Below are 114419 nucleotides of genomic sequence, written 5' to 3'. Positions count from 1 at the left end.
ATAAAGTCCAATATCCAAAAATAGCAAGCAAAATTCCATCAAAATTTTGTTCTTTTAATAAAGGAATACAAGCCACCAAAACCAAAGAAGAATGCACTACAGAACTATAAGCAAACATTTTTTTGATATTGTTTTGACTTAGAGCCGCAAAAGCACCTATAAGCATAGAAAAAATCGCTAGAACTATTATGATATATTCAAAACCTGTATTATTTAAAAAATCAAACAAACGAATAACCACAACCAACATGGCAACTTTTGGCACAACTGAAATAAAAGCAACCAAATTTGTATGTGCTGCATAATACACGTCTTTAAGCCAAAAATGAAAAGGCGCCAAAGAAAGCTTAATTGCACAAAGAACGAAAATCATCACTCCAGCACCCAAAAGCATGGGATCTTTTTGAAACTCATTTTTTAACGCTAAATTAGCAGATAAATCTAAAGTTCCTGTTTTTAAATAAATAAAAGCTACAGCCATAACAAAAAACCCAGCTCCTACAGCCGCTAAACTAAAGTATTTTATTGCACTTGAAATAGCATTATTACTTCCACGCATTGCTATTAAAGTATAAAGTGCTAAAGAAGAACTTTCAAGTCCTATAAAAATAAGTACTAAATTTGAGCTTGAAACCATCAAAAGCAAAGATGCAATCATAAATAAAAATAAAGCATAAAATTCACCTTGATTTTCTTCTTTTTGCATTAAAAGATATAAAAATGAAAAACACAAAATCACCAAAGAAGCATAAAATGAAACAATATCATTATTTAAAGTAGCCAAAAAAGCTTTTGCTTCTAAACCTTGAGCATTTGCATTATTTAAAATCAAAAAAGCACTTACAATTAAAGATAAAGAACTTATGCCAATATAAAACGATCGATGAAATTTCCAAAAACCAGAGCAAAGCAAAAGAACTATTGCAGTTGTAATTAAAAATAAAAATGGATAAGATAAGCTTATATTTAAAAGTTCTAAATTTAAAAAATTATTTAACATTTGCCTCTCCTATTTTAGATAAAAAATCTAAAGTATTTTGCTCCACAGCTCTAATATTCATTGTTTTTATAAGATTATCCACATCTTTTTGTATCGGCTTTAAAAGTATATTTGGCATAAGCCCTAGTCCAAAAATCATTACTACAATACACACAAGTGCTACTATTTCTCTAAAGCGTAAAGAAAAACTCTCTATAAAGCTTTGTTTTTGCATGAAAAATATTTTTCTAAATACTGCGAACATATAAATCGCTCCCAAAATAATCACCAAACCTGCCAACAAAGCGTAAAATAAATTAATCTTTGCTATACCTAAAAGAATTAAAAACTCTCCCACAAAAGAAACAGTTAAAGGCAAAGAAACGCTTGCGAGTAAAATTAACATAAAGAAAATTGAAAATAAAGGTGCTTTTTTGGCCAAAGAATGGTAAAAAGAAATATCATAAGTATGATATCTTTGGTATAAAAGTTCAACCATTAAAAATAAAGCTCCCGTTACAATACCGTGTGCAAACATATAAAAAACCGCACCACTAATACCCAAAGCATTTAAAGAAAAAATTCCCAAAATCATCACACCAAGATGTGAAATAGAACTATAAGCGATCAATTCTTTAATATTTTCTGCTCTATAAGCAATTAAAGCATTATAAACGATACTCATTATGCATAAAGCTACAATTAAAGGCATAAAATACACACTCGCATCTGGAAAAAGTGGTAAACAAAAAAGTAAAAATCCAAAAGGAGCCATTTTAAAAACTACAAGTATTACAGAAACAAGCACAGGCGAATTTGCATAAACCTTAGGTGCCCAAGTATGAAGTGGAAATAAAGGAGCTTTGATAGCAAAAGCGATAAAAAATGCTCCAAAAAGTAAAAGTTGCTCTGTGAAATTTACTGCTGAGGCATTATTTTTCCAAATTTCCAAGTCAAAAGTGAAGATATTTAAAAGTTGATAATTTAAATAAGCTTGATAAATCAATGCTACAAGCATTAAAATTGAACCCGCAAAAGCATAGATAAAAAATTTCACCCCCGCTCTAAAATCTTTACCATAAACTCCCATAATATAAAGCAAAGGCAAAAGAGAAAATTCCCAAAAAACATAAAATAACAAACCATCTTTTGCGCTAAAAAGTCCCATAATGGCAAATTCTAAAAAGAATATACAAGATACAAGTGCTTTTTGTTCCAGCTTTAAAAATAAAAAGCTTAAAAATATCATCAAAGAACTTAAAAGCATCAATATAAGTGCAATACTGTCTACTCCTACATGAAAGCTAAAAAATTTCAAAATTTTAAAAGAGAGATTATAATCAAAGCTTACCCCTTGTAAAAAATCCGCAAAAATATCCAAATTTAAAGCCAAAATCATAAAACTTACAACAACGCTAAAAACCTTAACGCCTCCACGATTTAAAAGCAAAACCACAAAAGCAGAAATTAAAGGAAAAAATATCAAATAATTTAGCATTTTACACCATCCATACCAAAATCAACAAAATCACAAAAGCTGCCACCAAAAATCTAAGCATTAAGTTTAAGCTGTTTGGCATAATCATTTTTTGTGAAATAATTTGGGAATACAAAGCAATTTTTTCAACTATTCTATCAAAAATATAAAGATCACAATGCTTTAAAATCGCACATAAACTTTCATATTTTGAAACAATAAATTGATGATAGAATCTAGGAATAAAATAATCATTACTTAAAAGTTTGTGAATTTTATTTTCTTCAATACTTTCTTTAAACCAAGAATTTTTATAAGCAAAAATAGCCAAAATTACACCCAAAATAGCTACTACACTCGCACTAATCATTACAATTTGATTTTGTGCATCAATAAAAACTAATTTTGTGCTTAAATATTCAAAAAAACTATGTTCAAAAAATCCTGCAACAATAGCTAAAACCATCAAAGGACTCATAGCTAAAAGTGCGATTTTACTTGCTTCATGTGGATGTTCATCATGTCTTGCAGGGGTAAAAAATACCAACATTAAAAGTCTAAAGCTATAAAATGCTGTTAAAAAAGCTGCGATTAAAAGCACCAAAAAAATACCATGGTGAAAAGAAATGAAAGAATATCCTAAAATCAAATCTTTAGAGAAAAATCCTGCAAAAGGATAAATTCCTGCTAAAGCTAAAGATCCTATACACATCAAAATAGCTGTAAATTTTAAAGGTTTAAAAAGTCCACCCATTTTTTTAATGTCTAATTTATCATTCATAGCATGCATTACATTTCCAGCACCTAAAAAAAGTAAAGATTTAAAAAAAGCATGTGTAGCTAAGTGAAATAAAGCTATACCATAAGCCCCAAGTCCTGCAGCTACAAACATATATCCAAGTTGCGATAAGGTAGAATAAGCAATAATGCGTTTTAAATCCCTAGCCACCAAAGCCATAGAGGCTGCAAAAATCGCTACAAAAGCTCCAAGTAAGGCAATAATATAAGAAACCTCAGGAACTAAATCATAAAGCGTGCTAGCACGAATTACCAAATAAACCCCCGCTGTTACCATGGTTGCTGCATGGATTAATGCAGAAACAGGAGTTGGTCCTGCCATAGCATCAGCAAGCCAAGTGTGAAAAGGAAATTGTGCAGATTTTCCCATAGCCCCTATAAATAAACAAGTTGCGATTAAGATCAAAGCGTTGTGATCTAGGCTTTGTGCCATGGAAAAAACTTCATCATATTTTAAAGTTCCTGCTTGTAAATAAAGCCAAAAAATTCCTAAAAGCATACCCAAATCCGCAATACGGTTCATAATAAAGGCTTCATTAGCCGCAAAAGAATAAGTATTGTTTTTATACCAAAAACCTATGAGCAACCAAGAGCAAAGCCCAACACCTTCCCAACCTACGAAAAGTCCTAAGAAATTATCACTCATAACTAAAAAAAGCATAGAAAAGACAAAAAGTCCCAAATAAGCAAAAAATTTATTAAAACCTTCATCATGAGCCATATAAAAAATACTATAAAAATGCACACAAGTAGCTACAATACCTACAACACTCATCATAGTAAGCGAAATAGCATCTATATCAAAGCCAAAATTTACTCCAGCAAACCATTCAAACAAACTCACATTAAAAGCTTCATTGCAAAAAAGCAAATACAAAGAACAAAAAGCACTCAAAGCTATTAGAAGTAAGCAAATTATCCCTACAAATTGTTTTTTCTCACTCAAAGCAAAACAACTTGCAAACAAAAAAGCTATAAAAGGACTAAAAAGAGAAATCAAAGCCAAATTTTGCATACTAAGCCTCCACTTCTTTTAAACTTTTTAACTCTAAAGTGCCTTTTCTTCTATACCAAAGCACACACAAAGCTACACCAACAGCTACTTCACAAGCCGCTACACCCATGATAAAAAGTGCAAAAACCTGTCCATTTAAATCATTGTGCATTTTAGAAGCTGCTGCTAAGGCTAAATTAGCACTATTTAATAAAATTTCACTCGAAATAAAAAGCATAATGAGATTTTGTCTTTTTAAAATCCCTACAAGCCCTATAACAAACATTAAAATAGCGACAAAAAAATACTTTTCTATCATTGTTTTTCCTTTGTAAGCTCTTTATGAGTAAGAGTGATAGCACAAACTAAAGCAATCAAAAGCAAAATAGCTATAAATTCAAAAGCCAAAAGATATTTTGAAAAAATCGCTAAAGCCAGTTGTTTATTAAAATCAAACAAAGCAGGATCATTTAAAGGCAAATCCGTGCTGATATTTTGGTATTTAAAACCTATAAGCATGGCCAAAAGTAAAATTGCACTTAAAACTACCAAAGTAAAAAAACTTTTTTTAGCTTTAAGTTGTTCTTTAAATTCTTTAGAAGCATCAAAAAACATCATCGCGAAACTATAAAGTCCAAGCACAGCTCCACTATAAACAATAATTTGTATCACGCCTAAAAACTCTGCATCAAGTAAAAAATAAAATCCCGATAAAAACACCATTCCACCCGCTAAAGCCGAAAGAGAATAAAGCATATTTTTACTTAAAACCGCAATGCCAAAAAAGCCTAAAACCACTACACTAAAAAATACAAAAGCCAAATTTTCTATCATTTATTTTCTCCTTGCTCTTGTGTATTTTGATTTTCTAAGGCTCTTTCTTGCATCACATCGTAATAATTTGGTGTTTTTACCACCAATAAATCAGCATCTTTTCTAAGGCTTCCCGCTCCTTCAAATTCAACTTGATTTTTAAGCTTATCAATAGGAGTTAAAAAATCTTGCTTATAGCCAAAATAAGACCTTTGCTCAGCTGCATTTTCATACTCTATTCCATGCACTATAGCAAGTTCAGGGCAAACCTCAGCACAAAAACCACAATAAATGCAACGCCCTAAATTAATACTATAATTTCCTACTTTTTTACGCCCATTTTCATCTAAAGAAGTTTCCATTCTAATACAATTGCTAATGCAAATTTTTTCGCAAAGCCCACAACCTATACATCTTTCGTTTTCGCTTTCTATAAAACGCATCAAACGATGAACAGCACGGTAACGATTGTCAAGTTTTACCTTTTCAAAAGGATATTTAATCGTAGCGCTATTATTTCTCTTAAGCAATTCTCTCATCATCACAAAAAGCCCTATAAAAAGCTCTAGTTTAACGCTTCTACGCAAAGCTTGTGAAATTTTCTCCCAAGCGCTAACAGGAGTTTTTCTTTTCTCATCCACTAAATAATAATTTTTCATATTAAACTCCTATAAAAGAACTGCCAAAGCAGTGATTAAAAGGTTTAAAACCGCTAAAGGGATTAAGATCAAATAGCACATTTTCATCACTTGATCTGGACGCAATTGCGGAAAAGCAGCTCTTGCCCAAAAATACCAAAAGAAAATAAAACTTGATTTTACTATCATCATAATCCAACCAGGAATAATCCAAAAGCTATTAAAACCCCCTAAAAACAAAAGAGTTACCAAAATAGCTCCAGCTATCATAGAAGCATATTCACCTATGAAAAACATACCCCATCTTAAACCCGAATACTCCGTTCCATAACCCGCTACAATTTCAGCATCATTTTCCGTCAAACAAAGCGGAGTTCTATTGGTCTCTATAAATAAAGCAATTATAAAAAGCACAAAAGCCAAGGGCTGTTTAAAAATAAGCCAAGAAAAAAATCCATCACTTTGATAATTGTTAATATCCACCAAAGAAAAAGAACCTACAAGCATTACAATAGCAATCAAAGCCAAAACTCCTACGCTTTCATAGGAAATAATCGCTACAAGCCCTCTTGCAGCCCCTAAAATCGACCATTTATTATTACTTGCAAGTCCACCCAAAAACACCGCATAAAAGCAAAGCCCTGAAGTACCGATGACAAAAAGCAAAGCTACATTGATATCTGCCACTATAGGCTGAATCACCCTTCCAAATAAAGTAAATTCAGGTAGCATAGGAATAGCTGCTAAAGAAACAAAAGCACAAATAGCAGAAATCAAAGGTGCTATAGCAAAAATAAATTTTTGCGAATTTGAAGGGATTATATCTTCTTTAGTAAAAAGTTTTATCATATCAGCTACAAGTTGAATAAGCCCAAAAGGCCCTACCATATCAGGCCCTATGCGTCTTTGAAAATAAGCTAAAACCTTTCTTTCAGCATAAGTTGCAAGACCTGCTAAACTCGCAAATATTGCAATGATAATAATACATTTAATCAAAGTCTCTAAAGCAAAAAAAGCAAAATCACTCATGGCTTGCTCCTAATTTTTCTAAATTCGCCACAACAAATCTTTCATCAAAAAAGCTTAGCGTGTCAAGCTTTTCATCAAAATACGGCAAGAAAGCTCCATTTTTTATATCCTTATCCACACGCACACTAAGGCTTAATTCTTTATCTTTTATTTTAAGTTTTACAAGATCTTTATCTTTTAAATTTTTCTCTTTAGCTAAATTTTCACTTACACCTAAAAAAATCACCTCATTAATCGCACTAGCACGATTTGAAAATCTACCAAATTGATAGCTAGGATTAGCACTATAAAGCAAAATTTCATCTTCTTTTAGGTTTAAATTTTCAAAATTTGGAGAGACAAATTCTTTTTTAGCAACTTGTTTAAAACATTCTAAATTAAGCTCATATCCCCTTTTACAATCGCCTGCATTGGTATAAAAATTGTCTAAATGATCAAAATCAATCGGAGAAAAACCTTTATTTATAGGGAGTCTCTTAGTATAATTTATGGTATATTCCTCATCAAAACCTAAAGCATTAGCTAAATCATTTAAAAAATATCCCTTAAATTCTAAAGCAGCGTTAGTTGGCACCACTCTTTTATCGTAATTTAAAAAAGTTCCTTCTTGCTGATTTAAACTCGCACTAGCTAAATTTGCATGCTCTTCATAAGAAAAACTAAAATCACCTTTTTCATTATAACCTAAAGTCTTGCCTTCTTGTGTGTTTTTATCCAAATCACAAATCATGGCCACACCTAAGGTATTGGTATGCGTAGGATTTAAAAAGACTTTAAAAGGAGTGGTATTTTGGATCAAAGCAAGTAATTTAGCAAGTTTTTTCGCATTTTTATGAAAATAAAAATCACTCCCTATAACAAGAGTAAAATTTGCTTTTTTAAGCAATAAATCTTCTAATTTATCTTCATCTATGCCTAAATTTTTAGCAAAAATAGAGCGTTGCACTTCTATGATTTTTTTCACTTTCTTAGGCACGACTTTTTTTACTTCTTTTTGGATTTCATTGCCTTCTTCATCTTTTTCTATGACTTGCTCTACAACTTCTTCGTTGATACTTTCTTCTATTTCTTTATTTTCACTAACAAAAAACTCTGCTAAATGAGTTTTAATACCTTCATCTTGGCTAAATTTTTGAAGTAAAAAATATAAAATTTGCTCTTCATCGCCACTTTTATGAATGTGTGAAATAAAATTTTTAGAATATTTTGCTATACTCATATCTTCCATAGGATGAAAATAAAGCCCTGAGCCTTTATTCATCACTAAAGCATTATTGATTTTATAGCTAAGTGTTGGAGCATCATATCTTAAAAGCATTCCAGCTACAACCAAAAAATCACTTTTTGTTATATCTTGAGTATTAGCACTATAAAACTCGCCAGAATTAGCGATAAATTCTTGTAAAAATTCTTTAAATTTCAAAGCTTCTTCATTGATCAAAGAAAGATTAAATTTCTTTTTTAAATTTTGTAAAATCAAAGCTTCTTCATTGGTAATAAAACTATTAAATTTAATGTTTTTAATTTCATTTTTCTCAAAAAGGTCCACAAGTTCTTTAAAGGCTTTTTCATCTTTATCTGATTCATTTTGCGTATCAAAAGCAAATCTTGCAGCCTTATTTAAACTCGCGAAGGCAAAATCATTACTCACACGATAAATTTTTTCTTTTTGATTGCTAATACCACTTTGCTTAATATCATAATACATCAACTCACAATCGCTTGAATGCGGATTTGAAGCAGGAATTCTCTTAAGTTCCCAAATATTTGAAGTATATTGAAATTTCGAACCTATCAAAGCTCCTGTTGGACACACGCTTGTACATTCTCCACAAAATGAACAATCAAGCGTATCGCCATTTGCAGGGCCTATCAAACTTTTTTGAAATTTAGTCCAAATCGCATAAGCATCTTTTCCCATACTCTCTTTAAAGCTATTATCCACACTATCTCCGCCACGAGGAACAGTCTTTAAAGCACTTTCGCCGATTTTATCCTTACAAACTGTAATGCAGCGCTCACATACTATGCAAAGCGCGGGATCATAATTAATCATTCCCCAATGTTTATGTGGTTTATGCGTGTCTTTAATCCAATGTTTTTGAACATTTACACGACTTTTATGAGTGAAATTTTGCAATTCACACTCGCCTGATTTATCGCAAACCCCACATTCTAAAGGATGATTAATACAATAAGCTTGCATGATCTCATTTCTTTCATCCCAAAGATTTTGCAAATCACTTTCTACAACCATACCATCTTTTGCTTTAGTATTGCAAGAATATACCTTTTTACCATCAGCTTCAACCATACACATACGACAAGCCAAAGTAGGACTACAGCCCGAAAGATAGCAAATCGCTGGGATAAAAATATCATTTCTTCTTGCTATATTTAAAATATATTCGCCTTCTTCAAAGGCGCAATCGATACCATTAATCTTAACTGTCATTTTGCTTCCTTTATGCGAATTGGAGTAAAATCAAAACCATTGTTTTCATAATTTAAAAAAGCTATGGTGCCTTGTAAATTTTCATCTAAACAAAGCTTGGCTTTAAGACTAAAATCTTTAGCCAAAATTTCAACTTCACTTTGATCTTTACATTTTGCAATTTGTAAAAATTGCCTTGAACAATGTAAATTTTTATCTTGCAAATTTGCTCTAAAAAGCACTAAACCATCATAATTATCTAGTTCTTTTAAGGTGTTTAATTTTGCCTTTTTAAAATCGCATTCTTCTTCATCGCTATCTAAAATCTTTAATTCATATTTTACGCTTAAGAAATTCAAAAAATATTTGATATTTTCGCTATCTTTATAAAAATGGATATTTTTATCTATAATTAAATACTTAGCCTCTTTTAAAAAAGCAAGCACTTCACCTGCTTCTTCCTCTCCAAAACAAGATTCAGCACTTAAATATCCCTCATCTAAATCGCAAAAATGCCCTTCATCGCTTAATTTACAAAGCAAGGCTAAAACAAAACTCAAACTTGCAATTTCGCATTTGTAAAATTTAGCTTTTAAGTTTTTATCTTCCAAACAAGAAATATTAATGCTATTTACACCTATTTTTTCACATAAATTTTTGTTTTTAAGGCTTGGCATATCTAAAAAACAAAGAGCATTATCATAAATCATACCCTCTCCTTTTTTATAACAATAGTCCAATCCACTTGATTAAATTTCAAAGAATTTAAAAGCTCACAGCCTTGTTCTTTTACAAAAGAAAAACTTTTTTCAACAGGAGAAAAATCGCCGATTTCAAAAAGCACCACTAAAACCTCGCCTTGTTTTGCTTCTTTTATGATTTGTGCTAAATCTTCAAAAAGCTCTTTGCTTTTTCTTAAATCTACTCTTCTCATCGATCTATCTCACCTAAAACTATATTTACATTACCCATAATGGCTACAACATCAGCCAAATAAGTACCTACAAGCATTTCTTCAAAAAACGCACAATGCCAATAACTAGGCGTTCTAGCCTTTAAACGATAAGGTCTTCCTGTACCATCACTATGGATAAAAAAGCCAAGCTCACCTTTTGGACTTTCAGTAGGCACATAAACTTCGCCTTTAGGAGGTTTTAAACCTTGAGTAATTAAAACAAAATGCTGCATTAAGGAATAATTCTGCGTTAAAATTTGCTCCTTTGAAGCACTTACATACTCAGGATGCGTAGCTAAAATTTCAGGCGGAGTATCTTTATAAAGCGTGGCACATTGTCTAAGGATTTTCAAACTTTCACGAAATTCTTGCATATAAACTTTATATCTTGCATAAGAATCCCCTTGCGTAGCATAAGGCACACCAAATTCAACTTCATTATAAAGCAAATAAGGCTCTTCTTTGCGTATATCGTATTTTATACCGCTTCCTCTTAACATCACACCTGTACAACCCCAATTTAAGGCTTGTTCTTTGGTAACCACACCTACATTTTCAGTTCTTAAACGCCAAATTCTATTATCATCTAAAAGATCTTCATAATCTTTTAAATCATTTGGAAATTTATCGCAAAATGCAAGCATTTCTTCTAAATAATTCTCAGGTAAATCAAGCATAACCCCACCTATTCTCATAGAAGAATGCGTAAGCCTTGCGCCACAATACTTTTCTATCAAATCCAAAACATATTCACGTTCTCTAAAGCAGTATAAAAACACACTCATCGCACCAATATCAAGCGCATGAGTGGCAAGCCAAAGTAAATGCGATGCGATACGGTTTAATTCTAAAAGTATCATGCGTATGACTGCTGCACGGCGTGGAATCTCTAAACCACAAAGCTTTTCAACCGCTGCACAATAAGCATAATTATTCGCTGAAGCAGCGATATAATCCATTCTATCAGTAGTAGGAATAAATTCTTGATAAATCATATTTTCAGCCATTTTTTCCATACCACGATGCATATAACCTATACAAGGACGCGCTTTTACAACTTGCTCTCCATCAAGTTCTAAAATAAGGCGTAAATTTCCGTGTGCTGAAGGGTGTTGAGGGCCTAAGTTGATAATCATTTTTGAGTCTTCTTGCTCAAAAGCTATATTTTCATAATAAGGTTTTAACTTGCTAGGAATTTGCATTTTAACGCCTTTTCTCTAAAATTTTTGCTTCATCACGTTTTACTTTTTTTACAAAAGCTACGCCTTCATCTTCTTGATATTCTTGTTTAAAGGAAACTTCCTTCTTTTGACCACCTTTTGGCACTTCATGATAAAGTCTTGCAAAATTTAGCGTATCTTTATCATCAACAAAACCAGAATCTCTTTGTTCTTCACCCACTACTTCACGATATTCTTTACCAAAAATTTTATCAATCTCATACCATCTTGCAAACTCATCACCCTTTAAAGGATAAGTTTTTAAAAGCGGATGTCCAAACCAATCATCAGGCATTAAAATGCGTTTTAAATTGGGATGATTTATGATGAAAATTCCAAACATATCATAAATTTCTCTCTCACTCCAATTTGCCCCTTTAAAAACATGAGCCACACTTTGCAAACGCTCTTTTACGCCTACAAAAGTTTTTATTCTCACTCTTAATTTTTTTTCTAAATTTAAAAGCTGATAAAACACTTCAAAACCATTTTTATCTGCTACAAAATCAATAGCACTTGCCTCTGTAAAACTTAAATACCCTAAAGTTTTAAGCATTTGCAAAGTTTTAACATTGTCTTCTTTTTTAATTTCTATTACCCAAAAATCAAGCTCTACAAAGGAATTTAAAATTTCTACTTGAGTTTTTAAAACTTCAAAATCATCTTTAAAAACACTTTCATTAACATCAGATTTTACAGTGTGTGGCGCGTGATAAAATCTATCTTTGTAATAATTTTGAGTTTGAGCATTTTTTTTATCGCTATACTTTCTCATCATATCAACCTTTTAGGTGCGATCTTACGACTTGCTTTTTCTTTGCGGATCTTTTTTTGCAAAATCATCAAAGCAAACTGAAAACTTTCTGGGCGTGGAGCACAGCCTGGTACATAAATATCTACAGGTATAATTCTATCCACTCCTTGAACCGTAGAATAAGTATTAAACATACCGCCTGTATTGGCACAACTTCCCATAGAAATCACCCATTTAGGATCAGGCATTTGATCGTAAAGTCTTCTTGTAAATTCAGCGTGTTTTTTACATAAAGTTCCTGCGATAATCATCACTTCACTATGGCGTGGTGAAGCTCTAAAAATCGTTCCAAATCTATCAAAATCATATCTTGAACCCCCGGCCGCCATCATCTCAATCGCACAACAGGCAAGTCCATAAGATAAAGCCCATAAAGAATTACTCCTACCCCATTGAACTAGTTTATCAACGCTAGTTAAAACGACGGGCAAGCCACTTGCATAATTTACTTGATGCTCTGCCATGCAAACGCTCCTTTTTTATAAGCATATAAAAATCCAACTCCTAAAAGTACGATAAAAACAAAAACTTCTAAAAGCCCAAACCAACCTAAATCTTTAAAAATCAAAGCCCAAGGAAATAAAAACACAACTTCTATATCCAAAAGTATGAAGATTAAGGCGATGATGAAAAATTGAGAGTTAATCTTGTTAGCTTGTTTAACAGGAATAGGACCACATTCATAAATTCCAAGTCCTAATTTTTTGCGATTTTTTGCGGCAAAATTATTACCAATTTTTGAAGCTAAAAAAACCAGTCCAAAAAAAATAACACTAGCAAGTACTAGCATTAAAAAAATACCAAAATAAGGATGCGAAGCATCTATATGAGACATTTATTCTCCTTTTTTAAAGCACTTTAATCACTCCACAACAAAAATTAAATTTACACTTTTCTTTATTTTACTCTAAACTTTCTATATTGAAACTTATATTAAAAAATATTTTTTAAAGTTTTAATTTTTTATGATTAAATTTATAAAAAAGATCACTTTGATGGGTTATAAATATATAAGAAATATTATTTTTTTGCTGATAGTCATATAAAAAAGTTAAAATTTCTTTAGAAGTTTTAATATCAAGCGCTGAAGTAATTTCATCTAAAATCAACAATTTAGGATTTAAAACCAAAGCACGGATAAGACCTACGCGTGTGGCTTCTCCTCCGCTTAACTCATAGGGTTTTTGTTCTAAAATTTGTTTTTTTAGACTAAAAAAATCAAAAAATTCTAAAATCAAATCATCATTCTTTTGTAAATTAAAATTTTCCAAACCATCTTGTATGAGATTTTTGATTTTTTTATAAGGGTTTAAAGCCATTTTTTGATCTTGAAAGCAATACTGAATTTGCTTTCTTAAAAGTCTCTGTTTGTTTTTATCAAGCTTGTGTAAGTTAAGATTTTCATACCATACCTCACCCTCGCTTGGATCTTCTAAAAAACAAAGAATTCTAGCTAATGTACTTTTACCTGCACCACTTTTACCTAAAATTATTAAATTGTCATTTTCATTTAAAGAAAAATTGATATTATCAAAAATAATATGTCTTTCTTTTTTTAAATACCAATGCTTTTTAAGCTCATAAAACTTACTTAAATTACAAACTTTAAGCATTATAATACCTTAAAAACTCATCTAAGCTATATAAATTTGAACTATTTTTTTCTAGCATAAGAATTTCATCTGCTAAAGAATTTACCAAATTTAAATCATGAGTGATGCAAACTAAGGCTGTGTTATTTTTTAATTCTTCTAAAATCGATATAATCTTAGAAGCGTTTTCTTTATCCAAAGAAGCTGTGATTTCATCACAAATTAAAATTTGGGGTTGATTTAATAATGCTAAAGCTAGGCTCACCCTTCTTGCCATACCCAAACTTAATTCATTAGCATAAGAATGCCATAAACGATCAAGATTTTCAAATCCTAATTTTTTAAAATAAGAAAAAGCGTAATCTTTTCTTTCTTTTTGTTTTAATTTTGTATAAGTTTTTAAAACAAGATGACATAAATTTCCAATATCCAAATAAGGATAAAGACTAAGCTCTGCATCTTGCAAAACAAGTGCCACCTTAGAACGAAAATCTCTAAGCTCTTCTTTGTTAAAATTAAAAATACAAGAATTATGAAAACTTAATTCATCAAAACTTATTGTGAAGTTAGAATCTAAAAGTCTTACCAAAGCTTTTCCTAACAAGCTTTTACCCACTCCACTTTGTCCTAGTATCATTAAAGTTTTGCCTGTTTTTATATCTAAATTAATATCCTTAAGCAATAAATTATTCTTCAAACTGATATTTAAATTTCTTACCTTCAAGATCTTATACCCCAAATTTTTTGTAAAAAATTACCCAACCATAAAAGAGGTAAAAACAACAAAAGCAAGCTTAAAAGTGGAAAAAGTATCATCCACCAAGCACCTATAAAAACTGCTTTTGAAGACTCACTCAAAAGAGTACCTAAAGTTGGAATTTCAAATCCTAAGCCCAGTCCAAAAAAACTCAAAGTAGCTTCTGTGGCTATAGCATGAACAATATTAAATATAAAAAGTGTAAAAATCAGTGTTTTTAAAGCGAGTATTAAATCTTTAAAAAAAGCTCTAAATTTAGTTCTTCCAAGCACTATATTTGCTTTGTAAAAATCTAAATTTTCAAGTCTTTTTAATTCACTTTCTATAATTCTTGCTATGAAACACCAATGAATTAAAGCGATTAAAAAAATCATCAAAAACACATCAGAAGTTATCATGCTTTGAAAAAACATCATAAATAAAAAAGCAGGCAAGGCTAAAAAAAACTCTAAAATACGCATCCAAAAAATATAAAAAAAACATCGTGCTAAAAACAAATAACACAAAGCAAAAATAATAGACAATAAAGATCCACCAACACCTATAAGCAAAGAATTTCTCAAAGCAAAAAGCAAACAAGAAAACAAATCCCTGCCTAAAAAATCAGTCCCTAAAATATAAGTAAAATTAGGAGCTTGATGCAAATTTTCTAAATGAGTACTTAAAATATCAAAAGGAGCCAAAAAAGGTGCAAACAAGGCGCATAAAAACAAAAAAATTAAAGGCGCAAGAATGATAAGAAATTTAAACAAAATCAAGCCTTCTTAATCTAGGATTTAAAATCCTAGCTACAATATCACTTAAAAATGTAAAAAATGCTGCAAGTAAAACACTAAAAATTATAAGTGCAAGTACAACAGGATAATCTTTAAAAATAATACTTTTAAAAAGTAAAGACCCAAGCCCCTCGTAAGCAAAGACACTTTCTACCACATAAGTTCCCATCATAAAACTTAAAGCACTTCCCCCAAAATAAGCTACAATAGGACTTAAAGAATATTTCAAAACTAAAAAATAAATATCTTTCTCCCTTAAAGCTCTAGCGTATAAATTTTGAATAAAAATTTGAGAAAAACTTTCATTGATAAAATTTCTAGCAATCCTTAAAAATAACGCCAAATGTGATAAAACGAGCACCAAAACAGGCAAAATTAAATGTTCTAAACGATTTAAAAAATCAACTTCAAAGCCTATATCACTACTTCCCATAACAGGCAAAATTTTCCAAAAAATTCCAAAAATCAAAACAAACAATAAAGCCAAAACAAAAGGAGGTAAAGCAAAAAAATTAAAAGCTAAAAAAGTGATGATTTTATCTATAAAACTTTCTTTATAATAATATCCTAAAAGTGCCAAAAAAACACTAAGTAAAAATAAAAGCATTAAGGCACTAAAACCCAAAATAAAAGTATTAAAAATTCTTTCTTTTATAAGCTTTAAAACACTTTCTCCACTTAAAAAAGAAACTCCTAAATCTCCTCTTAAAGCCTTAAAAAGCCAAATTTTATACTGCTCTAGCAAAGGCTTATCAAGCCCTAAATTTTGTTCTATTCTTTGAACAAATTCTTTGCTTTGTGAATTAACTCCATTAGCATAAGCTATACTGCCTTTACTAAAATGAAGTAAAACAAAACATAAAAAAGTGCTAAAAAATGCTACGACAAGACTAAAAACTAAGCGTTTTAGCACTATTTACTCCACTCATAAACATTCCAAGTAAAACCCACTCCATGATGACCTAAAGTCCTTGCTTTGATACCTTTTAAATCTTTATTATAAACTAAAGCAAAATCAAGATAGGCTAAAAAGATAAAAGGAGGATTTTCATACAAAGCATCTATAAAATCTTTATAATATTTTTTTCTCTCTTCCAAATTTGAAGTATTTCTTGCTTTTTGCAAGGCTATATCCACTTTTTTATCATGATAATGTCCAAAATTCCAACCCTCATCATTTAAAGCACTATCTTGCGAACTTTCAAATACCCTAAAAGTGTGAAAATCAGGATCTAAAGGACTTCCCCAGCCTATTAAAAAGCTATCTACTTTAGAATAATCAAAACTTCCAGCAGGTTTAGCCACCACCTTGCTTACAACTCCTATTTTTTTAAATTCGCTTTGCAAAATTCCAGCCAAACTTACCCTTAAAGGATCATTACTCATCGCCCAAATTTCAAATTCTAAAATTTTTCCATCTTTTTCAAAATTTCCATCTTTATTTTTCTTAAAACCTGCACTTACAAGTAAATCCTCGGCTTTTTTAGGATCATATTTATAAATTTTAAAATTCTTAGGATTTGCCCAAGAACGCTCTAAAGGATGATTGGCTACAAAAGCATAATCATGTAAAAGATTTTTTACTATACTTTCTTTATCAACTGCGTAATTTAAGGCTTGTCTTACTTTTAAATCTTTCAAAAATTCATTATCAAAATTAAACATTAAAGCCCGATAATCAGCCGATTTTTCACGTAAAATTCCAAAATTTTCATCATTTTTAAAAAGATTTAGCAAAGAAACATCGATTAAAGCCGCATCTATCTTACCATTTTTAAGCTCAGCACTAGCTATAGAAGGATCAAAAATGTGTTTTATAATAAGTCTTGGAGTTTTTACCTTATCAAGATAAAAATGTTCATTGGCTTTAAATTCAACATATTCACCTTTTTTCCATTTTACAAATTTATAAGGACCTGTGCCTATAGGATTTTGATTAAAAGAGCTTGTGTTTAAATTCTCATTTTCAAGCAAATGTTTAGGAAGCATTCCTATGCTTAAAGCATCTAAAAATGCGGGATAAGGTTTAAAAAGTGTGATTTTTACATGAGAAGGATTTAAAATTTCCACACTTTTAATGTCTTCAAAATTGACATAAACAGAAGAATTGTTTTTAGGATTTTTAAAGGTTTCTATACTAAATTTCACATCATCAGCACTAAATTTGACTCCATCATGCCATAAAACATCGTCTCTTAAAAAAATATCATAAATAAGCCCATCTTTACTAACATCCCAAGACTTAGCCAAATCAGGTTTTAAACTCATATTTTCATCAAAACGCGTAAGCCCTGAAAATACAAGATTAATCACTGCATCATGATCCTCACTATAAGCAGGATTTATCCTTGTGATTTCATTTTCAACTGCTATAATAAGCATATCTTTTGGAATTTTTGCTTCTAAATTTATAAACAATAACAATACAAAAATTAAAAATCTCAACATAAATAAACCTTTTCATTTAATAATTTGTAAAATTATAAAACAAAAAAACTCAACTCGCAAGCCTATACGGGGGATAAAGTTATATTTTAGTTATAAATTTCTATTTAAATACTATTTTAATAAATTTCTATCACTATATTATTCAAATTTTTATTTTTTGAAGTTAAATTCATAAACGAAAAATCCATTATAAAGCCTATATTTAGGAGTTTTAAAGTCTTAATTTTAATTGAATAAAATTATTATTTGTATTATAATCGCAATAATTTTTATCACATAAATGTAAGGAGATAACATGGAACAAAATCGTAGAGATTTTTTAAAATGGAGTTCTTTGTTTGGCGGCTTAACCTTAAGCCCTATAAATCTAAGTGCAAATTTATTAAAAACTCCACCATTGATCAGCAAATGGGCTGGATGTAATGTAAATTGTGGAACAAAATGTCCTGTAAAAGTGCATACTCAAGATGGAATTATTAAATATGTCAGTACTGATAATGAAGGTGATGATAGCTTTGATAATCGTCAAGCAAGAGCCTGTATTAGAGGGCGTAGTTCAAGATATAAAGTTTACAATGCAAATCGCTTAAAAAGACCACTAAAAAGAGTGGGGAAAAGAGGCGAAGGTAAATTTATGCCTATTTCTTGGGAACAAGCTTTTGATGAAATTTCTGCCAAAATGCAAGAAATTAAAGAAAAATACGGCAATGAAGCCTTTTATATAACTTATTCTACTGGTACTTATGGTTCCGTTTTAGGAAATTGCTATGGCTCTTTATCTCCATTTGCTAGACTACTGAGTTTGTATGGTGGGTATTTAAATTATCACAACTCCTATTCTACGGCTCAAATTTCAAACGCAATGAATTTTTTCTATGGAGGATCTCCTGCTAGCGATATATACACCTTACGCTCTGCAAAATTAGCTATATTTTTTGGAGCAAACCATGTTGAAACTAGAATGGGTGGTGGTGGAGTAGGCTATGCTTATCAAAAAGCCTTAGAAGAAAGTGGATGTAAAATAATTCACATTGACCCAAGATATAATGATTCTATGGTAGGGCATTGTGATGAGTGGATACCTATAGCACCAGGAACCGATGCAGCTTTGATTGCTGCGCTAACTTATGTGATGATAAAAGAAGATTTACTTGATAGAACTTTTCTTGATAAATACACCATAGGCTTTAGTGAAAATACTCTGCCACAAGATGCAGCTAAAAACTCAAGCTATGAAAGCTATGTTTTAGGACTAAACGATGGAGTAGAAAAAACTCCTGATTGGGCTAGCAAAATCACAAAAATTCCAGCACGCCGCATAGTTCAACTTGCAAGAGAAATTGCCACCATAAAGCCTTGTTTTATAGAACAAGGTTGGGGAGTGCAAAGACATTCAAATGGAGAACAAAATGCAAGGGCGATTGCAACTCTAGCTTGTATTACAGGAAATATTGGCATAGAAGGTGCAAATACAGGATGTCGTACTGGAACTAGCGTATATTATGATATACCGACTATTCCTTGCAACAATCCTATAAAAGATTCTATTCCTTGTTTTTTATTTACAGACGCCATTTATCGTGGAAAAGAAATGACAGATATTAGCGATGGAGTACGTGGTACAACACAATTAAAACAAAATATCAAATTTATTTTTAATATAAGTGGAAATTGCCTTACAAATCAGCACAGCACCATTAAAGAAGTGCATGATATTTTAAGCGATGAGAATTTGTGTGAGTGTATAGTAGATGTTAATGTAACAAGAACTCCATCAAATAACTACGCAGATTATATCTTACCTGATGCTACAACATTAGAACAAGAAGATTTTTTACTACCTAGTTCAGGATATTATAGCAATAGACCTTATATTATATATTGCCAAAAAGCCATTGAACCCGTAGGTGAGTCAAAACCTATTTATAAAATGTGTCTTGAATTTGCTAAAAGACTTGGCATAGAAAAAGAATTTAGCGAAGGAAGAACACAAAAAGATTGGCTAAAATACCTTTATGAAGAAAGTATGAAAAAAAATCCACTTTTGCCTAGTTTTGAAGAAATGTGCGAAAAAGGACTTGTAAAATTTGAGCCTGTAAAACCTGTAGTGGCATTACAAAGTTTTATAAAAGATCCTATCAATAATCCTTTAAAAACTCCTAGCGGAAAGATAGAAATTTATAGCACAAAACTCGCACAAATGCAAAAAACTTGGAAATTAAAAGAAGGACAACAAATAGTGCCTATTCCTGTTTTTGAAAGCCAAAGAGAAGGGATTTTGGATCCATTAAAACAAAAGTATCCTTTGCAATTTTTTGGCTATCACTACAAAGGTAGAACGCATTCTAGCTTTTGGGAAATTCCACAAATTAGAGAAGTTAATCCGCAAGAAATTTGGATAAATACCATAGATGCAGAGCAAAGAAGTATCAAAACTGGCGATGTGGTGCAAGTAAGAAATGACTTAGGAATCATACAAGGCATAGCAAAAGTTACTCCAAAAATCATACCAGGTTGTGCAGTAACCCCACAAGGTGCATGGGCAAAATATGAAAATGGTATCGATGTAGGAACTTGTGTGAATTCTTTGGCAAGTATAGTGCCAACTGCTATTTCTAAAGGAAATGGACAACATTCTATTTTAGTTGAAATTGCAAAAGTTTAAGGAGAAAAAGATGAAATTAGAAGAAAATTCACAATTTGGTTTTATGCTAGATCAAAGCAAATGCGTAGGCTGTAGGACTTGCTCACTTTCTTGCAAGGATTATAAAAACATGCCTGTGGGGGTTAATTTTCGCCGTGTGTTTGAGACTGAAGGGGGAAATTGGACCTGTAAAGAAGATGGAAGTTTTGAGCAAAGTGTTTTTGCTTACTACACTTCTATTTCTTGCAATCATTGTTCTAATCCATCTTGTCTTAAAGCTTGTCCAACTGGTGCAACAATGAAAATAAAATGGGGAATAGTAGCAATCGATGATAGTATGTGTATAGGCTGCAAAGCTTGTGCTATGGCATGTCCTTATGGCGCACCTCAATTTAATCATGAAAGTGGTCATATGAGCAAATGCGATGGGTGTTATGAGAGATTAAAAGAAGGTAAAAATCCAATTTGCGTGGACTCTTGTCCTTTTAGAGCATTAAAAGCAGGCGATATAACAAAACTGAGAGAAGAACATGGAAATTTAGCCTCTATCACACCTTTACCTGATGTTTCTATCACGCATCCAAATTTATGTATAGTGCCTGAAAAACATAGTTTGCCTTCAGGTAATAAAAGTGCAATTTTTCATCTACCTCAAAACTACCAAGGAGTTAAAAATGACATCATTTAATCACATTTTAAGCGAAATACCTTTGGTATTATTTACTATTTTAGCACAAGCTGTAATTGGACTTAGTTTGGTTTATGCACCTGCATTTATAAATGGTTACAAAAATTATGCAAATTTAAAGTCTTTTGGATTAGCCTTAGGAATTGCAATGATAGCTGCTTTTATCCCTTCATTTTTTCATTTAAATGATATTACACACATTTTTAATGTATTAAATAGAATGGGTGTTTTTTATGCAAACAATGAATGGCACATAGGCTGGATGAATAATGAAATTTTATTTGTATCTCTTGTGTGTGCTTTGGGCTTTTTGCTTTATCTAAAAACTTCAAATTGGGTGTTTTATCTTACGCTAATATGTGGAATTCTAGGACTTTTCTTTATGAGTGGAGCTTATGGCTCCATGCAAGAAAGTGTACCTACTTGGGATTTTAAGATCACTTTGCTTTATTTTTTTGCTAGTGCTATATTTTTAGGTGCTATTGTTTATTATTGTTTTTTTGAAAATAGCGAACATGAAAGAAAAATGTCATTTTTTACAGGACTTATAGGCATAGGGCTTTTAAGTACTGCTATAGTTTTACAAACCCTACATGTAGGACAAACTTGGATTATGGGGCTTGTAAATCCTTTTGAACTTTTAGGTGGAACCTATGATTGGTTTATATCGCTTTCTTTTGCATTCTTAGGACTTGGGATTGTTACTTGGTATTTGCATAATTATTTACATGAAAAATTTAAAAGTAAATTTTTTGCTTATTTTGCCCTACTTTGTGCATTTTTAGGGGTGTTTACCACTAGAATGCTATTTTATGGACTTATAAGTACTCAAATCATGTTGGGACATTCTTAATGCAAAAATTGGCAATAGATATATTTATCAATTTTTTGCAAAATCCACCTAATCATTTTTTGCTAGAAAAACTTAAAAAAGAAGAACTCTGGCAAAATTGGTTTTTAAAAAATAATAGCAAATTACAATGCACCGCTTTAAAGCTTTTATCATCTTCAAACGAAGATGATAAATTAATAGCAAATGATTTTACATCTTTGTTTTTAAGCGATGTTGATTATGTAAAAGCACCGCCTTTTGCTTCTTTTTATCTTGATGAAAATAAAGAAATTTATTCACATAATTCTGATAAAATTAAGCAAATTTTTGTGCAAAATAACTTTTTTTCTTTTTTTAATGAAGAGCCTGCAGATAGCTTGATAAATGAATTATTATTTATTAGTTTTTTAATCAAAAAACAAGATGATATAACTTTGCAAAAATTCTTAAAAGAAGAATTTTTTACTTGGTTTAACATGTGGAGTTTTGATGTTTATAATAAATCAAAATCTGATTTTTACAAAGCTTTGATAATGCTAATGAAAGATTTTTTTAAAAGACTGAATAAACCTTGCTTATTCTAGTAAGGTTTTATATTTTAAGCATTTTCTACAATATCATTTATGATATTTTATAATTTTAAAAAATTTCTTTATATTTATACAATGTTTTTAAAAATTATCAAAATCAAATTTTCTAGCTTCGTATAATTCTTGCGCCACTTCAAGACTCATTTCCCAAAAAACAGCACCCATAGATTTTGGAATATGATTTTCATCTTCGTATTTACTATTTATGGCTTGATAAACCTCATCTCCTTCTTCGCAATCGACTGCAATACTTCCTAAATAAGGATATACTAAAACCCCAATTGGAGCAGTATCAAATACCCTATATAAGTCAACTTTAGGAAAATTTTCTTTCATAAAAGCTAAAAATTCATTTCTAGCTTTATAATCTGTCTTATTTTTATCAAAATAATTATCATATTTTGTTTTATTGATACAAAAATCATTATTTGGAATATTAAAACACATCCAAAAAGATTTTTTACCTCTTTTAATAGTATATTCTTGTATACTATCAAGTGCTAAAGCCATTTTAATCCTTTATTTTGGCGTTTTAATAATTCTTTGTCTTTACAATTTAAGTTTTACTTAATATATGTTTATTTATAATCAAAGTGTTAAAAATTATATACAATGTATATTAAAATTTAAATTAAGGAGAATATCTATGGAAATAAAAGCCAATATAAGTAGCTTGGAAGATATATTAGCAGATAATCGCAAATTCTATCAAGTACCAGACTATCAAAGACCATATTCTTGGGATAAAGAAAATTTATCAGATTTAATTGATGATTTATTTAATGCATACACAAATAATAAAAATGAAAATTATTTCTGTGGTTCTTTGGTTTTAGTGAATAATGAAAAAGATCAAAGGTTTGATATTATAGATGGTCAGCAAAGAATGACTACCTTCATAATTTTATCTTGTGTTTTTAAAGCCTTATATTGGGAACAAATAAATGATAAAGCAAAAGATTTTATATTAAAATCCATTCAAGACAGATACGAAGAAACGAAAAGGAAATTAAGATTTTTAACAAATGAATACAATCAAAATGGTTTTGAACAAAATATTTTACAAGGTATAAAATTTGAAGAATTTAAAAATATTAATAAAATAGAAAATGACTTAAAAAATGATAAATATATTATAAATGCTTATTATTTTAAAAGCCTTTTACAAAATAAACTAAATGAATATAAAGAAATAAAGATAAATGATTTTATAATTTGGATATATGAAAAAGTAGTATTAACAGTTATAATTTGTCCATCTCAAGATAGCGCTATTAAAATATTTAATGTTTTAAATGATAGAGGTATGCCACTAAGCCCTGTTGATATATTAAAATCATCATTAATGTATGAGTTAGATAATGAAGATAGAAAAATATTTAAAACAACTTGGAATTCTATATATGACAATATTAAAAATAATGAGCTAGAGCTATTTTCGTTATTAAATACATATTTATATTACACCATAACTTCAAATCCTAAAACTAGATTGGATAAAGAATTATTAGATAATTTTAAAAAAAATAATAAAAATTCATTAGAAATAATTAATGATATACAAAAATTTTCAAAATCATATATAGATTTATTGAAAATGGAAGATAAGTATATCTACCTATTAAGATATTTAAGACATGAAATATATTGGACTAGTATTTTAACAACAGCTTTATTTAATAATTATGAGTATTTTGATGAGCTTAAAAAATTATTACTATCTTATTATTATAAAAATTGGATTGCTGGAAATACCATTGCCACAATAAAACAAACAAGTTTTAGAATTTTAAAGCTAGTAAAAGAAAAATCTAATATTCAAGAAATAAAAAATGAAATATTGGAAAATATAAAAAATAATAACATGGAAGAAAATTATATAGAAAATTTAGAATATTATTATGTTTATGGCAACAAATGGGATAAACCTATTTTATTAATGCTAGAATATTTTGCTACAGATAATAATCATCATAGTTTTATACCTTTGGATGCAAATATACAAATAGAACATATATTGCCTATAAAATATAAAGAATATAATTGGGATAAAATATTTACAGAAGACGAAAGAGAAGAATGGACTAATTCTTTAGCAAATTTAACATTATTATCTATGAAAAAAAATGTACAAGCATTAAATTATGATTTTGCTAGAAAAAAAGAAATTTATGCAAACAAAGATAAAGTTAAAACTTGCTACACAATAACCCAAGATGTAATACATAACTATAACGAGTGGGATGTAAATTCTCTTGAAAGAAGAAAAAAAGAGCTAATAGAAAAAATTACAAATATTTTATCTTTTTAAGCTATGATTTTCATAGCTTAAAATTAGATACTTTTACTCTATAAATTTTTATATAATTTCCAAAAAATTTCCAAAAGGCAAATAATGTTTTTATCAAAATCAAAATATACAAAAGGCATACAATGTGCTAAATCTTTATGGCTAAACACTTATAAAAACGAAGTATTAAGTACTCCGAATGAGAATGCTTTGGCTAAATTTAGCACGGGTAATAAAATAGGTGAATTAGCCTACAAACTTTTTCCAAGTGGCATAAAGATAAAATTTGAAAACAGTTCTTTTGATGAGAAATGTGAGCAAACTAGGCAATTATTAAAGAACAATCAAGAAGTTATTTATGAAGCTACTTTTTGCTATAACGATATTTTGGTTATGATAGATATTTTGCAAAATACCAAAGAGGGTTTAATTATAAATGAGGTTAAAAGCTCTACTTCTTTAAAAAATATTTATACAGATGATTGTTCTTTGCAATATTATGTTTTATCAAATTTAAATTATAAAATCAAACAAGTAAATTTAATCTACTTAAACAATGAATACATTAGAGAAGATTTTCTTGATATAAATAAACTTTTCATAATCAATGATATCACAAAAGAAGTTTTATTATATCAAGAACAAGTCAAAGAAAATTTAAAATATTTTGAAGAAATTTTAAACAAAAAAGAAGAACCAAATATTGACATAGGAACACATTGTTTTAATCCTTATGAGTGCGAAGGCTATGAATACTGCTGGAATAAACAAAGAAATTTATGTGAAAATGAAAATATTTTTAATATTTCAAGACTTAATACAAATAAAAAATTTGAATTTTATTATAAAAATATAATCGATTTAAAAGATATCAAAGATCTATCGAACTTTAATGAAAATCAGCAAATTCAAATCAAAGCTTCGCTAAATAAAGAAATTTATATAAACAAAGACAATATTAAAAAATTTTTAGATACTCTAAATTATCCTATATATCATTTAGATTTTGAAACTTTTATGCAAGCTGTACCTGAATTTAAAGGTATAAAACCTTATATGCAGATTCCCTTTCAATACTCTTTACATATAGATCATAAAGACAAACTAGAACATAAAGAATTTTTAAGTGAGTGTGGAGTTGATCCAAGATATGAACTTGCAAAAAAAATAATCAATGATATTCCAAAAGATGTTTGCGTGCTTGCTTATAATGCTAGCTTTGAAAAAGGTGTGATAAGAAATTTAGCAATTACTTATCCTGAATTGAGCGAGTATTTGCTAAATATAGAAAAAAATATCAAAGATCTTATGCTTCCTTTTCAAAACAAAGATTATTATCATTATAAAATGCAAGGGAGTTATTCCATAAAAAAAGTTCTACCCGCTTTAATTCCTGATATGGAGAAAGCTTACAAAGACTTAGAATTGATCCACAATGGAAACGAAGCCATGCAAAGCTTTGAACTTATGCAAAATATGGATCAAAACACACAAGTTAAGTATCGTAAAGCCTTGCTTGAATATTGCAAATTAGATACCTTAGCAATGGTAAAAATTTTAAAACATTTAGAAGAAATTACAAAATTTTAAAAATATTTAAATTAAAATTTCTTATAAATATCTCAATTTTAACACAAGTCAATTTTTTTCTCCTTTTTAAGATATAAAATATCTCTTTTACAATAAAAAGGAGAAATTATGACAAAAGAACAAATTCAAATCATCAAAGATTGTGTGCCTATTTTGCAAAAAAATGGAGAGGATTTAACCAATGAGTTTTATAAAATAATGTTTAATGATTATCCTGAGGTAAAACCTATGTTTAATATGGAAAAACAAATTTCAGGAGAACAACCAAAAGCTTTAGCGATGGCGATTTTAATGGCAGCCAAAAATATAGAAAATTTAGAAAATATGAGAAGCTTTGTTGATAAAGTTGCCATAACTCATGTTAATTTAGGGGTTAAAGAAGAGCATTATCCTATAGTTGGAGCTTGCCTTTTAAAGGCTATTAAAAATCTTTTAAATCCTGACGAAGCTACTCTTAAAGCTTGGGAAGTTGCTTATGGAAAAATTGCTGAATTTTATATCGATATAGAAAAAAAGCTCTATGATAAATAATACAAGCCCATTTTGGGCTTTAATCAAATTTTTCTACTAAATTTTTAGCCAATTCCTTTATATTCTCACCCTTTAATTCGCTGATTTCACCATTTTGAGCCAAGAAAATTCTATCAGCACTATCAAAATATGCATCATCATGTGTGATAGCAAAAATTGTTTTACCTTGCTCTTTTAACAAAGGTAAAAGTTTTTTATAAAAAAATCTTCTAAAAACAGGATCTTGATCAGCCGCCCATTCATCAAGCACTAAAATATCCCTTTCTTCAAGCAAGGCTATAAGCATAGCTAAACGCTTTTTTTGCCCTGTAGAAAGTTTGGTTAAGGTCAGTTCATTATCTTTGACACTTGTTTTATCTTTAAGTTCTAAAAACTCCAACCAAAAAGCAATTTTTTCTTCGCTTGCAAAATTTTCTTTATTTAAGGTTTTAGTAAAAAGATGAAAATCGCTAAAAACAGCAGAAATAAGAGATCTATACTCATCTAACTTTTTATCATCTATAAGCGTATCATCAACATAAATTCCGCCTTTGCTTGGCTTAAAAAGTCCTGTCAAAAGCATACAAAAAGTGGATTTACCACTTCCATTTTTACCTATTAAAAATACCAATTCACCTTTTTTAAGTTCTATATTTACAGGATTTAAGTGAAAATTTTCTTCATAAGCAAATTGAGTATTTCTAAAAGAAATTTTTTTCCATTCGCTAATATAATGTGTTTTTTTAAAACCTTCTATATAATCATCTAATTCCAATTTTGCGATCTTATCCAAAGCGATTTTTGCCAAAAGCAAAGTAGGAAAAGATCCTATCATAGATACTAAAGGGGTTCGTAAAAACAAAATAGAAAGAGCTATAGTTGTAGCATCTGCAACACTTGCCCATTCAAATTTTAAAGCTAAGTAAAACTCTACACCCACTAAAGCCAAAAGAGTTACATTTGTCCAGTTGTTTGAGAGATTGTTAAAAAGATTGCCTAAAGTACTATTTTTCTTTTTCAATCTTGCATTATTTTCAAATTCATCTTCATAGTAAAGCTTGGCTCTATCACGATTGATCAAAAGTTCTTTATGTCCATCTAGTATATTTTGGTAATTATTTTGCAAAGCATCGTCATTTTCCCTTGCCTTTCGAAAATACTGATATACTTTCATCATCAAAAAATTATTAGTAATAAAAATAACCATAATCCATACCACACACAAAGCAAAAATTTGTGGTGAAAGATAACATAAATAAACACTAGTGCATAAAATCAATATACTTGATTGTAAAAAATCAGGCAATCTTAAAAGCCCAAAAGATATATTTCTCACATCACTTCCCAAAGAAGCTAAAATTCTAGCCTTACCTACTTTAGCTACTCTTAATAAAGGGGTGTCTAAGATCTGCTTTACTACGCGTCTTTGCATTTTAAAAATAAAATTTTGTCCAAAAATACTAAGTCCAAGTTCAACTATGGTAGAACTTATAAAAAATATCAAAAGCAAAACAATAAAATAAAAAATAGGAATATTTTGTGCATTTTTAAGCAAATAATCATTGATAAAAACAAGAGTTAAAACTCCAACAGCACTTGTAATAAAAGAAAAAAGCAAAAAAGAAATCAACTTTAATTTATTTTGCTTAAGTAATTCGATAATAAAAGGCATTTATAAACTCCAAAATATAATTTTAATTATAACATTTTAAGAGTGATTATCAAAATTTTATTTTATCTTTTACTATAAAAACAGCACAAATAGCCAATAACGCTAAAAAAATCATATATACACTCATACCATATAAAAATGGATTTTCATTTTTACTCGCGAGTGTATTAAGCCAAAAAACGAGTTGCGGAGTAATACCGCCTGAAATTGCATAAGCAATATTATAAGAAAAAGAAATTCCTGAAAATCTTATTTTAGCTCTAAAAACTTCACTCATTAAAATAGGTGCAAACACATTAATCCCACCTAAAAAACAAACAATCGAATACAAAATACACACCAAAACCAAATTTTTAAGCTCGTATAAAGCATAAAAATATAAAAAAGAAAAAAATACAAAAGTTAAAGAAAAGAAAATGCAAATTTTAAATAAACCAAATTTATCTACAAGATAACCCATAAAAGCCCCGCCTAAAGCTATTCCCAAAATTCCTAATACCTGTAAATAACTTCCTTCAACCCCACTTAAATTTAAAATACTAGGCATAAATTTAGGCATCAATAAAACAAGCACAATAACACAACCTGTTAAAACCCAAGTCATCATCATTGATGAAAATAAATTTTTTACAATATCCTTTTCTTTAAATAAATCTTTAAGTGGAAAAGAGCTAAGCGATGATTCTTTTTTCATTTGTTTAAAAACAGGAGTTTCTTGCAAAAATCTACGCAAATAAATAGAAATAATCCCAAAAATTCCACCTACAAAAAAAGCAATACGCCATGCATAAGCAGCAATTTCTTCTATACTAAAAAAAGCATTAATGATTAAAAATACTATACTTCCTAACAAAATTCCTAAAGCCATAGCTGAATTTAAACAGCTTAAAAAGAAAGCTTTTTGTTTTTCTTGACAATGTTCTCTTACAAAAACCCAAGCTCCAGGTAACTCTCCACCTATAGCTATACCTTGAAAAATTCTTATAAGTATCAATAAAACAGGAGCTAAAAACCCAAGAGTTTCATAACCTGGAATAAAAGCTAAGACAAAGGTAGGAAGAACCATTAGTAAAATACTTAGCATAAACATATTTTTACGCCCAAATTTATCTCCAAAATGTGCCATAACTATACCACCTAAAGGACGTGCTAAATATCCAGCTGCAAATGCTCCATAAGTATTCAATAAAGCCCAAAATTCACTCATATCTTTAGGAAAAAACATTAGCTATATATTCAGCAAAAAAGACAAAAATAATAAAATCATAAAATTCTAAAGTTCCTCCTAGTGAAGAAAGTCCTAAGATCTTAATTTCCTTTGTTCCAAATTTTGATTTTCTCATTGATTAATTACCTTAATTTTTAAAAACATTGTTTTTATTATACTATAATCATTTTCAAAATATTATCTAAAAAATTTAAGGATAAATATGTTTAATTTTATAATCACTCTTTTAAAAACCAATCTTTATTTTTTAGAAGAAAAAATCACAAGCAAAAGTTCAAATCAAACCCATATAATCTCACTTAAACAATCTGATGATGAATTTTTAAATTTATTATTTTCTTTTTTAGTGCCACAAAGCGATGAAGATAAGAATTTTATAGAAAAAACTCGCACAAAAATCAAAAGAAATGAGCATAATATTGCTCTGATAAAAAATCCAAATTTTAATGCTTTAATAGACACAGGGTTTTTAGATACTATTGATACATTAAAAGAAAAATTGCATATCCACAAAACCGATTTAAAGATATCACTCATATTATCTTAACACACGCACATCCTGATCATATAGGAGCTTTAATGAGCGAAGAAAATCTTTTTCCAAAAGCTCAAATTTTAATCGATAAAAAAGAATATGATTTTTGGATCAAAAGCGATAGACAAGAAATTAAAAACACCTTGCTTAAACTTAAAAATATAGAATTTATTAACCACTCTAAAGATTTGATCTTTCAAAATTCAGGCATTAAAGCCATACCTGCTTACGGGCATACCCCAGGTCAAAATGTTATCATAATTGATGATAAAATAGTCTTTTGGGAGATTTACTTCATCTTTATGATATACAAATCCCAAAACCTAAAATCGCTATAAAATTTGATATAGATCAAAATGAGGCTATACAAACAAGGGAAAAACTACTTAAAGAATTTAAAGAAAGAAAACTCAAAGTTATAGGGACTCATGCATCTTTTATCGAACCTGAATTTTTAGATTAATTACTTAAAAATTACTAAAAATTAAGTAAAAATTTTAATAATTTTTGCTAAAATTATAGCCTTTTTATTTCATGAAAGGAGAAAATTTTGGCAAAAGATGATGTAATTGAAATTGATGGCACCGTACTTGAAGCATTGCCTAATGCAAATTTCAAGGTTGAACTTGACAACAAACATGTAATTTTATGTCATATTGCAGGAAAAATGCGTATGCATTATATAAGAATAATGCCAGGTGATAAAGTAAAAGTAGAACTTACACCTTATAGCCTTGATAAAGGGCGTATAACTTTTAGATATAAATAATCTAAGTTATTTAAAAGCTAATTTTAGATAAAATTAGAGTTTTTGCGACAAATTACATCGAACTATATGAAGAAGTATTTTTAAAATCCACCACTTATTTTGAAAATAGTTGGTTATTCATAAAACCTGATGTAGTCGTAAATCAAGTGGAATTCATTCAAGGAGACGCTCATGAAAGTGAGACCATCGGTTAAAAAGATGTGCGACAAGTGCAAAGTAGTTCGCCGTAAAGGCGTGGTTCGCATTATTTGCGAAAATCCAAAACATAAACAAAGACAAGGATAAACATGGCTCGTATTGCAGGTGTGGATTTACCAAAGAAAAAAAGAATTGAGTATGGACTAACCTATATTTATGGTATAGGACTTTTCACTTCAAGAAAAATTCTAGATAAAGTAGGAATTTCTTATGATAAAAGAGTTCATGAGTTAAGTGAAGATGAAGCAGCAGCTATCCGTAAAGAAATTCAAGAAAACTATATGGTTGAAGGGGACTTGAGAAAACAAGTTGCTATGGATATTAAAGCACTTATGGATTTAGGAAGCTTTAGAGGCTTAAGACACAGAAAAGGCTTACCAGTTCGCGGACAAAAAACAAAAACAAACGCAAGAACTAGAAAAGGTAAGAGAAAAACTGTTGGTGCAAAATCATAAGGATAAATCATGGCAAAAAGAAAAATCGTAAAGAAAAAAGTAGTTAAAAAAAATATAGCAAAAGGTATTGTTTATATCAGTGCGACTTTTAACAATACTATGGTTACAGTGACTGATGAAATGGGAAATGCTATCGCTTGGAGTAGTGCAGGTGGTTTAGGATTTAAAGGTTCTAAAAAATCAACTCCTTATGCAGCACAACAAGCAGTAGAAGACGCTTTAAATAAAGCAAAAGAACACGGAATTAAAGAAGTAGGCATTAAAGTACAAGGACCAGGAAGCGGTAGAGAAACTGCTGTTAAGAGTGTAGGTGCTATGGAAGGAATCAAAGTAACTTTCTTAAAAGATATCACTCCATTAGCTCACAATGGTTGCAGACCGCCTAAGCGTCGTCGTGTCTAAGATATAAGAAAAATTTAGGAGAATATTATGGCAAGATATAGAGGACCAGTAGAAAAATTAGAAAGACGCTTTGGTGTTAGCTTAGCATTAAAAGGAGAAAGAAGACTAGCTGGCAAAAGTGCACTAGACAAACGCCCTTATGCGCCAGGACAACACGGAGCAAGAAAAGGTAAAATTAGTGAGTATGGACTTCAATTAAGAGAAAAACAAAAAGCTAAATTTATGTATGGAGTAAGCGAAAAGCAATTCCGTCGTTTATTTGCTGAAGCAGCAAGAAGAGAAGGAAATACAGGGGTATTACTTATCCAACTTTTAGAACAAAGATTAGACAATGTGGTATATAGAATGGGTTTTGCTACAACACGTCGTTTTGCAAGACAACTTGTAACACATGGACATATTTTAGTAAATGGTAAAAGAGTGGATATTCCTAGCTTTAGAGTAGAAGCAGGTGCTAAAATCGAAATCATCGAAAAAAGCAAAAACAATCCTCAAATAACAAGAGCTATCGAACTTACAGCACAAACTGGAATCGTTGCTTGGGTTGATGTTGAAAAAGATAAGAGATTTGGAATTTTCACAAGAAAACCTGAGAGAGAAGAAGTTGTCATTCCGGTTGAGGAAAGATTTATCGTTGAGCTTTACTCTAAGTAATAGGGGCTAAATATGAAAAATATTACAACATCTGCTTATACGCCAACAGAATTTACAATAGAAAACATTAGTGATACTGTGGCTAAAATCAGTGCTTGGCCTTTTGAGATCGGCTATGGAATCACCCTAGCCCATCCTTTACGCCGTTTGCTTTACACTAGCACCATAGGATATGCTCCAACTGCGATCCATATTGATGGCGTAGCTCATGAATTTGATAGCATGCGTGGTATGCTTGAAGATGTAGCACTTTTTATCATTAATCTAAAAAAACTACGCTTTAAAATTAAAGGCGAATCAAATAAAGAAATAGTAGAATTTAGCTTTAAAGGCTCAAAAGAAATTTACGGCAAAGATCTAAATAATGATCAAGTAGAAGTAGCAAATAAAGACGCCTATCTAGCAACAATTAACGAAGATGCTGAACTCAAATTCACATTGATCGTTGAAAAAGGTATTGGCTATGTACCAAGCGAAGAAATTAAAGAGCTTATAAATGATCCTAAATTTATAGCTTTAGATGCTTTCTTTACACCTGTAAGAGAAGCAACCTATGATATTGAAAAAGTTTTATTTGAAGATAATCCTGATTATGAAAAAGTGGTTTTAACCGTAACAACTGATGGACAAATCACTCCAAATGAAGCTTTTCAAAATGCTCTAGAAGCTATGTATAAACAATTATCAGTATTTGATAAAATTACCAATGTTAGAAGTGTAATTAAAAATCAAGCAACAAGCAATGAACTAGAAAATACTAAATTATTGCAAAACATTACAGATTTAAATTTAAGTGCTAGAAGTTATAATTGTCTTGAAAAAGCAGGAGTGGTTTACATAGGCGAGCTTGCTTTGATGAGTGTAAGTGAACTTGCAGGGCTTAAAAATTTAGGTAAAAAATCTCTTGATGAAATTAAAAACATCATGGAAAGCATAGGTTTTCCTGTGGGAACTTCTAAGCTTAGCGATAATAAAGAAATACTTAAAAATAAAATCGCAGAATTAAAAGCACAAAACGAAGGATAAAGAATGAGACATAAACATGGATATAGAAAACTTGGCAGAACTTCATCTCATCGTGCTGCCTTATTAAAAAATTTAACTATAGCTTTAGTAAATAGCGGAAAAATCGAAACTACTCTACCAAAAGCTAAAGAATTAAGAGGTTATGTAGAAAGATTGATTACTAGAGCAAGACTTGGAGATTTTAACACTCATAGAGCAGTTTTTGCTTTATTACAAGATAAAAACACTACTAATAAATTAGTAACTGAAATTGCTCCAAAATTCAAAGATCGCAATGGTGGATATACAAGAATCATCAAAACAAGAATTCGCCGTGGTGATGCTGCTGAAATGGCTTTCATCGAATTTGTAGCTTAATCAAATCCTAGCTTTTGCTAGGATTAATACTTCAATTAAATACCCTAAAAATAAAAAGTTTTAAATAATTATTTTAAATAAAATTAAATTTATTTATTTTTCAAAACCCTTGCTAAAAATTCAACTACTTATGCTAATATAAGTTTTTAATTTTTAATTTCAAGGATATGTTATGCAAGAAAACACTCGTTTACGTATTGCGATACAAAAATCAGGTAGACTTTCAAAAGAATCCATAGTGCTTCTTTCAGAATGTGGTGTTAAAATGCATATCCATGAACAAAGTTTGATCGCTTTTTCTACAAATTTACCTATAGACATTTTACGCGTTAGAGATGATGATATTCCAGGGCTTATTTTTGATGGGGTTGTAGATTTAGGCATTATAGGGGAAAATGTTTTAGAAGAAAATGAACTTGAACGCCAGTCTTTAGGAGAAAATCCAAGCTATAAGCTTTTAAAAAAGCTAGATTTTGGCTTTTGTCGTCTTTCTCTTGCCTTACCTCAAGAAAATAAATTTCAAAATTTGAAAGATTTTGAAGGCTTAAGGATAGCTACTTCTTATCCGCAACTTTTAAAGCGTTTTATGAAAGAAAATGGGATTAATTATAAAAATTGTATGCTTACAGGTTCTGTTGAAGTAGCTCCTAGGGCAAATTTAGCCGATGCAATTTGCGATCTTGTTTCAAGTGGAGCAACTTTACAAGCAAATAATCTTAAAGAAGTTAAAGTCATTTATGAATCTCGTGCTTGTTTGATTCAAAAAGAAAATGCTTTAAGTAAAGAAAAACAAGCTTTAGTGGATAAAATTATGTTGCGTGTAGCAGGAGTAATGCAAGCAAGAGAATCTAAATACATTATGCTTCATGCTCCAAAAGAAAAGCTTGATAAAATTCAAGCCCTACTTCCAGGAGTTGAAAAACCAACCATCTTACCTTTAGCACACGATGAAAAAAATGTAGCTTTACATATGGTAAGTAAAGAAAATCTTTTTTGGGAAACCATGGAGGCTTTAAAAGAAGAAGGTGCGAGTTCGATTTTGGTTCTGCCTATAGAAAAAATGTTAAAGTGAGTAAAAAATGCAAATTTTAGTATATGATAATTTAGATGAAAAACAAAAAGAAGAGGCGTTAAAACGCCCTGCTATAAGTGCGAAAGATGAAATTTCAAAAATAGTAAGTTCTATCATTAAAGAAGTGCAAGAAAAAGGCGATGAAGCTTTGGTAGAACAAGCTTTAAAATTTGATAAGGCTGAAATTTCTAATATTAAAATCACTCAAGAAGAAATCATTCAAGCAAGTAATCGTTTGGATAAAGATTTACAAGATGCTATTTTAGTAGCTTATGAAAATATCAAAAAATTCCACGAAGCCCAAATCCCACATGAAATCGCTCTTGAAACTACAAAAGGCGTTAAATGTGAGGTTTTAACACGCCCTATAGAAAAAGTAGGACTTTACATACCAGGGGGTTTAGCACCTTTGTTTTCAACGGTTTTAATGTTAGCTATCCCTGCAAAAATTGCAGGTTGTGAAAAAATCGTTTTAGCAAGTCCTGCAAAAATCAATGATGCCGTGCTTTTTTGTGCTAAACTTTGCGGCGTGGATGAAATTTATCAAATGGGTGGTGCAGGAGCTATAGCAGCTTTGGCTTATGGTACACAAAGTGTTTTAAAGGTGGATAAAATTTTTGGCCCAGGAAATGCCTTTGTAACCGAAGCAAAACGTCAAGTAAGTAGCGATATAAACGGAGCAGCTATTGATATGCAAGCAGGACCTAGTGAAGTTTTAGTAATAGCTGATGATTTGGCTAATGAAAAATTTGTAGCTAGTGATTTGCTTTCACAAGCTGAACATGGTGCAGATTCTCAAGTGATTTTAGTGTGTTTAAGTCAAGATTTTGCTCAAAAAGCAAGTAATGAAGTCCAAAGTCAATTAGAACTTTTATCTCGTAAAGAACTTGCAAACAAAAGCATTGCTAATTCACGCATTATCATAGCTAAAGATTTAAATCAAGCCTTGGAAATTTCAAATCTTTATGCCCCTGAACATTTGATCATACAAACTCAAAATCCACGAGAACTTTTAAAAGGTGTAAAACACGCAGGATCGGTATTTTTAGGAGCTTATTCTCCGGAGTCTATGGGTGATTATGCAAGCGGGACAAATCATGTTTTACCTACTTATGGACTTACTAAAACGCATTCTAGTTTAGGTTTGGCAGATTTTAGTAAAAGAATGACCGTTCAAGAATTAAGTAAAGAAGGTTTTTTAGCTTTGGGTAAAAGTGTTGAAATTTTAGCGCAAAATGAGCATTTAGACGCACACAAAAACGCTGTAACTTTTCGTTTAGAGAGCTTAAAATGAGTCAAAAAATCCTTTTTATAGATAGAGATGGCACTTTAATAGAGGAGCCAAAAAGCGATTTTCAAATCGATACTCTTGAAAAATTGCGTTTTGAAAAAGATGCTATTCCTACTCTTTTAAAACTAAAAAATTTTGGATTTAAATTTGTCATGGTAAGTAATCAAGATGGTCTTGGAACGCCAAGTTTTCCAAAGGAAAATTTTGAAATCGCTCATGAAAAAATGCTTGATATTTTAAAAAGTTGCGGTATAGAATTTCAAGATATTTTTATTTGTCCGCATTTTGAAAATGAAAATTGTACTTGCAGAAAACCTAAAACTGCTATGTTAGAAGAATATATCAAGCACGAACTTTATGATAAGGAGCAAAGTTTTGTTATCGGAGATCGTGAGAGTGATATGATCTTAGCTTCAAATTTAGGCGTGCGTGGTTTAAAATACGGCGAACTTTCTTGGAAAGAAATAGAAAATGAAATTTTAAGTTCTTTTAGAAGCGCGAGTTATCAAAGAACTACTAAAGAAACAGATATAAAAGTGAAAGTGTGCTTAAATGGGGGTAAGATTAGCATTAAAACAGGTATTGATTTTTTTGATCACATGTTAGAGCAAATCGCTGTACATGGAGGCATAGGGCTTGAAATTTCTTGCAAAGGGGATTTAGAAATCGATGAGCATCATAGCGTTGAAGATGTAGCCTTAGCACTTGGAGCTTGTATCAAAAAAGCCTTAGGGGATAAAATCGGCATTGCAAGATATGGTTTTGCTTTACCTATGGATGAGTGTTTGGCAAGTTGTGCGATGGATTTTTGCAATCGTCCTCATTTAGTCTATAAAGCCAAATTTAAAAAATCTCATTTAGGGGCTTTAAGCACAGAAATGATCGAGCACTTTTTTTATTCTTTAAGCTATGCTATGGGTATAAGTTTGCATTTAAAAGTTAAAGGCAAAAACGATCATCATAAAGCCGAAGGGCTTTTTAAAGCCTTTGCAAAAGCTTTGAAAATGGCAGTGAAAATAGAAAGTGAAAATTTAGCCAGCTCTAAAGGAGTGATATGAAAATCATCATCATCGATACAGCCTGTGCGAATTTGGCATCTTTGAAATTTTGTCTGGATAGATTAGGTTTTAATGCAACTATCAGTAGGGATTTAAAAGAGCTTGAAAGTGCGGATAAGCTTTTTTTACCTGGAGTGGGTACCGCAAAAGAAGCGATGAAAAATTTAGAACAATTTAATCTTATTGATTTTATTCAAAATACCAAAAAACCTTTGCTTGGTATTTGTTTAGGTATGCAAATTTTAGGAAATTTTTCTGAAGAATTAAATCAAGAAACCTTAAAACTTATAGATTTTACAACCCAAAAATTTAAAGCTAAAGAAGGCTTTACTTTTCCACATATGGGATGGAATCAAGTTCATAGCTCTCATGCTTTGTTTAAAGGCTTAGAAGGGGCTTATTTTTATTTTGTGCATAGTTATTGTGTAGGACTTGGAGAATACACTATAGCAGATTGTGAGTATTCGCAAAAATTTAGCGCAAGCGTAATGAAAGATAATTTTTACGGGGTGCAATTTCACCCTGAAAGAAGCAGTGAAGCGGGGGAAATTTTAATTTCAAATTTTATTAAGGATATAGGATGACTCAAATCATACCCGCACTCGATCTTATAGATGGCGAAGTGGTGCGTCTTGTAAAAGGGGATTATGAACAAAAAAAAGTATATAAATACAATCCCTTGGAAAAATTCAAAGAATACGAAAAAGCAGGAGCGAAAGAACTTCATCTTGTAGATCTTACAGGTGCAAAAGATCCTAGCAAAAGACAACTTGCTTTGATAGAAAAATTAGCCAAAGAAGTCAATGTCAATTTGCAAGTAGGTGGAGGCATACGCTCTAAAGAAGAAGTTAAAGCTTTGCTTGATTGTGGAGTAAAAAGAGTAGTTATAGGATCTATGGCGATTAAAGATGCGACTTTATGTCTTGAAATTTTAAAAGAATTTGGTAGCGAAACTATAGTTTTAGCCTTAGATACGATTTTAAAAGAAGATTATGTTGTGGCTGTAAATGCTTGGCAAGAAGCAAGCGATAAGAAGCTTATGGAAGTTTTAGATTTTTATAGCAATAAAGGCTTAAAACACATACTTTGCACAGATATTTCAAAAGATGGCACCATGCAAGGAGTAAATATAAGACTTTACAAACTTATCCATGAAATTTTTCCTAATATTTGCATTCAGGCAAGTGGTGGAGTAGCAAGCTTAAAAGACCTTGAAAACTTAAAAGGAATTTGTAGTGGGGTTATCGTAGGAAAAGCTTTATTAGACGGAGTTTTTAGCGTAGAAGAAGGGATAAGATGCTTACAAAACGCATAATTGCATGTTTAGATGTCAAAGATGGCAGAGTAGTAAAAGGAACACAATTTAAAAACCATAAAGATATGGGAGATATCATAGAGCTTGCTAGGTATTATTCTCAAAATGGTATTGATGAGCTTGTTTTTTATGATATTGCTGCAAGCGCTAGAAAAGAACGCATATCAAGAGAATGGGTAAGTGAAGTAGCAAAAAATATTAATATTCCTTTTTGTGTTGCAGGGGGTATTAAAAGCGAAGAAGATGCGGCTGAACTTTTAGCTAATGGGGCAGATAAAATTTCTATCAATTCTCCTGCTTTAAATGATCCAAGCCTAATCACACGCCTTGCTAAAAGCTTTGGCGTGCAATGCGTAGTAGTAGGGATTGATAGTTTCAAAGATGAAAATGGAAATTTAAAAGTATTTCAATACACAGGCGATGAAAAAACAAGCAAGCATAGTGGAAAAAGCACTTTAGAATGGGTTAAAGAAGTGCAAGATCTAGGTGCAGGCGAAATTGTTTTAAATATGATGAATCAAGATGGCGTTAAAAATGGCTATGATTTAGAACAATTAGAAGCTGTATATAAAATTTGTAAAGTACCTTTGATCGCAAGTGGGGGAGCAGGAAAAATGGAGCATTTTTTAGAAGCTTTTAAACTAGGCATAGATGGGGCTTTAGCTGCTTATGTTTTTCATCAAAAACTTATAGACATTAAAGAATTAAAATTTTATCTTAAAAATCAAGGCTTAAGTATAAGGATATAATATGCAAAATTTCAAAGAACTTAATGAAAAAATTGCTTGGCAAAAAGTGGATCATCTTTTACCTGTCATCATCCAAGATGCAAAAACTTGCGAAGTTTTAATGCTAGGCTTTATGAATAATGAAGCCTTAGAAAAAAGCTTAGAAAGTGGCAAAGTAGTCTTTTTTTCACGCAAAAAACAGCGTCTTTGGATGAAGGGTGAAGAAAGTGGAAATTTCTTAAATATCATAGATTTAAGCTTAGATTGTGATAATGACACGCTTTTAATTTTAGCAAATCCTGTAGGGCCTACTTGTCATACGGGCAATATTTCTTGTTTTGAAAAAATTTCTAAAAATGCAGATTTTGTTTTTCTAGCCAGACTTCAAAAGCTTATTAATGCACGAAAAAATGCCGATGAAAATACTTCTTATACAGCAAAACTTTTCAAAAGTGGTACAAAACGCATCGCACAAAAAGTTGGTGAAGAAGGCGTAGAAACAGCTTTAGCAGCGACAGTAAAAGATAAAGAAGAGCTTATTTGTGAAGCAGCGGATTTAATGTATCATTTAAGTGTTTTACTTGCAGATGCAAATCTTAGTTTCTCAGATGTGATTTCAAAGTTGAAAGAAAGACATAAAGCTTAAAGCTTTATGTAAATAAATTTGTATCAATGCAAGGCTTCATTAAGTTTGACTGCTTTTTTATTTAAAGCCACTATCATAGCACCACTTATAGAATCTTGACGGAAATGTAGCCCATTTAAACCTTTAAGCTCTAAGCCTTTGTAAATTTCTTTATCAAAAGAAAAATAAGGATTAAGTTTAGCAAGTTCCTCAGCATCTTTGAGTAAAAATTTCGTTCCTTCTAACACCGCAATACCTGCATCAACTATACAATTATCCCCTAAAGGAATTCCTGTAACTGAATTAGCTCCTAAAAGACAAGCCTTGCCTACGCTTATAGCATTGCCACTTGTTCCACTTAAAACACCTAAAATCGAAGCTCCACCACCCACATCAGAACCTTCTCCTACTATAGCACTTGAGCTAATACGCCCTTCAACCATACAAGCTCCTGTTGTACCTGCATTAAAATTCACATAACTTGCCCCTGGCATGATGGTTGTTCCTGCTGCTAAAGATGCACCCATTCTTACTTTGGAACTTTCTAAAATTCTTGTATTATCCTCAGGGATAATATGCGCTAAAAATCTTGGGAATTTATCAACAAAATCGATTTTTGGATATTGATTGCTCATTTTTAAACGCATTTCATTTGCTCTTAAATACTCAAGCTCGATAGGCTTATCATCACTCCAAGCTACATTGCTTAAAAGTCCAAAAGCTCCATTTAGATTGATACTTCTTAAAGGTACTTTTTTAGTAGAAAGCAAATAAAGTTTTAGATAAACACTTTCTACACTTAAAGGTTCTTTATCCTCAAAAAGACAAACAAAAGCAAATTCATCGTCTTTAAATTTATCTTTGATAATCTTTAATAAATCAATATTTTGATGCCCCTCTTCTTCTAAAAAAGGTTTAAAACAAGAAAGTGCAAAATCAATATCTTCTAATTTTAAAGTTTGTACAAACTCACTCGCATTAAAATCAATCTCCACACCCCTTTGCATAAAAGCTTCAAGCATAATTGCTGCTGAGCCAAAATTTTGCTCGTAATTAATCAAAGCAAAGCTTGCTTGTAAGATTTTATTTTTATTCAACTGTCCTCTATCAAGCCTTGCCATACCAAAAGCTTTAGGTTTTTTATAACCACTTTTTTGCTCAATTTGTTTGATTAAAAGTAAAAAATCTTCTTTAGTATTAATCATTTTCTTTTCCTTATCCACTTAATTTTTAATGCGAACACGCACTTTTTCCATTCATCACAGGTTGTATAGCAGAATTATCCGCACCGCCTTCATTGTTAATCTTTTCTATAAAGCTCCAAATTTTTTCAGCCGCCATTAAATAACGCTTTGAACTCACACTTTCAGGGTGATAAAAACTCACAGGCTTGCCTTCATCTCCACCTTCTCTTACTATCATTTCTATAGGAATTTGTGCTAAAACTTCACTTTTATAAGCTTTTGCCATATCCTCAGCTGTTCCTTTGCCAAAAATATCATACTCTTTACCGTTATCAGGACATAAAAATCCACTCATATTTTCAATCACACCCGCTATAGGAATGTGAAGTTTATTAAACATATCTAAAGCTCTTTTACTATCGTCTAAAGATACGGTTTGAGGTGTGCTTACGCAAACTCCTGCAGTAATAGGAATACTTTGTGCAGAAGTAATTTGCGCATCACCTGTTCCTGGAGGCATATCTAAAAACAATACATCAAGTTCAGGCCAAATCACATCAGCTAAAAGTTGCTCGATTGCTTTCATAATCATAGCTCCACGCCACATAAGACCTTGACCCTCTTCGATCAAAACCCCCATACTCATCATATAAACACCATGAGTTAAAATAGGCTTTAATCTCTGCCCTACTACTTCAGGCTGAGTTTTGGTTTCACCTAGCATTCTTGGAATATTTGGCCCATAAATATCCGCGTCTAAAATACCTACTCTTTTTCCCATTTTAGCCATGGAAATTGCTAAATTTACTGTAGTTGTAGATTTACCCACACCACCTTTTCCACTTGAAACCATGATGAAATTTTTTACTTGTGGAGCGATATTTTTTCCACTTCTTGAATTACTTTTTTCTTCAGGAATTTTTGGAGTGATGATATTAAGTTCGATATTTTTTAAAGCCAAACTCGATAAAGCTTCAGTAGCATTTTTACGAATTTCATTAACTACTTCAGGATTTGCTGAAACGATTTCTATATCAATGAATACACCATCATCTTGAATTTTAATATCTTTTACAAAGTTAAAACTCACTATATCCTTTTCAAAACCAGGATATTTTACAGTTTTTAATTTCTCTAAAATTTGTTCTTTCATGTTTTTTCCTTATCTTTTAAAAAAATCAATTTTACTAATAAAATGATAAAATTTAGCTTTTTATAAGTGTATAATATGGTAACATTATAAAAACCAACAATATTAAAAAGAGGAATGAAAAAATGAGTGAAATGAGCCTCATTATGTTAGCAGCTGGAAATTCTACTCGTTTTAACACAAAGGTAAAAAAACAATTTTTACGACTTGGAAATGACCCTCTTTGGCTTTATGCAACAAAAAATTTAAGCTCTTTTTATCCTTTTAAAAAAATAGTTGTTACCTCTAGTAATATCGCTTATATGAAAAAATTTGCTAAAAACTATGAATTTATAGAAGGTGGTGATACCAGAGCAGAATCCTTAAAAAAAGCCTTAGCGCTCATAGATAGTGAATTTGTTATGGTAAGTGATGTAGCAAGGGTATTGGTGAGTAAAAATTTGTTTGATCGTTTGATTGAAAATTTAGATAAAGCAGATTGTATTACCCCTGCTTTAAAAGTTGCAGATACAACACTTTTTAACAATGAAGCCTTACAAAGAGAAAAAATCAAACTCATTCAAACCCCTCAAATTTCTAAAACCAAATTGCTTAAAAAAGCTTTGGATCAAAACCTAGAATTTACAGATGATAGTACAGCTATAGCTGCAATGGGTGGAAAAATTTGGTTTGTTGAAGGTGAAGAAAATGCAAGAAAACTAACCTTTAAAGAAGATCTTAAAAAGCTTGATTTACCTAAACCTAGCTTTGAAATTTTTACTGGCAATGGTTTTGATGTGCATGAATTTGGAGAGAATCGCCCTTTGCTTTTAGCAGGAGTGCAAATTCATCCTATTATGGGGCTTAAAGCACACAGCGATGGAGATGTTTTAGCTCACTCTTTAACCGATGCGATTTTAGGTGCTGCAGGACTTGGAGATATAGGAGAGCTTTATCCTGATACTGATATGAAATTTAAAAATGCCAACTCCATGGAGCTTTTAAAACAGGCTTATGATAGAGTCAGAGAAATAGGTTTTGAACTCATTAATATAGACATTTGCGTCATGGCACAAAGCCCTAAACTTAAAGACTTTAAACAAGCTATGCAAAGCAATATAGCTCATACTTTAGATTTAGATGAATTTAGAATCAATGTTAAAGCCACAACAACGGAAAAATTGGGTTTTATTGGAAGAAAAGAAGGTATGGCGGTGCTTAGTAGTGTAAATTTAAAATATTTTGATTGGACAAGATTATGAAAGTTTTAATTATTGAAAATGAAATTTATCTAGCGCAAAGCATTAGCATTAAACTAAGTGATGCTGGATATAGCTGTGAAATTATAAACTCGTTTGATGAATACAATGGTGCAAAATACTATGATATTGTACTGCTTTCTACAAATACTAATAATTTTCTAAAAGCCGTAGGTCAGTTTAAGCATAGTATTATTATTTTGCTTATTTCTTATATAAGCACAGATACAGTTTCAAATCCTTTGAAATTAGGTGCTAGTGATTATATTCAAAAACCCTTTATGATAGAAGAGCTGATTAGAAAAATAAAGCATTATCAAGATTTTAGAAAACTTTCAATCCTTAATAAAGCTTATCAAAGCTATATCAAATCAAGATTAGAAACAATCAAAATTCCAGAGTATAATTATAAAAAATTAAAACTTCCATTGATATTAAAATCCAATAAGCAAAGCAGTGCTGATGCTTTTGTTTTTAATTATGCAAATGAATGTGACATTACTCTTTCTTTTATTGATTTAACATCTACAAATTCAGTTGAAAAAGTTATGAAACTTCCCACAGAAAACAATCTCTTATTTTTGAGTAATTTTCAAGCATTAAAAGCAGCAGAAAAGGAAAAACTCCTAGATTTTATACAAAACAAAAATGTTATTTTGCATACCAATTCAAATACAGATGATTTAAAAATAAACTGCATTAATTTAAATGATAATGAAAAAAATATCGATAGCAATGAAATTTTAACCATAGATGAGTATGTAAAATATGTTATTATAAACTACCAAAATATATTTCCTGATACTGATCTTTCAAAAAAATTAGGCATTTCACGTAAATCTTTATGGGAAAAAAGGAAGAAATATGAAATCAGCAAGAAAAAATAAAAACATTACCATAGATCAAAATGAATTTGGCATCTTATCACTTATTAAAGAAGGTTTGCTAGGCACTTGCACTCATTTAATGAATGAAAAAGAAGTCAATGAAATCATTAAATCAGGAAAATTTAAAGGAGAAAGTTTTCCCTATCCCTTAAGCTTTGCACCAAAAAATGCTGAAGAAGCACTAAATGATATAAAATCTGGCGATAGAATCGATCTAATACTAGATGAAAAAGTAGTAGGACATATAGATTTTAAAAGCCAATTTAAAAATAATAAAAATTTTTCTGATATTTTCAGTCCTAACACTTGCTCTTTAGAAGATATGGGGACAACTTGCATAAGTGGAAAAATAGAAATTTACAATTCTCAAATTAAAAAAATAAAAGAAAATTTTCAACAAATCAAAAACAATCTTAATGCACAAAAAATTACCGCTATAGTTTCAAGTTTTGATCCTTTGCATCGTGCCCATGAAAGAATGTTTCGTTGGACTATTGATAAAGCAGATTTAGTTGTAGTTTTTCTTGTAGAATCTTTTGATGCAAATGGGTTTGAATTCGAACTTAAAGAAGCTTATTTGAAAAAATTTATTCAAAACTATCTTCCACCGGATAGAATTTTCATTTTTCCATTAAAAAATATTAATATTTTTCACGCTCATTTAAATCCTGGCCTAGAAAGCATTATCGCAAAAAGTCTAGGTTGTACCAAACTAGTAGTAGGACAAAATCATACAGGACTTGGAATGTTTTATGATGATAATCAACCAAAAACCATACTTGATGATTTTTCCAAGGACTATGGCATAGAAGTGATTGTTTTGCCTGAATTTGTATTTTGCGATCAATGTCGCATGATTGTTAGCACAAGATCTTGCCCTCATGGTTGTCATCACCATTTGCACTATAATTCTCAGTCTTTAAAAGATTTGTTAAGAGTGGGCATCATTCCTCCAGCAATTTTCATGCGTAAGGAAGTATCTAGTGTTATTTTAACTTCTCTTTTTCCAAATAGATTAAAAAATATGCAAAAAATTTATAATGAGCTTTTTCCAACTGATGGAATTTTAGAATACAAAAATGATGAAGAATTTTATCAAAAACTTTTAGAAATTCATCAAATGTCTTATATGGTGTAACAAAATGCAAAAATTATTTTTAACTTTTTTTTATTCAGGTTCTATAAAAAAGGCAAGTGGGACTTTTGGTACTATCGCTGCTTTAATACCTGCTTTTTTTATACTTAAATATCTTGGGATTAATACTTTGTTTTTACTAAGCATTTTAATTTTTGTTGCAAGTATTCGTGTTATAGATGATTATGAAAAAAAAACAGGAATTCACGATGACAAACACATAGTTATCGATGAAGTTGCTGGGGTTTTTCTTGCTTGTGCTATTGCAGCAAGCGTTGAAAACTCGATAGTCAATTTTATTTTGGCTTTTGTTTTATTTAGACTCTTTGACATTACAAAACCTTCTATTATTGGCAAGATAGATAAAAAAGTCAAAGGCGGACTAGGTGTAATGCTTGATGATATGCTAGCAGGATTGTTTGCTGGACTTTTAAGTGCGGTAATTTATGGATTTTTACTTAAATTTAATTTAGTTTTTTGGGATATAAATTTAAAAGATTTACTTTGAAATTTTGCTTAAATTAATTAAATTTTAAATTTTATTCTTATATAATTTAGTCTTTAATTTCAAAAAAGGAAAATATAAATGGCAAACCATAAATCTGCTGAAAAAAGAGCAAGACAAACTATTAAAAAAACAGAAAGAAATAGATTCTATAGAACAAGACTTAAAAATATAACTAAAGCCGTAAGAGAAGCTGCAGCAAATGGAGATAAAAATGCTGCTAATGAAGCTTTAAAAGTAGCTAATAAAAGCATTCATGCTATGGTAAGTCGCGGTTTCATTAAAAAACAAACTGCTTCTCGCCGTGTAAGCCGCTTAGCCCTTTTAGTAAATAAAATCGCATAATTTTCTATATAGTTTTTAATGTTAGCTAGCAAACTAGATCCTTTTTTAAAACGCTTTGAAGAGTTAAATTCTCTTCTTAGCAGTTCTGATATACTCAACGATATCAGTAAAATGACTACACTCTCTAAAGAACAAAAAAATTTAGAACCTATCGTTTTAAAAGCTAAAGAGTATTTAAAAACTTTAGACAATATAGAAGAAAATAAAGCTTTGCTAAACGATCCAGAACTTGGGGAACTTGCAAAAGAAGAACTAAAAATTTTAGAAGAATTAAAACCAAAACTTGAAGAAGAGATTAAAATTTTACTTCTTCCTAAAGATCCCAATGATGAAAGAAATATTTTTCTTGAAATTCGTGCAGGCACAGGTGGCGATGAGGCATCTTTATTTGTAGGAGATCTTGTAAAAGCTTATGCAAGATATGCTGAAAATCGCGGCTATAAACTTGAGATTGTAAGCTCTAGCGAAGGAAGTGTAGGTGGATTTAAAGAAATCATCATGCTTGTTAAAGGAACAGGGGCTTATTCAAGACTTAAATATGAAGGTGGAACGCACCGTGTTCAAAGAGTTCCTCAAACAGAATCCCAAGGACGCGTGCATACTTCTGCTATCACCGTGGCAGTAATGCCAGAAGTTGATGATATAGAAATCGAAATCAATCCAAACGATCTTAAAGTTGATGTTATGCGATCTTCAGGACATGGTGGACAAAGTGTAAATACTACTGATTCGGCTGTTCGTATCACTCATATCCCTACAGGTATAGTTGTAGTCAATCAAGATGGAAAAAGCCAACACAAAAATAAAGAAAGTGCGATGAAAGTCCTAAAAGCAAGGCTTTATGAAATGCAAGAGAGTGAAAGACTAGCAAAAGAAAGTGAAGCAAGAAAATCACAAGTAGGAAGCGGAGATAGAAGCGAACGCATTCGCACTTACAATTTTCCACAAAATCGTATCAGTGATCATAGAATAAATCTTACTTTATATCGCTTAGATGCCATTATGCAAGATGGGCTTTTTGATGAAATCATAGAACCTTTAATCACTCATCATCAAGCCCAAGCTTTACAAGAACAAAATTTATAAGATTTTATACAAATTAATGCTTATGTGGGAATTTATGTGGATTTCCACTAGCACCTACATGTGTAACATTTCCATTTTCTATATCATAAGCTTGACCAAAACCTTTTACAAAGCGTCCTTTTTTAAATTCAAGCTTTACTAGATGAAAATCAAGCATCTTGCGTATAGTTTTAATGCCTCCTTCTCCTCCGGTTTGTTTTTCAAACTCATCATAAATTTGATCAAATCTTTCACCTCTCTCTAAAAAGCTTGCATTTACTCTATAGCGCAATCTTTTGCGCAGTATAACAGAAGCAGCTTTACTCTCATCCTCTAAAAACATTATTTCTATATTGTTTGGATTTACTTTGATGTTGTTAAAATGTTCGCTTACTTCACTTATATAAATATAATTTCCCCATTGTGTGCTTACAAAAGGTGCATACGAGCAAACAACTTCTCCATTTGCATTTAAAGTTGCCAAAGCTACAGAATTAAAACTTAGCATAAATTCATTTAATTCTTTTTCTACGCCACTAAAATTTTGCTCGCTCTTTGCACTCATGCAAAGGGATATTATAGTATCTTTAATCGTGTTTTCATCGGCTTTTTTAGGAAATTCCACTCGTAAATTTTCTTTATCATTGTAAACAAGATCCAAGCCATTAAAATCAACACTTTTTAGAAAAACATCTTGCACTTGCTCAATACCACCAAATTTTTTACAAAGATCAACTAAATTTGATTTATGATGATCATTCATATGAGAAATAATGCTTTCAAAATTCATTTTTATCCTTTCTTGACTTTAAAATAAAATATTAAAAAAAATGGTATCAATTATCAAATTAAAAAGCACTTAAAATATAAAAATTATCTATTTTAACAAAAATTTATACCAAATTAAGTTAATAAAGGATAAATTTATTTCTAAATTATTATGATATAAATTATCATTATTTATTTTATTTAAGGAGTAAAATTTGTACCCAAATAAAAAAGTTTTTAAATTATCTTTATTTGCATTATTACTAATAACTAATTTAAATGCACAAGAGTCAAATGAAGCTATCAATCTACAAAAAGTTGTTGTTAGTGCAATAGGTTTTGAGCAAGATGCGGACTCAAATTTACGCAATGTAATCAGCATAGAAGGCAAAGATCTACAAAATAAAGGTTATGTTTCCTTAGAACAAGCCTTAGAAAGAATTTCGGGCATTAGTTTTGTAAACTTTGGACTTGGACGCAATATAGATATGCGTGGACAAGGAGATAAATCCAATATAGCTGTAAAAGTTATGATCGATGGGCGTGCTATTAATGTTCTTGATAATTCCCATGGTGTAACCCCGCTAGATAGTATCAATTTAGATAATGTAGAACGCATAGAAATCATACCTGGGGGTGGTTCTGTGCTTTATGGAAGTGGTACTAGAGGGGGCGTGATTAATATCATTACAAAAAAACAAAAATCAGATGCTTTTGCTATAAATTTAAAAAGCAGTGCTTATGATCATGGTGGAATAGGTGGAAATTTAGGTATCAATGGCTCCAAACAAATAAATGAAAATTTAGCCTTTAGCTTTGATATACAAAGTTTTAACCTTGATGGATATCAAGAAGGTTATAATGAAAAAGGTTATTTTATCAACACAAAAACCTATATTGATATCAATGATAATAGCGATTTAACTTTGGGGTATAATTATTTTAAAAGCAAAAATACCAGCAGTGGCTATCTAACAAAAGCACAAGCTCAAAGCGATCCAACTCAAAAAGGCAATAGTGACAATATCACACAAATCAATCGCCCTGAAATTTCTTTGGATTATCATTACTATTTTGATGATATATGGGAATTTAACCTAGAAGCTTTTTGGCAAAATCAAAAGATCAACTATCTAAAAGATGTTTCTGAAATGAGCTCTATGGGGCTAAGCGTCCCTGTATATCAAAATGGAAGTGGTTTTGAAGACACGCTTACAGGGATAAGTTTAAAAAACAAACTAAATTATGCAAATAATTCTTATTTTATTTTTGGTTATGAATTTGCAAACCATGATGCAAAAAGAACAAGCATTATTCATTATGATGTAAATGCCGGCAAATTTCAAATGAGTCACACCATGACAACGCTTATGGATATGACTAAACAAAGCCATTCTATTTTCGCTCTTGATTCTCATGAATTTAACGATATTTTTAGTATTTCAGGTGGAGCAAGATATGAATATAGTCTTTATGACACAAATAGAAATTACACTAGCAATATGGTTATATCAAACATTCCTAAACCAAGCACTCCAGAACTTTTTTCAACCGATGATACAAGTCATAACTTCGCCTTTGAAATCACTCCAAATTTTAAATACTCAGACACAGGAAAGCTTTATATCAAATACGAAAGAGGTTTTGTCTCTCCAAGTCCAGCACAATTTGTCAACAAGGATAAAAATTCACAAAAGTATTATTCTGCAAATTTAAATCCTGAGATCTTTGATACCTTTGAACTAGGTATTGATGATTTTTGGTGGGATTTTTACGGCTTTAATCTAACTTTATTTTACACCCTAAGCAAAGATGAAATTTCTTATCTTGGAAACCCTCATTCTACTAGTGGATCTTGGTGGAAATATTATAATATAGATCAAACTCGCCGTTTAGGAGTAGAATTAAGCCTGAGTCAAAATTTTTTAGATGATGATTTAATCTTTAGAGAAAGTCTAACTTATCTTGATGCTAAAATTTCTAAAGGTGTTAATGACGGCATGAGAATTCCTTATGTTTCAAAAATCAAAGCCACAGCTGGGCTTGAATACGCTTGGAATAAAAATTTCTCAAATTTTATTGATTTAACCTATTTTTCTAGAGCAAAAGATGGTGGAACTATAGATGAAAATACAGGAAAAATGTCTAAAAATTCTTGGATAAGGGATTATTTTTTAACAGATATTGGCATGAAATATAATTATAAAAAATTACAAATTTTAGCAGGAATTCGCAATCTTTTCGATAAAAGATGCTACACCTATCAAGACAGTATAAATGATCAATACCTAGTTGGAAATGGCAGAAACTACTATGTTGAATTTAAATACGCATTCTAAAATTTTAGTGATTATAGGGCTTTTGGTAGCTTATATAATCGCTTCTTTTACAGCACTTTGCTTAGGAGATGAGAATTTAAATCCAAAAGAGCTTTTTTCATATATCTTTAGCCAAGATGAAATTTTAAGACAAATCATCATAGATGGACGCTTACCACGCATTATAATGGCGATTTTAATCGGTATGCTTTTAGCTAGTAGTGGGGCTATCACTCAAAATGTATTTTCAAATCCTATAGCCGATCCTTATATCATAGGTATAGCTTCTGCGGCAACCTTTGGTGCGGTTTTGGCGTATTTGTTAAAATTGAATGATTATTATTATGGAATTTTAGGTTTTGTTTGCTCTGCCTTTTTTGCTCTAGGGGTTTTTAAAATTTCTTCTAAAGCTTCTATAGCAACTTTACTCATTATCGGCATAGCAGCTTCATCTTTTTTAGGGGCTTTTACTTCTTTTTTCACTTATCTTATAGGCGAGGATTCTTTTAAAATAGTCGCTTGGCTTATGGGAAATATAGGCAATGCTTCTTGGTTTCGTGTGGGAATTTTAATCTTGCCTTTAATTTTTTGTTTGTTTTATTTTTACGCTCATAAAAACGAATTAAACATACTTTTAAGCGGAGATGATGAAGCTAGAAATCTAGGGGTAAATGCTCAAAAATTAAAAATAAATTTACTCATTGTCTCATCCTTAGCTGTATCTTTTGCGGTTGCTTTTAGCGGACTTATAGGCTTTGTTGGACTCATCATTCCTCATACTATAAGACTTTTGCTTAAAAATTATAATAATGCCTTAGTTATCCCTTTATGTACAGCATTTGGAGGATTATTTTTACTTATTTGTGATACTTTAGCAAGAACTCTTTTAGCTCCTGTGCAAATTCCGATTGGAATTTTAACTGCATTTTTTGGAGCTCCTATTTTTTTATACTTAGCTTTAAGCGCTAGGAGATTTTTATAATGCTAAAAATACAAGATTTAAGCTTTGCTTATTGCCAAAAAGATTTACTAAAAAACATTCATTTAGAACTTAAAAACCAAGCTTTTATAGGAATTTTAGGGCCAAATGGCTCAGGCAAAAGCACTCTTTTAAAACTTATACTTAAAAATTTAAGTCCAAATAAAGGAGTGATAAGTCTTTTTAACACAAATATCAAGGATTTTTCTCTTAAAGAATTTGCCAAAATTTGTGGCTTTGTGCCTCAAAAATCAGAATTAAACACCCCTTTAAAAGTCATCGATGTGCTTTTAATGAGTAAATATGCGAATTTAAAACACGCTTTTAGTTCTTATTCTAAAGAAGATATTTTAGAAATTAAAGAATTTGCTAAGGATTTAAGACTTGAAAATTTTCTAGAAAGAAGCATACTTTCTTTAAGCGGAGGTGAATTTCAAAGAATGCTTTTAGCAAGAGCTTTGCTTAAAAAGCCAAAAATTCTTTTTTTAGATGAACCCACTTCAGCCCTTGATTTAAACTATGCTATAGAGCTTTTAAACCTTTGCGAAAAACTAATTAAAGAAAAAAATATAGCCGTTGTTGCTATCTTGCATGATTTAAATTTAGCTTCTATATTCTGCGATAAAATCCTTTTTTTAAAAGAAGGGGAGATAAAGTATTTTGGAACGAGCAAAGAGCTTTTTACTCAAGAAATTTTAAAAGAAATTTATGATTTAAACTGCGAGATTATTTATAAAAATTCTAAACCTTATATTTTAGCTTTAAAGGAGAAAAAATGAAAAAAATTTTAATTATTATGAGTTTGTTTTTAATCGCACTAAATGCAAAAGAACGCCTTGTAGTGCTTGATCCTGCAAGCATAGAAACCCTTTTTATGCTTAAGGCTGAAGATCAAATCGTAGGCATTGCCACTTTACAACACTCAAATATCTATCCTAAAGATCAAACCTCAAAACTTACAAGCGTAGGCACTTTTTCAAATCCTTCACTTGAAAAAATAGTAGCACTAAAACCAAGTTTGGTGATTTTAAGCTCTTATTCTTTAAATTTAGAAGAAGGACTTAAAAATTTTGGTATCAAAAGTATCAATTTAAAAGCCGAGCGTTTAGAAGATATAACAAAAAATATCACAACCTTAGGCCAAATCACCAAGAAAGAAAAAGAAGCAGAGCTTTTAAAACAAGAATTTACCCAAAATTTAAAAAAAATAAGCGATAAACCCCTAAATAAAAGTGCGATTTATCTTTATTCTAGCAACCCTTTAATGGCCTTTAATGATAATTCTTTAATAGCTGATATTTTAAGACTCATAGGGATTAAAAATTTAAGTCCGCAAAGTCAAATTTCAAGACCTGTTATATCAGCAGAATACATACTGAAACAAAATCCGGATATACTCATTCTTGGAATGAATGCCAAAAATAATCTTTTGGATACAAATGCTTTATTGAAAAATACCAAAGCAGTTAAAACAGGAAGTATTTATTTTAACAAAGATACACATATGTTATTACGTCTTAGTCCTAAGATAATAGATAGAATTCAAGAATTTAAAACAAAGCTAGAAAATAACAATTTTTAATCACCCAATCTTGCTTTAAAAAATTCGCAAGTTTGACAAAGCTTTTCTATGCGTTCATCTTCTTCAAAAGCTTTTTTCATCATCTTTATACGCGGTGATTTAAAAAGCTTATCAAAGTTATTTTCAAAAACATTTCCCAAGTTAATATCTGCTTTAGTATCCAAACAGCAAGGCACTAAACTTCCATCACTTAAAATCCCAATTTGCTCTTTTAAAGCATGACATTTTCCTTTTTTATAAAGGGGTTCATCTTTTAAATTTGGCCATTTAAAAAGTTTATTTTGATGAAGCAAAATATGTCTTTGCAAGCGATTTTTACTTAAGTTTGTATCGATCTTAACTTCAAATTCTTTAGCTAAAAACTCATAAATTTTTAAATTTGACTTAGGTGCTTTAAAATTAGCATCTAAATTCCAAAGTCTTAGATTGATAAAAGAAAGGCTTTTTTGCTCTAAATGCTTTTTGCAAAGTTCTAAAATAGGCTTAAAATACTGCTCTAAAGAAATTTTGCTTTGACTTAAAAAAGACATTAAAGAAATATTGATTTGATGGATATTCTCATACCCTAACAATAAAGCTTGATTTTTAGAATTTAGATAAAAGCCGCTTGTAGTGATTTCAAGTTTCATAGCTTCATCTTTTGCGATTTTTAGATAATTTTCCAAATTAGGTAAAAGCAAAGGATCGCCCAAAAGATGAAAGGTAAAAAGCTCAGCTTTATTAGAAATTTCATAAGCTAAGTTTTGAAATTTTTCTTCACTCATTACCCCGCGAATTCCTTTTCGAGAAGGACAAAAATCACATTTTAAACCACAAATATCGCTTAATTCTATATATATTTTTTTAAATTTCATTATATTTCCTAGAGTAAACATTTTACCAAAATTTATGAAATTTATTAAAATATGTAACATTTTTATCGATATTTTTATCTTTTTTATTTCTCTTCTTTATTTTTAAATATATTAAACAAAAATCACACTATACTTAAATAAAAATCTAAAATTAAGGAAGGGTTTATGCAAGAGCTTACTCGCACGAAAAAAATTCGCTCTATTATTGCTGCAAGTAGCGGAAATTTAGTAGAGTGGTTTGATTTTTATATCTATGCTTTTACAGCAACTTATTTTGCTCATACTTTTTCAACTTCAGATAATCCTGTTATCCAGCAAATCAATGCCTTTGGGGTTTTTGCAGCAGGGTTTTTTATGCGTCCTATAGGCTCTTGGCTTTTTGGCTCTTTAGCTGATAAAGTAGGTCGTAAAAAATCTATGGTTATATCAGTGGTTTTAATGGCTTTGGGCTCTTTTATGATAGCAGCCTTGCCAAGCAAAGATACAGTGGGAGATCTTGCTATTATCTTACTTTTAATAGCAAGACTTATTCAAGGTCTTAGTGTAGGCGGGGAGTATGGCATAGCAGCTACTTATCTTTCAGAGCTTGCTACAGAAGGAAAACGCGGTTTTTACTCATCTTTTCAGTATGTAACCCTAATAGGTGGTCAACTTTTGGCCGTTGCAAGCATTAGCATAATGTTTTTATTTTTTAGCATTGATGATATGAAAGATTATGCTTGGAGAATACTTTTTGTAATAGGCGGAATTTTAGCACTAGGTTCGCTTTTTGTAAGAAAAATGATGAATGAAAGTGCTACAAAACTTCACCAGCATGAAGATCGTGGTACTTTAAAAGCATTATGTAAATCTTGGAAACCTTTTTTAATGGTGCTTGGGGTTACTTCTGGAGGTTCTTTAGCTTTTTATACTATTACAACTTATACTAAAACTTTTATGGAAAATACGGGTATGGATAAAATGCTTGTTAATAATCTTTTCTTAGGTGCTTTATTTATACTAATGATCATTCAACCTCTTTTTGGATATATAGGAGATAAAATAGGTCACAAACGATCTTTAATTGTATTTTGTATTTTGGCATTGGTAGGAATTTATCCTATTTTTTCACTTATAGCCAATAACGCACAAAATAATCCTTCTTTGATATTTATGTTGGTGGTATTATTGTTTGTTATTTTAAGTTTTTATACTTCAGTTGCTGGGATTTTTAAAGCAAAACTTTTTCCTGAACATGTAAGAGCTTTAGGGACAGGTTTAGGTTATGCTATTTCAAATGCTGTTTTTGGAGGATCTGCTCCTTGGGTTGCTTTACAATTTAAAAATGCAGGTATAGAAAATGGCTTTTTTATCTATATAGCTATTTTTACAATCATCATGCTTATAGCTACTTTATGTTTGCCTAAAAAATCAGAGCTTAATTAATTTTAACGCTTTTAAAGAAAGTGCCGAAAGTGCGGTACTTTCTAACTCTTTTAAGGTTTTAAATTCATAATTTTTATTTTCATTGTTTAAAATTTGATGATAAACCTTGATATGAAGTTTATACTTAGTATAGCCGTGCTTAAACTCCCCTATAAAACTCATATCTTTAGAAAGTTTATACTCTCCTTCTTTAAAAAAAGGAAAATTATACATACCCTTATAAAGCTTATCTTGGCTTTTCTGTATCGCAAATTTTTTATTAAATTCAAACAAAAAAAGATTTAAATTTAAACTCTCATAAAGTATTTTTTTAGCTCTTGAATAAAGCTCTGTATTAAATTTACCTTGACAAAAATCATACAAAGGACAAATTCCACACTTTGCATTTTTACTCACACAAACCAAAGCCCCTATATCAAGCAAAGCTTGGTTGTGATCAAAGGCATGATTTACATTTAAAAGCTCTTTAGCTCTTTTTTCAAGTTCTTTCATGCTAGGATTTTCTAAAGCAAAAAGACGAGAAAGCACACGGCGTATATTACCATCAACAAAAGAAACTTTTTGATCATAGCCAAAACAAGCTATAGCGCCTGCTGTATAAGCTCCTATACCGCTTAATTTTTTTAGATCCTCAACTTCTTTGGGTAATTTAGCTTCAAACTTATCCACACATTCTAAGGCTGCCTTTTTTAAATTTCTAGCACGAGTGTAGTAACCAAGCCCTTGCCAAGCCTTTAAAAGCTCATCTTCATTAGCATTAGCTAAACTTTCTAAAGTAGGAAATTTTTGCAAAAAGGGGAAATAAAACCTTTCCAAAACTGATTTAACTTGAGTTTGCTGAAGCATAATTTCGCTGATATAAACCCCATAAGCTCTATCAACATGCTTTAAACTTTCGTCACAATTTTGACTTTGTAAATTACGCCAAGGTAAAGTTTTGCGTCCATTTGTTTCATACCAAAGAAGTAAATTTTCTTGTAGTTTTTCAAGCTCTTTTTTTTGCACAAATGAGAGTATAACAAAAAATTTTAAAATTTTTTGCTAAAATTAGTTCAAATTAAATTATTAAGGATATCCATGTTAGCTTTTTTTAAAGGTTTAGGTATAGGTTTTTTATGTTTATTGCTTTTTGTTGCAGGCGTGGTTTTTAATGTAGAATTTTTAGGCAAAAAAGACTCTAATCATGATTTATATTTTTCAAGAAATATAGAAGTAAGCAATACACTAAAACCCGATATTTTATATGCAAATATTAATTTTTGGGCAAATGAAAATTTAAGTTCAAAAATTACATTAGACAATAGTGAAAAAGCCGAAATCACAAATACTTTCAATCAAATTTTAGAACGCTCAAAAAAAGAAAATTTTTGTAGCGGAGGAAGTTTTTCTTTAGAACCTAATTTTTCCTATAAAGATGGTATACAAACTCCAAAAGGTCAAAGATTTGATGCGAATTTAGAATGTGAATTTAAAGAAAACCAACTTGCAGATTTTAACAAGCTTTTAAATGACATCAATTCTATCATAGCTAAAAATAATTTCATCAGCGTTTCAACACCAGCCATACAAACAAAATTTTCAAAAGATACACTAAACAACAACAAAGAAAATCTCTACAAAGAGCTTTTAAAAACATCATACGAATATGAAAAAACTTACTCTTTAGATCTTAATAAAACTTGTGTATTGAAAAATTTACAAGTAAATGCCAATACCAATATCGCACCTAGAATGCTAAATGCGAAATCTGATAATATAGAACTTTCATCTCCAATTATCAACGAAAAAGAACAAATTTTAAACGCGAAAGCTTTATTTATTTGCAAATAACTTAAGGCAAAATAAACTCCTTTTAAGTTTATTTTGCTATACTTTTATCTTCAATTCTTTCAGAAATTTATGCGGGAATAGCTCAGGGGTAGAGCACAACCTTGCCAAGGTTGGGGTCGCGAGTTCGAATCTCGTTTCCCGCTCCATAATCACCCGCCCGGGTGGTGGAATTGGTAGACACAAGGGACTTAAAATCCCTCGGAATTTTTCTTCCGTGCCGGTTCAAGTCCGGCCTCGGGCACCACTTTTTCAACATTATCAGGGCGACATAGCCAAGCGGTAAGGCATGGGCCTGCAAAGCCTTGATCTCCGGTTCGAATCCGGATGTCGCCTCCAAAAAGGCAAAACTTTACTTTATCGGGAGATGGCTGAGTGGTCGAAAGCGGCGGTCTTGAAAACCGTTGAGGGTCACACCTCCAGGGGTTCGAATCCCTTTCTCCCGGCCACCAAGACTTTCTAGTTTATCAAGCTTATATCATTCCTAAAATTATAAAGGATGCTGCAAATGAAAAATAATACTTCGGTCTTACTATTTTTGTTATATCCTAAAAAACTTAGAAAAACTATGACTAATATAATTAAAAATAAGAAATACAAATGGAAAATTTAGAATTTATTATCCTAAAACAAAAATATAAAATTTTAAAAATATGTCAAATTTTAAAATACAAGGTAGTCAAATGAAAGAATTTTATATGAATTTAGCTTTAAATGAGGCTTGGAAATATCAGTTTTTAACCTATCCGAATCCGGCTGTAGGCTGTGTAATCTTAGATAAAAATGGAAAAATTTTAGCCATAAAAGCTCATGAAAAAGCTGGATTGGCTCATGCAGAACTTAACGCCATAGCTCATGCTTTTAAAAGCTTAAGACCTGAAATTTCATTGCCTAAAGAAGCAAACGCTTTACATGAGTTTATTTGCAAAAACCATCAAGGTGTATTTAAAGATAGCATAGCTTTTGTAACGCTTGAGCCTTGCTCTCATCAAGGAAAAACGCCTCCTTGCGCAAAACTCTTTAGCGAACTAGGTTTTAAAAAAATTTTAATCAGCGTTAAAGATAAAAATAAAATCGCAAGCGGTGGGGCTGAGTTTTTAAAAAAACAAGGCATAGAAGTTGAATTTGACATACTTAAAGAAGAAGGAAAAAAACTTTTAAAACCTTTTTTAAAATGGCAAAAAGGGCAATTTAAACTTTTTAAATTAGCCCTTTCTATGAATGGCTCGCCTTTTGGCAAAATCGTAAGCAATGAGCTAAGTCGCACTTATGCACATAAAATTAGAGCGGTGATTGATTTGCTTGTAGTCGGTGGAGAAACCATAAGAAAAGATCACCCTATACTAGATGCTAGGCTTTGCAAAGCAAAAGCACCTAATCTTTGTATCTTAAGCCGTCAAAATATAGATAATTTTGATAAAAGTATCCCTTTATTTAAAGTTCCAAACCGCCAAATTTATACCCAAATTCCAAGTGAAGCTAAATTTTTAATGTATGAGGGTGGAGAAAATTTTCTCAAAATCTTTAAAGATGAAATAGATATGTTTTTGATTTTCCAAAGTTCAAGTTTAAATGATGAAAAAAATGTTACAATACCTTTAAATTTCAAGCCACTTTATAGGAATTTTTTAGGGAGTGATACTTATGGCATTTATGAACTTTAGTGGATTTTTTTATGCGAGAAATGATTTAAGATTATTTAAAATAGAAAAGAAAAATGAATTAAAATCCTTTTTTTACAAAGACTACACCTTATCAAGCTACAAAGATGCTTTAAATTTAAATAATGAAATCTTTTTTTATCAAAGTTTAAAAGAAGGCTTATTTAAAGAAAATGATGAAATTTTAGTTTCAAATTTGGGTAAAAAGATCATACTTTTTAGAAATTTCACTCAAAATTGCGATAATTTTAATGAGGCAAAATTAAAACAAATATTGCTTTTATTTTTTTTGTTATTAGCGAGCGTATTTTTTGCAAGTTTGGCTATGATTAATGAATTTGGGACCATAGATCTTGTTTTTTTAATGATTTGCTTATTGCTTTTAGTAATGGGAGTGATCAATCTTGGCTTGCTTTTTAAGCAAATTCGTATTCTTAAAAGTTTTTCCAAAGAAGAAATGAAAGAATTTTTAAGTCAAAGGATGAAAAAATACACTAAAGTGTAAAAACACTTTAGCATACTGTTTTTAAATTTGTAGCAAGACCACCTAAAGAAGTTTCTTTGTATTTATAATTCATATCTTTTCCTGTTTCATACATGGTTTCTATAACCTCATCAAGGCTTACCATAGGAGTAGATTTACGTGTCATTGCCATTCTAGCAGCACTTATAGCCTTAATAGCTCCAAAGGCATTTCTTTCTATGCAAGGAATTTGCACAAGTCCTGCAACTGGATCGCAAGTTAAACCTAGATGATGTTCCATTGCCATTTCAGCAGCGTTGCATGCTTTAAAAGCATTAGCTCCTAAAACTGTTGCCATAGCCGCAGCTGCCATAGAACTAGCACTACCAATTTCTGCTTGACAACCTGCTTCTGCTCCGCTAATACTTGCATTTTTCTTATAAAAAGAACCTATAAGCATTGCTGTTAATAAAAACTCTATAGCCTTTTCATCACTAAAACCTATAGTATGATTTTTAAGATAAAGCATAACAGCAGGGATAACAGCACATGCTCCATTTGTTGGCGCGGTTACAACCTTTGCTCCGCTAGCATTTTCTTCAGCAATCGCAATAGCATATAAAGAAATAAAATCTATAATGCCCATAGGATCAGCTGTCATCGCCACTCTTTCTTTAAGTCCTTTGGCTCTACGTTTTAAATGAAGTTTTCCAGGCAAATAATCTTCATTTGGATGTGTACCATTATAATACACTTCTTGCATTACTTCCCAAATTTCAAGACAATAAGCACGAATTTCCTCTTTAGTATGAAATTGCAATTCATAACGATAAGAAAGCTCTGCTAAATCCCAATCTCTTTTATCACAAAGCTCTAAAGCTTCTTTTGCATTGTTAAGCTCTATATCTAGTTTTTTCTTTTTGTTTTGGTTGGAAATTTTGCCTTTTTTTTCTAATTGTGCAGCTGTTAAAACAAAGCCTCCACCTACAGAATAATAAGTTTCTTCATCAACTAACCCACCTTTGTAATCATAAGCTTTAATCTTCATACCATTCTCATGCAAAGGTAGAAAATCTTTGGAAAATACCAAATCTTTTTCATAATTAAAACAAAGTTTTTTCTCTCCACAAAAATCAATTTGAGCATTTTCAATAGCATTTTTATTTACTTCATCTTGTATTGCCGCACTTAAATTTTTAGCTTCTAGGCCATTTAACCCCCAAATTACAGCCTTATCACTCAAATGTCCTTTACCTGTTAATGACAAAGAACCATAAAGAATGACTTCAACTCTATCAATTTCATCAAGCTTTTTAGCAACTTTTTTACAAAATAAATTTCCAGCAAGCATAGGCCCTAAAGTATGAGAAGAAGAAGGACCAACACCTATTTTAAAAATGCTTAAATTACTCATTTTTTATCCTTAATTTATAAAAGATTGTGAATTGCAGCAGAAATCGCAACTATTCCCATTACCAAAATAAAAAGATCTAAAAATTTATTACGAAATCTTGCCAAAATATCAAAACGATAAATACAATAAAGCGGCATTAAGAAAAGCAAAATAGCCAAAACAGGACCACCAATAGCCTCAATAATTCCTATAACACTTGGATTTTTATACGCAACAAGCCAAGCGATAGCAAAGGTAATGATCGCTGTTAAAGTTTGAGCGAATTTACCTTGAATTTTACCATTACTTGCTTTATATAAAATACCGTTTAAGCCTTCTTGAGAACCAAGATAATGCCCTAAGAAACTTTTACTAATGGCCACAAGTGCAACAATAGGCCCAACATAAGTCAGCAAAGAAACTTCAGGAAATTTATTTGCTATAAAGGTAAGAATATTGATATTTTGTTCTTTTGCTGATGCAAAATCTTCTGGTGTAAAAGTTAAAGCACAAGAAAAAACAAAAAACATTACAACAAAAACCATAAGAATAATTGCCAAAGAAATAATTTTTCTAGCACGAGGTTCAGCATAATCACCATATTCTTTTTTACAATAACAAGCAAGCGAAGAAATAATAGGAGAGTGATTAAAACTAAACACCATCACAGGAACAACAAGCCATAAAGTAACCCAAAAATTACTTGTTGAGATTACAGAAAAATCAACATTTGTAAATAATGATGAATTCCATTGTGGAATTAAAAGCAATGAAAAAATAAATAAAAATATAATAAAAGGAAAAACAAGAAAACTCATTGCTTTTGTTACAACATTTTCACCAAGAATAGAAATCAAAACCAAAACCCCAACAATCAAAAAACTTACCCACCAACGAGCAGCATGAGTAAGATCTGCATTGAAATTAAACTGATTGATTAAGAACTCAAGTAAAGTTGTTGTAAGATTAGCACTATAAACCAATAAAATAGGCAAAATAGCAAAAAAATACAAAAGTGTAATTAAAAATCCACCGCCTTTGCCAAAATAACTTTCTGCAACAAAAGTAATATCATCTTTTGGATTAGAACTTGAAAGCACAAAGCGACATAAATTTCTATGAGCTAAGTAAGTCATAGGAAAAGCTAAAACAAGTATAACTAACAAAGGTATCAATCCACCAAGCCCAGCACTAATAGGTAACAAAAGTACGCCGGCTCCAATAGCTGTTCCAAAAAGAGATAAAACCCACCTTGTATCGTGACTAGTCCATTTAGGAGTATTCATTATTCTTCCTTAAATTTAAGATTACATCTCTTTTATTTTAGCAAAATATTTATAAATAATTATTTTTTAAAAAAAATATTTTAAATCTTATGTAACATTTTGTAAATTTAATTTTATAAAAAAACAATCACTTGTATTAATAAAGTATTATTTTAAAACTAAATATATTTTGGGTTTTGCAATCAAAAAATAAAAATTTGGAAGACTATGCTTCCAAATTTTTGCATCAAATTTTCTAAGGGAGTTAAATTTTCAAAAATTAATCTAATTTTTGACCTAGGACATTTCCTTGCATATCCGTATAAACTTTCATGTTATTATTAAACTTCAATTTATAACCATTAATTTCTTTGTCTATTTCAAGAATTTGAGCATTTGGCTGAGTTGCACTTACTTTTTTCATAACACTAGGTAAAATAGTATGTGGTAAAGCCTTATATTTTCCATCAACTTCTTTCCAATCTCCATTGATCATAAAATCAATTTCAGTTCCATCATTTAAAATTACATCGTAAGAATCTATATCTTTTTTCACCAAACCAATTTGAGCGGTTTTAAAATTTTTAGAAATAAATTCTTTGGCATTATTTGGAAGTTCGCTAGCAGGAACAACCATATCTTTAGCTAAAAGCACCGTAGCACCCAACAAAGCAAGTAAAGTTAATTTTGCTTTCATAGTTTCTCCTTTTTTGTCTTGGTTGGCGAAAGTTTAACTCAAAACTGTGAAGTGAATGTGAAACTTAAAAAATAATTTTCAAGCTTTCATTCTCAACACTTATACCTTGACTTTTTATAAATTTTATTTCTTTTCCATCTTCAAATTTTAAAATATCTTTATCTTTTAGATTAATATCATAAGTTAAAATATGCAAAACAATATCATAAATACAAAAGAAAAGTTCTTTTTCTTCTATGTTTAAATCACAAACTTCAAGTTCTAATTTATCAAAATTTCTAAGCCCATAAGTATAAGCATTGACTCCATTTTCACTAGAATAAACACTAACATATATCCAATTATATACCGGTAAGCGATTATCATCTAACATTTTTGCATTTTCTATATAAAAACTGGGCTCTAAAACAACTGCACCTGTATAAAAACCTAAAGCATGTTTATTATTCAAACATAAAGCTGCAATTTTCGTAAACATTTTAGCTTGTTCTAATTTGCTTTGATCTTGACTTAGCACCGCTATAAGAAGATGAGCTTTATGTTTTTTAGTTTGCTCTAAGGCATCTTTCCACATAAAATTAAAATTTGCATAGTATTCTGCTTCGTGATTAGGTATAGGATTTTTAATCAAATTTAGAGTAATCAACATATTTTCATGTGAAAAAATCACTCCCTCTTTGGTAAAATTTTCATCAGCTATTTTTATATTAAATTTATCTTCTAAAATGCTTTTTAACTCCGAAAAATTAAAATCAACTTCATCAAGAAGAACAAAAGAGGTAAAATTGTGATTTAAATCTATAGTCATGTTAAACCCTATTAAATTTTTATAAATTATAACCTAATAAAAATAAAAACTATAAACAAGAATTTCTTAAAAATTATGATAATTGATATTAATTATAAATTTATTTTTTATATAGTATAATCTTTTAAAATTTATAAGTATATTTTTGGAGAAAAATGTGGAATTTCTAAAAGATTACATCGATTTAATTATCTTTTTAATTCTAGGAATTATGGCATTTATAGCTTTTTGGTGTGTTGTAGAAAGAATGCTATTTTTTAGAAAAATTAACTTTAAAAATTATGAGAATCAAGAGCAATTTGATGATGCGATTAGTGAAAATTTGACCACTATATATATCATCTATTCCAATGCCCCTTATATAGGACTTTTAGGTACTGTAATAGGTATCATGGTTACATTTTACGAAATGGGCGTGGCAGGCAATATAGATGTCAAATCCATAGTCGTGGGACTTTCTTTAGCTCTTAAGGCTACAGCTTTGGGACTTTTGGTTGCTATTCCTACTTTAATGGCTTATAATGCTCTACTTAGAAAAGTTTCTCTCTTAAGCAATACTTATAAGGCAAATAAAAATGCTTAAACTACCAAAAAATGAAGGTTTAAATATAGTTCCATTTATAGACATTATGCTTGTTTTGCTTGCTATAGTACTTAGTATTTCAACCTTTATTGCGCATGGAAAAATTCAAATCTCACTTCCTTCAAGTGAAAATGCTACCAATATAAGCAATAATGAAAAAAAACTTCTTATAACCATAGACGAAAAAAATACTTTTTATTTAAATGATAAATTAGCTGATTTAAATGAAGTTCAAAATGCTATTTTTTCACTTGATAAAAAAACCATAGTAGAACTAAAAAGCGATAAAAATGCTAAATTTGAAAGCTTTGTAAAAATTATAGATTTTTTAAAAGCCAAAGAACATGAAAATTTTCAGATTCTTACTGAGAAAAACAAATGAAAACTTTGTTTTTAAATCATAAATACCAAGCTTCTTATATAACTTTTATAGTCTTTATACCTTTGCTTTTTGTCATTTTTCACTCGAATGACTTTTTTAAAATGGAAATTAAAAATGAATATTCTTTTTCTTTAGCAATAAAACAATTTACCCAAACTAATCCAACAAATGAGACTAAACCAACAAAATCCATTATAGAACCTATCAAACCAAAACCTCAGCCAAAAGTTATTAAAAAAACTCCTGAAAAAATGCAAAAAAAGATAAAAAAAACACCTCCACACCCAATACCAAATAAAACCCCAATAGCACCAACTCAAGAAGTTAAAACTTTTGCAAAAACAACTGATACAAATGTCAAACCTAAGATCACTCAATTAACACAAGGAAAAGATAATCACCCTGTATTAAAAGAAATCCAAAAAGCTATACAACAAGCACAATTTTATCCAAGGCAAGCAAAAAAAATGCGTATGCAAGGAACTGTAAAAGTAGAATTTTTATGGAAAGAAAACAAAACTTTAGCAGATTTAAAAATCATAGAAAGCTCGGGATATGATTTGTTAGATAAAAGTGCTTTAGAAAGCATAAGAAAAGCTTCTTTAAATTTTCCACACTATAATGGAGATTTAAGAATTACACTACCTATTATATATGATTTTAAAACCCTAAGAGAGTAAAATTATAATTTGCTACACTCTCTTATCTACAATTTGTGCTTCTTGATTTTCAATTTTATTTTGAAAATCTTTACTTAAATTCTGACTTAATTCTTGCAAAGATTTTTGCTTCAGTTTTTCAAATTCTTCAGGATTGCTAGTCTCAAGCTTTGCCTGCTCATCAGCACTTAAAGCACTTAAACCTTTTTCTTGAGCTTTTTGAAGCAAATCTTCGTCTTCTTTTTCTTTGATATTATTTTCCTTATCATCTTTTTTATTGATTTTTTGCGGATCTATGGTTTTCATAGCATTAGCTCCACCACCTGATGCTTCTTTAATGTCGCTTAAAATTTCTCTCATGCTAGGTTCTTTAACATCACTATCATCAACTTTACCATCTTTATTTACATCTTTATCAATAAAAAAATTTAATTTTTCTTCTATATTTGCATCATCAGATATTTTTTCATCGCTTGTTTTAAAGCCTAAATTTTGCATACTTTGTTGAAGGGTACTTGTATTAAAATTTAATTTTACACTTTGTTGTTTATTATTTAAATTTGAATTTAAAGAGCCAAAATTATCTTTTACACTTTCAAACCAATTTGAAACAAATTGATTTGCTTCGCCATTAAGCCTTATACTACCATCATTTCTAGCAACATAATTCATATAAGAACCGAAATTTTTTTGTAAACTACTATAATTTTCATCGCTTAAATTTAAAGCTATAAGTTCACCTTGCTTATTTTCAAAAACAACCTTAACACCATCGCTATTTAAACTCGAAAGATCTTGCACGGGAATTTTATCTTGATCTTCTTTTTTTAATACGCTAAGCTCTTTTTTATCAACATTATTAGTTAAAGAATGGGTTAAACTAGCAGAAGTATCGATTTTCATTATTTATCCTTTTTTACATTTTGCAAATAAACCTAAACGACACATTTTTCTCTCATGTGAATTTTTTAAAGAATTACACTTTTTAAGTTCTTGCTCGTAGTTAGCACAAGAATTTGCAAAAGCAAAAGAACTCAAAATGCTTAAAACCAAAATTATTTTTAACACTTTCCAATCCTTATTTTAAAGATTTTTTAGTTAAAATTATATCTTTTATAATCGACAAAATCTTAAAAAATTTTATAATCTCAGAAAGGAATCAATGAAAGCATTAGCTCTTTTTAGCGGTGGGCTTGATAGTATGCTTGCAATGAAACTCATCACTGCGCAAGGTATAGAAGTTAAAGCCCTAAATATCAACATAGGTTTTGGAAGCACAAGCGATAAAAGCGAAATCATGAAAAAGCGTGCGGCAATGGTGGGTGCGGATTTTGAAATGATAGATGTAAAAAATTCCTATCTTCAAGAAGTGCTTTTTAACCCACAATATGGCTATGGCAAACATTTTAATCCTTGTATAGATTGTCATGCTTTTATGTTTAAAACTGCTCTTGCTATGTTAAAAGAAGAAAACGCAAGTTTTATCATCACAGGAGAAGTTTTAGGACAACGCCCTATGAGTCAAAGAAGTGATGCGATGGCAAAGGTTAAAAAACTTGCCCTTGATGAAGAAGATTTAATCTTGCGTCCTATGTGTGCAAAAAACCTACCACTAACCAAACCCGAAAGAGAAGGTTGGGTAGATAGAGAAAAACTCGAAGGTATTAGTGGAAGAAGTCGCAAAAGACAACTTGAACTTGCAGCTAAATTTGGCTTAGAAGACTTTGAAAGTCCAGGTGGAGGTTGTTTGCTAACTCTTGATAGTTTTGCTAAAAAAATTCGAGATTTCATAGAATTTGACAAAGATATGCAGGTTAATGACGCACAACTTTTAAAATATGGTCGTCATTTAAGATTGCCCAATGGAGCTAAAATGATCATAGGTAGAAATGAACTTGAAAATACTCTTTTAAAAGGTTTAAAAACTTCTAAATATGAAGCAATAGAACTTGGGGATTTAATCGGAGCTTACTCTTTGGTAGATGAAAAAATTTCAGAAAAAGACTTAGAACTTGCCTTAAAAATAGCCCTTACCTATACTAAACACGAAGCAGGAAAAAGCTATGAACTTAAATTTAAAAATCAAGCTTATACAAGTATAGCTTTTGAAAATAAGGCTGATATTAATAAATTTTTTATTAGTTAAAGTATAAAGTATTTAGCAAAACAAGCGATATAGTATTTGAATCTTTTCAAAATATTGCAATCAAGCCCATGAAAATGGGCTTTTTTATTTTAATCCATAAGCATTTTTTAAATTGTTTAAATTCGCACTCGCATTCAAAAGCAAACAATCAGCCAAAACTAAACGCACCATAGCACTAGCTACAACACTTCCTCTAACACCTACACAAGGATCATGCCTACCTTTGAGTTCAAATTTCAAATTATTACCAAATTTATCTATACTTTCTTGCTTGGCAAAAATAGAAGGAGTAGGTTTAAAATAAGTTTTTAAAATAAGATTTTCTCCATTTGAAATTCCTCCTAAAATTCCTCCGCTATGATTGCTTAAAAACTTGCCATCTTTTAAAGCATCATTATTACACGATCCGCGCATTTTGCTTGCATTAATACCTTCGCCTATTTCAACTGCTTTAACAGCATTAACTCCCATTAAAGCATGAGCTAATTTAGAATCTAACTTATCATAAAGAACTTCTCCAAGTCCCACAAGCATACCACTAACTTTTGTAAAAACAGCAGCACCTACACTATCTTTTGAATTTCTAGCATTTAAAATTTCATTTTTAAAGTCACTTTCTAGTTTTGGATCAAGGCAAAAAATTTCACTTTTCTTAGCAAATTCAAAATCAAATTCTTCTTCTTTCAAATTTGATACAAAAGCTCCTACTCCAAAAACACCACTTTGAACACAAATACCAAATTCACGCAAAAGCATCGCTACAACTGCGCCACCAGCCACTCTAGCAACACTTTCCCTAGCGCTTGATCTACCCCCACCCCTATGATCTCTTATGCCATATTTATAAAAATAAGTAAAATCCGCATGAGCAGGACGAAATAGATCTTTTAAATTATCATAATCCTTAGAATGAGCATTTTCATTAAAAACTACTATAGCTATAGGATGACCCGTTGTATATCCTTCAAAAACTCCGCTTAAAACCTGAGCTTTATCGCTTTCTTTTCTTGGTGTTGCAAATTTACTTCCGCCTTTGCGTTTATCAAGCTCATTTTGTAAAAATTCTTCATCAAATTTAACTCCAGCAGGCATTCCATCAATAATACATCCAACAGCCACACCATGAGACTCACCAAAACTTGTAAATTTCAATCTCGTACCAAAGGTATTCACTATAAAGCTCCTAATTTCTCAAGTGCAATTTTTGCTGCCATTTGTTGTGCTTCTTTTTTGCTTCCCGCAATAGCTCTTGCAAGTTCTTTACCATCAAGTATTAAAGCGATCTCAAATTGCTTTAAATGATCAGGACCAAAAGCACGCACTGTTTCATACTGCGGAGTTTGTCCGATTTTTCCCTGTGTAATCTCTTGTAATTTTGTTTTATAATCTTTTATAAGAATTTTTGCATCAATTTGAGGGAAATTTTTTTCTATAAGTCTTAAAGCAATAGTTTTTGCAAACTCAAACCCAGCTTCTAAATGTATAGCACCTATAATGGCTTCTAACGCATCTGAAAGTATAGAAGGCTTTTCTTTTCCTCCATTGTTTTCCTCAGCAACACTCATAAAAATAAAATCGCCCAAATTTAAACTATTTGCAATTTTTGCAAAAGACTTTTCATTCACTAAAGCCGCTCTAAGCTTAGATAAATCTCCTTCGGCATCTTTGGCGAATTTATGAAAAAGGTATTCACCCACAACTAAATCAAGCACAGCATCACCTAAAAATTCCAAGCGTTCATTGTTGTAAGATTTTTTAAAACTTTTATGGGTTAAAGCATGTATAAGAAGATTTTTATCTTTAAATTCATAAGTTAAACTCTGCTCTAGTTTTTCAATGTTTTTCATCATTTTCCCTTGCAATTTTCAAAGCAGCTTCACGCGCCAATGTATCACACCTTTCATTTTCCAAATGTCCATTATGTGCTTTTACCCAAAAAGCCTTAATCTTATGAGATTTTGCCACTTTAATATATTCCTTCCATAAATCTATATTTTTTTTACCTTTAAAATCCTTTTTTATCCATCCTTCTAGCCATTCATTAATACTTTGAACCATTAGGTTAGAATCTGTAAAAAGCGAAATTTCACAAGGCTCTTTTAAAGCCTTCAAAGATTCAATAATTGCCATTAGCTCCATTCTATTGTTAGTGGTATTAGCCTCAGCTCCAAAACCTTCCTTTTGATACTCCTTATAACGCAAAATATAAGCCCATCCGCCAAAACCCGGATTATTAAGACATGAACCATCTGTATAAATTTCAATGTGTTTCATTGTTTTTCACTTCATAAATAATTTTACAAGTATTAAACTCATAACAAACAGGACAGTGATAAAAAAACAAAGGCATAACATTTTTACACTCAGAACAACGATATGAAAATTCTAACCCCGCATTAAAAGAATTATCTTTTAAAATTTTTAACATTTTAAAATTAGAATTTTTAAAAACAAACTGATGCGTATCATCATGCTTTGAAATTTTACCCAAAGCATAAAAGAATTCTAAAAAATCTTGATTTTCTAAATTAAACGCTTTATTTTCTCTATAAAGCAAATCACAAATATCAAAAAAATTTTGGCCTAAAAACATATGATATTTTTCAAAAACTAAACGCCCTAACATAGGATTATCTTCTACTTTAAATTCTAAAAGTTTTTTCTTTTTTTCTTCATCAGTAATATTAAAAGTACAAAGTTCTAAAGCTTTGATAAAATCATGCTCTTTTTGTACATCTTCATTAAGCTCAAAAAGACATTCTAAAAGTTCTAAATTTTCTTTATAAGAACGAAGTTTTAAATAAACAATTTTTAAAAGTTTTAAGGCTTGTATATTTCTTGGACGCAGTTTTAAAGCTTGTAATAAAACTTCTTTTGCACGCTCTAAAAATCCTGCTTTAAAATAAACTTTTGCTAAAGAAAGGAAAATAAATTCTCTTTCTTGTTTATCTTTACATTTTTCAAGAGCAATCAAATAAATTTGAGTTGCTTTTTCAAATTCCCCGCTTTTAGTAAAAATTTCGGCCAAAAAACTTAAATTTCCAAAACTCAAGCTACTATTTCTTAACAACTCTTTATGAGCATTATCCATTTCAAATTTTTTTATAAATTTTTCAAGCTTTTGTTCTTCATCTTTGCTAGCAAATATTTTCCAAATATAATTTGCAACAGCTACAACAAATACTAAAATGGTTAAAATTATAAGCCCTACTAAAGGGTCTCTGTATTCTACAAAGAAAAAATCCATAGTCTCGCTCTAAAAATTTTATGCCAAATTATAGCCAAATCTTTGTATAATTTTAACAAGGTTTATAAAATGATAACTAAAGAAAGTATAGAAAATTTATCCCAAAGACTTAATATTGTTGATATTATAGAAAATTATATTGAAGTAAAAAAACAAGGCTCAAGTTTTGTGTGTATCTGTCCTTTCCATGCAGATAAAAACCCGTCTATGCATATCAATCCTACCAAAGGTTTTTATCATTGTTTTGCTTGCAAGGCTGGTGGAGATGCTTTTAAATTTGTAATGGATTATGAAAAATTAAGTTTTTCCGATGCAGTTGAAAAAGTTGCAAGCCTTAGTAATTTTACTTTGAGTTATACAAAAGAAAAACAAGAAAATAAAAAAGAGCTAAAATCTATACTACCGATCTTAAATGCGTATTTTAAAGATAATCTCAAACACCACAAAGAAGTTTTAACCTATCTTTACCAAAGAGCTTTAAATGACAAAGATATAGCCAAATTCGAATTAGGTTTTGCAGGAGCAAGTGAAGATAGTATAAGATTATTGCAAAATCAAAAAATTCCTTTAGAAGATGCTATGAGTGTTGGAGCTTTAAAAAAAGATGAAAATAATGAATTTTACGCAAGTTTTATATGGCGCATCACCTTTCCAATCTACGATCATAAAGACTTATTAGTAGGGTTTGGAGGGCGTACTTTAAATCCCAATGTACCGGCAAAGTATGTAAATTCACCCCAAAATATACTTTTTGATAAAAGTAGAATTTTTTATGCTTTTAACATCGCTAAAGAAAATATAGCCAAAAAAAAAGAAATAATAGTATGTGAAGGCTACATGGATGCAATAGCTTTTCACAAAGCAGGGTTTAACAATGCTGTAGCAGTTCTTGGAACAGCATTAACCGAACATCATCTACCCTTAATCCGCCGTTATGATGCAAAAGTGATTTTATGTTTTGACAATGATGAAGCAGGATTAAAAGCTGCGACACGATCTGCATTTTTATTAAGCACAAACAAAATAGACGGTAAAGTGGCAATTTTGCAAGGCGGAAAAGATCCTGCTGAGCTCGTAGCAAAAAATGAAAGCACAAAACTTCATAATATACTCGATGAAGGAATAGAGCTTGGTGAATTTTATATCAGACGCTTAATATCCACTCATTCCATAATTTCTGCTCTTGACAAACAAAAAGCTTTAGAAACTATACAAAAATTCACCTTTAATCTTGAACCTTTAGTGGCAAATTCTTACACTGGTCTAGTTTCAAATTTATTAAAAGTGGATGAAAAATTTATCGTCTTATCACAAAATTCAAAAAAAACCATACAAACCCCTTTAATTTCTCAAAATAAATACAATTTTCCTAAAGAAAAAATTCACATTGCAGAATTAGAACTTATAGCTTTTTTAAAACAGCATCCAGATATATGTAACGATTTTAAGCAAATTAGTGATAGTGTTTGTTTTAAGCATAAAATTTTATTGGATAAAATTTTAGAAAAAAAAGGTTATGAAGATAGTGATATTAGAGAATTTGAAAGTAAAAATATTCGAAAAAATTTAAACTATAGCGAATTCTTGTTAGGTATTTGCAAGGTTAATTTAGCTTTTTTAAACAATGTAAAAATTAAAAATTCTACACTCGCATTAAAAAAACAACTTTTTACGCTTATTGATAAAAATTTAAATCTTCTAATTAAAAATTTAAATACCGAAGAATTAAATAATTTTTTAAAAGAATATTTAAGCTTCTTAAAATATGAAAAAAACGAAGAAATTCTGCAACAATCATTTAGAAACTTAAATGGAATTTTTAGTAACAAAAACTTTACAGCTTATGATTTAGGATTTAGCGAACAAGATAATGACGAACCTTTTTAATTTATTTAAATTTCAAGCCTTAATTTACCTTTTTTTAAACACAATCACGCTAAAGTATATAAAAATTTTTAAGGATAAATTATGATGCCTTTTAGCGATGAAGAGCTTATAAATCCTGTTAAAGCAAGTTTAGAAAAGAGCTTGCCTATGCTTGAACGTGATGGCGGAGGGCTTGAATTTTTAGGAATTAAAAATGGGATCGTTTATATCCATTTAATAGGAGCTTGTAAAGGTTGTGCATCAAGTGGAACGACACTAAAATACGGTCTTGAAAGGCAACTTAAGATTGATATTCATCCAGAAATCACTATAATCAATTTAAACGGCGGAGCAGACGAATTTGCAAAATTATAAAAAACTTGGAATTGAACATTTTTACAAGAAAGATTTTAAAACTGCAAAAATGTATTTTTCTATGGCTTATGAAAAACGCAAAAATAAACGCTTGCTAAATTTTATCTGCCTTTGTGATCTTGCTTTAAAATCTCCTAAAGAAGCTTCTTTACTTTTTGATTTTTATATAGAACATTACAAAATCTCTAGTATTGATAAAGACTTAGAAGAAATTTTAAGTACGATAGAATTTAAAAAACAAGAAAACAAACAAGAAAACGAATTTGAAGATGGGCATGCGTTAAATTATCAAGATTTTTTAAAAAGCGAAGAAGAACTTGGTTTTCAAAAAAGTTTTGAAAATATCATTAATAGCACTAAGTTAGTTATTGATAATCGTGATGATTTTTTAGATTTTTTGGAAAAATTACTTGATAATGGCTATAAAGATATGACTTTAAATTATATAGAAAATGTTATGCCTCATTTTTGGGCAAATGATAGATTTATCAAACTCCAAGAAAAACTCATAGGATTTAAAAGTGAAATTAAAACTTGAAAATTCATTCATTACAGATAATACCTTAGAGTGTGAAAAAGAATGCTTTTTTTTGCAAACCACACAAAATGCTAAATTTCACGCTCAAGCCTTAGAAAAAGGTGCAAAAATCATTGATGTAAATGAGTGTAAAAAACTTTTAAAAATCGACGAAAAGATTCAAATCATAGGAATCACAGGAACCAATGGAAAAACCACAACCGCAGCAGCGATTTATTCTATCTTACTAGATTTAGGTTATAAGTGTGGGCTTTGCGGAACAAGAGGAGCTTTTATCAACGATGAACAAATTGATGAAAAATCCTTAACCACCTCCCCTATTCTTAAAACCTTAGAATACCTACAAATAGCCACTCAAAAAAAATGTGATTTTTTCATCATGGAAGTAAGCTCACACGCCTTAATTCAAAACCGTATCGAAGGCTTAAATTTTGCTGCTAAAATTTTTACCAATATCACGCAAGATCATTTAGATTTTCACGGTACTTTTGAAAATTATAAAGAAGCAAAAGAGCTTTTTTTTACCGATGAGAGTTTAAAATTTATCAACAAAGATGCTTTGGCTATTAAATTTAATGTGCGTAATGCTTTTACTTACGGCATAGAAAATCCTGCTTTATATCAAATCAAAGCTTATTCTTTAGAAGAAGGTATTAGCGCTATTGTAACAAATAAAAATCAAACTTTTCACATAGACTCGCCCTTGCTAGGACTTTTTAATCTTTACAATCTTCTAGTTGCTAGTGCTTGTGTGAATGAACTCGTAAAGCCTGATTTAAAAGACTTGGAAAATGCTATCAGTGGATTTGGCGGGGTTTGTGGCAGGGTAGAACAAGTAGCAAAAGGCGTGATCGTGGATTTTGCTCATACGCCTGATGGCATTGAAAAAGTGCTTGACACTCTTAAAAATAAAAAACTCATCGTTGTTTTTGGAGCAGGTGGAGATAGAGATAAAACCAAACGCCCTTTAATGGGAAAAATCGTCGAACATTTTGCAAAAATTGCTATCATTACAAGTGATAATCCACGCAGCGAAGAACCAAAAACCATCATGGAAGAAATTTTATCAGGCTTTGCTAAAAAAGAAAAAGTTTTAACGATAGAAGATAGAAAAGAAGCCATAAAAAAAGCTTTAGAACTAAAAGAAAATGACGATTTAGTCGTTATTTTAGGCAAAGGTGATGAAACTACTCAAGAAATTAAAGGGATAAAATATCCTTTTAGTGATAAAGTAGTTGTTAATGAAATTTTAAAAAATCAAGGATAATCAATGTTTGAAAATATGGATTTTTCTAAAATGGGTGAACTTTTAAATCAAGTTCAAGAAAAAGCAAAAAATATAGAACTAGAACTTGCAAATCGTGAATTTAGCGCCAAAAGTGGAGCAGGACTTGTTAAAGTAAGCGCTAATGGAAAAGGCGAGATTATCGATGTTAGCATTGATGATTCTTTACTTGAAGATAAAGAGTCCTTGCAAATTTTACTTATTTCTGCGATTAATGATGTTTTAGCCATGGTTGCGCAAAATCGCTCAAGTATGGCGAATGATGTTTTAGGCGGTTTTGGAGGTATGAAATTATGAAAAAAATTTTAATTATTTGCATGCTTTTTACTTTGTCTTTTGGTATAGAAAGACCTAAATTTGAAGATTTTTTAGCAGGTTATGAAAGAAATAAGGCAAGCATGCTCAACTATGAAGGAATGCCAGCTTTTGCACTCAGTGAAAATTTACTTGCTGTGTTAAAACAACCTAATACTAAGCTTAACAAATATGTAAAATACGATCCATTTTTAAATTTATATCTTGTAAGAACTGACTTTAGCCTAATCCCTACTCCTATGGGTGATGAAGAAAAACTTACTCGTAATGATTGGGTTGGAATTTGGGATCCTAATAAACCTTATATAGGGCATATTAAGTATTTAGCTCAAAATATTGATGAAAAAGATCAACTTGATTTTAATTCTAAAATAGGACTTTTAGGGACTCCATGCTGTGAAATGATGGGGATTGCTTTAAATAATAGCTCTTTTATAGGCAATCGTTATTTAAAACATTTTATGAAATATAACGATGTTTATTGGGGGGATATTGGCGTTGATTTTGTTGTTCGAGAAAATAAAATTTATGTTAACAATGTAAGAAAAAATCCACAATTTTTAATCAACGATCAAGTTATAAGTGTTGATGGCTTGCCCGCCAATGATTTAAGAAAACTCAATGAAAAAATTCTTTTTGCAGATCGCGGAAGCACTCTTTATTTTCAAGTGTTGCGTGATAATATGGATTTAAATATTTCTACTGAAGTTTTTGCAAAAGATTTGAGCAAATTTAACCTTCCTGATTCTAAACCAAAACCAAAAATTACAAATTTCACAAGCAATCTTGGTTTAACGGTTAATACTAGTCTTGTTGTAACCAAAATAGATCCAAAATCAAAAGCATCAAATGCAGGATTTATGGTAGGAGATAAAATTTTACGCGTTAATAATATTATTTTAAATAATTTTAAAGAATTACAAAATATTTTAAGTGCTGGTAATGACTTTAGCATCTTAATTGAACGCAAAAGTACTAAATTACCTTTATCAAATTTCAACAATGAACTAGGCGGAAATGCCAACTCAGGTGGCGATGGTAAATTTCAATTTTTCATAAGGCTTACTAAGTGAATTTAAAAGAACTTTTCATCCATCACTTAGAAAAAAATCTACCTAAAGTTGAAAGCTTTCATCCTTTTTTTAATGAAGCTTTAGTCCTTATGCTAAAAGCGGGAGGAAAGCATTTTCGCGCACAATTGCTTTTAAGCGTAGTACAAAGCAATAAACCTGAACTTTTAAATCAAGCTTTAGATGTGGCTTTAGCTTTGGAATTTATCCATACTTATTCACTCATACACGATGATTTACCTGCTATGGATAATGCGGACTTTAGACGAGGAATTCCAACCTTACACAAAAGCTACGATGAAACTACAGCCATCTTAGTGGGTGATGCTTTAAATACTGAAGCTTTTTTAACTCTAAGTCATGCTCATTTAAAAGATGAAATCAAAATCAAACTCATAAAAACCCTTGCCTTTAATGCAGGACTTAATGGAATGGTCATAGGACAAGCTATTGATTGTTTTTTTGAAGACAAAAGACTGAGTTTAAATGAACTTGAGTTTTTACATACACACAAAACCGCAAGATTAATCGCTGCAGCTTTAAAAATGGGTTGTGAAATTTGCGAACTTAACAACGAAGAAAGTAATCAAATTTACAAACTTGGTTTAAAACTAGGACTGATTTTTCAAATCAATGATGATATTATCGATGTAACTACAAGTCAAGAACAAAGCGGAAAGCCTACTAACAACGATATTCATAAAAATTCTTTTGTCAATTTGCTTGGACTTGAACAAGCCATAAAAACAAAAGAAAATCTTCTTAGTGAATGCGAACAAGACTTAGAAAAACTTAATGAAAAACTCGCACAAATGATACAAAATTTAATAATTCAATACTTATAAAGGCAAAAAATGGACATTCAAATTTTACAAGAACAGGCAAATACTCTAAGATTTTTAAGTGCCGATATGGTGCAAAAAGCAAACTCAGGACACCCAGGTGCACCTTTGGGCTTAGCAGATATTTTAAGTGTTTTAAGTTATCATTTAAAGCACAATCCTAAAAATCCCACTTGGCTAAACCGTGATAGACTTATATTTTCAGGTGGACATGCAAGTGCTTTGCTTTATAGTTTTTTACATTTAAGTGGCTATGATTTAAGCTTGGAAGATCTTAAAAATTTCCGCCAACTTCATGCTAAAACCCCTGGACACCCTGAAATTTCAACTCTTGGAGTAGAAATCGCTACAGGCCCTTTAGGACAAGGCGTTGCCAATGCCGTAGGCTTTGCTATGGCAGCAAAAAAAGCACAAAATTTGCTAGGTAGTGATTTAATCGATCATAAAATTTATTGTCTTTGCGGAGATGGGGATTTACAAGAAGGCATTTCTTATGAAGCTTGTTCTTTAGCAGGACTTCACAAACTTGATAATTTCATACTTATTTACGATAGCAACAATATCTCCATAGAAGGCGATGTAGGTTTAGCCTTTAATGAAAATGTAAAAATGCGTTTTGAAGCACAAGGATTTGAAGTTTTAAATATAAATGGACACAATTACGAAGAAATCAATAAAGCCTTAGAACAAGCTAAAAAATCCACAAAACCTTGTCTTATCATCGCAAAAACAACTATAGCAAAGGGTGCAGGAGAGCTTGAAGGCAGTCATAAAAGCCATGGTGCACCTTTGGGCGAAGAAGTGATTAAAAAAGCCAAAGAACAAGCAGGTTTTGATCCAAATATCAGTTTTCATATCCCACAAGCAAGCAAAATCCGCTTTGAAAGTGCTGTAGAACTTGGGGATTTAGAAGAAGCAAAATGGAAAGATAAACTTGAAAAAAGTGGTAAAAAAGAACTTTTAGAAAGGCTATTAAACCCTGATTTTAGCAAGATAGCTTATCCTGATTTTAAAGGAAAAGATCTTGCTACAAGAGATAGCAATGGTGAAATTTTAAATGTTTTAGCTAAAAATTTAGAAGGATTTTTAGGTGGAAGTGCGGATTTAGGCCCTTCAAATAAAACAGAACTTCACGGTATGGGAGACTTTATAGAAGGTAAAAATATCCATTTTGGCATCAGAGAACACGCTATGGCAGCGATTAACAATGCTTTTGCAAGATATGGAATTTTCTTACCATTTTCGGCAACTTTTTTCATCTTTAGCGAGTACTTAAAACCTGCCGCAAGAATAGCAGCCCTAATGAAAATCAAACATTTTTTCATTTTCACACACGATAGCATAGGTGTGGGCGAAGATGGACCAACACACCAACCTATAGAACAACTTAGCACTTTTAGAGCTATGCCAAATTTTTTAACCTTTAGACCTGCTGATGGAGTGGAAAATGTCAAAGCTTGGCAAATAGCCTTAAATGAAGGTATTCCAAGTGCTTTTGTGCTTTCACGCCAAAAACTCAAAGCTCTAAATGAACCCGTTTTTGGAGATGTAAAAAACGGAGCATATTTACTTAAAGAAAGCAAAGATGCTAAATTTACACTTTTAGCAAGCGGAAGTGAAGTTTGGCTTTGTTTAGAAAGTGCAAACGAACTAGAAAAACAAGGTTTTGCTTGTAATGTTGTTTCCATGCCTTGTTTTGAACTTTTTGAAAAACAAGATAAAGCTTATCAAGAAAGATTGTTAAAAGGTGAAGTTATAGGTGTTGAAGCAGCGCATTCTAATGAACTTTATAAATTTTGCCATAAAGTGTATGGTATAGAAAGTTTTGGAGAAAGTGGCAAAGACAAGGATGTTTTTGAACACTTTGGCTTTAGCGTTTCAAAACTTGTAAATTTTATCCTTAGTAAATAAAATGAATACAAATTTCAAATTTCAAAATAACACTCTTTTTATCTTTGGAATTTGGGATAAAACAAGTATTTATAAGTTAAAAATAAAAGATTTTTTAGCTTTGATTCAAAGCAAGGAAGTGATTTTTGATTTTAAAGATCTAAAAGCAATCGATACCGCTGGAGTGAGATTTTTCCTTGCTTTGGAAAATGACCTTAAAGATAAAAATATTAAAATCACCAAAGAAGGCTTAAATTCACGCTTTCAAACCCTTTTTGAACTTTGTGAAAAAAACTACCAAAGACTAAGCAAAACAAAAAAATCACATAAAAATTTCAGTGAATACTTTATCGATCTTGGAAAATTAAGTTTAGAACTTTTAAAAATTTTAAGAAAATTCATCAATTTCACAGGAGCTTTTTCCACAAGTCTTTTTTTATGCCTTAAAAATCCTAAAAATTTTCGCTTTATTGCTTTTTTATATCATATAGAAAATTCTGCTTTTAAAGCCTTGCCTATAGTTATTTTAACTGCTCTTTTAGTAGGAGTGGTTTTAGCCTATCAGGCCGCTTATCAACTCGCACAATTTGGAGCCAATATTTTCATAGTAGATTTGATGGGAATTTCAGCCACTAGAGAACTTGCACCTTTAATCGCCGCCATAGTGATCGCAGGAAGAAGTGCAAGCTCTTATACCGCACAAATTGGAGTGATGAAAATTACTGATGAAATTGCAGCTATGAATACTATGGGTTTTCGTTCTTTTGAATTTATTATTATTCCACGTGTTATGGCTTTGGTAGTGGCTATGCCTTTAATCGTTGCCATTAGCGATACAATCAGTATTATAGGTGGAATGATGGTTGCAAAATTAAATCTTGATATTTCTTTTGCCGAATTTTTAAGACGCTTTAGAGAAGCTGTAGATATAAAACATATCTTTATAGGACTTGCAAAAGCACCTATTTTTGGATTTTTAATAGGGCTTATTGCTTGTTTTCGTGGTTTTGAGGTAAAAAACACTACACAAAGCATAGGAATTTATACCACAAAAAGCGTTGTAAATGCTATTTTTTGGGTGATAGCTTTTGATGCTTTATTCTCTGTTATTTTAACTTCTGCAGGAATTTAAATGGTTATTAAAGCGCAAAATATCATTACAAAATTTGGAGAAAAAATCGTCCATGATGGCGTAAGTTTTGAAATCAAAAAAAACGAAATTTTTGGTATTTTAGGAGGTAGCGGAAGTGGAAAATCCGTCCTTTTAAAACAAATGCTTATGCTTGAACATTTTGATGGTGGAGAATATGAAATTTTAGGCTATAAGCTTAAAAATATCAACGAAGAAGATGCACTTGCTTTGCGTAAAAAATGGGGTGTGGTTTTTCAGTTTGCTGCACTTTTTAGCTTTTTTAATGTTTATGAAAATATCGCCATTCCTTTAAAAGAATACACTCATTTAGATGAAAATAGCATACAAGAACTGGTTTTAATGAAGCTAAAAATGGTAGGCTTAAACGAAAGTGTTTTAAAACAATTTCCAAGCGAACTTAGTGGTGGTATGCAAAAAAGAGTGGCAATTGCTAGAGCTTTAGCACTTGATAGTAAATTGCTTTTTTTAGATGAACCTACTTCAGGACTTGACCCTCATAGTAGTCGTGAATTTGACGATTTGGTTTTAAAGTTAAAAAAAAGTTTTGATCTAAATATCATTTTGGTTACACATGATAAAGAAAGTATGAAAAATTTACTCGATCGTTTTATCATTTTAGAAAATAAAAAAGTTGGATTTTGCGGCACTTATGAAGAATTACGCTTGCAAAATGAACGACTTTTTAAAAGATTTATGGAGTAAAAGTGGAAAATAGAGCAAATTATTTTTTTGTAGGACTTTTTGTTTTTGGAGTATTTTTTGCAAGCCTTGGTTTCATACTTTGGCTTGGTGGATACTCTAAAGAAGAAAGTTTTAAGTATTATGAAATTCACACACAAGAATCCGTTGCAGGACTTGGCATAAAAGCACCCGTAAGGCTTTTGGGCGTGGAAGTAGGTAGCGTAGAAGAAATCAGCATTTACAATCAAGATGAACTCGGCGTTAACATACGCATTAAGGTCAAAAACAATACCCCTATAAAAGAAGACACCTTTGCTACTTTGCAACTTCAAGGTATCACAGGACTTAAATTTGTCCAACTTCAAGGCGGAAGTAAAAATAGCAAAGATTTAGTATCTATACAGGGAAAACTTCCAGTCATTCCTTTTAAAGAAAGTTTTTTAGCAACCATAGACAGACAAAGTGAACATATTTTTTCTTTGGTTAAAACGGCCGATGATAAATCAAAAGAACTTTTAAGCGAAAAAAATCTTAAAAATCTAGAAATCTTTTTGCAAAATCTAGCAGAATTAAGTGCAAATTTAAATGCTAATTCTAAAAATTTAAGCCTTAATCTTTCAAACACAAGTTTAAAAATAGGAAAAATGGCTGATAATATAAGCCTTAGTGCGCAAAATTTCAACTCCAGTCTTAAAGACATAAAAGAAAGCACGATGATTTTAAAAAATTTCATAAAAAAAGCTGATGAAAAATTAAACACTTATGATGATATTAAAGCATCTTTGATGCAAAATTTAGAGCTTTTTAAACGAATTTTAATTGAAAGCAATATTCTAATAGAAAATTTACAAAACAGCCCTGCTGATTTGATTTTTAAAGAAACTAAACCTAAACTTGGACCAGGAGAAAAATAATGCTAAAGCAATTATTCTGTATTTTGACTTTTATTTTTATGTTATGTGGATGCTCTTTAAGACACGAAACCATCAATAAAAATGAAAATATCATATTAAAAGACGAAGGAATAGACTCAAATATTTTTTTTAAAAAAACTGGTAAAATTCTTAAAATTCGCAATGCAAATGCACCTTTATATTTAAACTCAAGAGCTATTGTTTATATAGATAATGGTTTTAGCAACAAATACGCACATTATTTCTGGGGAGATTTACCAAGCAATCTTTATTCTTTTTTAATTTTGTCAAAATTTGAACAAAGCAATATTTTTACAACCTTGCTTTCTTCAACAAGCTCTTTAAGTGCGGATTATGCTCTTGAAAGCAGGATTAACTCTTTTGAGCAAATTCTTAATAACAATGAAAACTACGCTCAAATTTCTGTAAGTGTAAATTTCATAAATCTTGAAAACAATCAAATAATAGCTCATAAAATTTTCAATACTAAAGAAAAAATAGAAAAAAAAGATATCCGCTCTACCTATAATGCTTTTCAAAAAGCCTTGAATAAAATTGGCAATGAGATTATTTTTTGGGTAAATTCTAATTTATCCTAATTTAGGAACACTTTTTGCTTTTTAAATATTTAGCAATATTTTTGAAAGGTAAACAATGAAAAGTGATTTAGATATATTTAAAAAACACTTAGGCGAAATTCAAAGCGTGAATGAATTTAAAGCAAATCAAATTTGCTCTCAAATCAATGATGCAAATGATTTTATAGGAGCACTTCAAGTACTTGATATGTCTTTAAAAAAAATAGAAAAAAGCATTCTAGAAAGAATAGATGAAAATTCAGATGATATGCAAAAAAGAACTCTTGATGCCACAGCATCACAACTTATACAAAACTGCTCTTTCATGGGAACAGCCCTTTTTGGAAATATTTTCAATGTTTATGTTGGTAAAAAACTTTTTGAATTTGAAATTGCTAATCCACTTTTAATTCTTCAAACAAGTAATTACGAAGGTGTATTGGCCTATATACAAGATAAAAGAGATGAAATAAAAATCATTCTATCAGAGTTAGCAACCGCAATCACCATGGGCGAAACTGTGGATAATGCTGGAATTTATAACTCTACAATGGATTTTAAAAATTTATTTAAATAAGAATAGTAATCATTTGTTCTCTTTAAGCAAATATAATATATTTTAGCTTAAAGAGATTTTCCAAACTCTAAAAGAGAGTTAGGCTACGAATAAAAAGGGGGAGGGAAATAGCCTAACCCAAACGAGATCTTAAAAGATCTCTTTAAACTAAAATAAATATTTAGATAATTTAATAAAAATTATTAAATTATCTAAACCATATTTATGTTTTAGTTTAATACGATGTGACACTTTATTCTAATAACACTTAATATATGATAAAAATATTATTTAGTAACTTAAATTATTAAAGAATATTACTACAATATTATTTAAAAAATTTTAAATTTTTAGGATTTTAAGAAAAAAATATTATTTTTATAATTTAATATCATATCATAGAAAGAATTTCAGCACGCCCATTAATCACAGCAACACAATGTTCATAATGAGCCGCATTAAGCCCATCAATACTTCCAGCATCCCATTTTCCATTATAATGTTTTGGTGTTCCATCTTTTTGGCATATCATAGGCTCTATGCAAAACACCATTCCATTTTTAATTTTAGGGCCACTTTTTGCACTCGCACCTTTTTCTAAATAGTTTAAAATTTCAGGCTCTCCATGGGGCTTTCGTCCTATACCATGTCCACAATATCCACGAAGCGGGACAAAACCTCTTACATGGATAAATTCGCCTAAAGCAGCTGAAAGTTCCTTAAAACGCATTCCATCATGAATAATATCTATAGCATGATATAACGCGTCTTTAGCGCAAGAGATTAAAGCTTTATCAGTGGGTGAAACTTCTCCTATAGCAATAGTTCTTGCTGCATCCCCATAATACCCATCAATCAAACTTCCCACATCAAGACCTAAAATATCACCCTCTTTGATAATTTTATCATCTGGAATTCCATGGATACAAACTTGATTTAAAGATGTACAAATGGCACCTGGAAAACCATAAAGCCCCTTAAATGATGGCTTGGCACCAAGGCTTAAAATATAATCTTCTGCCATTTTATCAATTTGTTTTAAACTCATTCCTATTTTAATTTCATTCTCTAAAAAATTTAAAGTTTTTGCTACAATTTGATTTGCTATTCTTAATTTTTCTATTTCATCTGGTTTTTTCAATTCTATCATTTTATTTCCTTATAAATTTAGCCAAATTTTAGCAGTATTTTTTAAAGATTCAACATCGCTTGAAGCATAAAAATGCAATCTTGCTTTATGATTTTTCAAATCTATATTTTCTCTTTCTTTAAGAAATTCAACTATAGCATCTCCTGAATGAATTAATTTTGTTTTATCGCCAAAATACTTACTTAAAGAACGACCTAGTAAAGGGAAATGAGTACAAGCGAGTATCAAAGCATCTGGAGTTGTGATATTTTTAAAATAATACTCCATAGCACTTTGCAAAAAATCTCCTTCAAAAATACCTTCTTCAACCATAGGCACAAAAAGCCCTGTAGCTAAAGCATTTATATTTGTATATCCTTGAGATAATAAACGCTTTTGGTATTCTTCTGATTTAATGGTTGCTTTTGTTGCAATGACTAAAATTTCTTTATTTTTATCATGTAAAGCTTTTATCGTTGCTTCAACCCCTGCATCAATTACGCCATATACTGGAAAATGTGCTTTTGCTTTTAAAGCATCTAAAGCATAAGCACTAGCAGTATTGCATGCAATGATAAGCATATCAATTTGAAATTGTTCAAAAAATTCCAATGCTTCAAGACAGAACTTGATAATAGTATCTTTATCTTTCACCCCATAAGGAACTCTTGCGGTATCTCCATAATAGATAATTTCATCAAACAGTCTAGCTTCATAAAGAGATTTTAAAACACTAAGCCCCCCTACTCCGCTATCAAATACACCTATTTTCACTTTAATACCTTCTTGCTCCTATATAACGAGCCTTCCAATAAGAACTATTTAGCTCGGCTTCTTTTACTCCACCTTTAGTAGATAAATGTATAAATTTTCCCTTGCTCGTATAAATACCAACATGCATACCATTTGGCCCTCTACCTGTCTTAAAAAATACCAAATCTCCTGTTTGCAATTTTGATTTAGAAACTTTTCTCCCAGAACCTAATTGAGTTTTTGTAGTGCGAGGTATGCGTATATTAAGCTGAGCTAATACACTCTGTGTAAATCCTGAACAATCAGCACCTTTTTTAGTAGTTCCACCTAAAACATAAGGAGTTTTTTTCCATTCATTTGCTATAGTCTTAAGTTTTGTTTCTTTATTTGTATTATAAATTGGACGAGTATGGTTTAAATTCTGATAAAAACTACATCCACTTATAAAAAATATAATCGTAATAATAAAAAAAATATGCCTCATCAGTCCCCTTAAGATCGAGCAGCAAAGAATTTAAGATAAATAAAACCCCAAATCCCAGAACAAAATGAAGCTATGAGAATAGCTAAATTATCTGCATAATTAAAAATATCACTGACTTCATACGCCAAGCCATCGATAAACAAACTCATTGTAAAACCGATACCTGTAAGTATACAAACCCCATAAAGTTGTTTCAAATTTGAACCTTGGGGCAAGGCTGCAAATTTAAAGCGGATTGCCAAATAAGAAAACAAAAATACACCCACTTGTTTACCCACAAAAAGCCCCAAGAAAATACCTATACTTACACCTGAAAAAATTGCTCCTATATCGATATTGGATAAATTTACCCCAGCGTTGGCAAAAGCAAATAAAGGCAAGATAACAAAAGCGAGCCAAAATTTTAGACTTTCATAGATTTCTTCTAAAAATGCTTCTCCATTTTTAGTTTGCATCGGTATAAAAAATGCTGTTATGATTCCAGCCAAAGTTGCATGCACACCACTTTTTAAAACACTAATCCAAAGAATAACTGAGCAAATAAAATAAAAAGACTTTCTTGTTATCCCTAAAAGATTTAAAATAAGCATTACCAAAATAGCAAGTCCTGCAACGACAAAAGCAACTATTGATAATTTTGTCGTATAAAAAATAGCTATAATTAAAATAGCACCCACATCATCAAAAATAGCCAAAGAAAGTAAGAAAATTTTTAAACTTGATGGAATGTGCTTGCCACACATCATTAAAATCGCTAAGGCAAACGCTGTATCTGTGGCTGTAGGTATAGCCCAACCTTTTAAAGTATAAGCATCTCCTATATTTACCAAAGCAAACAACATCGCAGGTATAAGTATACCTCCTAAAGCAGCCATAAAAGGTAAAACAATATTTTTAGGATTTTTAAAATCCCCATGCAAAAATTCCTTCTTAAGCTCAAGCCCTATAGCAAAGAAAAATATAGATATAAGCCCATCATTTATCCAAAGTAAAAAAGGCTTGTTAAGCTCAAATTCACCTACACTAAATCCGACTTTTAAATTTAGAAATTCTCGATAATGTTCGCTAAAAGATCCATTTTGCACAAGCAAAGCAAACAAAGTACAAACTATAAGTAAAACACCACCAAAAGCCTCGTTTAAAACTAAAGTTTTTAATTTATGTACTATATTATTCATTTAACAATCTTAAGATAAATAAAACCAACAATGGCACTTAAAAAACTAGCTATTAAAATAGCAAGTTTATCCGCATATTCAAAAATATCACTATTTTTATAAGCCAAACCATCAATAAACAAGCTCATCGTAAAACCGATGCCTGTTAAAATACATATACCATAAAATTTTCCATATTTAATATTTTCAGGTAATTTTGCAAGTTTAAGTTTGATAGCAATAAAACAAAAAGTAAAAACACCTAGTTGCTTTCCTAAAAATAATCCTAGAATAATTCCAAGGCTTACAGGCGAAAATACTGAACCAAGATGCATATCTCTAATATCAATTCCAGCATTGGCAAAAGCAAATAAAGGTAAAATAAAATAAACTACCCAAGGATTTAAATCCTTAAGAACTTCATGTAAATAAGGTTTTTTATTTTTTGTATCAAGAGGTATAAACAAAGAAATGATCACACCAGCCAAAGTTGCATGCACTCCACTTTTAAGCATAGCTATCCACAACACAACACCTACCAACACGTACAAAGAAAGATGGGTGATGTGATAATAATTTAACAAAAGCAGAGCAAATATACAAAACAAACAAATAATAATCGCCAAAGCTGAAAGCTGATCTGTATAAAATAAAGCAATAATAACAATAGCGCCCAAATCATCAAAAATAGCTAAAGAAAGTAAAAAAAGCTTTAAACTTGTAGGAATTTTATTTCCTAAAAGCATCAAAATACCCACTGCAAAAGCTATATCGGTTGCTGTAGGTATTGCCCAACCTTTCATAGCAAAATCATGAGAATAATTAATAGCAGCAAAAATTAAAGCAGGAGTAATCATACCCCCCAAAGCTCCAAATATAGGTAAAGACACAGCTCTTATATTTTTAAGCTGTCCGCGTAAAATTTCATATTTTAACTCAAGCCCTATACATAGAAAAAATATAGCTATCAAACCATCATTTATCCATAAATCCAACGACTTTGAAATTTGAAAATGATCAAATCCTACTGTAAAATTAGCATGAAAAAAATCTGTATAAATAACACTTAAAGAAGAATTTTTACATAATAAGGCTAAAAATGTAAAAAATATAAGCAAAATACCAGGGAAAGTTTCACTTAAAACCATCTTCTTTATCATTTGCATCCTTGCTCCTAAATAAATATTATAAAAATTTAATACGATAAATAAAATGGCAAAATTATAACGAAAAAATACTAAAAAAATAATTATTTAAAAAAACAAGCTCAAGATACCAACAAGTTCTTAAGCTTGTTCTTAAGATATTTAAGCGTAAATATCCAAACCACTAGAGCTAGAAACTTGTGGAGCGGAGGCTTGAGAGACACCTTCCATACCTTCGATGAGTTCATTCATCAATGCCTCGTTTGTGTCCATAGATTTTTTCAAAACTGAAGTATTAACAGCAGTCATTAAATTAGCATTACCCATAGAAACATCTGAAACCATATCATCCTCCTTTTAGATTGAGTCTTAAGACTTTATTTAAATCGGATGATATTTTTAAAACTTAATATTTTTTACTAAACTTTTTAAAATTTTTCAAGGAAACCAATATCTGAAATTAAAAATCATAAATTTTTTAAGATAAAATCCTATTTTAAAAATTTTTACACTATGAAACAATAAGCAAAATATAAATGGTTGATACTTTTAGAAGCAAATGAAATAGATAAAAATTTTACTTCAATAAATTTAAGTTTTATCTTATTTATACGATTTATAATATAATCAAAAATTACAACTTAAAAAGCTATTGTAATTATATAGGAGTTTGCTAATGTTACTTAATACACCTTGTAGGGGAATAGTAGATACAAATTTTGAAAGTAAAAGAATTAATATAACTTCAACTTTAAAATTTCAAGAAAAAAAAGAAAAAGTAGAAGCTAAAGCTGAGAAAGAAGAAGCAAATAAAGACAATAGCAATTCTACAGACACAGATACCAACAAAAAAGATAAACTTTTGGATATATCTGCTTAATCTAAAATATGCTATAACCATCTCCTTGAAGAATACAATAAATGATTTTTTGATTTTTATTAAGCTTTTAAAACACTAAAAAATGAAAAATGAAAAATTAAAAATACAAAAACAATATCCCAAAGTGCATAGCTTAGAAGAAAGCCTTGCGATACTTAAAAACAACCCATATTAAATCACAAAAATAAGATATATTTAAAAATTTATTAAAATATATCTTAAATATAATTAATAAAAAATATTATCGATACAAAAGCTTATTTTTTAGTTCTATTTAAGATTTTTAATATTATACTAGCCATTATTTATTTTGATAATAAATATTATTTTTATCAAAAACCAAGGGTAATGATAATGAAAATTTTTAAAATTATATTTTTAATTATAAGTATTTTTTTATCAAGCTCAGCTTTTGCTAGAGTAGATGATTATATTAATGAAGCAAATCTTATCAAAGATATGCTAAAACAAAGCATAGAAACTTACAAAAAGGGTGATAATCTAGGTGCTAAAAAGCTTAGCGAAGATGCGTATTTTCAACATTTTGAAAATATGGAAGGCCCTATAGGAAGAAACATAGGAAGAAAAGCCATCACCATGGAGCGTAAATTTGTAAATTTGCGTCGCATGTATAAAGATGAAGCTCCTTTGACACAAATTAATGCTTTAATTGATAGTCTTTATTATGATCTTGATGAAGTAGCCCCAATCTTACAAAATGGATATCGTTTAAAAGCAGAAGCAAGCGATACAAACTATGATAAGGCTAAAGCTGAAAAATCAAGCTTAGAAGCCAATGCCAAACGCGAAGCTGATGCAGAAGCTTTAATCGCACAAATGATGGGCGTGGACAAAAAAGATTTAGCACAAAGTTCTTTAGGCGCTCAAACTCCTAATACACCTACAAACAACGACACGAGCAAACTTACAGATGATAATGCAAGCGCTGATTTACAAGCTGCTGCTGCAATGGACGCAAGATTGCAATTTATACTAGATAATATCTCTACCAAATTTTCACAGGCTGCTAATGCTTTTAAAGAAAAAAACTACCAAGCTAGTAAAGATTTTTTAAATGATGCCTTATTTAGCGATTATCGCAATACCAAAGTAGAAATTTTAGTAAATAAATTTACCAAAGCAGGAAACGATCAAAAAATTCAACAAGCCATACGCACCCTTATACGCCAAATCAACGATACAAAAATAGATGAAAAAGGCTTAAGAGATGGCTTAGATAACATAGAAGAACAAATTTTTGATGTTTTCTTACAAATTCCAAATTCAGAACTTTCAAGTTTGCAAATTTCAGGCTTTAATGATGAAACAAAAGGCAAAGATTATGCCAAAGTTTCTAATGATATCAAACTTGCTTTAGATGGAATTTTAAAAAATTATGATGGCTTTAGCGCTTCTATAGTAGATGATTTACAAGGAATTTATCTAGATATTTTTGAAGCAAGCGGTATGGAAAATAAAATCGGTGCTGTAGATAGCGGCTTAAAACTTAAAATAGAAAGTTTATTTTCCAAAGGTGTGGCACTGATTAAAGCAAGTGCAGATAAAAAAGAGCTTGAAGCTACTTTTAATAACTTAGAACAACTCATAGCAAGCAGCGTGGATAAAATTCAAGATTCTACTCCTTATTCGCTGTTTATATGGGCTTTAGGCATTATTTTGCGTGAAGGCTTGGAAGCTTTGATTATCGTTGTAGCCATTGTTTCTTATCTTGTGCAAAGTGGCAACAAAAATCGTTTAAATATCGCCTATAGTGCTCTTTTTACAGGAGTGATTTTAAGTTTTGTTACCGCTTTTGGAGTTTCTTGGCTATTCAAAGAAAATGCAGGACAAAGTAGAGAGCTTATAGAGGGCATTACCATGCTTATAGCCGTATTGTTACTCTTTTATGTGGGCTTTTGGCTACTTTCAAACGCACAAAATAAAAAATGGACAAGCTTTATCAAACAAGGTGCTATAGATGCTATATCAAATAATAGCGCAAAAACCCTTTGGATCACCGTATTTTTAGCTGTTTATAGAGAAGGTGCAGAAACCGTGCTTTTTTATCAAGCCTTGCTTTTTGATGCTAAAACAAGCACTGATTTTAGTGCTGTTTTTGGTGGGCTTGGACTTGGAATTTTAATACTTATTGTTTTATATTTTCTTTTAAAAGCAGGAGCCATTCGCATACCTGTAAAACAATTTTTCTATATCACTTCTTACATTATTTTTTACATGGTTTTTGTTTTTACAGGCAAAGGCATAGCTGAACTCATAGAAGGAAAAGTCATTATTCCTAGTCTTATACCTATGAATTTTGAACCGATTTTATGGCTTGGAGTTTATCCTTACTATGAAACCTTAATCCCTCAATTTATAGTTTTGATCATGCTAATTATTGGCATTTTAATAACAAAACAAATTTCAAAAAAAGGAGTAAAATCATGATAAAAAAAGTTTTATCAGTAGTTGCTACAGCTGCGGTTATTAGCACAAATTTATTTGCAGGCGAAGTGCCAATCGGTGATCCAAAAGAACTTAATGGTATGGAAATAGCCGCTGTTTATTTACAACCCATTGAAATGGAGCCAAGAGGTATTGATTTAGCTGCATCTTTAGCAGATATTCACCTAGAAGCTGACATTCACGCACTTAAAAACAATCCAAATGGTTTTCCAGAAGGTTTTTGGATGCCTTATTTAACCATAGCCTATGAACTTAAAAATACCGACACAGGTGCGATTAAACGTGGAACTTTGATGCCTATGGTGGCTGATGATGGTCCTCACTATGGTGCAAATATCGCTATGGAAAAAGATAAAAAAGGTGGCTTTGGCGTAGGAAATTATGAACTTACTTTTTATATCTCAAATCCAGAAAAACAAGGTTTTGGACGCCATGTTGATGAAGAAACAGGCGTGGGTAAGTGGTTTGAACCCTTTAAAGTAGATTATAAATTCAAATACACAGGCACGCCAAAATGATTTTACGCTCGGATTTTCCGAGTGTTTAAATATTTTTATTTTTATTTTTATTTGAAAAATTAAAATAACAATGTTTAAAGAGTAAATTATGAGTATATATTTTGTGCATTTTCTTATCAGTGTTTTACCGCTAAGTATTTTAATGGCCTTTATCACTCCTGATAAAAAATATATTTTTAAAAGTTTTTTAGTAGTCTTTTTGGGCTTTTTATTTGGATATTTTGCTTTTTTTATCGCAGCACAATTTTTAAAAACTGAAAATTTAATCTTTAATTTTGATTTTGTTTTTATAGGTTTATTGCTAGTAAGCTTTATATTTTATTTTTGGAAAAAAATTGAAATTTTAAATTTTATTTTATTGGGAATTTTAAGTTTTTGCACCGCTTTGCATTATTATTTTTTAAGTCAAGATTTCCCTATTTTTACTAGCTCTTTAATCGATAGCGAAGGTATAAGTTCTTTAGGTTTTATTGCTTTAGCCTTGCTTGTTTGTATTTTGATTTTCTTCTTTTTAAAATGGCAAAAAAATTTTAATCAAAAAACAAGCTTTATGCTGTTTTTACTGCTTATCCTTATAGAAAGCGATAAAGCTCTAGCCAATATCTTGCTTACTTTAATGCGAAATTCCATCATAGAAACTCATACTTTTTTGGTGAGTTTTGTAGGAAAAAGTAATTATTTTGGTGTTTTTGGAATTTATGTTTATTTAATTTTCATCGCTTTTTTAGCATTCTTAAGCTTAAAAATTCGTAAAAAAAATATAAGCAAAAAACAAATTTTAGATATAAATTATCGCAAAAACGAAGCTAAAACAAGTCTTATTAATCGTTATTTTTCCAGTATTTTTATCTCCTGTGTTATAAGTTTTTGCATTATTTTATACTTTTTTATGGTAAGCTCTAAGCCTTTAACCATAGATGAGCCTAAAGAAATTTTACCCGATAAGAATGGCAAATTTATCTTTGATATAGCTCTTTTAAGGGACAACAAACTCCACCGCTTTGCTTATATCAGTGCTGAAGGCAAGGTGATAAGGTTTTTTCTTATCAACAAAAGAGAAGATAGGGATTCTCCTGTAGCTGTTTTTGATGCTTGTATGATTTGTGGAGATATGGGCTATATCAAAAAAGATGGGCAGCTCATTTGTATTTCTTGCAATGTGCGTATTTTCTTGCCAAGTGTAGGCAAAAGCGGGGGTTGCAATCCTATCCCACTCAAATACGAATACAATGGTAAAAAAATCACCATAGATGTTAAAGATGTAATAGCAGGATCTAATTATTTTAGTCAAATCAAAGAAATTGAAGTGCAAGATCCTGTATCAAAAACAAAGGTTATAAATACCCAAGCTCCTTTTTCTTATAGCTATAAAGGGATTACTTATTATTTTTCAAATCAAAACAACTATGAAGAATTTAAAAAAGATCCTACAAAATATGTAGAAGAAAACGAAGCCCAATTTTTAATCCAAAGGAGAAATGATGTTGGCTAAAATGATTTTTAACTCTATATTTAAAAACAAAATTCAAAAATTTTTAGCCTTTCTTACTTGTTTTTTAGCCACACTTTTACTCTCTACTATGCTAAATATTACCCTAAGTATAGGAGATGAAGTGACTAAACAACTTAAAAGTTATGGCTCTAATATCCTTGTTTTACCCAAAGGCTCAAGTCTTAGTATAGAAATAGGTAATGAACTTTATGAACCCTTAAAAAACAAAAACTACCTAGAAGAAAAAAATTTATACATGATTAAAGACATTTATTGGTGTAACAACATCACCGCACTTGCTCCTTTTTTAGAAGGTAAAATCGCAATTGAAAACTCCCAGCAAAAAGCACTTATTTATGGTACTTATTTTCAAAAAGCCATAAAAATTAAAGATGATGATGATTTTATCACAGGTATAAAAAGTCTTTATCCTTATTTAGCAGTGCAAGGAGAATGGGCAAAAGATGATAGCAATGAAATCATGCTAGGTGAAGACTTTGCTAAAAACAATAAATTAAAATTAGGAGATACTATCAAACTCATAGGAGAAAACAATCAAAGCAAAGAAGCAAAAATCGTAGGCATTTTACTTCATGCCAATCCTAAAATGTCAAATAAAATCATCGTTCCTTTAAATTTAGCTCAAGATTTACTCAACAAACAAGGGCTTTACTCAAGTGCAGAAGTAAGAGCTTTTACCATACCTGAATCAGCCCTTTCTGAAAAAGTGCGTCGCATGGGCGAAGAAAAATTAGATCAGTTGGAATATGACAAATGGTATTGCTCAGCCTATGTAGGCTCAATCGCTAGTCAAATTAGCGATGGCTTACCAGGTGCTGATGCAAAAGCTCTAAATGCTATAAGCGATGCTCAAAGCTTGGTGGTTAAAAAGATCCAATCCTTAATGGGCATTACTTGCATTATTTGTCTTATTGTTGCAAGTATTGCGATTTCAAGTCTAATGAGTTCTGAAATTCATCGTAGAAAAAAAGAAATAGGACTTTTAAAAGTACTTGGTGCTAATACTTTTCAAATTTATCTCATCTTTGCTAGTGAAAATTTAATCGTAGCTTTATTTGCTGCTTTATTTGGCTTTATTTTTGGCACAGCACTTTCTCAAATCATCAGCCTTAGCATTTTTGGATATTTTATTGATATAGCCTTTATAGCTTTACCTTTAAGCTTTATTTTTGCAGGACTTATTGCCTTACTAGGTTGCTTGCTTCCTATAAAAAATATCACACAACTTTCAGCTGCAGGAGTGCTTTATGGTAGATAAGTTTTTCCTTAATGAGCTTTTTAAAAGTATTAGCTTTTCTTATCAAAGACTTTTTATTATAGTTTTAAGTGTTTTTATAGGAGCACTTACTTGCTCAGCTTTTTTAAATATTTATTTTGATATTGACACCAAACTTTCTAAAGAATTAAAAGCTTATGGAGCAAATGTAATGATAAGCCCTAAGCACGATGAAAATTTTATCTCCAATGCTGAGTATGAAAAAATAAAAGAAAATTTAAAGGCTAGAGCTTTAACTCCTTTTTTGTATGATTTTTTAAATTTAGGTAGTACAAGCGGAGTGGTTTTAGGAACTGATTTTAGAGCTTTAAAAATCACTAAACCTTTTTTAGAAGTTAAAGAAGGAAGCTTTTCTCTAAATGATTTTGATGAAAATTCAGCCTTTTTAGGGGTTAATTTAGCCAAGCAACTAGGTCTAAAAATAGGTAATGAACTTCAAATTTACAATCCAAACAACGGAAAAAGCATAAAACTTACCATAAAAGGCATACTTTCAAGCAATGATGAATTTGATAGCATTGTTTTAGCTCCTTTAAGCGTGGTGCAAAATTTAAGCGATAGAGCCGGTATTAACTATGCTAATGCTGTAGTTTATGGAAATTTTGATGAAGTTAAAGCCAAAACACAAGCAATCAGCAATGAATTCATCGATTCAAAACCTATATCTTCAGTATCCTTAAGCGAAGGTTTAGTGCTTGGAAAAATCAAAGCTTTAATGTTTTTAATCATACTTGTAGTATTGATCATAGTCACTACTAGCGTTAATACGACCTTAAGTTCTATTATATTTTCTCGCAAAAAAGAAATCGCACTGCGTTTAGCCTTGGGTGCGAAAAAAAGTGAAATTTTTAAACTTTTCGCTAGTGAATGCTTTATAGTAAGTTTTTTTGCTAGTTTAATCGGAGCTTTTTTTGGGATATTTTTAGCTAATGTCTTTGGTTATTTGATTTTTAATTCTAGTATTGATTTTAGATTTATAGCTGTTTTTATAGCCTTAATCATTTCTTTGATTTTTGCCTTTTTGGCTGCATTTTTTCCTATAAAAAGAGCATTAAAAATCAATGTGTGTGAAAATTTGAAAGGTGAATGATGAAAAAAGAACTTATTAAAATAAACAACTTAAATAAAGAATTTGGCAAAGTTAAAGCCTTAAACAATATCAACTTAAGAGTCTATGAAGGAGAATGGCTTGCCATCATGGGTCCATCAGGAAGTGGAAAATCAACGCTTTTAAACATACTATCACTCATGGATACTCCAAGTTCTGGAGAGTATATCTTAGACAATGACAACCTAGAGCAAATGGATGAAGAGCAAAAAATCACCTTGCGTCGTGAAAAAATAGGACTTGTCTTTCAACAATTTCATCTTATCCCCTATCTTAACGCCTTAGAAAATGTTATGCTTTCTCAGTATTATCACTCAAGTGTAGATGAAGAAGACGCTAAAATGGTTCTTGAAAAAGTAGGACTTTCGCATAGACTCACTCATTTACCTAGCCAATTAAGTGGCGGGGAGCAACAAAGAGTTTGCATAGCAAGAGCTTTGATCAACAACCCAGAGCTTTTACTCGCAGATGAACCCACAGGAAATTTAGATGAAGCCAATGAAAAAATCGTTCTTCAAACCTTGCAAAAATTAAAAAATGAAGGCAAAACCATAGTTTTAATCACACACAATCCTGATTTGGCTAAATTCGCAGATCGAACCCTTATCTTACAACATGGGGTGTTAAAATGAAAAAAAGCCTTTTAATCTTAAGCATTTTGTTTTTGCTCAATGCTTGTTCTTTTGAAAATTCAAAAGATACTGGAAAAGTTGGAGAAAAAAGCGCTGAAATTTCAGCTAAAGATACTTTAGGAAAAGCTGTAAAACTTGCTGATGATAATACAAGTTTAAAAGTCTTAGTCTTTTTTCAAAATGGTTGCCCTTCTTGCTTAAAAGAACTCCCTTCTTTAGATGAATTCATACAAAATCATCCCAATAAAATCAGTGTTTATGCTATAAATTCCATCGATAATGCTAATGTGGTTAAAGTTTTAGCCGAACAGTTTGACTTTAAAAATGTAAAAGTTTTAAAAGACGATCTTAAAATCACCAATGATCGTTATGCTGTGTTTGCAACCCCTACTACCATCATCATTAAAGATGGGATGATAAAAGATAGAATTTTAGGAGAAAAACCATGGGAATTTTTCGAATCCAAGCTTATTTCTTTGCTTTAATCATAGCTTTATTTTTTGTAGCTTGTGATAGTGGAGAAAATTTTAAAGCTTTAAATAGTGATAAAACCTATAATTTTGCCTACAATGGTTTTGAAAAAAGCCTAAAAATAAATGATAAAGCACAAAATTTTGCCTTAATATTTTTCACAAAAGATTGTGGAGTTTGTAAAGAACAAATTCCTATTTTACAGAATTTGGCTAAAAATTATGATTTTAATATCTTTGTGGTTTTAGGCGATGCAAACGATGCAAACGATGCAAAAGCTTGGGCTGATGAAAAAGGTTTATCTAATTTAGCAATGTTTTATGAAAAAAGAGCAGCTAAATACCTTTCAAGTGCCATTGGGGAAATATATGGAGTGCCTGTGCTTAGTTTTTTCAAAGAAGGAAAAATGGATGAAAAATTCATAGGCTTAACTCCTTATAGCATACTTGAAAAAGAAATCAAAAAAGTAAAAAGCTAAAAATTTACTTTAAAGCTTTTTATCCCCTATAAAATATCCATAAAGCTCATAGCTTCCATCTTTTTTCATCAAAATTACAGGATATTTTTCACTATAACCTTGTTCCATTCCTGGGCTTCCTTGCGGCATGCCAGGAGCTGAAATTCCTATAACATCTTTAGGTTTGTTTTCAAGCAACCATGCTATAGCACTTTCAGGAACATGCCCTTCAATAGCATAGCCTTCGATCACACCTGTATGGCAACTTTGATACTCATCTTTTATACCCATTTTTTCTTTGATTTTAAGAAAATCATTGGTTTTATGAATACTAACCTCATAACCCTTAGCTTTCATATAATCAGCCCAAAGATCACAACAGCCACAAGTAGGACTTTCATAAACTTGTATTTCCTTAGCCTGCGTAAGAGTGAGTAAAAAAAGAATGGTTAAAATTGTTTTTTTCATAATCGCTATCCTAAATAAAAAATATATAATAATACTTTTATAAAGTTAATACCATCACATTTTTAACACTAAAAATGAATTTACAAAAATTTAATCAAAAAAAGATTTTTAATGAGTGCTGATTTTGTCTTTACAGCAAAGATATAAAAGATAAAACGATTTTAAAAAACTAGAAATTTTTAACTTAAAAAGCTTAAAATTTAGATATATTTTATACTATGTTGTTTATAGTCAAAACCTTTATGGTGTGAAAGCTCTAAAATAATAGAGCTTTCAAGTATTATTTGAAATTATATCCTTTGTCAAAACCAACATCGCAACTAATGCCATTATTCAATTTTACAGGATTAAGATCGCTACTGTCACATTCAACACTCCATTCAGCAGCCCAATTTGTTTTTCTATCTACAGCTAAGAATCTATTATAATAAACAGTCTTTCCTTTTGCTATTTCTTGTTTCATTACTTTTAAAGCCCTTTGAATACCTTCATATTTATGTGGATCATCTTTTTTGATACTCTCGATATCGTAAATCTCTAATTTATCAGTGTTAAAATCAGTTCTCATTTGTCTTTTAATATCTTCTAAAGCTATTTTTGCATAGGCATCATCTTCTCCTGATACTTTAACTAAATTAGAATCATGTATAGTGATAACCCCTGCAAATGCTGACACATTTAAAGCAACTAAAGCTGCTAACGCTAAACCTAATTTTTTCATTTTATCTCCTTGAATTGAATTTTGTATATTTTAATTATTTTTCAAATCTTTTGCAAGATAATTTTTAAATTTATCTAAATTAAATTTGCATTTTATCTAACAATCATAAGAAATTTTAAAATGAAGTAAAAAATTTATGAGAGATCAACTCTTGTTTGAAAATGATAAAAGTAAGTGGTGCGGATGAAAGGACTTGAAATATATAACTAAAAATAAATACCTATTTTATAGTATTTTTATAATAGTTACCTTTATTAAGTTACCTTTTTATTTGTATAGAAATTTAAAAAATATCCTTTGAAAACTTAAATCAAATTTGAAAACTACACTTTTCAAACTTTATTTATTTATATCATCATTAAAACCCTATTTTATGGAGTTATTAAAAATTATATTAAGGTATTTTTAAAGTCATTTAAGTTTATTTAGCTTAAATGGAATGTTTCACGCTTTTTTTGTTTAAGTTTTCTTATTTTTTTAAACTTTTTTAGCTTGAAACTTAAACACATTTTTTCAAAAGCTTAAAAAGTAATTTTTTAAAAGTTTGGTAGGTTTTCTTTATAAATACCCAAGATAATAATTAAATCTTTTTCTTTGTCTATTTTGTAAGGTATTACATAGCCTTTAAATATAAAATCTCTTACATTCTCATCATCAAAGGCTAAAGACTTTCTAAACTTATAAGGCATAAAATCAAGCTTTTTTAAAGCCTTGTATAAATCATTTTTAAAAGTGTTTTTAGCTTTTATACTTTCCTTTCTCACAATAAAGGATAAAATAATATTTAATTCATTTGTAAATAAATCGCTTTCTAGGATTTGCATTACAGCCACTTACTGCCTAATGGTGTTAATTTAGCCTTACCATTTTCATAATCATTTAAAGCTTTATGTAGTTCTTGTTTTGTTTCTTGCCAACTTTTACCGCTCTCGTATTCAACTAAAGTATTTTCATAATTATTACTTTCTAGCTCATAACTGATATTTAACTCTTTTAAAATATCTAAAAGCTTGTTTATTTCTTGCTCTTTTGCTTTTATTGTTATGGTTTGCATAGCTTTTCCTTTACTGGTTCAAAGTTTAGTTATTATAACTTATTTTATTTTATAAGCCTTTAAAAGAAAAGCTATTTAATTTAAAATACTTTGACAAACTATATTAACCCCTAAGTTTAGTTTAGTAGTTCCCTAACACTTAGGTGGGTAGATTAAATCTAATGACCTAACTTTTAATTAGCTCATCTTTTTAAGTGGGATTTTATATAAAAGTCCTAAAAATAATTACCTTTCCCATTTCAGGTTTTCTTAATATCAGCTTAAATATTAAATTAATTTTTGTATATTTCAAAGTTTGTTTTATATGAGGTAGATATTATCTACATCATCTTTTTTATATAATTTATAAGGATTTTATTGCGTGGTTTATTTGTATTTGAATTTAGAATATTAAAAATAGATTTTTACCCTTAAAGGTAGGGTAGCAAGTTTAACTTACTACCTTATTTTATTTCTTTTTACTCTCTTCAAGTAATTCTTTTAACAATCTCTCTTCTTGTTTCTTGTGCAGTTCTTTAAGCTCTTTAGGGGTAAATTCTTTACCTAACTCATCTTTTATAATTTCATGATAAACACTTGCGTACATATCTATATTGTGATGACAATTATCTTGGTCGATAACAATTTCTTTTATTTTATCAAGCATTACCATAAGCATATCTTTTACATACTCTATACTTGTATCATTGTCAAACATGTTGCAGGTTTTAACATTGTTTTCGTCTTCCAAATCACTTAAAAATAAATCTAAAAGATATTTAAAAGCGTTTATTTTGCCATCTAGGCAACTCATTCTACAATAATCTACCTTTTCCATTTTTTTCTCCTTTTGTATTGATTTAATAATTAAAAATCATAATTATATATTGTTTTAATCTATAAGTCAAGTATTAAAGTATTATTTTAATGCTATATGCTATAATATAGCTATTAAATTAATATAAAGGCTTAATTATGACTAATAACGATTTTGAAAGCATTCTAAAAAAATGCAACTTATCAAAAAAAGAATTTGCTACTCTTTGCGACTTGCCCTATCCTACTTTGATGAATTGGGTTAAAGCCGATAAAACGCCTAACTGGGTTAAATCTTGGCTTGAAAACTATACCAAAGCACAAAAATACAATAAGATTAAAGACTTAATAAAAGATGATTTGTAAGTTTTGATGGGGTATGCTCAAATTTGAAGACACTATCCAAAATTGGATACACCCCTCCCTTTTTTTTAAACCACTTTTTCTAAAAAATATTAAATTAAAATATAAAAATAAATTGATAAATATTTTCATAATTAAACCACGATGATATAAAAATTATTGCGTGAAACATTTTAAAGGCTTATTTTTAATATAAAGCAATTACAAGCAATTACAAATCACCCTTTATAATTGATTAAAATGCCTATATAATAGGGATTTGCTCCATTTTTAAGGAAAATAGCCTTTATAATTGATACAAATACCTAATTTACCATACTTTCAAACCTTAAATCCTATCAATTATAAATCTTTTCTCTTTATGCCTATGTTTTTTAAGATTTTTACTAAAAAAATCATCGATTATAAGGCAAAAAGCAAAGTTATTTATAATTGATGCTTATAAATGCTTCAAATACCTATAAAATAGTTATTTCAATCAATTATAAATGCTATTTTTGCTAAAATGCTTATAAAGCCTTATTTTATCTATATTTGCTTCAATTATAAAGGCTATTTTACAATTACTTATAATTGATATATAATTTCTTTTATATAAAAAATGTTTCACGCAATATAAAAAGAGTAAAAAATATAAAATGATAAAATAACAAATGATATTATTTATCAAAATAATAAGAATAAAAAGTATAAAAATAAACCAATATTAAAATAAGCGATTTTAAGCGTTTTTATTTTTTATCTAGGGTTTTTCTATTGATAAAAATACTTTTTTGATTTTAGGAGTGTTTTTGTTAAGCTATAGCTATAAGATAATAATTAAGTTTTAAGCTATATGAGTTTAAATCATATAGCTTTTTACTTATTCGCTAAATAAAGTTTGCTCAGCATTTATTTCCATGCCGTTAATGATGGTTTTATTCTCTTTTAAAGGCACATAATATTTTAAAGCTTTTCCACCCGTTGCCCTTGATTTTTCTATTATATTAAAATATAACCCTTTTCCACTTTCTAGCTTTTTAATGGCGTAAGTATTGGTTTTGGGTTTCCCTAAAAGCTCTAATAACTCCCCTTGCAAAATCTCGCCTTTTTGTTCTATGATTTCTTTAGCTTTTGTAAGAAAGTTTGTATCGTTTTCATTTATTGCTCTTTCTATTTTTAAATCAAGCGTATTTAAGTCTATATCTACCTTTAAATTATAAGGTAAAAAATTTCTTGCCTTTTTTGTATTTAATTCTATATTTAAAATTTCTCCATCGTTATTGCTTGTTTGTATTTTAAAAAGGTTATCAGTAGCATTTAAGAAATTAACCCCACCCATAAACTCACTTTCAGCACTCTTTCCCTTGTGATGGATAAATAAAAAAGTAGCTTCGCCTTTATGGCTTATTTTTTTAATTATTTTCATAAATTCAGCCACTTTTTTATTATCATTCATATCGCCATTAAAAAAGTTAAAAAGGCTATCAAATACGATAAAAACATTAACCAAACCACCGCTTTGCATTAAAGGTTTTAGATATTTTTCAACAATAAAGTTAAAATCAACTTCTATCTCATCAGTTCCACACTCTAAAGCATTGCTTGTTTGTATATAATTAAAAGCGGGATAATCTAAAAAATAATATCCCCCTATTTGCATACTTTTTTTAATCCTGCTTTTAATGGTTATTTTGCTATTATCACCATCAAAATAAATAATTTTTCTAATCTTGTTAAATTCTAATAAATGCTTGCAAATAGCAAAACTTAAAAAAGTTTTACCCTTATTAGCTTCACTTGTTAAAAAACTAATACTCCCTTTATCCAAAAAATCATCGATTAAAGATGTAAATTCTATTTTTTCTAAATCAACGCTTCTTATAGCCCATTGTGTTAAATCTACAAAAGAATTATTTTTTATATTTGCATTTTGTGATATAATTTTACTAGGGTTATAATTTGTTTCATTTATTTGACTTTTAATATTTTCAAATTCTTTAAAGTCAAGTTTATCTATATCTTGACTTTTTATTTTTTTTAAATCATTAATTTCTTTACTATAATCTTTCATTTTATTACCTTTAAAAATAAATTCATTTTTTTATTAAAATAGTCCTTAAAGTATTTTTCCGCATAAGAAAAAAAACTATTTAAGCCTTTTTTATCTCTTTGGTAGTCTTGTCTTAACTCTTTCATTAAATAAGCTAAAAAATCTATAAAATCAGCGTTTTTTACCTCATCATAATTAAAAACACAATAACCTTTTTTTAAAGGATTTATTTGTATTAATTCTTTTAAAAGCTCTAAATTAGCTTTAAAACTGCTCTCATCGTTTTCAACTATAAAAACTATTCTTTTATTATCGATGAGGTTTAAAAGCTCATTTATTTGCTCGTGTGAGTGTATATTTTTCATCATGCTATCACTTTGAAAACAAACAGCGTTTAATCCTAGCAATTCACTTACTATAATTTCTTTTATGCCACTAAAGATAAAACAATAATCTTTTAATAAGCCTTTTTCTTTGGCTTTTATAAGTTTTATAAATTTATTGCTACTACCTTTAACTTTAAACCATTTAACTAATTCATTTTTAAAAATCTTTTCTCTAATAGCTACGCTTTTAATTTCGTTTTTATCTTTCAAGATAAAAGTCAAACTTTTATCATCTTTTGAAAAAGCGAAATAGTCTTTTAAAATACTTTCAAACTCATCATCTTTTAAAAAATTTAATTTACATAAGTGCATAAAAAGTCTAAAATCATTAAAAAAAGCTTTTTCTAAAGCCTTACATTCTATAAAATCGCTATTAGCTAAATTAAAATTAGCCTGTAAAGAATAAGCTATATTTTTTAAATAGCTATTATCTTTTAAAGGCTCTTTTTGTGGTTTAAAGCTACCCACCTTTTGCGTGGCTAGCCTGTTAAAATCACTAAATATAATCAAAGCTTCTTTTAACCCTACATTTTCTTTAAAGGCTATAAAATCGATTATATCTCCGCTAAAACTCCCGTTAAAATCAGTAATCAAGCAAGTGTTAGTTTTTATTTTAAGGCTTTTATTGTGCTTTTCATTTCCTTGTTTATCAAACTCTAAACCATAGCGTAAATATAAAAAATCAACTATAGAATAATAATTTTTTATATACGCCTTTATTTCATCATTAAAAAGGCTTATACTCATTTTAAGCCTTTAATTTGTGTTTTAAAGCTTCATAAGTTGCCTTACAAGCATTTAAAAGAATAATCCTTTTTTGCTCTTTCTTTATAAAAACCTTATTTTCTAAAAAGCTTTTTTTATGAACTTCTAAAACTGATAAAAGCTCTTTAATTTCTTTTTCAAAGCTTGTATTTTTTAGCAGTGGTCTAAGTTTATCTTTCAATAGGCTAAACATTGAAAAATCAAAATATTTAAATCTTACATTAAAAATAAATAATAACTCATCTTTTAAGTATTCTAAAGCTTGTCTATCATTCATAACTTACCCTTTAATTGATAGTATGGTTTTTAAACCACTCATCAAGCTTAACTTTTTCATAAAAGATTTTTTTACCTATTTTAATATAAGGTATTTTCTTTTGCATTCTGTATTTATTTTGAGTATCTTTGCTTAAGCTGTAAAGTGTAATTACTTCTTGTATAGTTAAAAAGTCTTTGTTTGTGTCTTGCATTTTGTATCCTTTCTAAATTTTATTAATGCAATTAATAAAGCCATTAAAAAGGAATTAGTAAGTTTAAATTTATTACAATTTCTTTTAAGGGCTTAAACTATGGCTCTTATAATGAAATTGTGCGTTTTAATCAAGTCGCCAAACAAAGAATTAAAACGCACTAGCTGAAAAAGTTTAAAGCTTTTCAAGTTTCATTAGATTAAAAAATATTATTTGAAATATTTATGGAGTATTTTAGCAGTTTTGTAAAAAAAGGGCAAGTTCAAAATTAAAAAAAATTTTTTGCCCTTTTTTAGCTGAAGTCTTTAAAAGCTTTTATGATTGTATTTAACAATTCTTTTCTTTTAATCTTTTTGCTATTTAGCTTATATTTCTCTTGCATTTCAAGCATAAAATCATTAAAAGTTTTTGTCTTATTAAATTTTTTTTCTATGCAATAAAGAATGCTTTTATTATAGATTATATCGCACATTAAAATCAAAATAGGATATACACTCATATCTGTTATTTCTATATACGCTTTTTTGTAAAACTCTTTAAGTCCTATTTGAAAACTTATTTTTTCCTTTGTATCATTGTCTATATAATAAAAAATGTTTTCTAGGGTTTTAAAAGCACATTCGATATTGGTTTTTTTTATATTTAGTTCTTTTTCATAATTTTTAATTAATGTTTCTAGTATTGATAAATCTTTTTCTAATTTATTTTTATGTTGTGAATTTATATCTTTTAAATTTCTTGCATAAAATAATAAACTATTTATTTTTATTAGTAAGTCTTCTTTTATCTCAACTTTCACTTCTGGTTTTAATTTATTAAAAATATCTAAATCGTTCCAAAATCTGCTATTTTTTTCCGTAAATTCATCAATTATAAGTTTATTTTCTAAATAAAAATTACTTTTGCTATTTTTTAAGCCATTACATATAAAAATCTTTAAATAATCTTTATTGTCTTTAGCCTTTTTCAGTTCTTCATTAAATTCAGCAGTAGGATTAAAATCGGAAATATTAACCATAATAGTTCTAGTATGTAAAATGTTTTTATCTATCATTTGATAAACCTAACTCGCTATGTTTTCCTATTCTTAACGCCGTTTGTATTGCTTTATCTAATTTACTAAATTGCCTTAATGCCTTATCGCTATAATAAAAAAACATTACAAACCTAATTCTTTATATAAATTACTTGCTAAAGTCGCTTTTTTACCACTTTCTAAATATTCTTTATAAGCCTTTAATTCATAATCATTTAAAACACTTGCCTTGCTCTTTGCTATTTTTGCCATTACCTTAACGGCTTTGATAAGTTTCTCGCTTACATTTTTTAAAATCAAGTTCATTTTTAACCCCTTAAAGTGTTTTAATATATGCCTTAGCCGATACCGCTAAAAATGCACTCCTTGATAAGCCCATTTTTTTAGAATAAAAGTCTATTTCATCTACAAGACTATTTTTTAAGGTAATAGCTAGATTTTTACTTTTGTCTTTTTGTATGGGTTCTGGGATAAACTCATTTTTAGCCAAAGCTTCTTCTAAATAACAAGCAAAGGCATTTTTTAAATCTTCTATTGCTTCGTTTGGTGTTTTACCATCTCCTGCCATTAAGACAAGTTTATTAAGTTCTTTATCATCAAATTGTGCGAAATAATCGCCATCATCAAGTTTTACTAAATTAATCTTATAAGGCAAATTCAAATAATAATTTATATCTTTTTTCATTTTTCACCCTTTAAAAGTTTTAATATTTGCTTTACATAAACTTCTTTTATAGGTTTATGCAAAGGCACAATAATGCTTTTATTATCTTTTTTAAATTTATGATGACTTCCTCTAATACTAACTAGTTTATAACCATACCAACTTAAAAGCTTTTCTATGTTAGCAAAACTTGCATTTTTGGGGTTATTTTCTAATTCTTTGATTAACTTTTCTTTGTTACTCATATATGTATTATATATATAATTGTCTTAAAATATTTTAAATGTATTCAAAGTCTTACAAGGTATTTTATATTTTATTAAGTATTTGTATTTTATAATTCTTTTACATTCAAAGGGGGGCTCAACCCCTATTAAGATAATCTAACAAATCTTCATTTATTAAGCAAATCAAATCATTTAAAAAGTTTTCTATCTTACCAGGCATTAAACCTATATTAGTCCCTTTTTCTTTTGTGCTTATGCGTGGATATAATTTATTATCATTTTCTCTAATTTTTAAAAGATTTTCAAAATGACAAGCTCTATTCCTTATAATGCTCTAATCTTTGTTTTGAAAAGATAAATTCTAAATCTAACATTTTAATCTTTTTCTTGTAGCTTTTTTAAAGCTTCATTAGCTCTTTGACTTGCTTTAAGTGTATCATTAGTCGCATAAATATTTATGGTGCTTAAATCCCTATGCCCTAAAGCTCCGCTAATAACTGCGGGATTAACTCCATTTTGCATTAAAAAACTAGCCTTTATGTGCCTTGAAAAATGGGGCGTCCATTCTTTTACACCGCTAAGTTCTCTTATTTTGGCTTCTTGCCTTGCCAAATTTGATATTTTTTTACCGCTAATGCTAGAAACAAAAACTAAACCTTTGTCTTGTTTAACCTCATCTTTTAAAGCCTTTAGTGCATTATAGCATTCATCATCTAAGGCGTGTTCTTGTGCTTCGCCATTTTTTGTCTTTGGTAAAAATATGGTTTTTCTTTCTAAATCTACATTTTGCCAAAGCAAACTTAAAACCTCATCCCTACGCCTACCACTATGTATAAGTAAGAATAAAGCCTTATAGAGTAAATTATCTTTGTATAGCTCTAAAATAGCGTTTAAAATAGCTTCATATTTGCCTTTAGGATTAGTAACAAGCTTTTTATTTTGCACTTTATCAAGCTTTAAACCCATCGTAACATTTTCATTAATCCATTTATTTTTTACTGCATATTTAATCATAGGGCTTAACACTTCTTTAATGGCTCTATTATATGTTTTTGGCTCTAGTCCTTTGTTTTTCATTCCATTATAAAATTCTTGCACCTTGTAAAGCGTAAGCTCATCTAAGTGTATATTTCCTAATGGCTCTAAGATATGATTATTAAAAATGCTTATTAGATTTCTAATGTGTCCTTTGTGTTGCTCGTTTAAGTCTTTTATGTTGTAGTTGGTTTTTATAAATATCTCAAAAAGATTTTTTAACAAAATGCTAGAGTTTAGGGCATATCCAACGCTAAAAAGCTTTTTAAACTCGTTTTCATATTCTTTAGCTCTTGCAAGTGCTATTCTTATATATTCGTTTTCATTCCACGCAGGGCGTAAAGGAATAGTAAAAGCGTGTTGCTTTTCTTTACCCCCATTTTGCATTCTAAATAAAAAGGCGTTAATTTTGTCTTTGTGTCTTTTTAAATGTGTTCCTTTTCCTATGGGTATATTATAATCCTTTCTATCAATCGCCATTTTTAACCTTATTATTTTTGCTATATTATAGCGTATTTCAAAGCCTTATAAACTTAATAAAATTATCTTAGGTTACCTTTGCTTTAAGGTTAAGGCTTATTTTTACCTTTTTTACCGCTAAACTTAAATGGATTAAAAGGACTATTTTATAGCTATCCTTTCATCCGGTTACTATTAAAAGTTACCTGCTAAAAGGTTGCCTTTTTGAAATAATTCGAAATGATACAATGGGACTTCAAAGGCTTCAGTGTAATTTAAGCAAAATTTCTCAAAGTATGGTAAAATGGGGTTTAGAGTGGTGCGGATGAAAGGACTTGAACCTTCACGCATTGCTGCACCAGATCCTAAGTCTGGCGTGTCTGCCAATTTCACCACATCCGCTAAAGTGGTACGCCCAAGAGGATTCGAACCTCTGACCTACGGCTTAGAAGGCCGTTGCTCTATCCAGCTGAGCTATGAACGCATATAAAATCTTGGTGGTGCGCCCGATAGGAATCGAACCCATAACCTACAGATCCGAAGTCTGTCGCTCTATCCAGTTGAGCTACGAGCGCTAGTGGGGTGAGTGATGGGAATTGAACCCACGACCCTCAGGACCACAATCTGATGCTCTAACCGACTGAGCTACACTCACCATTTTGTATAAATTTATAAAAAATGGTCGGGGTGAAAGGATTCGAACCTTCGGCCCCTTGGTCCCAAACCAAGTGCGCTAACCAGACTGCGCTACACCCCGAATAAATAAAAGGAAATATTTTATCACAAAATAATTTTAAAGTCAAGGATTTTCATCTCTTATTCTTAAAAACACCGGAAAGCGAGGTAAGGAATTTTTGGTTAATCCATTAAATTTATAAGTCACAATACTACCAATTTTTGGAGGATTTTTTCTATCTTCATCTTTTAAACCACTGCCTATTTTAATGATTTGTCCATTAGGCATTTTACAAAGTAAGGCACCTACTTGATTTTCAAATTTACCCTTGCCCTTGCGAAATCCTACTAACTCACACTCTGCATCATCATAGGGTTTTAATTTCATAGCATTTTTACTTCTGCCTTTTTCATAAGGACTTAAATTTTTGCGTATGACAATACCTTCACCTTGATTTTTTATAATGCTTTCGTAAAATTGATTTAAATTATTTTGATTTTCAACTGGAATTTGAGGAATAATTTTTATATAGGCACTAGGATATTTTTGCAAATACTCTTCTAAAACAGCCAAACGATTTTTAAGAGTGCAAGTAGAAATTTGAAATTCTTCACAAGCATTTGGTACATCAAAAATATTATAAGTTACTTCCTTCCATAAGGTCAAATTGCTATCTCCACTACGAATTAAAGCTGAAATTTCATCAAATTTATTTCTTGCTATCCAAAGCTCACCATCAACAGCAAAAGGAGGGAAATTTTTTGTAAAAAAGTCAGGAGTTTTTATTTGGTAATTTTGGCGAGTTTTTAGATATTTTCCATCCCAAATTCCACGCACTCCATCAAGTTTTTCGCTCATCAAGTAAGCATTAAAATCTTTAGAGTTAAAATCTTGCTTATCGAATTTGCTAAGAAGTAAAATTTCATTAGCAAAAACTAAACAAGCACAACATATTAAAAAAATAAATCTCATTAAAGCAGATTAATCATATATCCAGTTGCATCTTTTTGAATATTATAATTATAAGTTCCATCAAGATATATTACAAGTCGATAATATCCTTTGTGAGATCCAAAGTCTATGCGTTTAAAAATAGAATTGCTAAGGCGTATATTTTTTGTAGGGCTAATCAAATCAGATCTAAAATCTATAACGATTTTGCTTGGATTTCCTACTGAAAAATCTGTGATCATTTCATCACTAGTGTTAAGTTTTATTTTGTTTTTATAAACCGCGTAAGAAATAAAATCATAAATCTTTGCAACCTGTAAAGGTATTTCAACATTGGCTGTTGAGTTTGATTCTTGTTTAGAGCTATTTTTTTCAGGTATAGTAACTGAAACATCAAGTACTTTTGAAGGATCAGGGCTTTTAAATCTTGATATAGTATAAGTATCGTGCCAATCAATACTTTTATTAACATCTAAATCAATCTTATCTTCACTTCCGTCTAAATTGATATAATTAAAAGTGATGCTTTTTAAAATTCTTGCACTAGAATTAAATTTAACTTCCTCTTTTTGAAATTCAGGTGGAGCAACCAAGGTTATATTTTGATCTGCCTTGAAAGGATTTTCATCAGAATATAAAAGAGAGGTAAAAATAAAAAATATTGCTAAAATTCTAGTTTTCATTTGGGTATAATCCTTTTAATTCAAAATAATCTTTTTGTGCTTTAGCGTTTTGTTCTTTAAGTAAAATAATCTTTTTATTAAGCTCTTCTTTGGTATTTTCTAAGCTTAATAAAGTGTCTAAAGAATACTGCCCAAAAAACATATTGCCAAAATAAATCGCTCCAATTACAACAAGAAAAGCCCAAAAAATCATTTTTATAACATGGGTATAAAAACTTTTTTTTCTTGTGCTTTCGTCGTATTCTTTAAGTAAATCGCTCAGAGCTTTTCTCCTAAGTATTCATCGCTTTCAAGTTCAATTTCAAGTAAGCGATTATATTTTGCGGTTCTTTCACCTCTTGCTAGGGCTCCTGTTTTGATTTGTCCTGTATTTAAAGCTACAGCAAAATCTGCTATAAAAGCATCTTCACTTTCGCCACTTCTATGACTCATCACACATTTATAGTTATTTCTTTGCGCTAAACGCACAGTTCTCATAGTTTGGGTAATAGTTCCGATTTGATTTGGTTTGATAAGTACAGCATTTGCCATTTTTTTGATGATACCTTCTCTTAAAATATCTTCATTAGTTACAAACAAATCATCGCCTACAAGCTGAATTTTATTGCCTAATTTTTCAGTCAGCTTGATCCAGCCTTCAAAGTCATTTTCAGCTAAACCATCTTCGATACTGCAAATTGGATATTTTGCACAAAGTTCTACATAGCGTTCGATCAAATCCTCGCTTGAAAAAGCCTTGCCTTCCATGTGGTATTTACCATCTTTGAAAAATTCTGTACTTGCTACATCAAGAGCAATTTTTACACGATTTTCATAACCTGCTTTTTTGATACAAGTCATTAAAAGATCAATAGGTTCTGTGTTATTAGCTAAATTTGGAGCAAAACCGCCTTCATCACCTAAAGCTGTAGAATGTCCAGAATTTGCGAGTTCTTTTTTTAATATCGCATAAATTTCACAAACTGAACGCAAAGCTTCTTTAAAACTAGTAAAACCAAAAGGCATGATCATAAATTCTTGAAAATCTACATTGTTGTTTGCATGAGCACCGCCATTTATGATATTACACATTGGTACAGGTAAAATGCTCGCATTTGCACCACCTAAGTAGCGATACAAAGGCATTCCCAAAGCAGCCGCAGCCGCACGAGCTGTTGCCATAGATACGCCTAAAGTCGCATTTGCACCTAAATTTGAGTAATTATTTGTTCCATCAAGCTCACGCAAAGTATCATCAAGTTGAGTTTGATTAAAAGCATCTAGCCCTAAAATTTCATCTGCAATGGTTTCATTGACATTTGCAACAGCTTTTAAAACGCCTTTTCCGCCAAATCTTTCATCATTATCACGCAATTCTAAGGCCTCTTTTGAACCTGTACTTGCACCACTTGGAACTATGGCCGCACCTACACTTCCATCGCTTAGCGTAACTTCAGCTTTTACGGTTGGATTTCCTCTGCTATCAAGAACTTCATAGGCTCTAACATCTTCAATTACTAACATTATTCTTCTCCTTCGTCATCTTCGCTACCGCTGAACATACCTTCTATTCCCATAGAATTTTGAATCGCTTTTGTGATTTCATCTGCAATTTCAGGGTTTTCTTTTAAGAAAGCTTTTGAGTTTTCTCTACCTTGTCCAAGTTTTTTATCTTTATAAGAGAACCACGCACCACTTTTATCTACGATATCAAGTTTTACACCGTAATCAATCAACTCACCTTCACGGCTTAAACCCTCTCCAAACATCACATCAAATTCGGCTTGTCTGAATGGAGGAGCAACTTTATTTTTAACTACTTTTACTTTAACGCGGTTTCCTATAGGTTCTTCGTTTTGTTTTAAGGTTGCTACTTTTCTAACATCTAAACGCACAGAAGCATAAAATTTTAACGCATTTCCACCTGTTGTGGTTTCAGGAGTACCATAACCCATAGCACCGATTTTCATACGAATTTGGTTGATGAAAATTACCGTGGTATTCATTTTATGAACTATACCTGTAAGTTTTCTTAGAGCTTGAGACATAAGTCTTGCTTGAAGTCCTACATGTTGATCTCCCATATCGCCTTCAATTTCTGCTTTTGGGGTAAGTGCTGCAACGCTATCTACTACGATAAGATCTACTGCACCACTTCTTGCTATAGTTTCTACAATTTCTAAAGCTTGCTCTCCAAAATCAGGTTGAGAAACATATAAATCATCTGTATTTACACCTAAATTTTTAGCATATTTTACATCAAGCGCATGTTCTGCATCGATAAAAGCACAAACTCCACCTGCTTTTTGGCATTCTGCGATAATGTGTAAAGTTAGAGTGGTTTTACCTGAACTTTCAGGCCCATAAATTTCTATGATTCTTCCTTTTGGAACACCGCCTATACCTAAAGCAAGATCAAGCCCAACTGAACCTGTGCCTATGCTATCGATTTGCTCGACTTCTTTATCCCCTAGTCTTAAGATAGTGCCTTTTCCAAAGGTTTTATCTAAACTTTTTAGGGCAGCATCTAGGGATTTTCTTTTATTATCATCCATAACTTTCCTTAAAAATTCTAAATTTTTAGTTAGAATTCTAACAAAATAAAATTAAATAATGGTTTATTTTGCTAGAATTAAAGCAAAGATTTACAAGGAAGCATAGATGAAAAAAATTACTATTGCACATTCTCCTGATGCTGATGATATTTTTATGTATATGGCTATTAAATTTGGGTGGATGGGGAATGATTTTGCTTATGAAAATACAGCTTTAGATATACAAACTTTAAATGAATTTGCCTTGAAAAATGAATTTGATGCTACAGCTATTTCTTTTGGGCTTTATCCTTTAATCGCTTCTGAGTACGCGCTTTTACGCACAGCAGTGAGTTTTGGCGAAGGTTATGGGCCAAAACTCATCAAGAAAAAAGATACGCATTTAAAAAGAAATTTTAAAGTCGCTTTGAGTGGAGCAAATACCACCAATGCTTTGATTTTTCGTATGAAATATCCTGAAGCTAGAATTATTTATAAGAATTTTTTAGACATTGAAAATGCAGTTTTAAGTGGTGAAGCAGATGCAGGAGTTTTGATCCATGAAAGCATTTTAGAATTTGATCAAAGTCTTTGCGTGGAAGCAGAACTTTGGGATATATGGCTTGAATTTGCTAAAGAAAATTTACCTTTGCCTTTAGGTGGAATGGCTTTGCGTCGCTCTTTGCCTTTAAGCGATGCGATTAAGATCGAAAAGGATTTAACCAATGCTGTAAAAATCGCCGATGCAAATCGTAAAATTTTAGCCCCTATGCTTATGGAAAGAAAACTTATCCGTGTTGATGAAGAAAAACTGGATACTTATCTTAATCTATATGCCAATAAAAACTCCATTAGCATGAATCAAACTCAACTTTTAGCTGTAGATACGCTTTTTAAACTAGGATATGATTATAAATTTTATGATAAAATCATACATGTAAATGATTATCTTATCCCTAGCGAATACGAAGAAGCTAGAAATTCTTAAAAAGGATAAAAATGGATGAAAGTACCTTAGTTGCTCTTGGAGTGCAAACCTTTAAAATCACACTTTTACTTTCCTTGCCTATGCTTTTAGCAGGGCTTATTGCAGGGCTTGTAATCAGTATTTTTCAAGCAACTACACAGATTAACGAAATGACACTTTCTTTTGTTCCTAAAATCATCCTGGTTGTAGTTATTTTAATCTTTTTAATGCCTTGGATGACTACAACTATGATTGACTTTACCGAAAACATACTAAATCAAATTCCAACTTTTATCAAATGATCATTGATTTTAAAAAATACTCTTCTGTGCGTATAGGAAATGAATTTGAAGTTTTAGTTTTGGATCAAATTTGTGATTTTGATGGTTTTTTAATAGGCGGCGCAAATAACCTTTTAGTCAGCCCAAAACCTAAAAATATAGGAGTTTTAGGAGATAGTTTTGATTTTATACAAATTTTAGATCAAAATAAAGATTTCACCCATCTTCGCATAGGCTGCAAAACAAAATCAAGCAAAATATATCGCTTTGCCAAAGAAAATAATCTTAAGGGTTTTGAGTATTTAAGCAAAATTCCTGGTACACTTGGCGGGCTTTTGAAAATGAATGCAGGACTTAAAGGAGAGTGTATTAGTCAAAATTTAATCAAAATTGCTACTTCTCAAGGCGAAATTTTAAGAGAAAATATAAATTTTGATTATCGTTTTTGTCCTTTAAATATGCCTTTTTTTTGGGCTGAATTTAAACTAAATTTTGGCTTTGATACCCTTAAAGATAAAACTTTAAAAAATGCAAGGAGCAACCAACCTAGTGGGGCAAGCTTTGGCTCTATCTTTAAAAATCCAAAAAACGACTTTGCAGGACGTTTAATCGAAGCTGTAGGATTGAAAGGATTTAGCAAAGGAGATGCTATGTTAAGCGATAAACACGCAAATTTTTTAATCAATAAAAAAAATGCAAGTTTTGAAGATGCGTTTTTTCTTATCAAATTAGCCAGAAAAAAAGTCTTTGAAGAATTTGGCATAAACTTAGAAAATGAAGTGCTTATTATCTAACATACAAAACAATAAAAATTCTGTCTAAAAATTTTACTCTCATTAAATCAATTTTTTATATAAAATAAAAATTAAATTGAAATTTTATAATTATATAATAATCAGTATTTAATTATACTTTAAGTTTAAATATTTTATTATTCCACTATTTTATTTTTATATTTTATATTATTATTAAAAAATAAATAATATGAAATTAATTTCAAAA

At 30.2% G+C, this 114419-nt stretch carries 126 protein-coding genes, 9 tRNA genes and 2 pseudogenes (1 of these 137 running past the window's edge); 70 read left to right on the top strand and 67 right to left on the bottom strand.

Annotation, left to right across the window (positions count from 1 at the left end):
* The 19 genes from AJN60_RS04050 to AJN60_RS03960 all read right to left on the bottom strand — a co-directional run.
* A protein-coding gene (locus AJN60_RS04050) for an NADH-quinone oxidoreductase subunit N (RefSeq protein WP_070285912.1) crosses the window boundary here: on the bottom strand, positions 1–1000 show its 5' portion. 389 nt of this gene lie to the left of the window's left edge; the window shows 1000 of its 1389 coding nt (coding positions 1–1000); its start codon is at positions 998–1000; its stop codon lies off the left edge, out of view.
* Entirely contained in the window at positions 990–2477 is a 1488-nt protein-coding gene (locus AJN60_RS04045) for an NADH-quinone oxidoreductase subunit M (RefSeq protein WP_070285911.1), read from the bottom strand. The genes AJN60_RS04050 and AJN60_RS04045 overlap by 11 nt, the downstream gene beginning before the upstream one ends.
* Position 2478: 1 nt before the next feature.
* Positions 2479–4269: an NADH-quinone oxidoreductase subunit L gene (gene nuoL / locus AJN60_RS04040; RefSeq protein WP_052858860.1), complete on the bottom strand. Its 1791-nt coding sequence runs from the start codon at positions 4267–4269 to the stop codon at positions 2479–2481.
* A 1-nt stretch (position 4270) separates the two neighbouring features.
* Positions 4271–4567 carry an NADH-quinone oxidoreductase subunit NuoK gene (gene nuoK / locus AJN60_RS04035; protein ID WP_052858858.1) on the bottom strand — a complete coding sequence of 99 codons (297 nt, stop codon included), beginning with the start codon at positions 4565–4567 and terminating at the stop codon, positions 4271–4273.
* Entirely contained in the window at positions 4564–5082 is a 519-nt protein-coding gene (locus AJN60_RS04030; protein WP_002856161.1) for an NADH-quinone oxidoreductase subunit J, read from the bottom strand. The genes nuoK and AJN60_RS04030 overlap by 4 nt, the downstream gene beginning before the upstream one ends.
* Positions 5079–5720, bottom strand: a complete 642-nt coding sequence (nuoI, locus tag AJN60_RS04025) for an NADH-quinone oxidoreductase subunit NuoI (RefSeq protein WP_070285910.1) — start codon at positions 5718–5720, stop codon at positions 5079–5081. Before nuoI ends, AJN60_RS04030 begins: the two co-directional genes overlap by 4 nt.
* 9 nt (positions 5721–5729) lie before the next feature.
* On the bottom strand, positions 5730–6728 hold the full coding sequence (gene nuoH / locus AJN60_RS04020) for an NADH-quinone oxidoreductase subunit NuoH (protein WP_044778692.1): 999 nt from the start codon (positions 6726–6728) through the stop codon (positions 5730–5732).
* Complete coding sequence (locus tag AJN60_RS04015; protein ID WP_070285909.1) at positions 6721–9183, bottom strand: NADH-quinone oxidoreductase subunit G; 2463 nt, start codon at positions 9181–9183, stop codon at positions 6721–6723. Before AJN60_RS04015 ends, nuoH begins: the two co-directional genes overlap by 8 nt.
* The gene (locus AJN60_RS04010; protein ID WP_070283249.1) at positions 9180–9872 is read right to left on the bottom strand and encodes an NADH dehydrogenase; all 693 of its coding nucleotides are present in this window, start codon (positions 9870–9872) and stop codon (positions 9180–9182) included. Before AJN60_RS04010 ends, AJN60_RS04015 begins: the two co-directional genes overlap by 4 nt.
* Complete coding sequence (locus AJN60_RS04005; RefSeq protein WP_002824979.1) at positions 9869–10096, bottom strand: NADH-ubiquinone oxidoreductase subunit E family protein; 228 nt, start codon at positions 10094–10096, stop codon at positions 9869–9871. Before AJN60_RS04005 ends, AJN60_RS04010 begins: the two co-directional genes overlap by 4 nt.
* On the bottom strand, positions 10093–11319 hold the full coding sequence (gene nuoD, locus AJN60_RS04000; protein WP_002862216.1) for an NADH dehydrogenase (quinone) subunit D: 1227 nt from the start codon (positions 11317–11319) through the stop codon (positions 10093–10095). The genes AJN60_RS04005 and nuoD overlap by 4 nt, the downstream gene beginning before the upstream one ends.
* A 1-nt stretch (position 11320) precedes the next feature.
* Positions 11321–12115, bottom strand: coding sequence for an NADH-quinone oxidoreductase subunit C (locus tag AJN60_RS03995; RefSeq protein ID WP_079396806.1), 795 nt, complete (start codon positions 12113–12115; stop codon positions 11321–11323).
* The gene (locus AJN60_RS03990; protein ID WP_002851253.1) at positions 12112–12615 is read right to left on the bottom strand and encodes a NuoB/complex I 20 kDa subunit family protein; all 504 of its coding nucleotides are present in this window, start codon (positions 12613–12615) and stop codon (positions 12112–12114) included. The genes AJN60_RS03995 and AJN60_RS03990 overlap by 4 nt, the downstream gene beginning before the upstream one ends.
* On the bottom strand, positions 12597–12986 hold the full coding sequence (locus tag AJN60_RS03985) for an NAD(P)H-quinone oxidoreductase subunit 3 (RefSeq protein ID WP_002824972.1): 390 nt from the start codon (positions 12984–12986) through the stop codon (positions 12597–12599). Before AJN60_RS03985 ends, AJN60_RS03990 begins: the two co-directional genes overlap by 19 nt.
* Positions 12987–13098: 112 nt before the next feature.
* The gene (locus tag AJN60_RS03980) at positions 13099–13764 is read right to left on the bottom strand and encodes an ATP-binding cassette domain-containing protein (RefSeq protein ID WP_032590213.1); all 666 of its coding nucleotides are present in this window, start codon (positions 13762–13764) and stop codon (positions 13099–13101) included.
* On the bottom strand, positions 13757–14467 hold the full coding sequence (locus tag AJN60_RS03975; RefSeq protein ID WP_070285908.1) for an ATP-binding cassette domain-containing protein: 711 nt from the start codon (positions 14465–14467) through the stop codon (positions 13757–13759). Before AJN60_RS03975 ends, AJN60_RS03980 begins: the two co-directional genes overlap by 8 nt.
* Complete coding sequence (locus tag AJN60_RS03970) at positions 14464–15258, bottom strand: ABC transporter permease (protein WP_079861538.1); 795 nt, start codon at positions 15256–15258, stop codon at positions 14464–14466. The genes AJN60_RS03975 and AJN60_RS03970 overlap by 4 nt, the downstream gene beginning before the upstream one ends.
* Entirely contained in the window at positions 15245–16189 is a 945-nt protein-coding gene (locus tag AJN60_RS03965) for an ABC transporter permease (RefSeq protein WP_070285906.1), read from the bottom strand. The genes AJN60_RS03970 and AJN60_RS03965 overlap by 14 nt, the downstream gene beginning before the upstream one ends.
* On the bottom strand, positions 16189–17724 hold the full coding sequence (locus AJN60_RS03960) for an ABC transporter substrate-binding protein (protein WP_070285905.1): 1536 nt from the start codon (positions 17722–17724) through the stop codon (positions 16189–16191). Before AJN60_RS03960 ends, AJN60_RS03965 begins: the two co-directional genes overlap by 1 nt.
* A 295-nt stretch (positions 17725–18019) precedes the next feature.
* On the opposite strand from AJN60_RS03960, the gene AJN60_RS03955 reads away from it, so the two are divergent.
* Genes AJN60_RS03955 through AJN60_RS03940 form a run of 4 tightly spaced genes read left to right on the top strand, consistent with a single transcriptional unit; the run spans position 18020 to position 22472 of the window.
* On the top strand, positions 18020–20389 hold the full coding sequence (locus AJN60_RS03955; protein ID WP_052858840.1) for a DMSO/selenate family reductase complex A subunit: 2370 nt from the start codon (positions 18020–18022) through the stop codon (positions 20387–20389).
* Positions 20390–20399: 10 nt separating this feature from the next.
* Positions 20400–21056, top strand: a complete 657-nt coding sequence (locus AJN60_RS03950; protein ID WP_070285904.1) for a DMSO/selenate family reductase complex B subunit — start codon at positions 20400–20402, stop codon at positions 21054–21056.
* Positions 21043–21909: a dimethyl sulfoxide reductase anchor subunit family protein gene (locus AJN60_RS03945; protein WP_052858839.1), complete on the top strand. Its 867-nt coding sequence runs from the start codon at positions 21043–21045 to the stop codon at positions 21907–21909. Before AJN60_RS03950 ends, AJN60_RS03945 begins: the two co-directional genes overlap by 14 nt.
* Positions 21909–22472 carry a TorD/DmsD family molecular chaperone gene (locus AJN60_RS03940; RefSeq protein WP_070261470.1) on the top strand — a complete coding sequence of 188 codons (564 nt, stop codon included), beginning with the start codon at positions 21909–21911 and terminating at the stop codon, positions 22470–22472. The genes AJN60_RS03945 and AJN60_RS03940 overlap by 1 nt, the downstream gene beginning before the upstream one ends.
* 87 nt (positions 22473–22559) lie before the next feature.
* Here the strand turns inward: AJN60_RS03940 and AJN60_RS03935 are convergent, their stop codons facing one another.
* Complete coding sequence (locus tag AJN60_RS03935; RefSeq protein WP_070242985.1) at positions 22560–22988, bottom strand: hypothetical protein; 429 nt, start codon at positions 22986–22988, stop codon at positions 22560–22562.
* Between the two features lie 136 nt (positions 22989–23124).
* Between AJN60_RS03935 and AJN60_RS03930 the strand changes: the two genes are divergently transcribed.
* The 3 genes from AJN60_RS03930 to cgb all read left to right on the top strand — a co-directional run bounded on the left by AJN60_RS03930 (position 23125) and on the right by cgb (position 26889).
* On the top strand, positions 23125–24789 hold the full coding sequence (locus AJN60_RS03930) for a DUF262 domain-containing protein (RefSeq protein ID WP_070239824.1): 1665 nt from the start codon (positions 23125–23127) through the stop codon (positions 24787–24789).
* Between the two features lie 84 nt (positions 24790–24873).
* The gene (locus tag AJN60_RS03925; protein WP_070239826.1) at positions 24874–26358 is read left to right on the top strand and encodes a DUF2779 domain-containing protein; all 1485 of its coding nucleotides are present in this window, start codon (positions 24874–24876) and stop codon (positions 26356–26358) included.
* Positions 26359–26466: 108 nt separating this feature from the next.
* Entirely contained in the window at positions 26467–26889 is a 423-nt protein-coding gene (gene cgb, locus AJN60_RS03920) for a single-domain globin Cgb (protein ID WP_002862237.1), read from the top strand.
* A 19-nt stretch (positions 26890–26908) separates the two neighbouring features.
* On the opposite strand, the gene AJN60_RS03915 is transcribed toward cgb, so the two are convergent.
* Positions 26909–28540: a multidrug ABC transporter permease/ATP-binding protein gene (locus AJN60_RS03915; protein ID WP_053872690.1), complete on the bottom strand. Its 1632-nt coding sequence runs from the start codon at positions 28538–28540 to the stop codon at positions 26909–26911.
* Positions 28541–28589: 49 nt separating this feature from the next.
* A pseudogene (locus AJN60_RS03910) lies at positions 28590–29883 on the bottom strand (MFS transporter).
* A gap of 87 nt (positions 29884–29970) precedes the next feature.
* On the opposite strand from AJN60_RS03910, the pseudogene AJN60_RS09935 reads away from it, so the two are divergent.
* From AJN60_RS09935 to hisIE, 15 genes and pseudogenes are all read left to right on the top strand, one after another.
* A pseudogene (locus AJN60_RS09935) lies at positions 29971–30766 on the top strand (MBL fold metallo-hydrolase).
* A gap of 87 nt (positions 30767–30853) precedes the next feature.
* Positions 30854–31072: a translation initiation factor IF-1 gene (gene infA, locus AJN60_RS03895; RefSeq protein ID WP_002781436.1), complete on the top strand. Its 219-nt coding sequence runs from the start codon at positions 30854–30856 to the stop codon at positions 31070–31072.
* A gap of 171 nt (positions 31073–31243) precedes the next feature.
* Complete coding sequence (rpmJ, locus tag AJN60_RS03890; RefSeq protein WP_002781429.1) at positions 31244–31357, top strand: 50S ribosomal protein L36; 114 nt, start codon at positions 31244–31246, stop codon at positions 31355–31357.
* 2 nt (positions 31358–31359) lie between these two features.
* On the top strand, positions 31360–31725 hold the full coding sequence (gene rpsM, locus AJN60_RS03885) for a 30S ribosomal protein S13 (protein WP_002800121.1): 366 nt from the start codon (positions 31360–31362) through the stop codon (positions 31723–31725).
* A 9-nt stretch (positions 31726–31734) separates the two neighbouring features.
* Positions 31735–32127: a 30S ribosomal protein S11 gene (gene rpsK, locus AJN60_RS03880; protein ID WP_002779544.1), complete on the top strand. Its 393-nt coding sequence runs from the start codon at positions 31735–31737 to the stop codon at positions 32125–32127.
* Between the two features lie 27 nt (positions 32128–32154).
* Positions 32155–32781, top strand: coding sequence for a 30S ribosomal protein S4 (rpsD, locus tag AJN60_RS03875; protein ID WP_002858938.1), 627 nt, complete (start codon positions 32155–32157; stop codon positions 32779–32781).
* A gap of 12 nt (positions 32782–32793) precedes the next feature.
* Complete coding sequence (locus AJN60_RS03870) at positions 32794–33807, top strand: DNA-directed RNA polymerase subunit alpha (protein ID WP_070285902.1); 1014 nt, start codon at positions 32794–32796, stop codon at positions 33805–33807.
* A 3-nt stretch (positions 33808–33810) separates the two neighbouring features.
* Complete coding sequence (rplQ, locus tag AJN60_RS03865) at positions 33811–34164, top strand: 50S ribosomal protein L17 (protein ID WP_070285901.1); 354 nt, start codon at positions 33811–33813, stop codon at positions 34162–34164.
* Positions 34165–34336: 172 nt separating this feature from the next.
* Positions 34337–35236 (top strand): ATP phosphoribosyltransferase, encoded by a 900-nt coding sequence (hisG, locus tag AJN60_RS03860; protein WP_070285900.1) that lies wholly within the window; start codon positions 34337–34339, stop codon positions 35234–35236.
* A gap of 7 nt (positions 35237–35243) precedes the next feature.
* A complete protein-coding gene (hisD, locus tag AJN60_RS03855; RefSeq protein WP_070285899.1) occupies positions 35244–36530 on the top strand; it encodes a histidinol dehydrogenase in 1287 nt (428 codons plus the stop codon).
* Positions 36527–37585 (top strand): bifunctional histidinol-phosphatase/imidazoleglycerol-phosphate dehydratase HisB, encoded by a 1059-nt coding sequence (gene hisB, locus AJN60_RS03850; protein WP_052858820.1) that lies wholly within the window; start codon positions 36527–36529, stop codon positions 37583–37585. Before hisD ends, hisB begins: the two co-directional genes overlap by 4 nt.
* Positions 37582–38169 (top strand): imidazole glycerol phosphate synthase subunit HisH, encoded by a 588-nt coding sequence (gene hisH / locus AJN60_RS03845; protein WP_002882756.1) that lies wholly within the window; start codon positions 37582–37584, stop codon positions 38167–38169. The genes hisB and hisH overlap by 4 nt, the downstream gene beginning before the upstream one ends.
* Complete coding sequence (gene hisA / locus AJN60_RS03840; protein WP_070277958.1) at positions 38166–38900, top strand: 1-(5-phosphoribosyl)-5-[(5-phosphoribosylamino)methylideneamino]imidazole-4-carboxamide isomerase; 735 nt, start codon at positions 38166–38168, stop codon at positions 38898–38900. Before hisH ends, hisA begins: the two co-directional genes overlap by 4 nt.
* The gene (hisF, locus tag AJN60_RS03835) at positions 38882–39649 is read left to right on the top strand and encodes an imidazole glycerol phosphate synthase subunit HisF (protein ID WP_070285898.1); all 768 of its coding nucleotides are present in this window, start codon (positions 38882–38884) and stop codon (positions 39647–39649) included. Before hisA ends, hisF begins: the two co-directional genes overlap by 19 nt.
* Position 39650: 1 nt before the next feature.
* On the top strand, positions 39651–40274 hold the full coding sequence (gene hisIE / locus AJN60_RS03830; RefSeq protein WP_053872696.1) for a bifunctional phosphoribosyl-AMP cyclohydrolase/phosphoribosyl-ATP diphosphatase HisIE: 624 nt from the start codon (positions 39651–39653) through the stop codon (positions 40272–40274).
* Between the two features lie 23 nt (positions 40275–40297).
* On the opposite strand, the gene AJN60_RS03825 is transcribed toward hisIE, so the two are convergent.
* On the bottom strand, positions 40298–41458 hold the full coding sequence (locus AJN60_RS03825; RefSeq protein ID WP_070285897.1) for a tetrahydrodipicolinate N-succinyltransferase N-terminal domain-containing protein: 1161 nt from the start codon (positions 41456–41458) through the stop codon (positions 40298–40300).
* Between the two features lie 25 nt (positions 41459–41483).
* A complete protein-coding gene (locus AJN60_RS03820; protein WP_044778660.1) occupies positions 41484–42590 on the bottom strand; it encodes an Mrp/NBP35 family ATP-binding protein in 1107 nt (368 codons plus the stop codon).
* Between the two features lie 122 nt (positions 42591–42712).
* Between AJN60_RS03820 and AJN60_RS03815 the strand changes: the two genes are divergently transcribed.
* The 6 genes from AJN60_RS03815 (at position 42713) to prfA (ending at position 47783) form a co-directional block, all read left to right on the top strand.
* Entirely contained in the window at positions 42713–43828 is a 1116-nt protein-coding gene (locus tag AJN60_RS03815) for a bifunctional 2-C-methyl-D-erythritol 4-phosphate cytidylyltransferase/2-C-methyl-D-erythritol 2,4-cyclodiphosphate synthase (protein ID WP_044778659.1), read from the top strand.
* Positions 43825–44712 (top strand): response regulator, encoded by an 888-nt coding sequence (locus AJN60_RS03810; RefSeq protein ID WP_044778657.1) that lies wholly within the window; start codon positions 43825–43827, stop codon positions 44710–44712. Before AJN60_RS03815 ends, AJN60_RS03810 begins: the two co-directional genes overlap by 4 nt.
* A complete protein-coding gene (locus AJN60_RS03805; protein WP_044779883.1) occupies positions 44690–45850 on the top strand; it encodes a sulfate adenylyltransferase in 1161 nt (386 codons plus the stop codon). The genes AJN60_RS03810 and AJN60_RS03805 overlap by 23 nt, the downstream gene beginning before the upstream one ends.
* 4 nt (positions 45851–45854) lie before the next feature.
* Complete coding sequence (locus AJN60_RS03800; RefSeq protein ID WP_070285896.1) at positions 45855–46355, top strand: phosphatidylglycerophosphatase A family protein; 501 nt, start codon at positions 45855–45857, stop codon at positions 46353–46355.
* Positions 46356–46433: 78 nt separating this feature from the next.
* Complete coding sequence (gene rpsT, locus AJN60_RS03795; RefSeq protein ID WP_002856547.1) at positions 46434–46697, top strand: 30S ribosomal protein S20; 264 nt, start codon at positions 46434–46436, stop codon at positions 46695–46697.
* Between the two features lie 18 nt (positions 46698–46715).
* Positions 46716–47783 carry a peptide chain release factor 1 gene (prfA, locus tag AJN60_RS03790; protein WP_002862254.1) on the top strand — a complete coding sequence of 356 codons (1068 nt, stop codon included), beginning with the start codon at positions 46716–46718 and terminating at the stop codon, positions 47781–47783.
* A gap of 13 nt (positions 47784–47796) precedes the next feature.
* Here the strand turns inward: prfA and AJN60_RS03785 are convergent, their stop codons facing one another.
* Positions 47797–48552: a HugZ family heme oxygenase gene (locus AJN60_RS03785; protein ID WP_002862255.1), complete on the bottom strand. Its 756-nt coding sequence runs from the start codon at positions 48550–48552 to the stop codon at positions 47797–47799.
* 193 nt (positions 48553–48745) lie between these two features.
* On the opposite strand from AJN60_RS03785, the gene AJN60_RS03780 reads away from it, so the two are divergent.
* From AJN60_RS03780 to AJN60_RS03765, 4 genes are read left to right on the top strand one after another with little or no spacing between them, the layout of a single operon-like run.
* Positions 48746–50869, top strand: coding sequence for a TonB-dependent receptor (locus tag AJN60_RS03780; RefSeq protein ID WP_070261482.1), 2124 nt, complete (start codon positions 48746–48748; stop codon positions 50867–50869).
* Positions 50844–51830: a FecCD family ABC transporter permease gene (locus tag AJN60_RS03775; protein WP_002851460.1), complete on the top strand. Its 987-nt coding sequence runs from the start codon at positions 50844–50846 to the stop codon at positions 51828–51830. Before AJN60_RS03780 ends, AJN60_RS03775 begins: the two co-directional genes overlap by 26 nt.
* On the top strand, positions 51830–52606 hold the full coding sequence (locus tag AJN60_RS03770; protein WP_070261483.1) for an ABC transporter ATP-binding protein: 777 nt from the start codon (positions 51830–51832) through the stop codon (positions 52604–52606). The genes AJN60_RS03775 and AJN60_RS03770 overlap by 1 nt, the downstream gene beginning before the upstream one ends.
* Positions 52603–53409: an ABC transporter substrate-binding protein gene (locus AJN60_RS03765; protein ID WP_070261484.1), complete on the top strand. Its 807-nt coding sequence runs from the start codon at positions 52603–52605 to the stop codon at positions 53407–53409. The genes AJN60_RS03770 and AJN60_RS03765 overlap by 4 nt, the downstream gene beginning before the upstream one ends.
* Here AJN60_RS03765 and AJN60_RS03760 read toward each other — a convergent pair.
* Positions 53406–54263 carry a radical SAM/SPASM domain-containing protein gene (locus AJN60_RS03760; protein ID WP_070261485.1) on the bottom strand — a complete coding sequence of 286 codons (858 nt, stop codon included), beginning with the start codon at positions 54261–54263 and terminating at the stop codon, positions 53406–53408. The two genes, AJN60_RS03765 and AJN60_RS03760, sit on opposite strands and share 4 nt — an antisense overlap.
* 165 nt (positions 54264–54428) lie before the next feature.
* Between AJN60_RS03760 and AJN60_RS03755 the strand changes: the two genes are divergently transcribed.
* Positions 54429–55688 carry an MFS transporter gene (locus AJN60_RS03755; RefSeq protein WP_070261486.1) on the top strand — a complete coding sequence of 420 codons (1260 nt, stop codon included), beginning with the start codon at positions 54429–54431 and terminating at the stop codon, positions 55686–55688.
* On the opposite strand, the gene mutY is transcribed toward AJN60_RS03755, so the two are convergent.
* A complete protein-coding gene (gene mutY / locus AJN60_RS03750; RefSeq protein WP_070261487.1) occupies positions 55674–56693 on the bottom strand; it encodes an A/G-specific adenine glycosylase in 1020 nt (339 codons plus the stop codon). The genes AJN60_RS03755 and mutY overlap by 15 nt on opposite strands.
* 72 nt (positions 56694–56765) lie before the next feature.
* Between mutY and AJN60_RS03745 the strand changes: the two genes are divergently transcribed.
* The 7 genes from AJN60_RS03745 to AJN60_RS03715 all read left to right on the top strand — a co-directional run bounded on the left by AJN60_RS03745 (position 56766) and on the right by AJN60_RS03715 (position 59681).
* Positions 56766–57518 carry a hypothetical protein gene (locus tag AJN60_RS03745; protein WP_070261488.1) on the top strand — a complete coding sequence of 251 codons (753 nt, stop codon included), beginning with the start codon at positions 56766–56768 and terminating at the stop codon, positions 57516–57518.
* Positions 57519–57589: 71 nt separating this feature from the next.
* A tRNA-Gly gene (locus tag AJN60_RS03740) sits at positions 57590–57664 on the top strand.
* 9 nt (positions 57665–57673) lie between these two features.
* A tRNA-Leu gene (locus AJN60_RS03735) sits at positions 57674–57762 on the top strand.
* Positions 57763–57780: 18 nt separating this feature from the next.
* Positions 57781–57854: transfer RNA gene (locus AJN60_RS03730), tRNA-Cys, on the top strand.
* 22 nt (positions 57855–57876) lie between these two features.
* Positions 57877–57964, top strand: a tRNA-Ser gene (locus tag AJN60_RS03725).
* 204 nt (positions 57965–58168) lie between these two features.
* Entirely contained in the window at positions 58169–59179 is a 1011-nt protein-coding gene (gene ribD / locus AJN60_RS03720; RefSeq protein WP_079861536.1) for a bifunctional diaminohydroxyphosphoribosylaminopyrimidine deaminase/5-amino-6-(5-phosphoribosylamino)uracil reductase RibD, read from the top strand.
* Positions 59160–59681, top strand: a complete 522-nt coding sequence (locus AJN60_RS03715; protein WP_070261490.1) for a hypothetical protein — start codon at positions 59160–59162, stop codon at positions 59679–59681. Before ribD ends, AJN60_RS03715 begins: the two co-directional genes overlap by 20 nt.
* A 7-nt stretch (positions 59682–59688) precedes the next feature.
* Here AJN60_RS03715 and AJN60_RS03710 read toward each other — a convergent pair whose 3' ends face one another.
* The 4 genes from AJN60_RS03710 to AJN60_RS03695 all read right to left on the bottom strand — a co-directional run bounded on the left by AJN60_RS03710 (position 59689) and on the right by AJN60_RS03695 (position 63802).
* Positions 59689–61053 carry an L-serine ammonia-lyase gene (locus AJN60_RS03710; protein WP_070243000.1) on the bottom strand — a complete coding sequence of 455 codons (1365 nt, stop codon included), beginning with the start codon at positions 61051–61053 and terminating at the stop codon, positions 59689–59691.
* A gap of 14 nt (positions 61054–61067) precedes the next feature.
* Positions 61068–62318: an aromatic amino acid transport family protein gene (locus AJN60_RS03705; protein WP_070243001.1), complete on the bottom strand. Its 1251-nt coding sequence runs from the start codon at positions 62316–62318 to the stop codon at positions 61068–61070.
* Between the two features lie 259 nt (positions 62319–62577).
* Positions 62578–62994, bottom strand: a complete 417-nt coding sequence (locus AJN60_RS03700; protein WP_070243002.1) for a PepSY-like domain-containing protein — start codon at positions 62992–62994, stop codon at positions 62578–62580.
* A 64-nt stretch (positions 62995–63058) separates the two neighbouring features.
* Positions 63059–63802: a DUF4261 domain-containing protein gene (locus AJN60_RS03695; RefSeq protein WP_070243003.1), complete on the bottom strand. Its 744-nt coding sequence runs from the start codon at positions 63800–63802 to the stop codon at positions 63059–63061.
* 157 nt (positions 63803–63959) lie between these two features.
* Between AJN60_RS03695 and exbB the strand changes: the two genes are divergently transcribed.
* Genes exbB through AJN60_RS03680 form a run of 3 tightly spaced genes read left to right on the top strand, consistent with a single transcriptional unit; the run spans position 63960 to position 65447 of the window.
* The gene (exbB, locus tag AJN60_RS03690) at positions 63960–64385 is read left to right on the top strand and encodes a TonB-system energizer ExbB (protein ID WP_070261491.1); all 426 of its coding nucleotides are present in this window, start codon (positions 63960–63962) and stop codon (positions 64383–64385) included.
* Positions 64378–64767: a TonB system transport protein ExbD gene (exbD, locus tag AJN60_RS03685; RefSeq protein ID WP_002851470.1), complete on the top strand. Its 390-nt coding sequence runs from the start codon at positions 64378–64380 to the stop codon at positions 64765–64767. Before exbB ends, exbD begins: the two co-directional genes overlap by 8 nt.
* Positions 64764–65447, top strand: a complete 684-nt coding sequence (locus tag AJN60_RS03680) for an energy transducer TonB (protein WP_070261492.1) — start codon at positions 64764–64766, stop codon at positions 65445–65447. The genes exbD and AJN60_RS03680 overlap by 4 nt, the downstream gene beginning before the upstream one ends.
* Before the next feature lie 12 nt (positions 65448–65459).
* Here the strand turns inward: AJN60_RS03680 and AJN60_RS03675 are convergent, their stop codons facing one another.
* Together AJN60_RS03675 and AJN60_RS03670 are read right to left on the bottom strand one after the other, a co-directional pair.
* Complete coding sequence (locus AJN60_RS03675; protein ID WP_070261493.1) at positions 65460–66329, bottom strand: hypothetical protein; 870 nt, start codon at positions 66327–66329, stop codon at positions 65460–65462.
* Between the two features lie 3 nt (positions 66330–66332).
* A complete protein-coding gene (locus tag AJN60_RS03670; protein ID WP_002778908.1) occupies positions 66333–66494 on the bottom strand; it encodes a hypothetical protein in 162 nt (53 codons plus the stop codon).
* Positions 66495–66588: 94 nt separating this feature from the next.
* Here AJN60_RS03670 and AJN60_RS03665 point away from each other — a divergent pair, with 94 nt between their 5' ends.
* Positions 66589–67572 (top strand): MnmA/TRMU family protein, encoded by a 984-nt coding sequence (locus AJN60_RS03665; protein WP_070261494.1) that lies wholly within the window; start codon positions 66589–66591, stop codon positions 67570–67572.
* Positions 67573–67656: 84 nt separating this feature from the next.
* Here the strand turns inward: AJN60_RS03665 and aroC are convergent, their stop codons facing one another.
* The 4 genes from aroC to AJN60_RS03645 are packed head-to-tail and all read right to left on the bottom strand — an operon-like array spanning position 67657 to position 70819.
* Positions 67657–68745 carry a chorismate synthase gene (aroC, locus tag AJN60_RS03660; protein WP_070285895.1) on the bottom strand — a complete coding sequence of 363 codons (1089 nt, stop codon included), beginning with the start codon at positions 68743–68745 and terminating at the stop codon, positions 67657–67659.
* The gene (rnc, locus tag AJN60_RS03655; protein ID WP_002871251.1) at positions 68745–69419 is read right to left on the bottom strand and encodes a ribonuclease III; all 675 of its coding nucleotides are present in this window, start codon (positions 69417–69419) and stop codon (positions 68745–68747) included. The genes aroC and rnc overlap by 1 nt, the downstream gene beginning before the upstream one ends.
* Complete coding sequence (gene rnhA / locus AJN60_RS03650; protein WP_002851277.1) at positions 69406–69846, bottom strand: ribonuclease HI; 441 nt, start codon at positions 69844–69846, stop codon at positions 69406–69408. Before rnhA ends, rnc begins: the two co-directional genes overlap by 14 nt.
* Positions 69833–70819, bottom strand: coding sequence for a CDC27 family protein (locus tag AJN60_RS03645; protein ID WP_070285894.1), 987 nt, complete (start codon positions 70817–70819; stop codon positions 69833–69835). The genes rnhA and AJN60_RS03645 overlap by 14 nt, the downstream gene beginning before the upstream one ends.
* A gap of 69 nt (positions 70820–70888) precedes the next feature.
* Between AJN60_RS03645 and dnaG the strand changes: the two genes are divergently transcribed.
* From dnaG to AJN60_RS03580, 13 genes are all read left to right on the top strand, one after another.
* Positions 70889–72706, top strand: a complete 1818-nt coding sequence (dnaG, locus tag AJN60_RS03640; protein ID WP_070277696.1) for a DNA primase — start codon at positions 70889–70891, stop codon at positions 72704–72706.
* Between the two features lie 81 nt (positions 72707–72787).
* The gene (locus AJN60_RS03635; protein WP_002871253.1) at positions 72788–73060 is read left to right on the top strand and encodes a NifU family protein; all 273 of its coding nucleotides are present in this window, start codon (positions 72788–72790) and stop codon (positions 73058–73060) included.
* On the top strand, positions 73047–73598 hold the full coding sequence (locus AJN60_RS03630; RefSeq protein ID WP_002855727.1) for a hypothetical protein: 552 nt from the start codon (positions 73047–73049) through the stop codon (positions 73596–73598). The genes AJN60_RS03635 and AJN60_RS03630 overlap by 14 nt, the downstream gene beginning before the upstream one ends.
* Positions 73582–74865, top strand: coding sequence for a UDP-N-acetylmuramoyl-L-alanyl-D-glutamate--2,6-diaminopimelate ligase (locus tag AJN60_RS03625; protein WP_070285893.1), 1284 nt, complete (start codon positions 73582–73584; stop codon positions 74863–74865). The genes AJN60_RS03630 and AJN60_RS03625 overlap by 17 nt, the downstream gene beginning before the upstream one ends.
* A 3-nt stretch (positions 74866–74868) precedes the next feature.
* Positions 74869–75180 (top strand): YbaB/EbfC family nucleoid-associated protein, encoded by a 312-nt coding sequence (locus tag AJN60_RS03620; RefSeq protein WP_002851172.1) that lies wholly within the window; start codon positions 74869–74871, stop codon positions 75178–75180.
* Positions 75177–76271 (top strand): PDZ domain-containing protein, encoded by a 1095-nt coding sequence (locus AJN60_RS03615; RefSeq protein ID WP_002862279.1) that lies wholly within the window; start codon positions 75177–75179, stop codon positions 76269–76271. The genes AJN60_RS03620 and AJN60_RS03615 overlap by 4 nt, the downstream gene beginning before the upstream one ends.
* Positions 76268–77113 carry a polyprenyl synthetase family protein gene (locus AJN60_RS03610; protein WP_070285892.1) on the top strand — a complete coding sequence of 282 codons (846 nt, stop codon included), beginning with the start codon at positions 76268–76270 and terminating at the stop codon, positions 77111–77113. The genes AJN60_RS03615 and AJN60_RS03610 overlap by 4 nt, the downstream gene beginning before the upstream one ends.
* Before the next feature lie 9 nt (positions 77114–77122).
* Positions 77123–79021, top strand: coding sequence for a transketolase (gene tkt / locus AJN60_RS03605; protein WP_070285891.1), 1899 nt, complete (start codon positions 77123–77125; stop codon positions 79019–79021).
* 1 nt (position 79022) lies between these two features.
* The gene (locus tag AJN60_RS03600; RefSeq protein ID WP_070261499.1) at positions 79023–80132 is read left to right on the top strand and encodes an ABC transporter permease; all 1110 of its coding nucleotides are present in this window, start codon (positions 79023–79025) and stop codon (positions 80130–80132) included.
* On the top strand, positions 80133–80855 hold the full coding sequence (locus tag AJN60_RS03595; RefSeq protein WP_070285890.1) for an ABC transporter ATP-binding protein: 723 nt from the start codon (positions 80133–80135) through the stop codon (positions 80853–80855). It begins immediately after the preceding gene.
* 2 nt (positions 80856–80857) lie between these two features.
* Positions 80858–81748 (top strand): MlaD family protein, encoded by an 891-nt coding sequence (locus AJN60_RS03590; RefSeq protein WP_002862284.1) that lies wholly within the window; start codon positions 80858–80860, stop codon positions 81746–81748.
* Entirely contained in the window at positions 81748–82347 is a 600-nt protein-coding gene (locus AJN60_RS03585; protein WP_052795476.1) for an ABC-type transport auxiliary lipoprotein family protein, read from the top strand. Before AJN60_RS03590 ends, AJN60_RS03585 begins: the two co-directional genes overlap by 1 nt.
* Before the next feature lie 55 nt (positions 82348–82402).
* Complete coding sequence (locus AJN60_RS03580; protein ID WP_002862286.1) at positions 82403–82903, top strand: flagellar FLiS export co-chaperone; 501 nt, start codon at positions 82403–82405, stop codon at positions 82901–82903.
* A 370-nt stretch (positions 82904–83273) separates the two neighbouring features.
* Here AJN60_RS03580 and map read toward each other — a convergent pair whose 3' ends face one another.
* From map to AJN60_RS03550, 6 genes are all read right to left on the bottom strand, one after another.
* Positions 83274–84032 carry a type I methionyl aminopeptidase gene (map, locus tag AJN60_RS03575; RefSeq protein ID WP_070261500.1) on the bottom strand — a complete coding sequence of 253 codons (759 nt, stop codon included), beginning with the start codon at positions 84030–84032 and terminating at the stop codon, positions 83274–83276.
* Positions 84033–84041: 9 nt separating this feature from the next.
* Positions 84042–84785, bottom strand: coding sequence for a glutamate racemase (gene murI / locus AJN60_RS03570; RefSeq protein ID WP_002871264.1), 744 nt, complete (start codon positions 84783–84785; stop codon positions 84042–84044).
* 1 nt (position 84786) lies between these two features.
* Positions 84787–85248, bottom strand: a complete 462-nt coding sequence (locus AJN60_RS03565; RefSeq protein WP_070261501.1) for a C40 family peptidase — start codon at positions 85246–85248, stop codon at positions 84787–84789.
* A gap of 8 nt (positions 85249–85256) precedes the next feature.
* A complete protein-coding gene (gene nhaA, locus AJN60_RS03560) occupies positions 85257–86426 on the bottom strand; it encodes a Na+/H+ antiporter NhaA (protein WP_070261502.1) in 1170 nt (389 codons plus the stop codon).
* Positions 86423–87571 (bottom strand): Na+/H+ antiporter NhaA, encoded by a 1149-nt coding sequence (nhaA, locus tag AJN60_RS03555; RefSeq protein WP_070261503.1) that lies wholly within the window; start codon positions 87569–87571, stop codon positions 86423–86425. Before nhaA (AJN60_RS03555) ends, nhaA (AJN60_RS03560) begins: the two co-directional genes overlap by 4 nt.
* 141 nt (positions 87572–87712) lie before the next feature.
* Positions 87713–87895, bottom strand: a complete 183-nt coding sequence (locus AJN60_RS03550; RefSeq protein ID WP_002856010.1) for a YjfB family protein — start codon at positions 87893–87895, stop codon at positions 87713–87715.
* 331 nt (positions 87896–88226) lie between these two features.
* Between AJN60_RS03550 and AJN60_RS03545 the strand changes: the two genes are divergently transcribed.
* From AJN60_RS03545 to AJN60_RS03505, 9 genes are all read left to right on the top strand, one after another.
* Complete coding sequence (locus AJN60_RS03545; RefSeq protein ID WP_070261504.1) at positions 88227–88430, top strand: hypothetical protein; 204 nt, start codon at positions 88227–88229, stop codon at positions 88428–88430.
* Between the two features lie 354 nt (positions 88431–88784).
* Positions 88785–90878 (top strand): FTR1 family iron permease, encoded by a 2094-nt coding sequence (locus AJN60_RS03540; protein WP_070261505.1) that lies wholly within the window; start codon positions 88785–88787, stop codon positions 90876–90878.
* Positions 90875–91414, top strand: a complete 540-nt coding sequence (locus AJN60_RS03535; RefSeq protein ID WP_070261506.1) for an iron transporter — start codon at positions 90875–90877, stop codon at positions 91412–91414. Before AJN60_RS03540 ends, AJN60_RS03535 begins: the two co-directional genes overlap by 4 nt.
* Before the next feature lie 88 nt (positions 91415–91502).
* A complete protein-coding gene (locus AJN60_RS03530; RefSeq protein ID WP_070261507.1) occupies positions 91503–92906 on the top strand; it encodes a Fe-S-containing protein in 1404 nt (467 codons plus the stop codon).
* Positions 92893–94185, top strand: coding sequence for an ABC transporter permease (locus tag AJN60_RS03525; protein WP_079861535.1), 1293 nt, complete (start codon positions 92893–92895; stop codon positions 94183–94185). The genes AJN60_RS03530 and AJN60_RS03525 overlap by 14 nt, the downstream gene beginning before the upstream one ends.
* The gene (locus tag AJN60_RS03520; protein WP_070274054.1) at positions 94175–95293 is read left to right on the top strand and encodes an ABC transporter permease; all 1119 of its coding nucleotides are present in this window, start codon (positions 94175–94177) and stop codon (positions 95291–95293) included. Before AJN60_RS03525 ends, AJN60_RS03520 begins: the two co-directional genes overlap by 11 nt.
* Positions 95290–95943 carry an ABC transporter ATP-binding protein gene (locus AJN60_RS03515; protein ID WP_079860926.1) on the top strand — a complete coding sequence of 218 codons (654 nt, stop codon included), beginning with the start codon at positions 95290–95292 and terminating at the stop codon, positions 95941–95943. Before AJN60_RS03520 ends, AJN60_RS03515 begins: the two co-directional genes overlap by 4 nt.
* A complete protein-coding gene (locus tag AJN60_RS03510; protein WP_002851267.1) occupies positions 95940–96428 on the top strand; it encodes a TlpA family protein disulfide reductase in 489 nt (162 codons plus the stop codon). Before AJN60_RS03515 ends, AJN60_RS03510 begins: the two co-directional genes overlap by 4 nt.
* Entirely contained in the window at positions 96389–96892 is a 504-nt protein-coding gene (locus AJN60_RS03505) for a TlpA family protein disulfide reductase (protein WP_070233505.1), read from the top strand. The genes AJN60_RS03510 and AJN60_RS03505 overlap by 40 nt, the downstream gene beginning before the upstream one ends.
* Positions 96893–96901: 9 nt before the next feature.
* Here the strand turns inward: AJN60_RS03505 and AJN60_RS03500 are convergent, their stop codons facing one another.
* The 5 genes from AJN60_RS03500 to AJN60_RS03475 all read right to left on the bottom strand — a co-directional run bounded on the left by AJN60_RS03500 (position 96902) and on the right by AJN60_RS03475 (position 99931).
* Positions 96902–97339 (bottom strand): DUF411 domain-containing protein, encoded by a 438-nt coding sequence (locus tag AJN60_RS03500; protein WP_061210350.1) that lies wholly within the window; start codon positions 97337–97339, stop codon positions 96902–96904.
* A gap of 280 nt (positions 97340–97619) precedes the next feature.
* The gene (locus tag AJN60_RS03490) at positions 97620–98060 is read right to left on the bottom strand and encodes a hypothetical protein (RefSeq protein WP_070233503.1); all 441 of its coding nucleotides are present in this window, start codon (positions 98058–98060) and stop codon (positions 97620–97622) included.
* A 536-nt stretch (positions 98061–98596) separates the two neighbouring features.
* Positions 98597–98884, bottom strand: a complete 288-nt coding sequence (locus tag AJN60_RS03485; protein WP_002894288.1) for a type II toxin-antitoxin system RelE/ParE family toxin — start codon at positions 98882–98884, stop codon at positions 98597–98599.
* Positions 98884–99114: a hypothetical protein gene (locus tag AJN60_RS03480; protein ID WP_070285888.1), complete on the bottom strand. Its 231-nt coding sequence runs from the start codon at positions 99112–99114 to the stop codon at positions 98884–98886. Before AJN60_RS03480 ends, AJN60_RS03485 begins: the two co-directional genes overlap by 1 nt.
* A 448-nt stretch (positions 99115–99562) precedes the next feature.
* On the bottom strand, positions 99563–99931 hold the full coding sequence (locus AJN60_RS03475) for a hypothetical protein (protein WP_070243021.1): 369 nt from the start codon (positions 99929–99931) through the stop codon (positions 99563–99565).
* A 137-nt stretch (positions 99932–100068) separates the two neighbouring features.
* Between AJN60_RS03475 and AJN60_RS03470 the strand changes: the two genes are divergently transcribed.
* Entirely contained in the window at positions 100069–100275 is a 207-nt protein-coding gene (locus AJN60_RS03470; RefSeq protein ID WP_070243022.1) for an acyl carrier protein, read from the top strand.
* 859 nt (positions 100276–101134) lie between these two features.
* On the opposite strand, the gene AJN60_RS03465 is transcribed toward AJN60_RS03470, so the two are convergent.
* From AJN60_RS03465 to recA, 19 genes are all read right to left on the bottom strand, one after another.
* Entirely contained in the window at positions 101135–102325 is a 1191-nt protein-coding gene (locus tag AJN60_RS03465) for an AAA family ATPase (protein WP_070285887.1), read from the bottom strand.
* On the bottom strand, positions 102322–103437 hold the full coding sequence (locus tag AJN60_RS03460) for a hypothetical protein (protein ID WP_070285886.1): 1116 nt from the start codon (positions 103435–103437) through the stop codon (positions 102322–102324). The genes AJN60_RS03465 and AJN60_RS03460 overlap by 4 nt, the downstream gene beginning before the upstream one ends.
* Position 103438: 1 nt before the next feature.
* Complete coding sequence (locus AJN60_RS03455) at positions 103439–103732, bottom strand: hypothetical protein (RefSeq protein ID WP_057100553.1); 294 nt, start codon at positions 103730–103732, stop codon at positions 103439–103441.
* A 10-nt stretch (positions 103733–103742) separates the two neighbouring features.
* The gene (locus AJN60_RS03450) at positions 103743–103925 is read right to left on the bottom strand and encodes a helix-turn-helix domain-containing protein (protein ID WP_002869698.1); all 183 of its coding nucleotides are present in this window, start codon (positions 103923–103925) and stop codon (positions 103743–103745) included.
* A gap of 292 nt (positions 103926–104217) precedes the next feature.
* Positions 104218–104979, bottom strand: a complete 762-nt coding sequence (locus AJN60_RS03445; RefSeq protein WP_002839960.1) for a hypothetical protein — start codon at positions 104977–104979, stop codon at positions 104218–104220.
* A 105-nt stretch (positions 104980–105084) separates the two neighbouring features.
* Positions 105085–105267 (bottom strand): hypothetical protein, encoded by a 183-nt coding sequence (locus AJN60_RS03440; RefSeq protein WP_070285885.1) that lies wholly within the window; start codon positions 105265–105267, stop codon positions 105085–105087.
* 10 nt (positions 105268–105277) lie between these two features.
* Positions 105278–105646: a hypothetical protein gene (locus AJN60_RS03435; RefSeq protein ID WP_002860113.1), complete on the bottom strand. Its 369-nt coding sequence runs from the start codon at positions 105644–105646 to the stop codon at positions 105278–105280.
* A complete protein-coding gene (locus tag AJN60_RS03430; protein ID WP_070239933.1) occupies positions 105643–105870 on the bottom strand; it encodes a type II toxin-antitoxin system HicA family toxin in 228 nt (75 codons plus the stop codon). The genes AJN60_RS03435 and AJN60_RS03430 overlap by 4 nt, the downstream gene beginning before the upstream one ends.
* A 357-nt stretch (positions 105871–106227) precedes the next feature.
* Complete coding sequence (locus AJN60_RS03425) at positions 106228–107367, bottom strand: tyrosine-type recombinase/integrase (RefSeq protein WP_070285884.1); 1140 nt, start codon at positions 107365–107367, stop codon at positions 106228–106230.
* Between the two features lie 296 nt (positions 107368–107663).
* Positions 107664–107748: transfer RNA gene (locus tag AJN60_RS03420), tRNA-Leu, on the bottom strand.
* A gap of 5 nt (positions 107749–107753) precedes the next feature.
* Positions 107754–107830 (bottom strand) — tRNA-Arg (locus AJN60_RS03415).
* 14 nt (positions 107831–107844) lie between these two features.
* Positions 107845–107921, bottom strand: a tRNA-Arg gene (locus tag AJN60_RS03410).
* A gap of 3 nt (positions 107922–107924) precedes the next feature.
* Positions 107925–108001: transfer RNA gene (locus AJN60_RS03405), tRNA-His, on the bottom strand.
* A 24-nt stretch (positions 108002–108025) separates the two neighbouring features.
* Positions 108026–108103 (bottom strand) — tRNA-Pro (locus AJN60_RS03400).
* A 42-nt stretch (positions 108104–108145) separates the two neighbouring features.
* Positions 108146–108994 (bottom strand): DNA ligase, encoded by an 849-nt coding sequence (locus AJN60_RS03395; protein ID WP_044778096.1) that lies wholly within the window; start codon positions 108992–108994, stop codon positions 108146–108148.
* Positions 108994–109656 (bottom strand): glycoprotein CgpA, encoded by a 663-nt coding sequence (cgpA, locus tag AJN60_RS03390; protein ID WP_070285883.1) that lies wholly within the window; start codon positions 109654–109656, stop codon positions 108994–108996. Before cgpA ends, AJN60_RS03395 begins: the two co-directional genes overlap by 1 nt.
* Positions 109646–109849 carry a hypothetical protein gene (locus AJN60_RS03385; protein ID WP_002839177.1) on the bottom strand — a complete coding sequence of 68 codons (204 nt, stop codon included), beginning with the start codon at positions 109847–109849 and terminating at the stop codon, positions 109646–109648. Before AJN60_RS03385 ends, cgpA begins: the two co-directional genes overlap by 11 nt.
* Positions 109850–109914: 65 nt before the next feature.
* Positions 109915–111159: a phosphopyruvate hydratase gene (eno, locus tag AJN60_RS03380; RefSeq protein ID WP_002856489.1), complete on the bottom strand. Its 1245-nt coding sequence runs from the start codon at positions 111157–111159 to the stop codon at positions 109915–109917.
* Positions 111159–112190 carry a recombinase RecA gene (gene recA, locus AJN60_RS03375; RefSeq protein WP_002862302.1) on the bottom strand — a complete coding sequence of 344 codons (1032 nt, stop codon included), beginning with the start codon at positions 112188–112190 and terminating at the stop codon, positions 111159–111161. The genes eno and recA overlap by 1 nt, the downstream gene beginning before the upstream one ends.
* A 106-nt stretch (positions 112191–112296) precedes the next feature.
* Here recA and AJN60_RS03370 point away from each other — a divergent pair, with 106 nt between their 5' ends.
* The 3 genes from AJN60_RS03370 to AJN60_RS03360 are packed head-to-tail and all read left to right on the top strand — an operon-like array spanning position 112297 to position 114211.
* A complete protein-coding gene (locus tag AJN60_RS03370; RefSeq protein ID WP_070285882.1) occupies positions 112297–113157 on the top strand; it encodes a menaquinone biosynthesis family protein in 861 nt (286 codons plus the stop codon).
* 11 nt (positions 113158–113168) lie between these two features.
* Positions 113169–113438, top strand: coding sequence for a flagellar biosynthesis protein FliQ (gene fliQ / locus AJN60_RS03365; RefSeq protein ID WP_002851290.1), 270 nt, complete (start codon positions 113169–113171; stop codon positions 113436–113438).
* Entirely contained in the window at positions 113435–114211 is a 777-nt protein-coding gene (locus tag AJN60_RS03360; RefSeq protein WP_070285881.1) for a UDP-N-acetylmuramate dehydrogenase, read from the top strand. Before fliQ ends, AJN60_RS03360 begins: the two co-directional genes overlap by 4 nt.
* Positions 114212–114419 lie beyond the last annotated feature (208 nt).

This window comes from Campylobacter sp. BCW_4323, from assembly GCF_001763115.1.
In the GTDB taxonomy this organism is placed as follows: domain Bacteria; phylum Campylobacterota; class Campylobacteria; order Campylobacterales; family Campylobacteraceae; genus Campylobacter_D; species Campylobacter_D jejuni.
The sequence above is the reverse complement of the archived record's forward strand: the minus strand, read 5'-3'. Positions and strand labels throughout refer to the sequence as shown.

Coding starts and splice junctions, on each gene's coding strand:
- AJN60_RS04045 (WP_070285911.1), bottom strand. CDS start 2,477: ATGCTAAATTATTTGATATTTTTTCCTTTAATTTCTGCTTTTGTGGTT.
- nuoL (WP_052858860.1), bottom strand. CDS start 4,269: ATGCAAAATTTGGCTTTGATTTCTCTTTTTAGTCCTTTTATAGCTTTT.
- nuoK (WP_052858858.1), bottom strand. CDS start 4,567: ATGATAGAAAAGTATTTTTTTGTCGCTATTTTAATGTTTGTTATAGGG.
- AJN60_RS04030 (WP_002856161.1), bottom strand. CDS start 5,082: ATGATAGAAAATTTGGCTTTTGTATTTTTTAGTGTAGTGGTTTTAGGC.
- nuoI (WP_070285910.1), bottom strand. CDS start 5,720: ATGAAAAATTATTATTTAGTGGATGAGAAAAGAAAAACTCCTGTTAGC.
- nuoH (WP_044778692.1), bottom strand. CDS start 6,728: ATGAGTGATTTTGCTTTTTTTGCTTTAGAGACTTTGATTAAATGTATT.
- AJN60_RS04015 (WP_070285909.1), bottom strand. CDS start 9,183: ATGACAGTTAAGATTAATGGTATCGATTGCGCCTTTGAAGAAGGCGAA.
- AJN60_RS04010 (WP_070283249.1), bottom strand. CDS start 9,872: ATGATTTATGATAATGCTCTTTGTTTTTTAGATATGCCAAGCCTTAAA.
- AJN60_RS04005 (WP_002824979.1), bottom strand. CDS start 10,096: ATGAGAAGAGTAGATTTAAGAAAAAGCAAAGAGCTTTTTGAAGATTTA.
- nuoD (WP_002862216.1), bottom strand. CDS start 11,319: ATGCAAATTCCTAGCAAGTTAAAACCTTATTATGAAAATATAGCTTTT.
- AJN60_RS03995 (WP_079396806.1), bottom strand. CDS start 12,115: ATGATGAGAAAGTATAGCGATAAAAAAAATGCTCAAACTCAAAATTAT.
- AJN60_RS03990 (WP_002851253.1), bottom strand. CDS start 12,615: ATGGCAGAGCATCAAGTAAATTATGCAAGTGGCTTGCCCGTCGTTTTA.
- AJN60_RS03985 (WP_002824972.1), bottom strand. CDS start 12,986: ATGTCTCATATAGATGCTTCGCATCCTTATTTTGGTATTTTTTTAATG.
- AJN60_RS03980 (WP_032590213.1), bottom strand. CDS start 13,764: ATGCTTAAAGTTTGTAATTTAAGTAAGTTTTATGAGCTTAAAAAGCAT.
- AJN60_RS03960 (WP_070285905.1), bottom strand. CDS start 17,724: ATGTTGAGATTTTTAATTTTTGTATTGTTATTGTTTATAAATTTAGAA.
- AJN60_RS03955 (WP_052858840.1), top strand. CDS start 18,020: ATGGAACAAAATCGTAGAGATTTTTTAAAATGGAGTTCTTTGTTTGGC.
- AJN60_RS03950 (WP_070285904.1), top strand. CDS start 20,400: ATGAAATTAGAAGAAAATTCACAATTTGGTTTTATGCTAGATCAAAGC.
- AJN60_RS03945 (WP_052858839.1), top strand. CDS start 21,043: ATGACATCATTTAATCACATTTTAAGCGAAATACCTTTGGTATTATTT.
- AJN60_RS03940 (WP_070261470.1), top strand. CDS start 21,909: ATGCAAAAATTGGCAATAGATATATTTATCAATTTTTTGCAAAATCCA.
- AJN60_RS03935 (WP_070242985.1), bottom strand. CDS start 22,988: ATGGCTTTAGCACTTGATAGTATACAAGAATATACTATTAAAAGAGGT.
- AJN60_RS03930 (WP_070239824.1), top strand. CDS start 23,125: ATGGAAATAAAAGCCAATATAAGTAGCTTGGAAGATATATTAGCAGAT.
- AJN60_RS03925 (WP_070239826.1), top strand. CDS start 24,874: ATGTTTTTATCAAAATCAAAATATACAAAAGGCATACAATGTGCTAAA.
- cgb (WP_002862237.1), top strand. CDS start 26,467: ATGACAAAAGAACAAATTCAAATCATCAAAGATTGTGTGCCTATTTTG.
- AJN60_RS03915 (WP_053872690.1), bottom strand. CDS start 28,540: ATGCCTTTTATTATCGAATTACTTAAGCAAAATAAATTAAAGTTGATT.
- rpmJ (WP_002781429.1), top strand. CDS start 31,244: ATGAAAGTGAGACCATCGGTTAAAAAGATGTGCGACAAGTGCAAAGTA.
- rpsM (WP_002800121.1), top strand. CDS start 31,360: ATGGCTCGTATTGCAGGTGTGGATTTACCAAAGAAAAAAAGAATTGAG.
- rpsK (WP_002779544.1), top strand. CDS start 31,735: ATGGCAAAAAGAAAAATCGTAAAGAAAAAAGTAGTTAAAAAAAATATA.
- rpsD (WP_002858938.1), top strand. CDS start 32,155: ATGGCAAGATATAGAGGACCAGTAGAAAAATTAGAAAGACGCTTTGGT.
- AJN60_RS03870 (WP_070285902.1), top strand. CDS start 32,794: ATGAAAAATATTACAACATCTGCTTATACGCCAACAGAATTTACAATA.
- rplQ (WP_070285901.1), top strand. CDS start 33,811: ATGAGACATAAACATGGATATAGAAAACTTGGCAGAACTTCATCTCAT.
- hisG (WP_070285900.1), top strand. CDS start 34,337: ATGCAAGAAAACACTCGTTTACGTATTGCGATACAAAAATCAGGTAGA.
- hisD (WP_070285899.1), top strand. CDS start 35,244: ATGCAAATTTTAGTATATGATAATTTAGATGAAAAACAAAAAGAAGAG.
- hisB (WP_052858820.1), top strand. CDS start 36,527: ATGAGTCAAAAAATCCTTTTTATAGATAGAGATGGCACTTTAATAGAG.
- hisH (WP_002882756.1), top strand. CDS start 37,582: ATGAAAATCATCATCATCGATACAGCCTGTGCGAATTTGGCATCTTTG.
- hisA (WP_070277958.1), top strand. CDS start 38,166: ATGACTCAAATCATACCCGCACTCGATCTTATAGATGGCGAAGTGGTG.
- hisF (WP_070285898.1), top strand. CDS start 38,882: ATGCTTACAAAACGCATAATTGCATGTTTAGATGTCAAAGATGGCAGA.
- hisIE (WP_053872696.1), top strand. CDS start 39,651: ATGCAAAATTTCAAAGAACTTAATGAAAAAATTGCTTGGCAAAAAGTG.
- AJN60_RS03825 (WP_070285897.1), bottom strand. CDS start 41,458: ATGATTAATACTAAAGAAGATTTTTTACTTTTAATCAAACAAATTGAG.
- AJN60_RS03820 (WP_044778660.1), bottom strand. CDS start 42,590: ATGAAAGAACAAATTTTAGAGAAATTAAAAACTGTAAAATATCCTGGT.
- AJN60_RS03815 (WP_044778659.1), top strand. CDS start 42,713: ATGAGTGAAATGAGCCTCATTATGTTAGCAGCTGGAAATTCTACTCGT.
- AJN60_RS03810 (WP_044778657.1), top strand. CDS start 43,825: ATGAAAGTTTTAATTATTGAAAATGAAATTTATCTAGCGCAAAGCATT.
- AJN60_RS03805 (WP_044779883.1), top strand. CDS start 44,690: ATGAAATCAGCAAGAAAAAATAAAAACATTACCATAGATCAAAATGAA.
- AJN60_RS03800 (WP_070285896.1), top strand. CDS start 45,855: ATGCAAAAATTATTTTTAACTTTTTTTTATTCAGGTTCTATAAAAAAG.
- rpsT (WP_002856547.1), top strand. CDS start 46,434: ATGGCAAACCATAAATCTGCTGAAAAAAGAGCAAGACAAACTATTAAA.
- prfA (WP_002862254.1), top strand. CDS start 46,716: ATGTTAGCTAGCAAACTAGATCCTTTTTTAAAACGCTTTGAAGAGTTA.
- AJN60_RS03785 (WP_002862255.1), bottom strand. CDS start 48,552: ATGAATTTTGAAAGCATTATTTCTCATATGAATGATCATCATAAATCA.
- AJN60_RS03775 (WP_002851460.1), top strand. CDS start 50,844: ATGTTGAATTTAAATACGCATTCTAAAATTTTAGTGATTATAGGGCTT.
- AJN60_RS03770 (WP_070261483.1), top strand. CDS start 51,830: ATGCTAAAAATACAAGATTTAAGCTTTGCTTATTGCCAAAAAGATTTA.
- AJN60_RS03765 (WP_070261484.1), top strand. CDS start 52,603: ATGAAAAAAATTTTAATTATTATGAGTTTGTTTTTAATCGCACTAAAT.
- AJN60_RS03760 (WP_070261485.1), bottom strand. CDS start 54,263: ATGAAATTTAAAAAAATATATATAGAATTAAGCGATATTTGTGGTTTA.
- AJN60_RS03755 (WP_070261486.1), top strand. CDS start 54,429: ATGCAAGAGCTTACTCGCACGAAAAAAATTCGCTCTATTATTGCTGCA.
- AJN60_RS03745 (WP_070261488.1), top strand. CDS start 56,766: ATGTTAGCTTTTTTTAAAGGTTTAGGTATAGGTTTTTTATGTTTATTG.
- ribD (WP_079861536.1), top strand. CDS start 58,169: ATGTCAAATTTTAAAATACAAGGTAGTCAAATGAAAGAATTTTATATG.
- AJN60_RS03715 (WP_070261490.1), top strand. CDS start 59,160: ATGGCATTTATGAACTTTAGTGGATTTTTTTATGCGAGAAATGATTTA.
- AJN60_RS03710 (WP_070243000.1), bottom strand. CDS start 61,053: ATGAGTAATTTAAGCATTTTTAAAATAGGTGTTGGTCCTTCTTCTTCT.
- AJN60_RS03705 (WP_070243001.1), bottom strand. CDS start 62,318: ATGAATACTCCTAAATGGACTAGTCACGATACAAGGTGGGTTTTATCT.
- AJN60_RS03700 (WP_070243002.1), bottom strand. CDS start 62,994: ATGAAAGCAAAATTAACTTTACTTGCTTTGTTGGGTGCTACGGTGCTT.
- AJN60_RS03695 (WP_070243003.1), bottom strand. CDS start 63,802: ATGACTATAGATTTAAATCACAATTTTACCTCTTTTGTTCTTCTTGAT.
- exbD (WP_002851470.1), top strand. CDS start 64,378: ATGCTTAAACTACCAAAAAATGAAGGTTTAAATATAGTTCCATTTATA.
- AJN60_RS03680 (WP_070261492.1), top strand. CDS start 64,764: ATGAAAACTTTGTTTTTAAATCATAAATACCAAGCTTCTTATATAACT.
- AJN60_RS03675 (WP_070261493.1), bottom strand. CDS start 66,329: ATGAAAATCGATACTTCTGCTAGTTTAACCCATTCTTTAACTAATAAT.
- AJN60_RS03665 (WP_070261494.1), top strand. CDS start 66,589: ATGAAAGCATTAGCTCTTTTTAGCGGTGGGCTTGATAGTATGCTTGCA.
- rnc (WP_002871251.1), bottom strand. CDS start 69,419: ATGAAAAACATTGAAAAACTAGAGCAGAGTTTAACTTATGAATTTAAA.
- rnhA (WP_002851277.1), bottom strand. CDS start 69,846: ATGAAACACATTGAAATTTATACAGATGGTTCATGTCTTAATAATCCG.
- AJN60_RS03645 (WP_070285894.1), bottom strand. CDS start 70,819: ATGGATTTTTTCTTTGTAGAATACAGAGACCCTTTAGTAGGGCTTATA.
- dnaG (WP_070277696.1), top strand. CDS start 70,889: ATGATAACTAAAGAAAGTATAGAAAATTTATCCCAAAGACTTAATATT.
- AJN60_RS03635 (WP_002871253.1), top strand. CDS start 72,788: ATGATGCCTTTTAGCGATGAAGAGCTTATAAATCCTGTTAAAGCAAGT.
- AJN60_RS03620 (WP_002851172.1), top strand. CDS start 74,869: ATGTTTGAAAATATGGATTTTTCTAAAATGGGTGAACTTTTAAATCAA.
- AJN60_RS03615 (WP_002862279.1), top strand. CDS start 75,177: ATGAAAAAAATTTTAATTATTTGCATGCTTTTTACTTTGTCTTTTGGT.
- tkt (WP_070285891.1), top strand. CDS start 77,123: ATGGACATTCAAATTTTACAAGAACAGGCAAATACTCTAAGATTTTTA.
- AJN60_RS03600 (WP_070261499.1), top strand. CDS start 79,023: ATGAATACAAATTTCAAATTTCAAAATAACACTCTTTTTATCTTTGGA.
- AJN60_RS03595 (WP_070285890.1), top strand. CDS start 80,133: ATGGTTATTAAAGCGCAAAATATCATTACAAAATTTGGAGAAAAAATC.
- AJN60_RS03585 (WP_052795476.1), top strand. CDS start 81,748: ATGCTAAAGCAATTATTCTGTATTTTGACTTTTATTTTTATGTTATGT.
- AJN60_RS03580 (WP_002862286.1), top strand. CDS start 82,403: ATGAAAAGTGATTTAGATATATTTAAAAAACACTTAGGCGAAATTCAA.
- map (WP_070261500.1), bottom strand. CDS start 84,032: ATGATAGAATTGAAAAAACCAGATGAAATAGAAAAATTAAGAATAGCA.
- AJN60_RS03565 (WP_070261501.1), bottom strand. CDS start 85,248: ATGAGGCATATTTTTTTTATTATTACGATTATATTTTTTATAAGTGGA.
- nhaA (WP_070261502.1), bottom strand. CDS start 86,426: ATGAATAATATAGTACATAAATTAAAAACTTTAGTTTTAAACGAGGCT.
- nhaA (WP_070261503.1), bottom strand. CDS start 87,571: ATGCAAATGATAAAGAAGATGGTTTTAAGTGAAACTTTCCCTGGTATT.
- AJN60_RS03550 (WP_002856010.1), bottom strand. CDS start 87,895: ATGGTTTCAGATGTTTCTATGGGTAATGCTAATTTAATGACTGCTGTT.
- AJN60_RS03545 (WP_070261504.1), top strand. CDS start 88,227: ATGTTACTTAATACACCTTGTAGGGGAATAGTAGATACAAATTTTGAA.
- AJN60_RS03540 (WP_070261505.1), top strand. CDS start 88,785: ATGAAAATTTTTAAAATTATATTTTTAATTATAAGTATTTTTTTATCA.
- AJN60_RS03535 (WP_070261506.1), top strand. CDS start 90,875: ATGATAAAAAAAGTTTTATCAGTAGTTGCTACAGCTGCGGTTATTAGC.
- AJN60_RS03530 (WP_070261507.1), top strand. CDS start 91,503: ATGAGTATATATTTTGTGCATTTTCTTATCAGTGTTTTACCGCTAAGT.
- AJN60_RS03525 (WP_079861535.1), top strand. CDS start 92,893: ATGATGTTGGCTAAAATGATTTTTAACTCTATATTTAAAAACAAAATT.
- AJN60_RS03520 (WP_070274054.1), top strand. CDS start 94,175: ATGGTAGATAAGTTTTTCCTTAATGAGCTTTTTAAAAGTATTAGCTTT.
- AJN60_RS03515 (WP_079860926.1), top strand. CDS start 95,290: ATGATGAAAAAAGAACTTATTAAAATAAACAACTTAAATAAAGAATTT.
- AJN60_RS03510 (WP_002851267.1), top strand. CDS start 95,940: ATGAAAAAAAGCCTTTTAATCTTAAGCATTTTGTTTTTGCTCAATGCT.
- AJN60_RS03505 (WP_070233505.1), top strand. CDS start 96,389: ATGGGAATTTTTCGAATCCAAGCTTATTTCTTTGCTTTAATCATAGCT.
- AJN60_RS03500 (WP_061210350.1), bottom strand. CDS start 97,339: ATGAAAAAAACAATTTTAACCATTCTTTTTTTACTCACTCTTACGCAG.
- AJN60_RS03490 (WP_070233503.1), bottom strand. CDS start 98,060: ATGAAAAAATTAGGTTTAGCGTTAGCAGCTTTAGTTGCTTTAAATGTG.
- AJN60_RS03485 (WP_002894288.1), bottom strand. CDS start 98,884: ATGCAAATCCTAGAAAGCGATTTATTTACAAATGAATTAAATATTATT.
- AJN60_RS03480 (WP_070285888.1), bottom strand. CDS start 99,114: ATGCAAACCATAACAATAAAAGCAAAAGAGCAAGAAATAAACAAGCTT.
- AJN60_RS03475 (WP_070243021.1), bottom strand. CDS start 99,931: ATGGAAAAGGTAGATTATTGTAGAATGAGTTGCCTAGATGGCAAAATA.
- AJN60_RS03470 (WP_070243022.1), top strand. CDS start 100,069: ATGACTAATAACGATTTTGAAAGCATTCTAAAAAAATGCAACTTATCA.
- AJN60_RS03465 (WP_070285887.1), bottom strand. CDS start 102,325: ATGAAAGATTATAGTAAAGAAATTAATGATTTAAAAAAAATAAAAAGT.
- AJN60_RS03460 (WP_070285886.1), bottom strand. CDS start 103,437: ATGAGTATAAGCCTTTTTAATGATGAAATAAAGGCGTATATAAAAAAT.
- AJN60_RS03455 (WP_057100553.1), bottom strand. CDS start 103,732: ATGAATGATAGACAAGCTTTAGAATACTTAAAAGATGAGTTATTATTT.
- AJN60_RS03450 (WP_002869698.1), bottom strand. CDS start 103,925: ATGCAAGACACAAACAAAGACTTTTTAACTATACAAGAAGTAATTACA.
- AJN60_RS03445 (WP_002839960.1), bottom strand. CDS start 104,979: ATGATAGATAAAAACATTTTACATACTAGAACTATTATGGTTAATATT.
- AJN60_RS03440 (WP_070285885.1), bottom strand. CDS start 105,267: ATGAACTTGATTTTAAAAAATGTAAGCGAGAAACTTATCAAAGCCGTT.
- AJN60_RS03435 (WP_002860113.1), bottom strand. CDS start 105,646: ATGAAAAAAGATATAAATTATTATTTGAATTTGCCTTATAAGATTAAT.
- AJN60_RS03430 (WP_070239933.1), bottom strand. CDS start 105,870: ATGAGTAACAAAGAAAAGTTAATCAAAGAATTAGAAAATAACCCCAAA.
- AJN60_RS03425 (WP_070285884.1), bottom strand. CDS start 107,367: ATGGCGATTGATAGAAAGGATTATAATATACCCATAGGAAAAGGAACA.
- AJN60_RS03395 (WP_044778096.1), bottom strand. CDS start 108,994: ATGAGATTTATTTTTTTAATATGTTGTGCTTGTTTAGTTTTTGCTAAT.
- cgpA (WP_070285883.1), bottom strand. CDS start 109,656: ATGAAAACTAGAATTTTAGCAATATTTTTTATTTTTACCTCTCTTTTA.
- AJN60_RS03385 (WP_002839177.1), bottom strand. CDS start 109,849: ATGATTTTTTGGGCTTTTCTTGTTGTAATTGGAGCGATTTATTTTGGC.
- eno (WP_002856489.1), bottom strand. CDS start 111,159: ATGTTAGTAATTGAAGATGTTAGAGCCTATGAAGTTCTTGATAGCAGA.
- recA (WP_002862302.1), bottom strand. CDS start 112,190: ATGGATGATAATAAAAGAAAATCCCTAGATGCTGCCCTAAAAAGTTTA.
- AJN60_RS03370 (WP_070285882.1), top strand. CDS start 112,297: ATGAAAAAAATTACTATTGCACATTCTCCTGATGCTGATGATATTTTT.
- fliQ (WP_002851290.1), top strand. CDS start 113,169: ATGGATGAAAGTACCTTAGTTGCTCTTGGAGTGCAAACCTTTAAAATC.
- AJN60_RS03360 (WP_070285881.1), top strand. CDS start 113,435: ATGATCATTGATTTTAAAAAATACTCTTCTGTGCGTATAGGAAATGAA.